Origin of the sequence: Xylanimonas oleitrophica (assembly GCF_003244315.1) — a bacterium.
Lineage (GTDB): Bacteria > Actinomycetota > Actinomycetes > Actinomycetales > Cellulomonadaceae > Xylanimonas_A > Xylanimonas_A oleitrophica.
Map to the genome: position 1 here is coordinate 228,614 of NZ_QKWH01000004.1, position 83,813 is coordinate 312,426.

An 83,813-nucleotide genomic window follows, 5' to 3' on the forward strand; every position below is an offset into this window, starting at 1 on the left:
TTCCTGTCGTACGCGGCCGAGCGGCGGCTGGCCGGCCCGCACCGCAAGCAGTTCGGCCGTGGCGCCATCGAGGGCGTCGCCGGCCCGGAGTCCGCCAACAACGCGGCCGCCGCCGGCGTCCTCGTGCCCCTGCTGACCCTGGGCCTGCCGACGACGGCGACCGCCGCGATCATCATCGCCGCGTTCCAGTCCTACGGCATCCAGCCGGGCCCGCTGCTCCTGCAGAACCAGTCAGGTCTCGTGTGGGCGCTCATCGCGAGCCTCTACATCGGCAACGTGATGCTCGTGGTCCTCAACCTGCCGCTGGTGGGCATGTGGGTGCGCATCCTGCAGATCCCGCGCCACTACCTGTACGCGGGCATCCTCCTGTTCGGCGCCCTCGGCTCCTACGCCCTGAACTTCTCCCCGGTGGACGTGCTGATCCTCCTGGGCATCGGCGTGGTCGGGTTCTTCATGCGCCGGTTCGGGTACCCCGTGGCCCCCATGGTGGTGGGCATGATCCTCGGGCCCATGGCGGAGGACAGGCTGCGGCGCTCCCTGGCGATCAGCCAGGGCGACCTCACGTACCTGGTCACGAGCCCGTTCGCGGCCAGCGCGTACCTCGCGATCGTCGTCGTGGTGTGCCTGGGGCTGTGGCTGCGCCGGCGCGAGCAGAAGGTCGACGCCGAGCTGGAGGGCCTGGCGGAGGAGATCCGGGTCGAGTCGCAGCAGCAGGAGGTGCGCTGATGGGGGACGAGGCGCTGCCCGGCACCGGCGTCGTCGTCGTGAGCACCACCACCCAGCAGGTGCTGTTCACCGCGCCCTGCCCGGTGCTGGCGGTCCGTGGCGCCTAGGCTGGGCCGCATGGGTACCGCGCTCGTCACCGGCGCCACCGCCGGGCTCGGACTGGAGTTCGCCTGGCAGCTGGCCACGGCCCGGCACGACCTCGTGCTCGTCGCGCGCGACGAGGAGCGGCTGGAACGGGTCGCCCGGCAGATCCGTGCCGCCGCCGGCGTGCGGGTGGAGGTGCTGCCCGCGGACCTGTCGGCGCCGGGCGACCTCGACCGCGTGGCCGAGCGCCTGGCGGTGACGGGCGACGAGCCCGGCGACGACCGGCGACCGGTGGGACTGCTGGTCAACAACGCCGGGTTCGGCACGAGCCAGCGGTTCGTCGACGGCGACCTCGACGTCGAGCTGCAGGCGCTGGACGTCATGGTCCGGGCCGTGCTGGTCCTCACCCGGGCGGCCGTGGCGCAGATGACGGCTCGCGGCCGTGGCGCGATCCTCAACGTGGGATCGGTGGCCGCGCTGACGGCGGGCGGCACCTATGCCGCGGCCAAGGCGTGGGTCCGTTCGTTCACCGAGGGCCTCGCCGCCGAGCTGCGGGGCACCGGCGTGACGGCCACCGTGGTGGCGCCCGGGTTCACGCACACCGAGTTCCACGCCCGCGCAGGGTCGGACATGGCGTCGTTGCCCGAGCTGGCCTGGCTGCAGGCGCCGCGCGTGGTGGCCGACGCGCTGGCCGACGTGCGCCGCGGGGTCGTGCTGTCCACGCCGTCGGTGCGCTACAAGGCGGCGTCCGCGCTGCTGCGGGTGCTGCCGCGCGCGGCGGTGCGCCGCCTGGGCCACTACCGCTGAGCTACAGCCAGTCCGCCGGCGCCCGTCCCGCTGCACCGCGGTGTCGATGATGCTCACGGCCACATCCTGGTGGCCGCCCGTACGCTTGTCCCCGTGACCACCGCTGACTTCTCCCCGACCCCCCGCGAGCAGCTGCTCGAGCTCATCAAGGAGCTCGCCGTCGTGCACGGCAAGGTGACGCTGTCCTCCGGCAAGGAGGCCGACTACTACGTCGACCTGCGCCGGATCACGCTGCACCACCGGGCAGCGCCCCTGGTGGGCCACGTGCTGCTGGACCACCTGGAGGAGCAGGGCCTCGGCACGGCGGAGGTGGACGCCGTCGGCGGCCTCACGCTGGGGGCCGACCCCATCGCCGACGCCCTGCTGCACGCCGCCGCCTCGCGCGGGCAGGAGCTCGACGCGTTCGTGGTGCGCAAGTCCGCCAAGACGCACGGCATGCAGCGCCAGATCGAGGGCCCGGACATCGCCGGCCGCAAGGTCGTCGTCGTGGAGGACACGACGACCACGGGCGGGTCGCCCATCACCGCGATCGAGGCCGCCCGCGCCGCGGGTGCCGAGGTGCTCGCCGTGGCCACGATCGTGGACCGCGCGACCGGGGCGGGGGAGAAGATCGAGGCCCTCGGCGTGCCCTACCACTACCTGTTCAGCCTGGAGGACGTCGGGCTGGCCTGACGCGGCGGCGTCTCAGGGCAGGTGCTGCTCCAGCCCTCTGAACCAGCGCTCCTGGTAGGCGGGCAGGCCGGCGGCCAGGGCGCGGCGCACCCCGTCGCGCACCTGGTCGGCCGACCACCAGCCACGGCGCACCAGCGCGGGGACGACGTGGTCGTCGAGCCGGCGCCCGTACGTCGTCTGGTCGCGCTGCGCCGGCGATGCGCCCTTGACCCCCGGCACGTCGAACAGCCGCGCGAACGTCGTGGTGATCAGCACCGGCCGCTCTTCCAGGTAGCGGAGCAGCTGGGCGCCGTCGCCGGTGCCGGGCACGCCGGTCACCAGCATCAGCACGGCCCCGTCCTCGACCGGCGGGGGGACGAGTCCGGCGTGGGCCCAGTCGAACATCGCCGCCCGCCCGGCGTTGCGGTCCCAGGCCTTGGGGTCGGCCCGGAACTGATCCGACCAGCGGGTGACGAAGGCCGGCAGGTCGTCCGGCAGCAGGCGTGGCAGCACGTCACGGGCGACGGCGAAGTCCAGGGGCCACAGGCCCGTGGCCCGCGCGAGCGGCGAGGTGGCCAGCAGCACGCACTCCGCCACCTGGTGGTGGCCCGGCCTCAGCGGGCCGTCCCAGGCAGGCTCGCGGGCGGCGACCGGGGCGGCGAGCAGCTCGCGCGCCGTGGTGCGCAGCCGGGCCGGGAGCCGGCGGCGGGCCGCAGGGTCGAGCGGTTCCAGCACGGCCACGGCCGCCGCGAGGTCGCCCGAGCGCAGCGCACCGGCCAGCAGCGCCGCCGGCTGGGCGAGGCCAGACCCGGCGGCGTTCACACCAGCTCGACCAGGTCCGCGATCGAGTCGACCACGTGCGAGGGCCGGAAGGGGTACTTCTCCACCTCGTGGGCAGCGGTCGAGCCGGTCATGACCAGGAACGTCTCCAGCCCTGCCTCGATGCCGGCGACGACGTCGGTGTCCATGCGGTCGCCGATCATCGCCGTGGTCTCGGAGTGCGCGTCGATGCGGTTGAGGGCCGAGCGGAACATCATGGGGTTGGGCTTGCCCACGTAGTACGGCTGGCGGCCCGTGGCGGCGGTGATCATCGCGGCCACCGACCCGGTGGCGGGCAGCGGGCCCTCCTTCGAGGGGCCGGTGGTGTCCGGGTTCGTGGCGATGAACCGCGAGCCGCCCAGGATGAGTCGGATCGCCTTGGTGATGGCCTCGAACGAGTACGTGCGGGTCTCGCCGAGCACCACGTAGTCCGGGTCGTTCTCCGTGAGCGTGTAGCCCGCCTCGTACAGCGCGGTGGTCAGGCCCGCCTCGCCGATGGCGTACGCCGAGCCGCCCGGCACCTGGTCGGTGAGGAACTGCGCGGTGGCCAGGGCGGAGGTCCAGATGGACTCCTCGGGCAGGTCGATGCCGCTGTCGGCCAGCCGCGCCCGCAGGTCGCGGGCCGTGAAGATCGAGTTGTTGGTCAGCACGAGGAACGGGCGGCCCTTGTCCCGCAGGGCCTTGATGAACTCCGGCGCACCGGGGATGGCGTACCCCTCGTGCACCAGGACGCCGTCCATGTCGGTGAGCCAGGACTCGATGCTGCGCTCGGTCACGGGTTGTCCTCTCGGTCAGGTGCTCGAGCCCGCCGGCGCCGGGGCGGCGGCAGCGGGCCGTCGTCCCCGACCGTACCGGCCGGGGCCCGCGCTGCGCCGGTGGCCGCGCTCGTGGCGCGGACCCGGTGCGGCGGGTGCGACGGCGCCCGGCGGGGCGCTGGGACGCCGTGGTGGTGGAGGTGCCGTGCACGGAGCGTGAGGGACGCCGCCGCCCGCCTCGCTCGCCTCCGCGCCCACTAGGCTTCCGCGGGTGACGACCTCCCGCTCCCCGGAGCCGCCTCGCCACGTCGCTCCTCCCGTCGCAGCCCCGGCGTCCGCCGGTGTGCGCACCAGCTGGCGCTCGGCGCCGCTGTCCGCGCTGCGCGGCGGCCTGGTCGGCGCGGCGGAGTCGGTGCCCGGCATCTCCGGCGGCACCATCGCGCTCGTGGTGGGCCTGTACGACCAGCTCATCGACGCCGCCGGCCAGCTGCTGCACGCCGTGCGCACCCTGGTGGCCGACGTCGCCCGCGGCCGTGGCGCGTCCGCCGGCCTGCGCGCGCTGCGGCAGATCGACTGGCCGCTGCTGGTGCCGGTGCTGGCGGGCATGGTCGTGGTGCTGCTGGTGTCCCTCAGCGTGGTGGCGCCGCTGCTCGAGGAGCACCCGGTGCCCACGCGGGCGGTGTTCTTCGGGATGATCGTGGTGTCGGTGGCGGTGCCGCTGCGGATGATGCCGCACCGGTTCCGACCCCTCGACGGCGTGCTGCTGGTGGTCGCGGCCGTGGCCGCGTTCGCGCTGACGGGCCTGCCTGCCGCGCAGTCGACCGGCGACCCGGCCCTGTGGTTCGTGTTCCTGGGGGCGGCGCTGGCGATCAACGCGCTCGTGCTGCCCGGCGTCTCCGGGTCGTTCCTGCTGGTGGTGCTCGGTCTGTACGTCCCGGTCCAGGAGGCGTTGCACGCCCGCGACCTGGGGTTCGTCGGGACGTTCCTCCTGGGCGCCGTCGTGGGCCTGGCCTCGTTCGTGAAGGTGCTGCAGTGGCTGCTGCACCACCGGCGCCAGGGCACGATGGCGGTGCTCGCGGGCCTCATGATCGGCTCCCTGCGTGCCCTGTGGCCGTGGCAGGACGCCGACGGAGGTCTGCAGGCGCCGTCGGAGAGCGTCGTGCTGGTGGTGGTGCTGGCGTTCGCCGGTGCCGCCGTCGTCCTCGCGGCGATGCTGTGGGAGTCGCGCCTGACGGCCGCGGGGCAGACGCCCGGCCGTGCCTGAGACGCCCGACGGCGTCGGGGTCGGCCCTTGGGAGGGTCCCTGGCCCGAGGACGCGCGCTACGACCCCGAGCTGCTCGAGCACGGCGACCGGCGCAACGTCGTCGACCGTTACCGCTACTGGTCTGTCGAGGCCGTCGTGGCCGACATGGACGCGCGGCGCGACCCCGAGCGGTTCCTGCACGTGGCCATCGAGAACTGGGCGCACGACCTCAACATCGGCTCCGTGGTGCGCACCGCCAACGCCTACAACGTGGCGGGCGTCCACGTGGTGGGCCGGCGCCGCTGGAACCGCCGGGGGGCGATGGTCACCGACCGTTACCTGCACGTGCACCACCACCCCGACGCCCAGGCCCTCGCCGGGTGGGCGGCCACGGCCGGTCCCGGGGGCGAGCGGGTCCCGCTGGTCGGCGTGGACAACGTGCCCGGCTCGGTGCCGATCGAGGGGCGGGAGCTGCCCCGGCGGTGCGTGCTCGTGCTGGGCCAGGAGTCCACGGGCCTGACGGCCGAGATGCAGGCGGTGTGCGACGTCGTCGTGCACGTCACCCAGCACGGCTCCACGCGCTCCCTGAACGCCGGCGCGGCCGCGGCGATCGCCATGCACTCCTGGGCGTTGCAGCACCTGCCGCCCGGCCGCTGAGCGCTCCCGGGAGGGGACCTTGGTCCCGACTCCGGCCGCGATCGTCTCGCGGGCCGGGGTGGGAGTGACGGCCGAGGCGCGGGCGTGGGAGGATCGACCAGGCATATCCGTACGTCACCTGGAGTATCAAAGATGCCCATCGCAACCCCCGAGGTCTACGTCGAGATGATCGACCGGGCCAAGGCCGGCAAGTTCGCCTACCCCGCGGTCAACATCACGTCGTCGCAGACGATCACCGCCGCCCTGCAGGGCTTCGCGGAGGCCGAGTCGGACGGCATCATCCAGGTCTCCGTCGGTGGTGCCGAGTACGGCTCCGGCGCGACGGTCAAGGACCGCATCGCCGGCTCGCTCGCCCTGGCCGCCTACGCCAACGAGGTCGCCAAGAACTACCCGGTGAACATCGCCATCCACACCGACCACTGCGTCGCGGCGAACCTCGACTCCTGGGTCCGCCCGCTGCTCGCCCTCGAGGCGGAGCAGGTCAAGGCCGGCAAGCTCCCCACCTTCCAGTCGCACATGTTCGACGGCTCGACCGTGCCGCTCGAGGAGAACCTCGAGATCGCCGCGGAGCTGCTCGAGCTGTCGCAGGCGGCCCGCACGATCCTCGAGATCGAGATCGGCGTCGTCGGTGGCGAGGAGGACGGCCACACGGCCGAGATCAACGACAAGCTGTACTCGACGCCCGAGGACGGCCTGGCCACGGTCAAGGCCCTCGGCGCCGGCGAGAAGGGCCGCTACCTGACGGCCCTGACCTTCGGCAACGTGCACGGCGTGTACAAGCCGGGTGCGGTCAAGCTGCGCCCGTCGATCCTGGCCGACATCCAGAAGGCCGTGGGCGACGAGATCGGCAAGGAGTCGCCGTTCGACCTCGTGTTCCACGGTGGTTCGGGCTCGACCGCCGAGGAGATCTCGGAGGCCGTGGACAACGGTGTCATCAAGATGAACATCGACACCGACACCCAGTACGCGTTCACGCGCCCCGTGGTCGAGCACATGTTCAAGAACTACGACGGCGTGCTGAAGATCGACGGCGAGGTCGGCAACAAGAAGGCCTACGACCCGCGTGCCTGGGGCAAGCTGGCCGAGGCCGGCATGGCTCAGCGCATCGTCGAGGCGGCGCAGCAGCTGCGCTCGGCCGGCAACAAGATGTGATCCTCCGCTGAGGACGCCGAAGGGCCCGCACCCCCGGGGGTGCGGGCCCTTCGTGCGTGCCGGGCGCTGCGTGGTGCGTGCCGCCGGGTGCCGCCTGCGCGTGCCGGTCGGCCGGGACGCGCTCGTGCCGGTCAGCGGGGGACGTCGATGCCCTCGTCCTCGTCCACGATCTCGAGCAGCTCCCCGATCCGCGTCACCTCGAGGAGGAACTTCACCGTGGGCGGGGCCCGCAGGATGCGCACCTTGTGCGGCAGCCGGGACGCCAGGCGCGCGAGGAACGCGACGCCGGAGGAGTCCATGAAGGTGATGTGGTGGGCATCGATCTCCACCGGCAGACCGGTGGCCTCCGCCTCGGTCATGGCCTCGCCGAGCTCGGGGCCGATGTCGGCGTCGATCTCGCCGGAGAGCACCAGCCGTGCTCGTGAGGCCCCCACGATCAGGTGGACGCTCGCGGGATCCCCCATGTCGGGCAGATCGTCGTGCGTGTCCGGGCCGCCCAGCGTGGCGGCCTTCGGTTCTGATGCTTCGCGCACGATGCTCCTCTCAAGTTCCCGGCATGCCTCGCGTCCTGTCGGGTACCACACTACGGTTTGATGACCAGCAGGAACACCACCATGACGGTGCACACTCGCACAGCGGAGGCCGAATGACCGATATGCCCGGTCTGAGCCCTCTGTCGTCCCCGAAAGAGCCCCGTCCGCCGCTGCCCCCGATTGTCGCAGAGATGGCGGCCGGCTCGCCCCTGTGCATGTTCCTGACCGGCACGCTGGAGGAGGGGATGCCCCTTCTGTGGGTGAACGAGGCATTCGTCGCCAAGACGGGGGTGCACCCGGGGCTCCCGTCGGTGCAGCCGGGCGCCACGCCGGGTCCGGTCGGGCCGCTGGGCCGGCTGCTCGCCGCGCCGGAGGACGCCCAGAGCCTGCTGCCGGTGCTGGCCGCGGGGGAGCCGGGCGTGTTCACGCTCCAGTGCCGCCAGCGGGACGGCGGCACCTACTGGGCCCACGTCACGTTCACGCCCCGTCACGACGACGCGGGCCGTCTCACCCACTACCTCGGCGTCAGCGTGGACGTGTCGGCGTACGTGGACGAGCACGCGGCGCAGCTGCACACCCTGGAGGTGGAGCGCCGTCAGCGTGCCGACCTGGACCTCATCGCGCAGTCCACCGAGCTGCTGGGCGACCTGGAGTACCCGTACGCCCTGCGCGACATCGCCGACCTGCTGCGCTCGTTGGTGCCGTGGTCGGGCTTCTACCTCAACGACGACGGCCTGGTGTTCGCCGAGGGCATCGACGTGGCCGCGCCGCCCAGCGGTCGGGGGCGCCGGCACGCCCGGTACGTGCCCGACACGGCCACGGACGCCCTGGAGGGGGACGCCCAGCACCCGCTGCGCCGCGCCCACGCCGTCGACGCCGTGCAGGACCTCCTCGACGGCCTGGTGGACGGTCCCGTGCTGGTGCGGCTCGACGTCGACTACCCGACGTACTCGGCGTCGGGCTGGCTGCGCCGCGACCTGGTCCACCGGGTGCTGGAGGAGACGGGGGCGCGCCCGGGCTCCGTCGTCGTGCACGCGGTCGGCGGGCGGCGCCAGGTGCTCGGCCTCCTGGTCACGTGGCACGGTGACGCCGCGCCGGGGCCGGGCGTCGTGGTCGACGACGACGAGACGGACCCGTTCGGCGTGGCCCGCGGCGTGCACGGGGTGCAGGACGACGTGCGCACCGTGGTGGAGGTGATCGCCCGCCGGGCGGGCACCGCGATCGACAACGCCCGCCTGTACGCCCGTGAGCACCGGCTGGCCGAGGCGCTGCAGCGGGCCATGCTGCCCGAGCAGGCGGACGTCACGGGCCTGGACGTGTGGACCTACTACGCGCCCAACGCCGAGCACGCCCAGGTGGGCGGCGACTGGTACGACGTGCTGCAGATCGACGAGGAGACCGCCGGTCTGGTCATCGGCGACGTGGTGGGGCACGACGTCGAGGCGGCTGCGGCCATGGGCCAGCTGCGGTCGGTGGTGCGCTCCTACGCGTACGAGCTGACCACGCCCGGCGTCGTGCTGGAGCGGGTCGACCAGCTGGTGCAGGGCATGCGGATCCCGCGCTCGGCGAGCCTGGTCTACGCGACGCTGCGCCCGCGCCCGCAGGAGGAGCCGGCCGCGCCCGGCGGCACCGCGCCGGGCCTGACGTGGGACGTGGAGTACACCCGTGCGGGCCACCTGCCGCCCCTGCTGCTGCGCGACGGCGAGGTGACCCAGCTCGACGAGGGCGGTGGCTCGCTCGTGGGCTTCGGGTTCGCCGAGCGGCACACCGCCACCGAGGTGCTGCGCCCCGGTGACGTGCTGCTCTTCTACACCGACGGGCTCATCGAGCGCCGCGACCGGTCGCTCAAGGTCGGCCTCGACGCGCTGGTGGCGACCTCGCGCCGCATCACCGCCCGCGACGCGGCCGGGGTGGGCGAGGAGCTGCTCTCGCGGCTGGCGGACGCGCCGGAGGACGACGTCGCCATCGTGGTGGTGCGGGTGCCCGACCCGGTGGGCGACGCCGGCACCCCGGCGCTGAGCCCTCGCTCGCGGCGCTGGCTGCTGCCGAGCGAGCCCGCGTCGATCGGCCGGGCGCGCCATGCCGTGCTGCGCAGCTGCGAGGCGTGGGGGCTGCCCGACTCGGCGTCGGCGGAGCTGGTGGTCTCCGAGCTGGTCGCCAACGGCGTGCTGCACGGCTGGGGAAACATCTCGCTGCGCCTGTTCGACACGGGCGAGGGGCTGCGCATCGAGGTCGAGGACGCGAACCCGGCCCCTCCTGTCACCACGGACGGGCACCCCAACCGGGTGGGTGGGTTCGGCATGCAGATCGTCGAGCGGCTGGCCGACTGGGGCTGGCGGCCGGCCGGCTCGGGCAAGCTCGTGTGGGCCAAGCTGCGCCAGCCGGCGTCGGTGGGGGCGGGCGGTGGCTCGTCGTCGGGCAGCGGCGGGGGCGCGGCCGCGCGGTAGCCGTGAGCAGCCGGTGACGGCGCGGCGGCTCGGTGCTGGTGGCCCGTGCGGGTGGCTCGGTACGGGCCGCCGCGCGCGGCGCGGGGCCTGGCCCCGGGCCGGGTCAGCCCTCGGTGGGACGACGGCGCTGCGGCAGCGCCGTGGGGGTCTGTGGCGCGGTGTCGGGCTCGGTGGCCTCGGTGCCCGTGGCGTCGCCGGCCTGCACGTCCCCGGACTCGCAGCTGTGCTCGTGGTCGATGCGGAACATGTCCAGCGCCCCGCACACCTCCAGCACGAACAGGTCGCGCTCGTCCGCTCCGCGCAGCACGGTGGCACCGCCGCGCTTGCGGCCGGCGTCCGCCAGCGAGATGAGGAACGCCGCCCCGGTGGAGTCCATGAACGTGACCCGGCACATGTCGATGACCAGCAGCTGGCGCCGCAGACCCACGACCCGTGCCGCGATCTCGGGGAACTGGTCCCGTTCGGCGAGGTCCAGGTCGCCGGCGATCACGAGGGTCGCCGTCGTGGGCGACGTCGCGATCTCGATCATGGAGCGAGACTACCTGGACACCGCGACGGCGGGGCGGTCATGGCGCTGGCAGGATGGCGTCATGACCGACGCGCACTCCCGCGACCTCATGGCTCCCGAGCCCACGCTGCTGCCCGACGACCTGCCGCAGGTGCGCACGGGCCTCGACTCCGGGGAGGACCCGGCGGCGCTGGCGGCCGCCTACCCGGCGTCGTCGCTCGCGTGGGCGGCCCTGGCCGAGGCGACTCTCGACGGTGCCGACGGCGAGCCCGGCACCGCACGAGCGGTGACGGCCTACGCCTACGCCCGCACGGGCTACCACCGCGGCCTTGACTCGCTGCGACGCGCGGGGTGGCGCGGCCGTGGTCCGGTCCCGGCGTCGCACGAGCCCAACCAGGGGTTCCTGCGCGCGCTGCTGGCGCTCGCGCTGGCGGCGAGGCTGATCGGGGAGGACGCCGAGCACGAGCGCTGCGTGCAGTTCCTGGCCGACTCCGGGACGTCGGTGGACGAGGTCCGCGCGCTCCTCGGCTGAGGCCCGCTCCTCGCCGGATGGTCAACGCCGGGTAAACTCGCACGCGGCCCGGTCGGCGGCTCCGACCGAACCCCCCCCGGGGCGAACGCCGGGTCTCGTCTACCTCAAGGGAGTGTTCCCCATGCCAGCGGTCGTGCTCGTCGGTGCCCAGTGGGGCGATGAGGGCAAGGGCAAGGCGACGGACCTGCTCGGGTCCCGCGTCGACTACGTGGTGAAGTTCAACGGCGGCAACAACGCCGGTCACACCGTGGTGATCGGCGACGAGAAGTACGCGCTGCACCTGCTCCCCTCGGGCATCCTGTCGCCGGGCGTGGTGCCGGTGATCGGCAACGGCGTCGTCGTCGACATCGAGGTGCTGTTCGAGGAGCTGGACGCGCTGATCGAGCGCGGCGTGGACGTCTCCCGCCTGCTCGTCTCGAGCCAGGCGCACGTCATCACGGGCTACCACCGCACCATCGACAAGGTCACGGAGCGGTTCCTCGGCAAGCGCCGCATCGGCACCACGGGCCGCGGCATCGGCCCGGCGTACGCGGACAAGATCAACCGTGTGGGCATCCGGATCTCGGACCTGTTCGACCCGAAGATCCTGCGCGCCAAGGTGGAGGGCTCGCTCGACCAGAAGAACCACCTGCTGGTGAAGGTCTACAACCGCCGTGCGGTGGACGTGGACGCCACGGTGGACGAGCTGCTGGCCTACGCCGAGCGCCTGCGACCGATGGTCGCGAACACGCCGCTGGTCCTCAACGACGCCCTCGACGAGGGCAAGACGGTCCTCTTCGAGGCGGGCCAGGCCACGATGCTCGACATCGACCACGGCACGTACCCGTTCGTCACCTCCTCCAGCGCGACGGCCGGCGGTGCGGTGACGGGCTCGGGCATCGGCCCGACGCGCGTCGACTCGGTGCTCGGCGTCATCAAGGCGTACACCACGCGCGTGGGCGAGGGTCCGTTCCCCACCGAGCTGTTCGACGACTCGGGCGAGTACCTGCGCAAGACCGGCGGCGAGTACGGCGTCACCACGGGCCGCCCGCGCCGCACCGGCTGGTACGACTCGGTGATCGCCCGCTACGCCTCGCGCATCAACGGCCTGACCGACCTGGTGGTCACCAAGCTGGACGTGCTGACCGGCCTGGAGAAGGTGCCGGTCTGCGTGGCCTACGACGTCGACGGCACCCGCTACGACGAGATGCCGGACGACCAGACGGCGTTCCACCACGCCAAGCCGATCTACGAGGAGCTGCCCGGCTGGTGGGAGGACATCTCCGGTGCCCGCACGGTCGAGGACCTGCCCAAGAACGCGCAGGAGTACCTGACGTTCATCGAGAGCATCTCGGGCTGCCGCATCTCGGCGGTCGGTGTGGGTCCGCGCCGCGACGAGATCATCCCGATCCACGACCTGATCCACGGTCGCTGAACCTTCTCGACGGTCGCTGACGGGCGACCGGCCCCGGGACGCCGTACGTTCCCTCGCCATGGAGAACCAGAGCGAGGGGACGTACGGCGTTCGCCGTCAGGGCACGACGGCGGAGCCCGCCGTCGTGCGCGAGCTCGCCCCCACGGGGGCGCTGCGCGCCGTGGTGAACCTGGGCAACCCGGTGCTGGCGCAGGGGGAGCCGGACGCCCCGCGGGGCGTGACGGTGGACCTGGCTCGCGAGGTCGCGCGCCGCCTGGGCGTCGGCGTCGAGCTGGCGTGCGTGCGCGCGGCGAAGGCGTCGTTCGAGGCGGTCGCCTCGGGCGAGGCGGACCTCGGCTTCCTCGCGGTGGAGCCCGCCCGGGCCGAGCGGGTCGCGTTCACCGCGCCCTACGTGGTCATCGAGGGCGTCTATGCGGTGCCGGTGTCCTCGGGGACGACGACGGCGGAGGACGTCGACCGCGACGGTGTCCGCGTGGGCGTCAAGGAGGGCTCGGCCTACGACCTGTACCTGACCCGCACGCTCGAGCGGGCCGAGATCGTGCGCGGGGTCGAGGGCACCGTCGTCTTCGAGTCCGAGGGGCTGGACGTGGCCGCGGGCATCCGCCAGCCGGTGGAGCGGTGGGCTGCCGAGCGCGGTGACCTCCGGGTGCTGGAGCCGCGCTTCACCGAGATCCGCCAGGCCGTGGCCACCGGGCGCGACCGGTCCGCCGAGGCGGTCACGTGGCTCGGCGTCGTGGTCGAGGAGCTGAAGGCGAACGGGTTCGTGGCGGAGGCGCTGGCGGCCTCCGGCCAGGACGCGAGCGTCGCCCCGCCCGCCTGAGGCCCACCTCTACACTGGGCGTCCGTGAAGATCCTCGTCGTCGGGACCGGTGCCCGCGAGCACGCCATCGTCCACGCCCTCGCCGCCGAGTCCCGGGACGGGCAGGGTCACGAGCTGCACGCCGCCCCCGGCAACCCCGGCATCGGGCGGGAGGCCACGCTGCACCCGGTCGACGCCACCGACGGCGCCGCCGTGACGGCGCTCGCGCAGCAGCTCGGCGCGGAGCTCGTGGTGGTGGGTCCCGAGGCACCGCTGGTCGCGGGCGTGGCCGACGCCGTCGCGGCCGCCGGCATCCCCGTCTTCGGGCCGTCCGCCGAGGCGGCGCGGCTCGAGGGCTCCAAGGCGTTCGCCAAGGAGGTCATGGCGGCCGCGAACGTCCCGACGGCGATGGCGCACGTGTGCACCACGCTGGCCGAGGTCGCTGAGGCGCTCGACGGGTTCGGCGCCCCCTACGTGGTCAAGGACGACGGCCTGGCCGCCGGCAAGGGCGTGGTGGTGACGTCGGACCGTGACGCTGCCCTCGCCCACGCGGGCGCTGCCCTGCTGGCCCGTGGCGCCGAGGGACGCGTCGTGGTCGAGGAGTACCTCGACGGCCCCGAGGTCTCCCTGTTCTGCATCAGCGACGGCACCACCGTGGTGCCTCTCGTCCCGGCCCAGGACTTCAAGCGGGCCGGGGACGGCGACGCCGGCCCCAACACGGGCGGGATGGGCGCCTACACCCCGCTCGACTGGGCGCCCGCCGGGCTCGTGGACGAGGTGGTGGAGCGCATCGCGCAGCCCACCGTGGACGAGATGGCCCGCCGGGGCACCCCGTTCGCCGGCGTGCTGTACGTGGGCCTCGCCCTGACCTCCCGCGGCACCCGCGTCGTGGAGTTCAACGCCCGCTTCGGCGACCCCGAGACCCAGGTGGTGCTCGCGCGCCTGCGCACCCCGCTGTCCACCGTGCTGCTCGCCTCGGCCACCGGCACGCTGGCCGACCTGGAGCCGCTGCGCTGGTCGCCGGACCCGGTCGTCAACGTCGTCGTCGCCGCCCACGGCTACCCGGGCACCGTGCGCTCCGGCGACCCGGTCACGGGCGTCGAGGACGCCGAGGCGCTCGACGGCGTGCACGTGCTGCACGCCGGCACCTCGCTCGACGGCGACATCCTGGTCGCCTCCGGCGGCCGCGTGCTGTCCGTCGTCGCGCAGGGGGGCACGCTGGACGAGGCCCGCGCTCGCGCCTACGAGGGCGTCGCGGTGATCGGTCTGGAGGGGTCCCACCACCGCACCGACATCGCCCTCAAGGCCGCGCGCGGCGAGGTCACCGTCCCGGCCGTCTGACTCGCCGCGCACGATCACTGCGCGGCGGCGACGAGTGCTTCCCTGACCACCTGGACGGCGCGGCGTGCCAGGGTTCCCCGGCGCACGAGAGCCCAGATCCGACGCTCGCCGAGCCCTTCCACCGGATAGGTGGCGATGTCGCCTCGCTGCGACACCGCGCGCTGCGGCAGCACCGTGACGGCGAGGTCACGCGCGCAGAGGTCCAGGAGCAGCTCCAGGCTCGTGCACCGAGCCACGACGTGAGGCTCGAACCCTGCGGCGCGGCACCGTCCGGGCAGCAGGCGTCCGAGCTGGCTGCTCTCGCTCTCCAGGGCCCACCGTTCCCCGGCCAGCTCTTCCAGCCGGACCGGCGCCGACCCGTCACCGAGGCGTCGTCCCGCTGCGGCGACCACGAGCAACGGGTCGCGCGTGAGCTCGGTGCGGCGCAGGACCGGGTCCTCGACGAGCGGCACGTCCTCTTGGTCGAACGTCACCACCACGTCGCAGGTGCCGCGGTGCAGCGCCTCGACGCTGTCGTGCGGCTCCAGCTCGTGCACCTGGAGCTCCAGACGCGGGTGGGACCGCGCGAGTGCAGCCATGGCGGGCAGGACGATCGTCGAGACCGCGCTCGCGAAGCCACCGACCCGGACCACCCCCATCGCCTCCGTCCCCATCTCGGAGAGCTCGACCTCGACGGCCTCGAGATGCTGCAGGACCTCGCGGGAGAGCTGAGCCAGGCGACGGCCTGCGGGCGTGAGCTCGAGCAGCCGCCCACGCCGTTCGAACAGCGAGGTGCCGGCCTCCCGCTCGAGCCGGGCGAGCTGCTCGCTGACGCTCGCCGGGCTGAGGTGGAGGGCCGTGGCTACCGCGCGGACCGTGCCGAGGCGGTCCAGACCGTCGATGAGCCGCAGCCGCCACGGGTTGAGCATCGTGCTTCCTCTCGCCGGTGCGATGGTCGGGGAGACCCTATCGTCAGGCGCTGCCGAACAGCCTGCCAGGAAACCTGTGCTGGTGGTGAACGATCAGGATGCCTAGCGTCGGCACATGGCGCTCTCCGACTTCCCTCGCTACCCCCTCACCTTCGGCCCCAGCCCCGTGCACCCGCTCGATCGCCTGACGGCGCACCTCGGTGGTGCGCGCGTGTGGGCCAAGCGCGAGGACGTCAGCTCCGGTCTGGCCTATGGCGGCAACAAGGTGCGCAAGCTCGAGTACCTCGTGCCGGACGCGCTCGCCCAGGGTGCGGACACGCTCGTCTCGATCGGGGGGTACCAGTCGAACCACACCCGCCAGGTCGCCGCCGTGGCAGCAGCGACCGGGATGAAGGCGGTGCTCGTGCAGGAGCGCTGGGTGGACTGGCCCGACCCCCTCAACGACCGCGTCGGGAACATCCTCCTCTCACGCGTCATGGGTGCCGAGGTCCGGCTGGACCCCGCCGGGTTCGGCGTCGGCCTCAAGCCGAGCTGGGAGCGGGCGATCGAGGAGGTGCGCCAGCGCGGCGGCACCCCATACCCGATCCCCGCGGGCGCCTCCGACCACCCGCTCGGTGGGCTGGGGTTCGCCCGGTGGGCGCAGGAGGTCGCCGAGCAGGAGCGTGAGCTCGGGATCTTCTTCGACACGATCGTGGTGTGCGCGGTGACGGGTTCGACCCAGGCCGGCATGATCGCCGGGTTCGCGGGGCAGGAGCGCCCCCGTCGTGTCATCGGGATCGACGCGAGCGCCAAGCTCGACGAGACGCGGGACCAGGTGGAGCGCATCGCCCGGCGCACGGCCGCTCTGGTCGGGCTGGGCCGAGAGCTGGCCGACGACGAGATCCAGGTGCTCCCGGGATGGGCGGGGGAGCGCTACGGCGTCCCGGTCGACTCCACGCTCGAGGCGATCAGGCTCGTCGGCAGGCTCGAGGGCGTCATCCTCGACCCGGTGTACGAGGGAAAGTCGATGGCCGGGCTGATCTCGCTCGTCGCCGACGGCACCATCCCCCGCGGCTCGAACGTGCTGTTCGCGCACCTCGGTGGCCAGCCGGCGCTCAACGCCTACTCTGCGCTCTTCACCGACTGACGCGGCCCGAGGCCCGGTACACGACGGGCGGCGAGGTGTCGCCGCCCCCGCTGTCCGGGGCTGCACCGTCACCTCCGCCGAGCAGCGACCGGGTGACGCGCTCACCGTCGGACGTCATGGCCGGACGCTAGCGCGCGCCGGTGGGCGGGCGCGAGGGCCGTGGGACACTCTCCTGCGTGACCGACGCGCGCAGTCCTCGTCTCGACCCCGCCGCCGACGCCTTCGCCGGTGGCCCGCTCGACCTGCCCGGCTGGCGGCACGTCTACTCCGGGAAGGTCCGGGACCTGTACGAGCCGGACCTGCCGGCGCTCGGGGGCGCCCATCCGCTGGGTGACGTGGTGCTCGTCGTCGCCTCGGACAGGGTCTCGGCCTACGACCACGTGCTGACCCCCGGCATCCCCGACAAGGGCGTGGTGCTCACCCAGCTCAGCCTGTGGTGGTTCGAGCAGCTCGTCGACCTGGTGCCGAACCACGTGGTCTCGACGGCGCCGAGCGCGATGCCGCTCGACGGCCTGGTGCCCGACGTCGTCGCCGGGCGGGCCATGATCTGCCGGCGCCTGGAGATGTTCCCCGTCGAGTGCGTGGCCCGCGGCTACCTCACCGGGTCCGGGCTGGCGGAGTACCGCGAGTCGGGGTCCGTGACGGGCATCGCCCTGCCGAGCGGTCTCGTGGACGGTTCTCGCCTGCCCGAGCCGATCTTCACGCCCGCCACCAAGGCGGAGGTGGGGGAGCACGACGAGAACGTGCCCTTCTCCGGTGTGGTCGAGCGGGTCGGAGCCGATGCGGCCCACACGCTGCGAGAGCTCACCCTGGCCGTCTACGCCCGTGCGGAGGAGATCGCCCGGGACCGCGGCGTGATCCTCGCGGACACCAAGCTCGAGTTCGGCACCCTGCCGGCCGGGGACGTGACGGCGGGCGAGCCTGGCCCGGGCGCCGTCGTCCTGGGTGACGAGGTGCTCACCCCCGACTCGTCGCGGTTCTGGCCCGCCGACCAGTGGGAGCCGGGCCGGGTGCAGCCCAGCTTCGACAAGCAGTTCGTGCGGGACTGGCTGACCTCGGCGGAGTCGGGCTGGGACCGCTCGGGGGACGCTGCTCCGCCGGCCCTGCCCACCGCAGTCGTCGAGCGCACCCGCGACCGGTACCTCGAGGCCTACGAGCGGCTGACGGGCGAGCGCCTCTTCTGAGCCGGGTGCGGTCAGCTCCGCGAACGGTGACCGACGAACGACGGGCGTGCCCCTCGTCCTGAGCGCTCAGGACGAGGGGCACGCCCGTCGGTGTGCCGGGAGGCTTACCAGCCGGAGCCCTGGGCGCTGCCCGTGAGCGGCGAGCCGTCGAACGACGTCACGAAGCACGTGATCTCGCGGTCGCCCGTCGCCCACGTCTCGTCCGTCGGGAACGCGTAGCTGACCGCGAGCTGCGACGCGGTCGGGTCGCTGCCGACGTACGGCGTGAACGCGTCGGTGCAGAACTGGTCCGCCGTGCCGACGATCGGCTCCTCGCCGGGGTACACGGCGTCCGTGAGCGCGGTGGTGCCGTAGACCTCGCCCAGGTGCTCGCCGGCGCAGTCGACCACGGTGATGCTGCTCGTGTCGACAGCGTCCGCGGGCAGGTCGAAGCACTGCGAGACCGCCAGCGCAACCGTGTCGTCGGCGGTCTCCTCGGCGGTCTCAGCGGTGCCGCCCGCGGTGGTGGGCTCGTCGGTCACCTCCGCCGGGACCTCGACCTCGACGGGCGCCTCGGCCTGCTGCTGGGCCTGGTTGTAGGCGTCCTCGAAGCCGTCACGGAAGTCCTGGGAAGTCACCAGCACGAGGGCGAGGCCGAGCCAGACCAGGTGCGCGAGCAGGCCGAGGGAGCCGAGCACGACGCCGGCGATCGCGAAGCCGCGGCCGGGACGGCCCGACTTCTTGGTCCGGGACAGGCCGAGGATGCCGAGCACGAGGGCCACGACGCCGGTACCCAGGATGCCCGTGACGAGCGCCGCGATCGAGACGCCGTCCGTGCCCGCCTGCTGGGCAGGCCCGGCAGGCGCCTGCGCCGCGACGGGGGCCGCAGGAGCTGCGGGCGCGGTGCTTGCGGGCTCGGGGGCGGGAGTCGCGGACGGCTCCTGCGCCTCGGTGGCCTCGGTGGCCGGGCCGGGATCGGCCTGCGCCGGGGTCTCGGTAGCGGGCTCGGGGCTGCTCTCGGAGGTGGTGCTCTCGGTGGTGGCCGGCTCCGTGGCGGGTGTCTCGGGAGTCGTCGGCGTGGCCGGCTCCGAGGGGTCGTCGGAGGCGGGGCTGGTGGGCTGGGTGCTCATGCTGGCCTTGTCGTTCGTGCGGATGTCAGGCGGCACAGTAGCGGTGCCCGGGGCTGCGCGGGGAGGGCATATGCGCTGATTGGTCCCGAGATGCCCGGCCGGTTTGCCCGATGCGTGCCTTCCGGTGGACAGGATGTATCGGTCGCCGATATATATCGGTCATGAGCCCACGCGCCCCCGCAGCGTTCCGGATGACGGAGCAGGCCTACCTCGTGCTGCTCGCTCTCAGCCCTGAGCCGCTGCACGGGTACGCCGTGATCGGTGCCGTCCGGGACCTGACCGACGGGGCCACGGTGCTCGGGGCAGCCAGCCTCTACGGAGCACTCGACCGGCTCACCGCGGCCGGCCTGGTCGAGCCCGCCGGGGAGGCCGTCGTCGACGGGCGCGTGCGGCGCTACTACCGCGTCACCGAGGCCGGCCACCGCGCTGCGCAGCAGGAGACCGAGCGTCTGCGCGCGCTGGCCGCGCGCGCCGAGCGCACGCTCCGCGGAGACCGGCCCACCGGCCCCGGCGCCCTGGGCGACCTGGCCGGGAGTCCGGCATGAGCGCCGGGGGAGCGCGGGACGACGAGGCCCGCCGCCGCGCCTTCGCCCGCTCCGCGCGCCGCTGGATGCACGCCTACCCCCGGCGCTGGCGCGACGTGCGCGGCGACGAGCTGCTGGGCGTGCTGGAGGACGTCGCGGCCGAGGGCGCGGCGGCCGGCGGCGGGCGGTTCCCGCGGCGGCTGCCGGCGCGCGAGGCGGCGGCACTCGTCCGGGCCGGGTGGGCGCTGCGCTGGCGCGAGCGGCCGCCCTGGTACCTCTGGCTCGCCTACCGGGCTCTCGACAGGCGCCTCCCGGAGCGCTACCTGTGGTGGGTCGTCGACGACATCCGTGGGCCGCTGTACCTGTGGCGGCGGCTGAGCCTCGCGGTCGCGAGCGGTGCCCTCACGTACGCGGCCCTCTCTGTGGCTGGCGTCCTGGTGAGGGGGTTCTCCTGGGGCACGGTGGCCGCGATGCTCGCGGGATTCCTCGTCATGTCCGTCCTGACGCGCGGCTATCACCGGCGGACCGCCATGCAGCGGCACGTCTACGACCACCCCGCAGCGGCGGGTGCGAGGCCCGGCGCGGGCGGGCGCGCCGACCCCCCGCCGTCTTCCCGGTAGAGTGGGCAGCGGAACCCCGCCGTCGTGCTCCCGCTCGTCCGCCGTGCGCAGTGCCCGCAGGCCCGCACCGGACGGGATCCCGGAGCGACGGTGACCCAACCTGAAGGAGCCCCCGTGGGACGCGTCGTCGTCGAGGTCATGCCGAAGCCCGAGATCCTGGACCCCCAGGGCAAGGCCGTGGTCGGGGCGCTGCCGCGTCTCGGCTTCACCCAGTTCACCAGCGTGCGTCAGGGCAAGCGCTTCGAGCTCGAGGTCGAGGGCGACGTCACGCCCGAGGTCCTCGCCGCCGCCCAGGCCGCCGCCGAGACCCTGCTGAGCAACCCGATCATCGAGGACGTCGTGCGCGTGGCCGACGTCGAGGCCGACGCCGCCGGCACGATCACGTCCGCGGGTCTCGCCTGATGACCGCCGTGGCCCCCGAGACGCTCGACGGCGCCCGCGTCGGCGTCATCACGTTCCCCGGCACGCTCGACGACCGTGACGCGGCCCGTGCGGTGCGCCTGGCCGGCGGCACCCCCGTCGCTCTCTGGCACGCGGACGCCGACCTCCACGGCGTGGACGCCGTCGTCATCCCCGGCGGGTTCTCCTACGGCGACTACCTGCGCGCCGGAGCGATCAGCCGCTTCGCTCCCGCGATGGGATCGGTCGCAGACGCCGCGCAGGGCGGCATGCCCGTGCTGGGCATCTGCAACGGCTTCCAGATCCTCACCGAGGCGCACCTGCTGCCCGGGTCGATGGTCAAGAACGACCACCTCCAGTTCATCTGCCGCGAGCAGCCGCTGGTCGTGGAGAACGCGTCGACGGCGTGGACCAACCAGTTCGAGGCGGGGCAGCGCATCACCATCCCGCTGAAGAACCAGGACGGCCAGTACGTCGCCGACGAGCGCACCCTCGACGAGCTCGAGGGCGAGGGCCGTGTGGTGTTCCGCTACGACGGCTGGAACCCGAACGGCTCGCGCCGCGACATCGCCGGCATCACCAACGAGCGCGGCAACGTGGTGGGTCTCATGCCCCACCCGGAGCACGCCGTCGAGCCCGGGTTCGGCCCCGCCGGCAAGGCGGGCGTGCGCACCGGCACCGACGGCCTGACGTTCTTCACCTCGGTGCTGGCCGCTCTCGTCAAGGCCTGACCTCTCCGTCACCCCTCCGTCGCGGGCCCCTGGACCTCCGCTCCTGACACCTCAGGACCGGAGCCTCAGGGGCCCGCGACGTCGTCGGTCCGGCGCAGGTCCGTGCGGCGCAGGTGGTCGAGCTGTGCCACCACCGACTGACGGGCCGCGCCCCGCACCGAGGGGGCGACGTCGGCGTACACGTGCGCGACGACGTCGTCCGCCGTCGAGCCCGGACCCAGCGCCACCAACGCCTCGCGCACCTGGTCCAACCGCTCGTGGCGGTGCGTCCGGTAGGCACGGACCGCCGCCGCGAGATCGTCCAGCACGGGTCCGTGCCCCGGCAGCCCCAGCACCGGTCCGCTGCCCGACGACGCCAGCGCCTCCAGCACGTCGAGGCTCGCGAGGTAGTCGCCCAGCGAGCCGTCGGGCTCGGCGATGACGGTCGTGCCCCGGCCCAGCACCGTGTCCCCTGTGAGCACCACGGCCCCGGCCGGGGAGCCGGTGGACGGATCGGCCGCGACCGGTTCGGCCACGAACGACACCGAGTCGGCCGTGTGGCCCGGCGTCGCCACCACCCGCACGCGCACACCACCCGCCTCGATCGCCTCGCCGTCGCGCAACGGTGCACCGCCGTGGCAGTGCCCCGGGTCTGCGGCGCGCACCGGCGCCCCTGTGAGCTCGTGCAGCCGGGCGCTGCCCGCCGTGTGGTCGGCGTGCCGGTGCGTCACCAGCACCAGCGCCACCGGGCCCGCGGCGGCGAGCGCGGCCAGGTGCGCCTCGTCCGCCGGGCCAGGGTCGACGACGATCCCCGGCGCTGCGCCGTCGGGCCCCGGGGCGCGCAGCACGTAGGAGCGCGTGCCGTCGAGCGTCATCGGCCCCGGGTTGTCAGCGCGCAGGCAGGCGGCGAAGGGCGTGATCGTGGTGAGCACGCCTCAGGCTATGCCGGGCGCCCCGGCCCGCTCGACCCTTCCGTCAGCGCCCCGTCCAGCGCGTCCAGCACGCGTCGCGCCTCCTCGACGTCCCACCGCGTGCCCTGCAGCTCGAGCTCCAGGAGCACCGGCCTGCCCGACGCCGCCGCCACCTGCCGCGCCGCCGCCTGGTAGTGGCGGCCGAAGTTCCGGTTGCCCGAGCCCATGACCCCGACGAGGCGACGGCGCGTGACCGGGTCGTCCAGGAACCGGCGCACCGCCTCGGGGATCGTGTCGTTGTCCGGGTTCCCCGTCTTGTACGACGGCGTCACCAGCACCCACGGTCCCTCGGGCACCGACCGGCGCACCTCCCGCTCGCCGAGGTCCCACGCACGCCGGGCCGTGCCCTGGCACACGCGCTCGCAGAACAGCCGGACCATGCCGGAGGCGGAGGAGTAGTAGTAGAGCGGCACCGGGGACCCCGGCGGGTGCTGACTCACCCTCCCAGCCTGGCGCACGCACGCGCGCACGAGCCCGGGACGACGACGGCGCGGGACGCACGGCCCGGAGGTTCGGGCCCTGCGTCCCGCGCCGGGGAGGGACAGGGGCTGAGCACCTGAGCGCCCGCTCAGGCTCGGCGTCGGGCGCTACTCGTGCCGGTCAGGGGAGATCCCGTCCGGGCTCTCCTGCGACGGCTGGTCCTCCCGCGACGGCTCGCTCCCGTGCGGCGGCTGGACCTCCGGCTGGCTCTCCGACCGGTCCTCCGGCGGGGACGAGGGCTCGTCCGAGGCAGCGGCATCGGCCTGCTCCGCAGGGGCGGGCTCGGCCTGCTCTGCCGGTACTGCGGGCTCGTCCTGCCGCAGCGGGTCGAGGTCGCCCTGCGGCCCCAGCGGGTCCAGCGGCCCACCCAGGTCGTCGGCCGCCGGCACGACGACGGGGACCTGCCCGGTGAGAAACCCCTGGACCTCCTGCGGCAGCGGCTCGACGACGGCCCCGGCCAGCAGGGACCGCAGCGACGTCATCTGCTCCTCGAGCTCGGCCTTGCGCGCCGCCAGCTCGTTCAGCTCCGCGCGGGCCGAGGCCAGCGTGCGCTCGGAGTCGGCATGCGTGCGTGCCAGCAGCTGCTGGGCGTGCTGGTCGATCTCAGCCCTCAGCTCGGCGGCCTCCTCGCGTGCACGACGGCGCACGTGCTCGGCCTCCTTGCGCGCCTCCGCCAGCTCCTGCTCGGCCTCCTGGCGGGTGCGCTGCGCGGCGGCCAGCTCGTCGTCCGCCCGCTGCTGCGTGGCCGAGACGATCTGGGCGGCCTTGCGCTGCGCCGCGGCCACCACGTGCTCCGCCTCCAGGCGCGCGTCCTCCGCGGTGCGCGCGGCCTCGGCCTCGGCGTCGGCACGCGTGTGCTCCGCCTCGGTCACGGCCGCGGCGATGAGGCGCTCGATGCGCTCGCCGAAGCTGGTGCCCAGCTCGACGGTCGGCACCTCCACGTCGTCGTGCGGGTGGACCTGTGCCGCCTCGCCGTGCGCTGCGCTCTCGCCCGCCAGAGCGGCCGGCGCCCCGAGGCCCTCGGGCGCAGCGCCGTCGGTGCCCTGCGGGGCCTCTGCCGTCGGCTGCGTGCCCCCAGGACGGCCACCGTCGGTGACTGCCACGCCGGCCTCCGGCCCCGTCGAGGCGCCCGTCGTCTCGGCGGCATCGGCGGGCTGGCCCTGGCCCGGCTGCTCGGGGTGCCCGGCCTCGCCGCCCGCCACCTCGACCCGCTCGGCGTCGTCGGCCCCGGCGTGCACGGGCCACGCAGCGGCGGCCTGGCCCTCGTGCTGCGTCTGCGGCTGGCCCGCCGGAGCGGGCGCCGCCTGCTCGGTCACGGCCTGCTCGGCCGCCTGGGCCGCGGCGAGCGCCGCCGGTCGTGCGTCGTCGTACGGCGGCGGCATGACGGCGGGCACCCAGCCGCGCGGCTCCTGGCCCAGGGGCTCGTACGCCACCTGACCCTGCCAGTCCTGGGTGGTGGGCGCGGCGGGCTGGCCGCCGTCGTGCGCGGGCACCTGCTGGGCGCCCTGCCACTGCTGGCCCTGCTGGTCACCCTGCCGGTCACCCCGCTGGCCGTCCTGCTGGACGCCGTGCTCGTCGGCCTGCGGCCCCGGCTGCGCGTGCGGAGGCTGCTGCTCGGGGGAGGCGAACGCCTCCCGGGGTGCGTACGCCTGCTCGGCGTCCTCGGCGGCAGACTCGGCCGCCTCCTCCCACCAGGGCCGCGCCTGCGTCTCGTCCTGCTCGGGCTCGTTCGTGCGGCGCCACTTCATCACGCCTGGTTCCCCTCGTCGTGGCCGCTGTCCGCGCGCGCGGCGTGCGCGTCGGCGGAGCCGGCCCCCTGCGTGCCACCGGCGGACGCTGCGCCCACCTGCAGGCCCAGCGAGCGCCGCAGCGCCTCCAGCTGGACCGCGATCTGGTCCCGGCGCTGCACCAGCTCACGGGTGCTGCGCTCCGCCTCGGCGCGCACCCGCGCGACCTCGGCGGTGGCCTCGGCCACCAGGCTCTCGGCGTGCGCGCTCGCCGCGGCGATCTTCTCGTCGGCGTCGGCCTGGGCGCGGCGCCGGGTCTCCTCGGCCTCGTCGAGCGCCTGGGCGCGGATCGTCTCGGCCTCTTCCAGCATGGTGCGGGCGCGCGCCTGGGTGCGGTCGGCCTCCGCGCGGGCGTCCTCGATCACCTCGCGGGCCTTCTCCTCTGCGGTCGCGACGGCCACGCGGGCGTCGTGCTCGGCCCGCCGGCGCTCGTCGTTGGTGGCCTGCTGCGTCTCGCGGGTCAGGGCCTCGGCGTCGGAGCGGGCGCGGCGGCGGATCTCGTCGGCCTCGGCCTGCCCCTCGGCCACGAGGCGCTCCGCCTCGGCGCGCGCGGCGGCCGTCGTGGCGGTGGCCTGCACCTGCGCCTCGGACACGGTGGTCTCGGCGGAGCGGCGGGCGTCCGCCAGGAGGCGGGCGGCGTTCTCGCGCGCGTCGCTCACGGCCTGCGCGGCCTCGGCCTGCGCGAGGGCCACCATGCGCTCCATCCGCTCCCCGTAGGTCTGCGGCGTGGTGGGCGAGGCAGGTGGTGCGGCGCTGTCGGTCAGTCCTTCGGTCAATGGTGCTCCCCTGGTTCCGGGCCCTCGCGGGAGATGCTCCCGGGTACCGGCTCCACGGTACCGGGAGGGTGGCGCGAAGGCCGGGAACCCGCGCCTCTTCACCCTGTGGAAGGGGGGACGGGCTGGAGCCGGATATGGGAGGTTATGTTCCGTGCTGACGGCATTCCTGGTGGTCGCGGGCATCGCGACCGTGCTCGTGGTCCTCGCCTTCGTGTTCGACGGCGTCTTCGACATCTTCGACGTCGACCTGCCCGGTGACGGTGCGTTCTCCGTCATGGGCCTGTTCGGCGGGGTCGCGTCGTTCGGGTGGACCGCCGTCGCGGTGATCGCCATGACCGCGTGGACGGCGCTGACCGTGATCGGGGTAGCGCTCGCCGTCGGCGTCGCCGTGGTCGTGGGCATGTCGGCGCTCGCACGGGTGCTGCGGCGCAGCTCCGCCCAGGGCGCGACGTCGGGCGACCTGGTGGGCGCGGAGGGGGCCGTCGTCGAGCAGGTCTCCCCGGGTGCGCCGGGCCTGGTGCGGGTCACCTACCACGGGGCTCCGCGCACCGTCACCGCCCACTCCGAGGTCGTCCTGGAGCCCGGCACGCAGGTCGTCGTCGACCGCGCCGAGTCCATGGGCGAGGTCCACGTCGTCGCGCTCGCCCGCCGCGCCCAGCCGCAGCGCTGAGCCGCCAGCACCACGTCCCCCTGCCCTCGCCGACCGGCGCGGGCACCGCTCCACCGGAAGGTCAGCCATGCCCCTCGCCGTCGCTGCGATCGCCGCGATCGTCGTCGTCCTCGCGATCGTGGTCCTCGCGATCGTCTCCCGCTACAAGATCCCCAAGGCCAACGAGGCGCTCGTCATCACCGGTGGCAAGGGCGGCACCGGTGGCATGAAGGTCGTCATCGGCTCCGGCGTGTTCGTGGTGCCGTTCGTGCAGCGCTCCGCGTCGATCTCGCTCGACGCCACCGAGGTGCCCATGCGCGTGGACGAGGGTGTCACCTCGGACAAGATCAAGGTGACGGTCGACGCCGTGGCGCTGGCCAAGATCGACGGCACGCCCGAGGGCGTGCGGGCCGCCGCCCAGCGGTTCCTGGGCCGCGAGGAGCAGGTGCCCGGCGTGGTCGCCACGGTGCTCGCCGGCGCCCTGCGCGGCGTCGTCGGCAACATGACGGTCGAGGAGGTCCTCGCCGACCGCGTGAAGTTCGCGACGGAGATCCGGGCCGAGGCCGAGAAGGCGCTCGCGGAGTCGGGCCTGCGCATCGACACCCTGCAGATCAACGCGATCCGCTCGGAGCCGGCCGACTACATCGAGAACCTGGGCCGTCCGCAGGCCGCCGAGGTGCGCCGCCAGGCAGAGATCGCCGAGGCCGAGAACACCCGCCAGTCGGCGCAGGCGCAGGCTGCGGCCCGCATCGCCATCGCCGAGGCGAACAAGACGGCGGCGCTCCGCGAGGCCGAGTTCAAGAAGGAGACCGACGCCGCGCAGGCGGAGGCCGACGCCGTGGGGCCCAAGGTCGCCGCCGCCCAGGCCGCCGAGATCACGCGGGCGGAGCAGGCCAACGCCGAGCAGCAGGCCACGCTCACCAAGCTGAAGCTGGACTCGGACGTGCGCGCCAAGGCCGACGCCGAGCTGTACGCCGCGCAGAAGGCGGCCGAGGCCGACCTGTTCACCAAGCAGAAGGAGGCCGACGCGGCGCTGTACCGGGCGGAGAAGGATGCGGCCGCCCGTGCCGTCGCCGTCGAGCGTGCCGCTGCCGCCGAGAAGGTGCGCCTGGAGTCCGAGGGCACCGGTCTGGCGAACTCGCTCAAGGTGCAGGGCCTGGCGCAGGCCGAGGCCACCCGAGCCACGGGTCTGGCCGACGCCGAGGCGATCAAGGCCAAGGGCCAGGCCGAGGCCGAGGTCAAGGAGCTGCTCGCGCAGGCCTACGACAAGTACGGCGAGCAGGCCGTCATCGACCAGGTGCTCGCGGCGCTGCCCGCGATGCTGGAGGCGGCCGCGAAGCCGCTCGGCAACATCGACAACATCACGGTGCTGGGCGACGGTTCCAACGCGGGCGCGGTGACCAACCTGGCCACCGACCTGATGACCAAGGTGCCCGCCGTGGTCAAGGCGACCACGGGCCTGGACATCACCACGCTGCTGGCCGGGTTCCTCGCCGAGCGCACGCCCGCGCCGGCCGAGGTCGTCACCGCCGAGGCGACACCGGTCCACTGACCGCCCTCCGGGGGACCGCTCCGGAGACCAGACGAAGACGCCGGCAGCCACCTTCCCGTGGCTGCCGGCGTCGGCGTCTCTGCGCGGGAGCCCGCGTCAGGCGGCGGGCGTGCCCAGCGCCTCGGCGAGCAGGCTCAGCGTCTGCGTGCGGCCTGCCGTCGTCGTCATGCCCTCGTCCTCGCGCGAGGCGCCGACGGGCACCACCATGACCTCCTCGACCCCGTGCCGGCCGGCGAGGCGGCGCAGCTCGGCGGCCGCGGTGCCGGGCGTGGCGGTCAGCCACCGGGCGCGCATGTCCTCCACCATCTGCTGGCCCAGGGTGTCGAGCGGGGCGGCCTGCGCCTCCTCGACCGTCTCGAGCGGCCCCATGGGCTTGCCGGTGCGCAGGCGGGCCATCGAGCGCAGCTGCGGCAGCGCCCGCGCCTCGGCCTCCTCCTGCGTCTCGGCCACCACCACGTTGAGGGTCAGGAACGTGCGCGGCTCGGGGAACGCCTCGCTGGGCCGGTAGCCGTCGCGGTACAGGGCGAGCACCTGGTCGATCCCGGCCCCGGAGAAGTGGTTGGCGAACACGTACGGCAGCCCCAGCTCGGCGGCGAGGCGGGCCGAGAAGTCGGAGGAGCCGAGCAGCCACACGGTGGGGGCGCCCGTGGCGGACGGCGTGGCCCGCACCGGGTACGTCTCCCCGCTGGTCAGCCGGATCGTGGCGCCCTCGTGACGCAGCAGCGCCATGATGTCCTGCACGTGCTCGCCGAACCGCTCCACGTCCGCCGTCGGGCCGGACGAGCGCAGCAGCGCGGTGATGACCGGGTCCGACCCGGGCGCGCGCCCCAGCCCCAGGTCGATGCGCCCCGGTGCGAGCGCCTCGAGCGCGGCGAACTGCTCCGCCACCACCAGCGGCGCGTGGTTGGGCAGCATCACGCCGCCCGAGCCCACGCGGATGCGTTCGGTCTGGACGGCGGCCGCGGCGGCCATGACGGGCGGCGTCGAGGCCGCCACGGCGGGCATGTTGTGGTGCTCGGCGAACCAGTACCGGGTGTACCCGAGACGGTCGGCGAGGCGCACCAGGTCCATGGAGGCGGCGACGGCCTCGGCCGACGTCTGGCCCGTGCGGACAGGCACCAGGTCCAGCACCGACAGGGCGGGGGAGAGCGGGGCGGGGGAGAGCGCGGCGGTGTTCATCGCTGAGGGCAACATCCCCCGGGTCCGGGCTGTTCCACACTCACTCTCGCCGCCGGACCACTCATCAGGTCCCGGCTCGGCCTGCGAGTGGCGCCGGGGCGGGTGAGGCTCCCGGGGTCCCACAGGGGGACGGAGCCCAGGAGGCAAGCACAGCGATGACCGTCATCGACACCACCCCGACGACCGAGGCGACCGCGTTCGAGGAGCAGTACGTGCCGCCACGCGTGGAGCTGGCCGTGTGCCCGCGCACGCTCAACACGTACGACGGCTTCACCGTCTCGGGCCGCTGCACCGGCTCGATGGTGGACGACGCGGTGGTCGAGGTCTGCGTGTCCGGCGTGGTGCGCTCGGCGCGCGTGGACGACGACGGCGCCTGGACGGTCCGTTTCGAGGACGGTGCGCTCGGGCGCCGCCACGCCGGGGTGCGCCCCGTGACGGCCCGGGTGGTGGACGGTCTGCTGAACCGGGCCGAGGTGACCGCGTGGGTCACGGTGGACGAGTTCGAGGACGGCTACGTGCACGTGGACGAGCGGCACGAGGTCGTGGGCGGCTCCGGTGCCGGCCGCACCCTGTCGGTCTCGGGGGTGCTCGGGCTGGGTACGCACGAGGCGGGCCGCGAGCTGGTGGTGGTGCTGGTGCGCGACGACGCCGAGGCGTGCGTGGTGTCGACGGGCACGGTGCGTCAAGGCTGGCGCTGGGGCGAGTGGTCCGCGCGGCTCCCGCTGGACGGTGTGGGGCCGGGTGCCTACCGGGTGCGGGCCCTGCTGACCGACGTCGCCGGTGCGGACCTGACGCGCACCGCCGTCGGGCGCCCGTTCCGCCTCGTCTGAGCGCTGCGGCCTGAGCGCTGCGGCCTGAGCGCCGCGGTCTGAGCGCTGTCCGGCGACCGTCATCTCTCCACGACGCCGACGACGGCCGGTGCGATCACGATCGTGTAGAGGATCGCCAGGAACAGCCCGTGGGTCACCACGAACCCCGCGGCGGCGCGCAGGTGCGCGCCGTCGCGGAAGTGGCCCACGAGCTTGCGCAGGAACGACCCGGGGTGCAGCAGGTCCCAGCTGTTGAAGCGGATGTACCGCCCCAGGTACATGCCGAACGCGACGAGCAGCAGGATGACCGCCGCGGCCACCCAGGACCCGGCGCGCGCGAGCGGCCGGTCGTCCTCCGGGTAGAGCACGGCTGCCACGACGAGCTGGGCCAGCGCCACGTTCGCCAGCGTGTTGAGCACCCCGGACATCGCGAGGGTGATGACCAGCACGATGTCGTACCAGAGGGGCACCGCCTCGCCCTCGCGGCGGTGCGACAGGTTCAGCTCCGTGACGAGGTAGGCGGCGTTGGGCAGCAGGAGCAGCCACACCACACCGCCCACGGCGAGCACGGCGAACAGCGCCACGGGAGAGGGGAACGCCTGCACCACCACCAGCACGGCCAGGAACGTCACCAGCATGACGGCGGCGGGAGCCACCGAGAGGCCGATGTTGAGCACCATGGGCCGGTACACCCGGGTGCGGTAGGCCGGCGCGCGCAGGAGCACGAGCGCGAGGGCGTACACGTTGAGCAGCACGAGGCCCAGGGGCAGCAGCAGCACGGCGTCCACCTGGTCATGGTGGCCGACGCGGGCCGGGTCTGCCCGTCGGCTCAGGCGTGCAGGGCCTGCTCGACGTCCTCGACCAGGTCGAGCGGGTCCTCGAGGCCGACGCTCAGGCGCACCGTGGTCTCGGTGATGCCCACGCGGGCCCGGCCCTCCGGTCCGAGCTTGCGGTGCGTGGTGGTGGCCGGGTGGGTCACGAGCGACTTGGCGTCGCCGAGGTTGTTCGAGATGTCGACGACGCGCAGGGCGTCGAGGAACCGGAAGGCCCGCTGCTTCGCCTCGTCCGGCCCGGCGCTCGCGGGCACCTCCAGGTCGAACGTGACCACGGTGCCGCCGCCGTCCTGCTGAGCCAGTGCGAGCGCGTGCTGCGGGTGGCTCGGCAGGAACGGGTAGCGCACCCCGGTGATGCCGGGCATCGCCTCCAGGGCGGTGGCCACCTCGAGCGCCGCGGCCGCCTGGGCGCGCACGCGCAGGTCGAGCGTCTCCAGGCCCTTGAGCAGCACCCACGCGTTGAACGGGCTCAGCGACGGGCCCGTGTTGCGGACGAACGTCTGCACCGGCCCCTCGAGGAACTCCCGCGAGCCGATGATCGCCCCGCCCAGCACCCGCCCCTGGCCGTCGATGTGCTTCGTCGCGGAGTACACGACGACGTCGGCACCCAGCGCGAGCGGCTTCTGCAGCACCGGGGTGGCGAACACGTTGTCCACCACGACGACGGCACCCGCAGCGTGCGCCAGCTCGGCCACCCGGCGCACGTCCACGAGGTCCTGCATGGGGTTGGACGGCGTCTCGAAGAACACGACGTCGGCCGGGCGGGCCAGCGCCTCCTCCCACTGGGAGAGCACGTGACCGTCCACGTAGTCGACCGTGACGCCCCACCTGGCGAGGATCTCCTCGTAGATCACCGTGGTGGAGCCGAACAGGGCCCGGGCAGAGACGATCCGCGAGCCGCTGCGCACCAGCGCCGCCAGCGTGGTGAACACCGCGCTCATGCCGGTGGCCGTGGCGAAGCACGCCTCGGCGCCCTCGCCCTCGACCAGCCGCAGCCGCTCCTCGAACGTGTGCACCGTCGGGTTGCCGTACCGGGAGTAGACGAACCGCTCCAGCTCTCCGGCGAACGCGGCCTCGGCATCGGCCGCCGACTCGTACACGTAGCCCTGCGTCAGGTAGACGGGCTCGGCCGTCTCCAGGTGGTCCGAGCGCCGGTGGCCGCCGCGCACCGCCAGGGTGCGGGGCCGGGCGCTCGCGGGCAGGGGGCCGCGGCCCGCGCCGCCGAAGGGGGCGCCGTTGCCGGCCGGCCCCGTGGGGATGGGCTGGGGGCCCTGCCTCATCGGGCGTCGCCGGCGGGCTCGCCGTCGGCCCACGTGGGGCGCCAGGGCAGGCCGGCCACCTTCCAGCCCTCGCGGTCGCGGACGCCGTCGATCCCGGGAGCGCCCTCGAACCCCTGGAGCACGTTGTACGACGGCGCGATGCCGGCGCTGGTGGCCAGGCGTGCGGCGCCGATGGAGCGCTGGCCGGAGCGGCACAGGAACACCACCTTGGCCTGCGGGCCCGCGCCCGCCGCCTCCAGGCCGGCGCGCAGCTCGGTGAGGAAGGCGGGGTTGGGGCGGCCGTCGCCCAGCACCCACTGCGTGAACACGGTGCGCTTGCCGGCGGGGGCGGCGTCGGGCACGCCCACCTGCCGCCACTCGCCCTCGGTGCGCACGTCCACGAGCACGGCGTCCGGGTCGGTGGTCAGCAGGTCCCACGTCTGCTCGGGGGTGATGTCCCCGGCGTACCCGTCGGCGGGGCGGGCGTCGATGCTGGTGTCGCTCATGGCTCCTCCATCGTTCGTGGCGGGAGCACCCTGCGGGACCCGGGCGCGGTGCCCGGCACCCCAGGGTTGCTGCGGCGTCGACGTGCCACGTCACTCGGCCGCTCGGGATGGTCGCGGTGATGCTACGTCACGGCCCGCTGCCGACCAGCGGCCCGTCTCGGATCCTGGTCCCGGATCTTGGACGGCCTCGTGCGTCCCGGACCGGCACCGCCGGCGCGGTGCCCGGGCCCGCACGACCGCCACGTGAGACGCCTCGACTCCCTCCTTGACCCGCACCGCCCGGTCCGGGCAGCCTCTCCTCAGGTCATGAGCGCCAGCGCGAAGCCCCGGCTCGCTGGCCGGCAACCCTCCCCCTCGCGGCGGGGTGCCCCGGGTGACGACCTGGCCGTGCGGCCCCGCACGGCAAGCGCGGGGAGCCCCCACCTCCCCGGACACCGAGGAGGACCCGCATGGCTGCTCTCACCACCGCCCGCCCCGCCCGCGTCGACGACGTCGCCCCCGTGCTGCCCGTCGTCGGCGCCGACACCCTGGTGCCGCTCGTCGACGGCCGACGGGTGCCCTACGCGAACCTCGACGTCGCGGCCTCGGCTCCGGCGCTCCAGGAGGTTGCCGCCCGCGTCGAGCGCGTGCTGCCGCTGTACGCCAGCGTGCACCGCGGCGCCGGCTACCTCTCCCAGGTGTCGACGGCGCTGTACGAGCAGGCCCGCCGCACCGTCGGCGAGTTCGTCGGGGCCCGCGACGACGACCTCACCGTCGTCGTGCGCAACACCACCGACGCCCTCAACCTCCTCGCCGGGTGCGTGCCCGCCGACCCCGTGACCGGCGAGCCGGGGCGCGTCCTCGTCCTCGACGTCGAGCACCACGCCAACCTGCTGCCCTGGCAGCGCGGCACCGAGGCCACCGTGCTCACCGGCGGCCCCACCGTGGCCGCCACCCTGGCCGAGCTGCGCGCGGAGCTCGCCGACGCCGCGGGCACCGGCCAGCGGTACGCGCTGCTCGCCGTCACCGGGGCGTCCAACGTCACCGGCGAGGCCCTGCCGCTGGCCGCCGTCGTGGAGGCCGCCCACGCCTACGGCGCCCGCGTCACCCTCGACGGCGCCCAGCTCGTGCCGCACCGCCGCTTCTCCCTCGCCGGCACCGGCGTCGACTACGTCGCCTTCTCCGGGCACAAGACGTACGCGCCGTTCGGCGCCGGCGCCCTGGTGGGCCGCCGCGACTGGCTCGACGCCGGCACCCCCTACCTCGCCGGGGGCGGCGCCGTCCGCCGCGTGCGCGCCGGCGAGGCCGTGTGGCACGAGGGACCCGCCCGGCACGAGGCCGGCTCGCCCAACGTGGTCGGCGCCGTCGCGCTGGCCGCAGCCTGCGAGGCGCTCGCCGCGGTGGACCCGCAGCGCCTGCGCGCGCACGAGGAGGCGCTGCGCTCCCGCCTCGTGGCGGGGCTGGCGGAGATCGACCGGGTCGAGGTGGCGCACGTGTGGGACGACGCCGCGGACCCGGTGGGCGTGGTCACCTTCACCGTCACCGGGTACGACCCCGGCCTGGTGGCCGCCTATCTCTCGGCCGAGCACGGCGTCGGGGTGCGGGACGGCCGCTTCTGCGCGCACCCGCTGCTGGGCCGTCTCGGGTTCGACGCGGGGGCCGTGCGCGCCTCGGTGGGGGTGGGCACGCCGGGGTCCGACGTCGAGCGGCTGCTCGCCGCGGTCCGCCTCCTGGTCGAGGAAGGGCCGCGCGCCCGGTACGACGTGGTGGACGGCCTCTGGGTCGTGGTGGACGACCCGCGGCCGGTGCCCGAGGGCACGGGGCTCGAGGGGCTGCTCGCCACGGCCGCCCTCGGGCTGGACGAGGCGTTCGGCTGCCTCCCCGACTGACGCCTTCACCGTTGTGGGCGGAAGACTCGCCGCAATCCCGTCGGGATTGCGGCGAGTCTTCCGCCCACAACGGGACGGGTCACCAGACGGGCGGACGGCGCTCGCTCCAGCGCAGGCGCTCCTCCAGCTGTGCGGCGATCGCCAGCAGCACGTGCTCACCACCCGGGCGGCCCACGAGCTGGACGCCCATCGGCAGGCCCGCCGGGGCCGTGTCCGTGGGATCCGTCCACAGCACCGGCACGGTGATCGCGGGCAGCCCTGCCACGTTGATCATCGCCGTGTACGGCGTGAACCGGCACTGCTGCTCGAAGTTGCGCTCCGGGTCCTGCGGGTCGAACCAGCCCAGCTCCGGGGGCACCATCCCCAGCCCGGGCAGCAGCACGGCGTCGAAGGCCGAGACCCGCGCCACCATCGTGCGCTCGAACGCCGACAGGTGGCGCAGCGCCTCCATGAGCTGCCGCGCGGGCACCTTGCGGCCCACGCCCACCAGCCATCGCGTGAGCGGCTCCAGCAGCGCCAGCCGCTCCGGGTCGTCGATCGGCAGGGCTGCGGCACCGGCCATCCACAGGGTGCGGAAGGCGGGGGCATAGGCAGCGTCGGGCTCCCACGCCGTCGGCTCGACGGCGTGCCCCAGCGCGGTCAGGGCCTCGACGCCCGCGTCGAGGGCAGCGAGCGCCTCGGGCGCGGGGGAGACGTCGTAGAACCCGTCCCAGGCGCTGAACGTGCTCACCCCGAGCCGGAACGTGCGGCGCACGGCACCGCCGGGGTCCGTGACCTCGCCCCGCTGCGCGGCCGCCAGGTAGGAGCCGCGCGGACCGGCGGGCGTGCGCAGGGTCAGCGGGTGCGGCACCGCGCCGCCGCCGTCGCGCGGCAGCAGGCCCTCGAGGAGCAGCGCGGTGTCGGCCGTGGTGCGGGCGAGGGGCCCGTTGACCACCAGGCCGCCCGCGCCGTCGACCCCGCCGCCGGCGGGCAGCAGGCCGCGGCTGGGCTTGAGCCCCACCACCCCGCACGCCGCCGCAGGGATGCGGATCGAGCCGCCGCCGTCCGACCCCGGAGCGAACGGCAGCAGGCCGGCGGCCACGGCCACGGCCGCCCCGCCGCTCGACCCGCCGGCCGTGCGCGTGGTGTCCCACGGGTTGCGCGCCGGCGGCCCGGCCAGCAGCTCGGTGTACGCGGGGAACCCGAGCTCCGGGGTGGCCGTCTTGCCCAGGCTGACCGCGCCCGCGCCGTCCAGGACCTCCACCACGTCGCTGCTCGCCGTGGGCACGACCGCGTGCTCGCCGCCGAAGGCCCGCGACCCGAACCCCGTGGGCACGCCCGCGCGGTCCCACAGGTCCTTGTCGCCCGAGGGCAGCCCCCACAGCACCTGCTCGTCCGTGGGGGAGCCGAGGGCCGCGGCGCGCTCGCGGGCCAGGTCGGGGGTGACGTGGCTGAACGCCCCCACGGCCTCGTTGCCGGCCTCCACCCGGCCCAGGTAGTGGTCGGTGAGCTCGACGGGGGACAGGTCGCCGGAGCGGAGCCGGTCGCGCAGCTCGACGGCGGTGCGCTCGTGGAGGGCGGTCATGTCGCCAGGCTACGGCCGAGCGGCGCGGCGGCGTGGTCCAATCCCTCCGTGATCCACGACCTCGTCCTGGCTGGCCACGGTGTGCGGCTGGAGCCGCTCGCCGTCGCGCACGCCCCCGCCCTGCACGCCCTCGTCGACGACGCCCTGTGGGCGGGCATGACCAGCCCGCGCCCGACGACGCCTGACGGGTGGGCGCAGTGGGTCGCCGCGCAGCAGGCCGACCCGGCCCGGGTGGCGTTCGCCGTCGTGTCGGACGGCGGTGCGGCTGACGGCCAGGTGCGCGGCAGCACCTCGTTCTACGAGCTGTCCCACGCGCAGCGGCGCGTGGAGATCGGCACCACGTTCTACGGACGCGCCTGGTGGGGGACCACGAACAACCCGGCGTGCAAGCTGCTGCTCCTCGGGCACGCGTTCGAGGAGTGGGGCATGCAGCGGGTCGCGCTGCGCGCGGACGCACGCAACGTGCGCTCGTGCGCCGCGATCCAGCGGCTGGGGGCGCGTCCGGAGGGGGTGCTGCGCAAGCACCGGGTGGCGGCGGACGGCTCGACCGGGGACACCGCGTACTTCTCGGTGCTCGACGACGAGTGGCCGGCCGTGCGGGCCGGGCTGGAGGCGCGACTCGCCTGACAGGTGGCGTGGCGGATTTGCGGCGTGACGTATCCTCGCCACTGTTGGTGCCGAGATTTCCGGAGGTAGGCGCCCATGCTCGAGGACGTGCTCGGTCTGTCCCGCTCAGCAGCGCTCGCCTACCGCGAGCTCGTGTCCGCCCCTTCGCTCGACGCCACGGAGCTCGGAGCCCGCATGGGTCTCGAGCCGCACGAGGCCGCCCTCGTCCTGCGCGACCTCGAGGACAGCGGCCTCGTCGCCCGCCAGACGGTCGACGCCGCCCGGTTCGCCGCGGCGCCGCCCGAGATCGCGCTCGGTGCCATGCTCGCCCGCCGCAGCGACGAGATCCGTGACGCCCGCGTCGAGCTCACCCGCCTGGAGGAGCTGTACCGCAGCTCGGCCGCCACACGCCGGCCCACCGACGTGCTCGACGTCGTGCACGGCGCCGAGGCCGTGCGGCAACGGTTCGAGCAGCTGCAGCTCGGCGCCCAGGAACGCGTCGACGCGTTCGTGCGCCCCCCGGTGCTCGCGGTGGGCACCGGCGAGACGTCGGCCGAGGACGAGGCCGTCTCCCGTGGCGTGCACTACCGGGTGCTGCTCGACCGCCGCCTGCTCGACTCCGGCCAGATCACCCTCAACGCCGCGATCGAGGCGGTGGCGGGCGGGGAGGACGTGCGGGTCGCCGACGCCCTGCCCGTGAAGATGCTCATCATCGACCGCCGCCTGGCCTACGTGCCCCTCGCCAGCCACGACCCCGAGGGGCAGGACGAGGCGGTCGGCGCCCTGGTGGTGCACGGCGGTGCGCTGCTCGACGCCCTGGTCACCCTCTTCGACACCACCTGGCGCCACGCCATGCCCGTGGTGGCCGAACCGCGCATCCCCGGCAGCGGGGACGGCCGCATCGACGAGACGGACGCGCGCATCCTCGCGCTGCTGCTCTCCGGCACCACGGACCAGGCGGTGGCCAACCAGCTCGCCCTGTCGCTGCGCACGGTGCAGCGGCGCGTGCGGGCCCTCATGGACGTGGCGGGCGTGGACACGCGCATCCAGCTCGGCTGGCACGCCGCACGCCACGACTGGGTCTGACCCCGGAGAGACGGACGTGGCCCGCACCTGTGCGGTGCGGGCCACGTCCCGTCAGGGATGCCGTCCGCCGGCAGGTCGCCTCAGAGCGGGGTGACCGTGCCCGTGAAGTGCCTCGTGCGCCGGCCGGAGTTCCAGCCCAGGTAGGTGAACCCGGGGGGCTTGGCGCCGTCGAGCGCTCCCTCGGTCGCGTCCACCGGGGTGATCGCCACGTCGACCGTGCCGGGCAGCAGCACCGGCCTGGCGAACTCGACGGTCCACCGGTACGTCGCCCCGCGGGCCGGTCCCACCTCGGCCAGCGCCCGTGCGGCGGTGTACATGCCGTGGGCGATGGCGCGCGGGAACCCGAACGCCTTGGCCGACAGGGTGGACATGTGGATCGGGTTGCGGTCACCCGAGATGGCGCCGTAGGCCCGCCCGGTGCCGGCGGGCAGCACCCACCGGCCGGTGGGCAGCGGCGGCACCCAGGCGCCCTCCGGCTCCCGGTCGCCCTCGGCACCCGAGCCCGTGCCAGAGACGGCACCCGAGGAACCCTGCGCCGCTCCTGGCGCGTCCGGGACCTGGAACCCCTTGGCGAGATAGGTGGAGACGCCGCGCCAGGCCAGCACCGGCTCGGCCGCCGACGGGTCCTCGACGCGCACCTCGGCCACGAGGTCCACCTGGACGCCGCGGCGGTGCGGGCGCAGGTTCTCCGCCCACGCGCGGACCTCCAGGCGCTCCCCGAGCACGACGGGCCGCGTCAGCGACACGTCGTTCGCCAGGTGCACCATGCCGAGCAGCGGCAGCGGGAAGTCCCCGCGCACCATCACGGCGGTGGCCAGCGGGAACGCCAGCACGTGCAGGAACCCCGCCGGCAGGGAGTCCGACCCGGGCTCGTGCAGCAGCCGCTGGTAGTCGCGCAGGTGCTCGCCCATGCGGGCCGTCTCCACGCCCGCGACCCGGTAGGCGACCCGGGGGAGGGCGATCACGCCCTCCGAGGCTGCCGGCCCGCCGCCGATCCCGGGGATCGCCGGCAGCGCGCGGCCCGCCGCGATACGGCCCGACGACGCCGCGCCGCGTGCGTAGAGGCCGCCGAGGCCGGGCAGCGCCGGCAGCGTCTCGACGTCGAGGTCCCCGCCGTCCGTCGCGGTCACCACGGCCGTCACCGGCCCACCATGTTCTGGCCGCACACCCGCAGCGTCTGCCCGTTGACGCCCACGGCGGCGGGCGAGGCGAGGAACGCGATCGCCTCAGCCACGTCGACCGGTTCCCCGCCCTGCAGCAGCGAGGACAGGCGGCGCGCCACCTGCCGGGTCGCGAACGGGATGTGCTTGGTCATGTCGGTCTCGATGAACCCGGGAGCCACCGCGTTGGCGGTGCCCCCGGTCGCGGCCAGCAGCGGGCCGGTGGCCGCGGTGTGCCCGACGACGCCGGCCTTGGTGAAGGCGTAGTTCGTCTGACCGCGGTTGCCGGCGATGCCTGACGTCGAGGCCAGCGACACGATGCGCAGCCCCGCGACGTCGCCACGCTCGGCGGCCTCCAGGAGCTGGGCGTTGATGCGCAGCTGGGAGGCCACGTTGACGGCCACCACGGAGTCCCAGCGGGCGGCGTCCATGTTGGCCAGCAGCTTGTCGCGGGTGATGCCGGCGTTGTGCACCACGATGTCCAGGCGGCCGTGCCGCTGACGGGCGTGCTCGATGATGCGGGTGCCGGCGTCGGCTGCCGTGACGTCGAGCTGCAGGGCGGTGCCCCGCACCTGGTTGGCGGTGCGGGCCAGGCCGTCGCCGGCCGCGGGCACGTCGACGCACACCACGGTGGCGCCGTCGCGGGCGAGCGTCTTGGCGATGGCGGCGCCGATGCCGCGGGCGGCGCCGGTCACCACGGCCACCTTGCCGGCCAGCGGGCGCTCCCAGTCGGGCTCGCCCGCGACGTCGGCAGGGCCGACGGGCAGCATCTGGCCGTCCACGTACGCGGACTTCGCGGACAGGAAGAACCGCAGCGTGGCCTGGACGGACAGGTGGTCGACGCCGACGCCGTCGGTGAGGACCACGCCGTTGCCCGTGGCTCCCGCGCGCAGCTCCTTGGCCACCGAGCGCAGGAAACCGTCGACGCCGCTCCGGACGGCGGCCAGCTCGGGGCCGTCGGCGGGGGTGAGGGCGCGCGAGACCGTCACCACGCGCCCGCTGGGTGCCAGGCGCTTGAGGGCGGGGCCGACGGCGAGCACGGCGCCCGAGGCGTCCTCGGGCCGGGCCGTCTCGGTGAGGACCAGCACGACGGCGCCCCAGCGGGCGTCGTCCGCGGCGTCGCGGCGCACGTCCAGGTCCCACCCCAGGAGGGTGCGGGCCAGGGTGTCGGCGTCGGCCTTGGAGGCGTCGTCGGACACCACCAGGACGGGACCCACGGTGAGCGGGGCGCCGGGCTTGTACCGGCGCAGCAGCGCCGGTCGGGGCAGGCCGAGCTTCTTCGCCAGGGTCTTGGTCAGGCCGGTGTTGACGGCCCGGGTGTACGCGTCAGTCATCTCTTCTCCTTGCGAGGCCTCGGTGCCTCAGGCCGACTCGATGATCGCGGTGGCGCCCAGACCGCCGGCGGCGCAGACCGAGATCAGGGCACGGACCGGCTTGCCCGTCTCGGCGGCGCGCTGGGACACCAGCTTGGCCGCCGAGGCCAGGATGCGCCCGCCGGTGGCCGCGAAGGGGTGCCCGGCTGCGAGCGAGGAGCCGTTGACGTTGACCTTGGAGCGGTCGACCTTGCCGAGCGCGCCGTCGAGGCCCAGCTCGGTGCGGCAGTACTCGTCGTCCTCCCACGCGGCGAGCGTGGTGAGCACCGTGGAGGCGAACGCCTCGTGGATCTCGAACAGGTCGATGTCGTCGAGCGTCAGGCCGTTGCGGGCCAGGAGGCGGGGCACGGCGTGCACGGGGGCCATGAGCAGGCCCTCGTGGCCGTGGACGAAGTCGACGGCGGCGGTCTCGGCGTCCACGAACCGGGCCAGGACGGGCAGGTCGTGGTTCTCGGCCCACTCGCGGGAGGCGAGCAGCACGGCGGAGGCGCCGTCGGTCAGGGGGGTGGAGTTGCCGGCCGTCATGGTGGGCTCGGCGGGCACGTCCGCAGTGGCCAGGTGCTTGCCGAAGACGGGCTTGAGCTTGGCGAGCTTCTCCATGGAGGTGTCGGCGCGCAGGTTGTCGTCGCGCGTCAGGCCGCGGAACGGGGTGACCAGGTCGTCGAAGAACCCGGCCTCCCACGCCTTGGCGAGGTTCTTGTGGCTGGCGAGCGCGATCTCGTCCTGCGCCTCGCGGGTGATGCCCCAGCGTGCGGTGGTGATGGCCTGGTGCTCGCCCATCGACAGGCCGGTGCGCGGCTCGTCGGTGGCGGGGCTGAGGGGCTTGAGGTCGCCGGGGCGCACCTTGGCGAGCGCCTTGAGCCGCTGCTGGAGCGTCTTGGCGTGCGAGGCGTCGAGCAGGGCGCGGCGCAGGCCCTCGCTCACGGCGATGGGGGCGTCGGAGACGGTGTCCGTGCCGCCGGCGATGCCGGACTCGATCTGGCCCAGCCGGATCTTGTTCGAGACGGCGATGGCTGCCTCGAGGCCCGTGGCGCACGCCTGCTGGAGGTCGTAGGCCGGGGTCTGGGGAGACAGGGAAGAGCCGAGCACGCACTCGCGGATCAGGTTGAAGTCGCGAGAGTGCTTGAGGACGGCGCCGCCGACGACCTCGCCCAGGCGCTCGCCCTGGAGGCCGAACCGGGCGACGAGGCCCTCGAGGGCGGCGGTGAACATCTCCTGGTTGGAGGCGTCGGCGTACTTCTTGCCGGCCCGGGAGAAGGGGATGCGGTTGCCGCCGACGACGACGGCGTCGCGCAGGGCGGGCGCGTCCGGCGTGCTGGGGGTGGTCCGGGCGCTGGTCCCGGTGGTCTTGGCCGCGGAGGCCGTGGAGCGTGTGGCCACTTCGTCGTTCCTTCGCTCGAGGGGCTCGGGTCGGTTCTTGCTCGCGAGGCTCGTGACTCGTCGATCGTCCTGCGGTGCCCTGAGGCGGGGCAACTCGTTGTGACGTGCAACTCACAGTACCTGATACTCTCGGTCTCGTGAGCCTGATCACAGGGGAGCGGCGATGGCGGCGATGACACGGGACCTGGACGGGCGCTCGACGCGGTGGGACGACCACCGTGCGGCGCGCCGGCGCGAGCTGGTGAACGCGGCCCGCAAGGCGGTGCACCGGTCGGGCCCCGGCGTCTCCATGGACGAGATCGCCGCGGCCGCCGGGACGTCCAAGTCGATCGTCTACCGCTACTTCGAGGACAAGGCCGGCCTGCGCCTGGCCGTCTCCTCGGCCGTCGTGGCCGACATGCACGACGCGCTCGCCCGGGCCGCGACCGAGGCCCCGAGCCCCCTGGCCGCCCTGCGAGCCATGGTGCGCGTCTACCTCGAGATGATCGAGCACTCCCCGCACGTGTACTGGTTCGTCACGCGCACCTCGATCGCCGGCGTCGAGCCCGCCGAGGGCCCCGACGCCCGGCCCGGCGCGGTGGGCACCCCCGACACCCCGCTGAGCGCCTACCTCGACTCGGTCATCGAGCTGGTCGCCGAGCCCTTCGCGCAGGTCGCCGACGTCTCGACCGACGCGGCTGCGGCGTGGGCCGCCGGTGCCGTCGGGTTCGTCCGAGGCTCCGGCGAGTGGTGGCTGGCCCGCCGCGAGGCCGGTGCCACCACGCTCGACCGCGAGGAGCTCACCGAGCAGGTGACCCTCTGGTTGTGGAAGGGCCCCGTCGGGGTGCTGCAGGGCCACGGCCAGCCCGACGACGCTCACGACCCCCGCCCGATCCCTCAGGAGACCGCCGGCGCCGCTGCCGGCGACCACGGAAGCACGGAGAACAAGCGATGACGACCACCTCCGACCGCACCGCCGAGCCCGCGGGCGCCACCGGCGCCCCCGAGCCCGTCGAGGCCACGCCCGCCGCCGACGTCGCCACGACGACGGCGCCGCACGACGTCCCGGCCTCCGGTGCCCCGGCGCGCCCCGCCGTGCGCCCCACGACCGCGGCGTCCGGCGAGCAGGAGCCCGGACCGCGCGTGGACGTGCCGGCGCTGCACGACGTGCTGCTGGGCCGCTGGCCGCAGTGGCGTGCCAAGGCCCGCGAGCGCGCCACTGACCCGACCTTCTGGAAGGACGAGTCCCTGTCGATGGACGAGCACCGCGAGCGGGTGCTCGAGCAGATGCGGCTCCTGGCGTCCGAGCCGGACCACCAGACCTGGCTGGCGTTCCCCGAGCGCCTGGGCGGAGGCGACTCGCCGGGCGCGAACCTCGCCGGCTTCGAGGAGCTGACGCTCGCCGACCCGTCGCTGCAGATCAAGGCGGGCGTGCAGTGGGGCCTGTTCGCCTCCGCGATCCTCCACCTGGGCACCCCGGAGCAGCAGGACCGCCTCCTCCCGGCGGCGATGGACCTGTCGGTGCCGGGCGCGTTCGCGATGACCGAGACCGGCCACGGCTCCGACGTCGCCTCGATCGGCACCACGGCGACGTACGACCCGCAGACGCAGGAGTTCGTCATCCACACGCCGTTCCGCGCCGCGTGGAAGGACTACCTGGGCAACGCGGCGGTGCACGCCACGGCGGCCACCGTGTTCGCCCAGCTCGTCACCGGCGGCGTCAACTACGGCGTGCACTGCTTCTACGTGCCGATCCGTGACCCGAAGACGATGGAGTTCCTGCCCGGCGTGGGCGGGGAGGACGACGGCCTCAAGGGCGGCCTGCGCGGTGTGGACAACGGCCGCCTGCACTTCACGCAGGTGCGCATCCCCCGCACGGACCTGCTGGCCCGCTACGGCCAGGTGGCCCCCGACGGCACCTACACGTCGTCGATCGACAGCCCCGGCCGCCGGTTCTTCACGATGCTCGGCGCGCTCGTGCAGGGGCGCGTCTCGCTCGACGGTGCGGCGATCACGGCCTCCAAGGTGGGCCTGGCCATCGCCACCCGCTACGGGGCCGAGCGCCGCCAGTTCACCGGCGCCTCGCCCGTCGACGAGATCGTGCTGCTCGACTACGCCACCCACCGCCGTCGTCTCTTCCCGCGCATCGCCGAGACGTACGCGATGCACTTCGCGCACGACCGCCTGCTCGACCTGTTCGACGACGTCTTCAGCGGCCGCTCGGACACCCCGGAGAGCCGCGAGGACCTGGAGACGATGGCGGCGGCGCTCAAGGCGACGTCCACCGACTTCGTGCTCAAGACGCTCCAGGAGTGCCGCGAGGCGTGCGGCGGTGCGGGCTTCCTCACCGAGAACCGCATCACGAGCCTGCGGGCCGACCTCGACGTGTACGCCACGTTCGAGGGGGACAACACGATCCTCCTGCAGCTGGTGGCCAAGCGGCTGGTGAGCGACTACGGCAAGGCGCTCGGCAAGCAGGTCAAGACCGGTCAGGGCATGGCCCGGTTCGTGGTGGACCAGGCCGTCGACAAGCTGCTGCACCGCACCCCCCTGCGGCGCGCCGCGCAGACGCTCACGGACGTGGCGACCCGTTCCGGCGGCCGCCTCGACACCGCGACGCAGCGCGAGCTGCTCAGCGACCGCGTGGCCACCAAGGTGGAGGAGGTCGCCCTGGCGCTGCGGCCGGCGCAGAAGGCGTCGCCGGAGCGCGCCCAGGAGATCTTCGACGACCACCAGGTGGCGCTGATCGACGCGGCACGCTCGCACGCCGAGCTGGTGCGGTGGGAGCTGTTCACCGAGGCGCTCGGCAAGATCGAGGACGCCGAGACCCGCCGGGTGCTGCGCTGGGTGCGCGACCTGTACGCCCTGACCGTCATCGAGCGTGACCTGGCGTGGTTCCTGCTCAACGGTCGCCTCTCGGCGCAGCGCGGACGCGCCGTGACGGCCGAGATCGACGCGCTCCTGCGCCGTCTGCGCCCGCACGTGCTCGACCTCGTCGACGCCTGGGGCCTGGGGCCGGACCACCTGCGCGCGAAGATCGCGACGGGGGCGGAGAAGGAGCGTCAGGACGAGGCGCGGGCCTACTACGCGCGGCAGCGTGCGGAGGGCACCGCCCCGGTGAGCGAGAAGGCGCTGCGGCGACGTACCGCCTGACGTGACACGACGAGGCCCCGGGCGGCAACGCCCGGGGCCTCGTCGTGCCGGCGACGGCGGTCGCTCAGGCGGCCGCCGGCGTGGTCAGGGGCTCGTCGTCGTCGGCGTCCGCTCCGACGCCGGGGACCGGGGCGGGGGCCAGGCCGGGAGCGGCATCCGGAGCGGTGCCGGCCGGCGTCGCAGGCGCCTCCAGGGGAACGCCGGCGGCTCCGGTCTCCGCTGCCTGCGCCGCCGCGGCGCCCGTCGTCGCGGCGTCCGCCGCCTCGGCGTCTGCCGGGGGGACGGTGGGGGTGACGGGCACCCCGAGCGTGACGGTGCTGGCGGTCTGCGTCTGCGGCGCCGGGGTCAGCCAGCCGAGCACGACGGCGGCCACGACCCCCACGAGCGCGGCGGCGACGGCGAGCGCCGTGCGGCCGGTGCCGAGGGCGAGTCCGAGCAGCGCTCCGTCCACCAGGGCGACCCCGGCTCCGGTCATCAGCACGGCCCTCATCCTCACGGCTCCCTTCGACGATCGTCCCCCACCATGGGACGACACCTGAGGGTCACCTGCATCCCGGGCGCGGCGTCGTGGCGCGCGTCACCCCGCTGCTCGGTGGCCTCGGTGGAGTGGGAGGGCGCGCCTCCGTGCCCGGGGGCCGCGGGTCAGTACCGGTGGTCCCAGCCGGACGGCTGCCAGGAGCCCGGGGCGGGGTCGGTGGGCGCCTGCTCCCACGGAGAGAGCTCGTGCACCTGGCTCCACGAGGGGCTGGCGGCGGTGGGGGAGGTGCGCAGGAGCTCCTGGTGCACCTCGCCGGCGAGGCGGAGGGCCAGCTCGAAGCGCACGGGTGTGCAGTTCTCGGCGCTGAGGCGGCCACCGAGGGCCGGGTGGGGCGAGAAGGCGAGCACCTCGTCCTCGCGGGGGCGCAGGCCGAGGCGGTGAGCCTCCAGGTAGATGTCCTCGAGGAGGATCTCCTCCCGCCCCTCGCGGGAGTCGAGCTCGGCGTAGAGGTCGACGGCGGTGGCCCAGCGCAGGGTCAGGGTGCCCTCGATGGTGTCGAGGAGCCACCAGCCCTCGAGGGACTCGAGGAAGACGTCGCCGAACGCCGTCGTGAATCGCGGCGTCTTGCCGTGGACCCCCAGCCACGACCACGACGCCAGCCCGAACGTGAAGGCGTCCGGGGTAAAGGTTCGAAGGATCTGCACATGCGCATCAAACCACCGTGTGATATTGGGCACGAGGCTGTTGTGACCCACGTCACAACAAGTCACCCGGGCCTGCGCCGCGAGACCAGCGCCGCTCCCGACCCCGCGCAGCGCCTGCACAGCGCCCGCACCGCCCGCGCTGCCCGCGCTGCCCCCACTGCCCCGACGGCGGTGCGGGGCGGTGCAACGCGGTGCCGGTGGCGGCTCAGGCAGGCACCGGCGGCGCGTGCCGGTCGTGACGACGGCGCGGTCGCACCGTCGTCACGGCCACCCCGAGCAGCAGCAGCACCCCGCCCGCCGCCTCGCCCACGGTCGGCACCTCGCGCTCCACCACCCAGGCAGCCGCCAGGCCCACCACCGGCACCAGCATGGTGAACGGCACCACGGACGACGCCGGGTATCGCGACAGCAGCATGTTCCACACGCCGTACCCGAACAGGCTCGCGAGCCACGCCGTGTAGAGCGTCGAGCCCACCGCGGTCCACCCCAGGTGCGCCAGCGCGTGACCCACCGCGTCCGGGCCGTCCAGCACCAGCGACAACGCCAGCATGGGCACCGGGACCACCAGCGCCGACCACACCGTCATCGACAGTCCCGCCAGCGCCGGCGACCCGGCGGGAGCCGCAGCCCGCCTCCGGCCCGCCGCCCGGCGCGCCACCACGTTGCCCGTCGCCCAGCTCGCCGAGGCCAGCACCGTCAGCAAGAACGCCCCCGCCGGCGTCGCCGCCCCACGCCCCAGCGCCACGACCACCAGCCCCGCCGCACCCAGCACCACGCCAGCCACCTGCGCCGCCGTCGGCACCTCCCGGAGCACCGCCAGCGCCAGCAGCACCGTGAAGGCCACCTGCGCCTGCAGCACCAGCGACGCCAACCCTGGCGGCATGCCCAGCGCCAGAGCGGTGTACAGCAGGCCGAACTGGCCCAGGCTCATGAACGCGCCCACGGCCACGACGTCGCGCCACCGTGCTGCCGGCCGCGGGACCAGGAAGATCGCGGGCAGCAGCACCACCACGAACCGGATCGCCACGAACAGAGCAGGTGGCACCTCGGCCACCCCGTGGTCGATCGCCAGGAAGTTGAGGCCCCACACCACCGTGACCAGCGTGGCGAGGAGGCTGTGACGCAGGGGCACGGGCACATCCTGCCGCGCCCGGCACGGCCGCCGTGGTGCGGGTCACGGACCGGACGGCGCTCGCGGGCCTACGCTCGCGCGGTGACAGCCTCCGCCCCGTCCACGAACGGGCCCGCCCACGATCCTGCGACGCCTCCCGTCACGGCGGCCACGCGGCGCCGCTCCATGCTCGCCTCCGCCGTCGGGAACGGCCTCGAGTGGTTCGACTGGAACATCTACGTGGTGTTCACGCCGTTCCTCACGGCTGCTCTCTTCGCGTCCGAGGACCCGGCCTCGTCCCTGCTCCAGGTGCTGGCGATCTTCGGCGTCGGCTTCGTGTTCCGCCCTGTCGGCGGCGTGCTCGCCGGGTACCTCGCGGACCGGCACGGGCGCCGCACCGTCATGATCGCCACCATGCTGACGATGTCGGCGGCGTCCCTGCTCATCGCGCTGACGCCGTCGTTCACCACGGCGGGCGTCTGGGCGTCGGTCATGCTGCTCGTCGCCCGCCTGGTCCAGGGCCTGGCGCACGGCGCCGAGTCCACGGCGGGGTACGCCTACATCGCCGAGATCGCCCCGGCTGCGCGGCGCGGGTTCTTCTCCTCCACCCTGTCCACGGGGGTGCTCGTGGGCTCCATGCTCGCCTCCGCGCTCGGCTGGGGCCTGACCGCCGCCCTGCCGGCCGAGGCGATGGCGGAGTGGGGGTGGCGGGTGCCGTTCCTGCTCGGGGCGGCGCTGTCCGTCGTCGTGATGTTCCTGCGCCGGCGCATGATGGAGTCGGAGGCCGTGGCGCACATCGCCGCCTCGGACGACGCTCCTGCGACGCCGGAGGTGCGCCGGGGCGTCTTCTGGTCCGGGTTCCGCATCTTCTGGTTCGTCGCCGCGATCTCCGTCGTGTTCTACACGTGGCTCACCTCGGCCTCCACCCTCGCCCAGACCCAGCACGGCATGGACGCGTCCGCGGCGTTCCGTTCCTCGCTCGTGGCACAGGCCGTGTGCGTCTGCCTGATGCCGGTGGCCGGGATCGTGTCCGACCGGATCGGGCGCAAGCCCGTCACGCTTACGTTCGCCCTGGGGTTCGTGGTGCTGTCCTTCCCGCTCATGGGGATGATCTCCGCCGAGCCGTGGACCCTCCTGGTCGCCCAGACGGTCGCGCTCGTGTTCGTCGCGATGGGCAACTCGATGTACTCCGCGCTGCTGTCCGAGCAGCTGCCCACCCGCTACCGCGCCCGCACCATCGGCATCGCCAACTCCCTGAGCGTCGCGATCTTCGGCGGCACCGCGCTCTACCTCAACCAGTGGCTGCACGGCATGGGCATGCAGTGGGCGTTCACCCTCTACTTCGTGCTCGTGTGCCTGGCCGCGGCGGTGGCCGTCTGGTTCATGCCGGAGCGCAAGGGGGTCGAGCTGCACGCCGTCTGACGTGGGTGAATGTCGGCACGTGTCAGCCGGCACGCTCACCCCGTCGCCCCGCGCGCCGATGTTGAAGAGGCAAACATCGCCGCACCGGAAGGCAGCCCCCTCGCATGCGCACCCTGCCCGGCCTCGGCCGAACGCCTCGTCTCGGCCGACTGCGCAGCCCTGGCCGACTGCGCAGCCTCGGCGGGCTGCGCCGTTCCGGCGGCTCCGGCCGCCCGGGCCGCCCGGCGGGTCTCGGTCGGCTGCTCGGCAGGGGCCTGCCCGGTCTCGGCCGGTCCCTGCGGGCCCAGCTGTCGGTGGGCGGCGTGGGCGCCGTCGTGGTCACCGCCGTCGTGGTCACCACGGTGGGCGGGTGGCAGGTGTCCACCCTGGCTGCCGACGCCGGCCAGGACGTCGCCGACCTCGTGCGGCACGACCTCGAGGGAACGGTCGACCGGTCGGTCGCGCTCGTCGACACCCAGGCGATGACCGTCGAGGAGCGTCTCGCCACCGAGGTGCGCGTGGCGCAGGCGATCCTGGAGGCCAGCGGCCCGCTGAGCTTCGGCGAACCCGTCGAGTGGGCGGCCGCGAGCCAGCTCGACGGGTCGCAGACCACCGTCGAGCTGCCGGCCCTGCTCCTGGGCGGCGAGCCTCTCGGCCGCAACACGGCCCCCGACGTGGCCTCGCCGGTGGTCGACGAGGTGGCCGCCATGCTCGGCTCCGAGGCGACGATCTTCCAGCGCATGAACCGCGAGGGCGACATGCTGCGGGTGGCCACCACCGTCGAGGACGGGCAGGGTCGCCGTGCCATCGGCACCTACATCCCGTCCCAGGTCGCGGGCGGTGGCGCCAACTCCGTGGTCGCGGCAGCGCTGGCGGGCAGGACGTACTACGGCATCGCCCCCGTGCTCGGGGAGCCGTACGCGAGCGCCTACGTGCCGCTCGTCGTGGACGAGCAGGTCGTCGGCATGATGTTCGTCGGCACGCCGCAGTCCGAGATCGACGGGCCGGTGCGCAAGGCGATCGCCAAGTCGGTGGTGGCCGATTCCGGGTACGTCACCGTCGTCGCCGACGACGGCTCCTGGGTGGTGCCGCCGCCCGGCGGTACCGACGGGCTGGGCAACGTCGCCGCCCGGCTCGTGACCGCGGGGTCGCAGTCGGTCCACTCCGTCGAGCTCGGCGTCGACCTGCCGGACGGCCCGGCGACGGTGCTCGCGCAGCGGTACAAGCCGTGGGGCTGGACGGTGGCGGCGTGGGTGCCCGACGCCGAGCTGCACGCCGCGGAGAAGGAGCTGGCCGCGGGGGCGCGGCGCCTGGTGTGGACGCAGCTCGGCGTGGGCGTGCTCGTCGCGCTCGTCGTCGCCGCGGGGGTCGTCTGGACCTCCGGTCGCATCGTGCGGCGCGTCCAGCGGCTCACCGGGGCGCTGCGCCGTGTGGCCGGCCGCGACCTGTCGGTCGACGTGCGCGGCGAGGGCGCCGACGAGATCGGCGTCATGGGCAACGCGCTGGGGGAGGCGATCCGGGCGATGCGCGCCGCGCTGCACCAGATGCGGCGGGGCGCCGAGGCCGCTCGCCGCACCGCCGAGCGGCTGTCCTCCTCGAGCGGCGAGCTGGAGGAGGCCGCCGGGCACACCTCCGCCAGTGCCCAGCAGGCGGCCGCCAGCGCCGGCGTCGTCAGCGACGAGGTCCAGGCCGTCACCGCCGCGATGACGGAGATGCGCACCACCATCGAGGCGGTGGCCCGGGACGTCGGCGACGCGTCGGAGCAGGCCGCGCAGGCCGTGGGCGTCACCACGGAGGCGGCCGAGGTGGCCGTGCGCCTGCGCGAGTCCTCCTCCCAGATCGCCTCGGTGCTCAAGGTGGTGACCCAGATCGCCGCGCAGACCAACCTCCTGGCCCTCAACGCGACGATCGAGGCCGCCCGGGCCGGTGAGGCCGGCAAGGGCTTCGCGGTCGTCGCGGGCGAGGTCAAGGACCTCGCCCAGCAGACCACCACCGCCATCGGGGAGATCGGGCCCGTGCTCGAGGCGGTCTCGCGCGACGCCACCGACGTCGGCCGTGCCATCGAGCGTCTCGCAGAGCAGATCGCCGCTGTGGACGAGCGGCAGTCGTCCATCGCCGCCGTCGTGGAGGAGCAGGCCACCACGACGTCCGACGTCGAGCGCAACCTGCTCGTGGCGGCCGGCACGTCCAGCGAGATCGCCCAGAGCGCCGCCCTCGTGGCGCGCTCGGCCGAGCAGTCGCAGTCCGGTGCTCTCGAGGTCCGCGGTGCGGTGGACGAGCTCACCGAGGTGTCGGAGGCGCTGCACGGAGAGGTCGAGGGCTTCCTGCTGGGTGTCGAGGCGGTGCTGCCCCGGAGCGAGGCCGCGCCGGAGTCGGACTCCGAGGCCGAGGCCGAACCCGCCGAGGCCGAACCCGCCGAGGTCGAGGACGCGGGGGCGGCGGGCCCCGCCGTCGTGCACGCCGACGACGCGGCCGCTGACGACCACGCCCTGTCCCACGGCACCGGTGGCGACGGCGAGGACCTCCGCACGGACGACGCCACCGCCGAGCTCGACGCGGCCGCCGACGGCGCGGAGGACCTCCTGGGCGCCGGGGGCGACGGCGGCCCCGAGCCGGAGGCCGCGGAACAGGCCGACGGGGCGGGCGCGGGACCGGGGACCTCCCAGCGGGACGCGCAGCGCGAGGCAGCGCAGGACGCCGGGCACGGGGCAGAGCGGGACGCCCGGGACGACGGCGCTGAGCAGGGCGAGGACCGGGACCGGCCGGAGGCGTAGCTCCCGCTGGTTTCCTGAGCAACAGTTCAGCGGAACTGGAACGTGAGCAGGGAACGTACCGTGATGCGTTCTGCCCCTTGTGTCCGTTTCACCCTCTCGGGTTCCATGAGGGCGGGCGTCAGCGCGTCGAGGCGGTCGCCGAGGTGCGACCACCGTCGTGCGCGCCGTCGCCGAGCCGTACCTGCCCTGCAGCTCCGCAGGGCAGGAGGAACCGTCCGCGAGGGAGCATCCCGATGCGTACCCATCAACGAGCCCGCACCACCTCCGCCCTGATCACGCTGGCGCTCGCCCTGACCGCCGTCGTGACCGGTGGCGTCGGCACCGCCGCGGCCGCCCCCGACCCGGGGCCCCGCACCACGGCGGCCACCCTGGTCTGGTCCGACGAGTTCGACGGACCCGCTGGCGCCGCCCCGAACGCCGCGTACTGGAACCACGAGACCGGCAACCACGGGTGGGGCAACAACGAGCTGCAGAACTACACGAACAGCCGCGCCAACTCCGCCCTGGACGGCAACGGCAACCTGGTCATCACCGCGCGCCGCGAGGCGGACGGGAGCTACACCTCCGCGCGCATGACCACGCAGGGCAAGGTCCAGCCCCAGTTCGGGCGCATCGAGTCGCGCATCAAGATCCCCCGCGGCCAGGGCATCTGGCCGGCGTTCTGGATGCTCGGGTCGGGCTTCCCGCAGACGCAGTGGCCGGACTCGGGCGAGATCGACATCATGGAGAACGTGGGCTTCGAGCCCCACATGGTGCACGGCAGCCTGCACGGCCCGGGCTACTCGGGCGGCAACCCGCTCACGGGTTCCTACATGCACCCGCAGGGCTGGTCGTTCGCCGACGACTTCCACACCTTCGCGGTCGACTGGTCGCCGGGCTCCATCACCTGGTCCGTGAACGGTGTGGCCTACCAGACGATCACGCGCAACGACACGCGCGGGAACCCCTGGGTGTTCGACCAGCCGTTCTTCATGATCCTCAACGTGGCGGTCGGCGGGCAGTGGCCCGGCTACCCGGACGGCAGCACCCAGTTCCCGCAGCAGATGCTCGTCGACTATGTGCGCGTCTACTCCCAGGACGGCACCGGCAGCGGTGGCGGCGGCGAGCGCGCCGGCACCATCACGGCGAGCAACGGCATCTGCCTCGACGTCGCGGGTGCCGCGCAGGCCAACGGCACGCCGATCCAGCTCGCCTGGTGCAACGGCAACCAGGCGCAGCGGTGGACCGTCGCGCAGGACGGCTCGCTGCGTGCGTTCGGCAAGTGCCTCGACGTGGCCGACGGCGCCACGGCCGCCGGCAGCCGCGTGCAGCTGTGGGACTGCAACGGCTCCGGTGCCCAGCGCTGGACGCACGTGAACGGCAGCCAGGCGCTGCGCAACCCGCAGTCCGGGCGCTGCCTGCAGCCCGTCGGGCGCGCGCAGAACGACGGCACCCGCCTGGAGATCGCCGACTGCGACGGCAGCTCGGTCCAGAGGTGGATCCTGCCGTGAGGTGACGGCATGACGGCATGACGGCATGACGGTGTGACACGGGGTGGTCGGCGACGCCGGCCACCCCGTGCGCGCCTGCCTGACCAGGCTGCGGCGGCTGGGTGAAGACTGAGGGTCCACCGGACGTCGATCGTGCGATCCCCTAGGATCCCGCGTGTCGTCGAGGATCTGGAGGGCACGAGGCATGGCGAGGCGAAGGACGCGCGCGGGCGCGGCGGTCGGCGCCGCGGTGACCGTGGCGCTGCTGGCGGGGTGCACCGGTGCTGGTGGCGCCGCCGAGGTGGACCCGCCGTCGGCCGCCCAGGAGGCTGACGGCGACGCCGGTGGAGCGTCTGCCGACGTCATCACCGTGGAGGGGCCCGACCCTGACGACGTGATCGCCGACGGGACGTTCACCGTGCCGGGCTCCCGGGACGATCAGGTCCGCGTCGGCATCCAGCGCCTGGCGGTCGAGGGCGACGTCATGAACCTGCGCCTGGTGCTCACCCCGCTGTATGACAACGACGGCAGCGCGGTCTCGGTGTTCCAGATGTTCGACCAGACGATCGGCATCGTCCTGATCGACCGCGAGAACCTGAAGGAGTACCGGGCGGTGCACTGGACGGCGGGCACCTGGTCCACCGACGCGGTGCACGCCAAGGCGTTCGAGGGCGAGTCGGTCGGTTACCAGACCTGGTTCGCGGCACCGGTGGACGACATCGACACCATCGACGTGCAGCTGCACGCGTCCTGGCCGGTGTTCGAGGACGTGCCGATCGTGCGGGAGGACTGACGTGCGAGGCCGTCGTCGTGCGCTCGTGCCGGGCGGGTTGACGCTGCTGCTGGTCTCCGGGGCCGCCCTGCCCGCACAGGCGGACGAGCCGGGCTACGTCTGGCAGACCCTCGCCGAGGTCGCCGAGGAGCTCGGGCTGCCGGACCAGGCACCGAGCTCCCGGGCGATCGCCGAGTCCGTCCGCGGCTACTCGGCCCAGGACACGGTCCGCGAGTACTCCTTCAAGAACACGGTCCGCGGGCTCGAGACCGTGGAGGAAGAGGCCGGCGAGACCGTCGTGACGCTGGCCGGTGACATCCTGTTCGCGTCCTCGAGCGCGGACCTCTCGCCGGCAGCGGTGGCCAAGATCGGCGAGCTCGTGGTCCCGGTGCCCCAGGGCGCGGCGCTCGCCGTCCACGGCCACACCGACACCGTGGACGAGGACGCGTTCAACCAGGAGCTGTCCGAGCGCCGGGCACGCTCGGTGGCCGAAGCCGTCGCCCAGGCCCGGCCCGACCTGGTGCTCGACGTCCAAGGGTTCGGCGAGACGCGCCTGAAGGTGCCGGAGACCGGGGACGACGTCGCGGCTGCTCGGGCGGAGAACCGACGGGTCGAGCTGCGGTACGCCGGCTGACGCGCGGCCGCGTGCCGCCGTCTACCGGCGCGACGCGTGCGGCGGAGCTCGGTCACGGCGCCGGTAGACTGGCCGAGCCTCGCCCGGACCGATGCCGGATGCCGGCCCCGTTCCCGGGGCGGTGATCACCCGGTCCCGGGCACCTAGCGACCCGAGGGATCTTGATGACCGCCGCTGACCCGACCGTCCAGGCTGCTTCCCCCGCCCCCCGCCCGCGGCTCGACACCGTGGAGAACGCGGCCTCGACGCCGGACGAGACCCAGCCGTACGCCGAGCTCGGCCTCAAGCCGGACGAGTACGAGCGCATCCGCGAGATCCTGGGTCGCCGTCCCACGGCCGCAGAGCTGGCCATGTACTCGGTGATGTGGTCGGAGCACTGCTCCTACAAGTCCTCCAAGGTGCACCTGCGCAAGTTCGGCGAGCGGGTCACCGAGGAGATGAAGCAGCACCTGCTGGTCGGCATCGGGGAGAACGCCGGCGTCGTCGACATCGGTGACGGCTGGGCGGTGACGTTCAAGGTCGAGTCGCACAACCACCCGTCGTTCGTGGAGCCGTACCAGGGTGCTGCGACCGGTGTGGGCGGCATCGTGCGCGACATCATCTCGATGGGCGCCCGTCCCGTGGCCGTGATGGACCAGCTGCGTTTCGGCGCGGTGGACAACCCGGACACGGCCCGCGTGGTGCACGGCGTGGTGTCCGGCGTCGGTGGCTACGGCAACTCCCTGGGCCTGCCGAACGTCGGCGGCGAGCTCGTCTTCGACGCCTCGTACCAGGGCAACCCGCTGGTCAACGCGCTGTGCGTGGGTGTGCTGCGGCACGAGGACATCCACCTGGCCAACGCGTCGGGCGTGGGCAACAAGGTGATCCTGTTCGGTGCGCGCACCGGTGGCGACGGTATCGGCGGAGCGTCGATCCTCGCGTCGGAGACGTTCGAGGACGGCGTGCCCGCCAAGCGCCCGAGCGTGCAGGTGGGCGACCCGTTCATGGAGAAGGTGCTCATCGAGTGCTGCCTCGAGCTGTTCTCGGCGGACGTGGTCGAGGGCATCCAGGACCTGGGGGCGGCGGGCATCTCGTGCGCCACCTCGGAGCTGGCCTCCAACGGTGAGGGCGGCATGCACGTGGACCTGGACTCGGTGCTGCTGCGCGACCCGTCGCTCAACGCGGGCGAGATCCTCATGTCGGAGTCGCAGGAGCGCATGATGGCCGTGGTGCGGCCGGAGAAGCTCGAGGAGTTCCTGGCGATCACCGCCAAGTGGGACGTCGAGACGTCGGTGATCGGTGAGGTCAACGACTCCGGCCGCCTGACCATCGACCACCACGGGCAGCGCATCGTGGACGTGGACCCGCGCACGGTGGCGCACGAGGGCCCGGTCTACCACCGCCCGTACGCGCGCCCGGCGTGGCAGGACGAGCTCAACGCGTCGACGACGGCGAGCCTGGCCCGACCGGAGAGCGCGGACGAGCTGCGCGCCACCGCGCTGCGCCTGCTCGCCTCGCCCAACCTGGCCTCCAAGTCGTGGGTGACGGACCAGTACGACCGGTTCGTGCAGGGCAACACCGCCCTGGCCCAGCCCGACGACGGCGGTGTGGTGCGCGTGGACGAGTCCACGAACCTGGGCGTGGCCCTGGCCACGGACGCCAACGGCCGCTACGCCAAGCTGGACCCGCGGGCGGGTGCGGCGCTGGCGCTGGCCGAGGCGTACCGCAACGTGGCCGTCACCGGCGCCACCCCGATGGCCGTGACGGACTGCCTCAACTTCGGCTCGCCCGAGAACCCGGACTCGATGTGGCAGCTCGTCGAGGCCATCGAGGGCCTGGCCGACGCGTGCCAGGAGCTCGGCGTCCCGGTGACCGGCGGCAACGTGTCGCTCTACAACGAGACGGGCGAGCCCGGCCGCATCGACTCGGCCATCCACCCCACCCCGGTGGTGGGCGTGCTCGGCGTGCTGGACGACGTGCGCACCGCGACGGCGTCGGGCTGGCAGTCCGCCGGCCTCAGGGTGCTGCTGCTGGGTGCCACGGCCGACGAGCTCGACGGGTCGGCCTGGGCCGACGTCGAGCACCAGCACCTGGGCGGCCTTCCCCCGCGCGTGGACCTGGCCGCGGAGAAGGCCCTGGCGTCGGTGCTCGTCGCGGCCCGCGGCGACGGCCTGGCCGCCGCCGCGCACGACCTGTCCGAGGGCGGTCTCGCCCAGGCGCTGCTGGAGGCGTCCCTGCGCTTCGGTGTGGGCGTCCGCGTCTCGCTCGACGGTGTGACGCAGCGCGACGGCGTGAGCCCGTTCGTGGCGCTGTTCAGCGAGACGACGGCGCGTGCCCTGGTGGCCGTGGACCCGGCCCGCGAGGCTGAGCTGGTCGCGGCGGCCGAGGTGGCGGGCGTGCCCGTGGTGGCGCTGGGCGAGACCGGCGGGGACGCCGTCGTCGTCGAGTCGGCTGCAGGCGGGTTCGACATCGCGCTGGACGAGGCCCGCGAGGCGTTCGAGGGCACGCTGCCGCGCATCTTCGGCTGACGCGGCACGACCACGACCCGAGCCCTTCACCCTGCGCCTGCGGGGTGGAGGGCGCGAGTCGTCTGCGGTGCCAGAGCAGACCCGGAGCAGACCCGCGAGCTGCCCTGAGCACAGTCCTGGGCACAGCCGCCGACGGAGCGCCCGCCGCCCTACGGCACCAGCGCCCAGCCGAGCACCGCCTCGCCGAACGAGGGGCCGAACGCGGGGCTGTGGCTGCCGCCGTCCACCGTCCACAGCGCCACCCGGGAACCGTCCTCGCAGCCCTGCGTCCAGGTGGTCACCTGCGTCTCCGCGCCGGCCAGGCTCGTGTCGAGGTCGAGCGGGTCACCCGCCTGCTGGGCGGCCGGGTCGCACCCGTCGAGCGTCACCCAGGCGGCGACGCTGTCGGCGGCCGACGGGTAGCGGGCGCCCTCCGGCGGCAGCGTGCCGCCGGCGTAGAGGATCGTGTCGTCGGCGGTGCCGTGCACCTGCAGGACGGAGACGGGGCGGGACGGGGCGCACGCCCCGGCGTCGTCCGCCATCGCGCCGGCCACGGAGACCACGGCGCGGAACAGGTCGGCCTGCTCGCACGCGAGGCGGTAGGCCATGAAGCCGCCGTTGGAGTGGCCGACCGCCACCACGTTCCGGGGGTCGACGGCGTACCGCTCGCCGACGGTGGTGACGACGTCGGCGAGGTAGGAGGAGTCTCCCGGGGCGGCACCGAAGAAGTCGCAGCAGGCGTCGGTGGCGTCCCAGAAGCGCAGCCCCTGCTCGTCCTCGGTGCCCGCGGGGGAGACCACGAGGGCCCCCGCCTGCTGGGCGGCCGACCCGATGCCGCCGAGCTGCTCGACCCAGCGCGGCTGGGACCCGTAACCGTGCAGCAGGAGCACCAGCGGGGCGGGCTCCTGCGGGGTGTACGAGGCCGGTACCCGGATCGCGAACGGCCGGTCGGGGTGCGTGGCGGTGACCAGCTCCCCGTCCTCCCCGGGGGCGACGGGCGGCGGCAGCGTCGGCGTGGTGCCGAGCGTGCGCTGGGGGCCGGCCGGCCCAGCACCCTCGGTGCCGGTCGGCGCGGCGTGGTCGGGGCCGTTCGCGGGAGGCGCGGACGACGGCGGTCCAGGGCTGCAGGCGGCGAGCAGGGCGAGCACCACGATGGTGGCGAGCGTCAGGACACCCGGACGAGCCGTCATCCGACCATCCTCGGTCAGAGGGCGGTGCCTCGCCGCTGCGGTCCCGTCGAGATGCGCGAGGGGCGGGCCACCCCGGCCTGGGTGGCCCGCCCCTCAGGCGGTCACGGCGCTGCTCAGAGCGACGCGAGCGCCTCGTTGAACGTGGCCGACGGGCGCATCACGGCCGTCGCACGCTCGTCGTCGGGGCGGTAGTAGCCGCCGACGTCGGCCGGCTGGCCCTGCACCGCGACGAGCTCCTCGACGATGGTCGACTCCTTGGCGGCCAGGGTGGCGGCCAGCGGGGCGAACGCGGCGGCGAGCTCGGCGTCGTCGGACTGCGCGGCCAGCTCCTGGGCCCAGTACAGGGCCAGGTAGAAGTGCGAGCCGCGGTTGTCGATGCCGCCGATGCGGCGCGTGGGCGACTTGTCCTCGTTGAGGAACGTGCCCGTGGCGCGGTCGAGGGTGTCGGCCAGCACCTGGGCGCGGGCGTTGCCCGTCGCCTGGGCCAGGTGCTCGAACGAGGCGGCCAGCGCGAAGAACTCGCCGAGGGAGTCCCAGCGCAGGTAGTTCTCCTCCACGAGCTGCTGCACGTGCTTGGGGGCCGAGCCGCCGGCGCCCGTCTCGAACAGGCCGCCGCCGTTCATCAGCGGCACGATCGAGAGCATCTTCGCGGACGTGCCCACCTCGAGGATGGGGAACAGGTCCGTGTTGTAGTCGCGCAGCACGTTGCCGGTCACCGAGATGGTGTCCAGGCCCTGGCGCATGCGGGCGAACGAGTAGCTCGTCGCCTCGGCGGGGGCCATGACGAGGATCTCGAGGCCCTCGGTGTCGTGCTCGGGCAGGTACTGCTCGAGCTTGCCGATGAGGTTGGCGTCGTGGGCGCGGTCGGCGTCGAGCCAGAACACGGCCGGGACGCCGGTGGCGCGGGCGCGGCGCACGGCCAGAGCGATCCAGTCGCGGATCGAGGCGTCCTTGGTCTGGCAGGCGCGCCAGATGTCGCCGGGCTCGACCTCGTGCGAGATGAGCACCTGCCCCGAGCCGTCGACGACCTCGACGGTGCCGGCCACGGGGATCTCGAACGTCTTGTCGTGCGAGCCGTACTCCTCGGCGGCCTTGGCCATGAGGCCCACGTTCGGCACGGAGCCGATGGTGGCCGGGTCGAGGGCGCCGTTCGTGCGGCAGTCGTCGATCGCGGCCTGGTAGACGCCGGCGTAGGACGAGTCCGGGATGACGGCCAGCGTGTCGTGCTCGGCGCCGTCCGGGCCCCACATCTTGCCGCCGGCGCGGATCATCGCCGGCATGGAGGCGTCGATGATGACGTCGGAGGGCACGTGCAGGTTGGTGATGCCCTTGTCGGAGTTCACCATCGCCAGCGCCGGGCCCTGGGCGAGGCCCTGCTCGACGGCGGTCTTGACCGCCTCGGCGTCGGGCAGCGCGTCGACCTTGGCCAGCAGGGCGCCGAGGCCGTCGTTGGGGGAGATGCCCGCGGCGCGGAGCTGGTCGCCGTACTTCTCGAACAGCTCGGGGAAGAACGACTGCACCACGTGGCCGAAGATGATCGGGTCCGAGACCTTCATCATCGTGGCCTTGAGGTGCGCCGAGAACAGGACGTCCTCCTCCTTGGCGCGGGCCACCTGCTCGGCGAGGAACGCGCGCAGCGCCTTGACCGACATGAAGGTGCCGTCGACGACCTCGCCGGCCAGGACCTTCAGACCGTCCTTGAGCACCGTCGTCGAGCCGTCCTGGGCCACCAGGCGGATCGTCAGCGTGTCGTCGGCGGGGATCACGACGGACTTCTCGTTGGAGCGGAAGTCGCCGCCGGACATGGTGGCCACGTTCGTCTTCGACTCCGGCGACCAGGCGCCCATGCGGTGCGGGTGGGCCTTGGCGTAGGCCTTGACCGAGGCGGGGGCGCGGCGGTCGGAGTTGCCCTGGCGCAGCACCGGGTTGACGGCCGAGCCCTTGACCTTGTCGTACCGGGCGCGGACGTCCTTCTCCTCGTCCGTCACGGGGGACTCGGGGTAGTCCGGCACCTCGTAGCCCTGGGACTGCAGCTCGGCGATGGCGGCCTTGAGCTGCGGCACCGAGGCCGAGATGTTCGGCAGCTTGATGATGTTGGCGCTGGGCTCCTCGGCGAGGCGGCCGAGCTCGGCGAGGGCGTCGTCGACCCGCTGCTCCTCGGTCAGGCGCTCGGGGAACTGGGCGAGGATGCGGCCCGCGAGCGAGATGTCGCGGGTCTCGAGCTCGACGCCGGCCTGGGCCGCGTAGGCCTGGACGATCGGCAGGAACGAGTACGTCGCCAGCAGGGGCGCCTCGTCGGTGTGGGTGTAGATGATCGTGGACTTACCAGCCATGGGCGGCGGTGCTCCCTGGGTCGTCGGTCGCTGCGGTGGCAGCTGCGTGGGCATCACGGCGTGCGTGGCGTGATGCGGATTTCCCTCGACATCAAGATATCGGACGCCGTGGCGGGCCTCGAATCGTCCCGCGGCCGCGGCCGTGCGTACGTCCGTGCTCCGACGGCGGTGTGTCTCGGGGCCGCAGCGGCGGGCGGCGGTGGCCGTCAGGCGCCGGCGGCGGCGGTGGTCGTCAGGCGCCTGCGGCGCCGGTGACCCGCCGCCGCAGGAGCGCCGCGGCCGCACGCGGGTCGTCGGCCCGCGTGATCGCGCGCACGACGACGACGCGGCGCGCCCCCGCCTCCAGGACGGCATCGAGCCGGTCGAGGTCGATCCCGCCGATGGCGAACCAGGGCGTGGCCGGAGCCTCCGCGGCGACCTGGCGCAGCAGGTCGAGCCCGACGGCGGGGCGGCCGGGCTTGGTCGGCGTGGACCACAGCGGCCCCACGCAGAAGTAGTCGACGCGCGGGTCCGCCTCGGCCTCGCGGGCCTCGGCGAGCGCGTGCGTCGAGCGGCCCAGCACGGGCTCGCCGCCGAGCAGGTCGCGCACCGCGGCCGGTGGAAGATCGCCCTGCCCCATGTGCACCACGGGCGCGCCGGCCAGGCGCGCCAGGTCGGCCCGGTCGTTGACCGCCCACAACGCCCCGTGCTCGGCGGCGACCCGTGCGACCAGGGCGTGCAGCTCCAGCTCGCGTGCCGCCTCCAGCGTCTTGTCCCGGAGCTGGACGACGTCGACGCCTCCCTCCAGGGCCGCGTGCAGGAACGGCTCCAGGTCCCCGGTGCTCTGGCGGGCGTCGGTGCACAGGTACAGGCGCGCGTCGGCGAGCCGGGTGCGGGTGTCCACCGGCGCGAGTGTAGGGGTGCGCGCCGCTGCTGCCGCAGGTCTACAGTGACCGCGTGCACGGGAGCCCCGGACGGGGCTGAGAGGGCGCGGGGCGCCGACCGTCGAACCTGATCTGGGTCATGCCAGCGAAGGGAGCTGCATCGTGGGACGCCGTGCGTCCGACGTCCTCGTGGTCGGCGGGGGCGTGGTGGGACTGACCGCTGCCTGGCGTGCCCTGGTGGCCGGGGCGCGGGTGACGGTGCTGGACCCGGCACCGGGAGACGGCGCGACGAGGGCCGCCGCAGGAATGCTCGCCCCCGTCGGCGAGGCCGGGTTCGGGCAGGAGCCGCTCGCCCGGCTGGGCGTCGCCTCTCTCGCCCTGTGGCCCCGGTTCGCCGCCGAGCTGGAGCGGGCCGCGAGCCTGCCGCCCGGGGCGGTGGGGCTGGAGACCACGGGCACCCTGGTGCTCGCCTACGACGCCGACGACGTGGCAGCGCTGCGCCGGCTCCTGGACCTGCACCGGGCCTGGGGCCTGCCGTCCCACGAGATCGGGACCGACGCCGCCCGGCGCCTGGAACCCGCCGTGGGGCCGCGCGTGACAGGTGCGGCGCGTGCACCCGGCGACCACCAGGTGGACCCGCGGGCCGTGCACCGGGCGCTGGCCGTCGTCGTCGGCTCCTCGCCGCGAGCCACCCTGGTGCCCCGTGCCGCGACCGCCCTCACGTGGGCGCGCGGCGCGGTGACCGGCGCCCGGGACGACGCCGGGGCCGAGCACCGCGCCGGGCTGGTGGTGCTCGCGGCCGGGCACGCGAGCGGAGCCCTCCACCCGGACGCCCCCACCCGGCCGGTGCCGGGCACCGCCCTGCGGCTGGAGACCGCCGCGGACCTGCTGGCCGGTCACGTGGTGCGCGGCCACGTGCAGGGCCGGCCCGTGTACGTGGTGCCACGCCGGCCGGGAGCCGACGGGCGGCGCGAGGTGGTGGTCGGGGCCACCTCCGACGAGCGCGAGGACTCCCGCACCCGTTCCGGCGACGTCTTCGCGCTGCTGCGGGACGCCCGGGCGCTGCTGCCCGCCCTGGACGAGGCGACCTTCGTCGAGGCGACCACCCGGCCCCGGCCCGGCAGCCCCGACGGCGCCCCGGTGCTCGGCGAGGCGGCCGAGGGCCTGCTGCTGGCCACGGGCCACCACCGCAACGGGGTGCTGCTCACGCCGCTGACGGCCGCCGTCGTCGACGACGCGCTGGGCGCCACCAGCCCCTCCGCCAGCCTCTCCGCCAGCCCCTCCGCCAGTCCTTGCGCCGGCCCCGCCACCGACGCGCTCGTCGCCGCCGCGCTCGACGCGGCTGCCCGCCACGCCCGGCCCGGCCGGTTCACGGCCCGCCGTACCGCCCACCCCGAAGGAGCACCCGCATGACCGTCTCTCCTCCCGCAGGGTCCGCCGTGGCCACCGTCAACGGCGAGCCGTACCCCCTCGACGGTCCCGTGCCGGTGACGGAGCTCGTCGCCCGCCTGGTGCCCGCTGCCGTGGTCGGAGACGAGCCGCAGGGCGTGGCCGTCGCCGTCGACGACGCCGTCGTGCCGCGGGGCGCCTGGGCCACCACGAGCGTGCGCCCCGGCGACCGGGTCGAGATCGTCACCGCCGTCCAGGGAGGCTGAGATGAGCACCGACGCCCCGCTGACCATCGCCGGCACCCCGCTGCGCTCCCGGCTCGTCATGGGCACCGGGGGAGCGGCCAGCCTCCTCGCCCTGGAGGACGCGCTGGTCGCGTCCGGCACCGAGCTGACCACCGTGGCGATGCGGCGGGTCTCCCGCCCCCGCCCGGGCGACCAGGGCGACCCGTCCGTGTGGGGCCTCCTCGAGCGCCTCGGCATCCGGGCCCTGCCCAACACGGCCGGGTGCTTCTCCGTGCGCGAGGCCGTGCTCACCGCCCGGCTGGCGCGCGAGGCGTGCGGCACCGACTGGGTCAAGCTCGAGGTGATCGCCGACGACGTCACGCTGCTGCCCGACCCGATCGCCCTCGTCGAGGCGGCGAAGGTCCTCGTGGACGACGGCTTCACCGTGCTGCCGTACACGAACGACGACCCTGTCGTGGCGCGCCGCCTGGAGGAGGTCGGCTGCGCCGCCGTCATGCCGCTCGGGTCGCCCATCGGCTCCGGGCTCGGCATCGCCAACCCGCGCAACATCGAGGCGATCGCCGCCGCCGCGTCCGTGCCCGTCATCCTCGACGCGGGCATCGGCACGGCCTCCGACGCCGCGCTCGCCATGGAGCTCGGGTGCGACGGCGTGCTGCTCGCCACCGCCGTCACCCGGGCCGCCGACCCCGTGCGCATGGCCCGCGCCATGCGCTGGGCCGTCCAGGCCGGGTACGACGCCGCCCACGCAGGCCGGCCCCCGCGCCGCGAGCACGCGCTGGCCTCCTCGCCCGTCGACGGGCTGGTCCGCGTGCCGGACAACCTGGACCTCGCGCTGTGAGCGGCGCCCAGGGCGTGCTGCCCCCGCTCGTCGAGCCCGGCGCCGCCCTCCCTCCCGCCCGCCGGGCGCGGTACGCCCGCCACCTGGTGCTGCCCGGCGTCGGCGAGGACGGCCAGCGCCGCCTCGCCGCGGCCCGCGTGCTCGTGGTCGGCGCCGGTGGTCTCGGCAGCCCCGTCCTGCTCTACCTCGCCGCCGCCGGCGTCGGCACCCTCGGCGTCGTGGACGACGACGTGGTCGACGTCTCCAACCTCCAGCGGCAGGTGCTCCACGGCGTCGGGGACGTGGGGCGGCCCAAGACCGCCTCGGCCCGGGCACGGCTGGAGGACGTGAACCCCGACGTCGAGGTGGTCGAGCACCGCCGGCGGCTCACCCTCGACAACGCGCTCGACCTGCTCTCCGGGTACGACCTCGTCGTGGACGGCAGCGACGCGTTCGCCACCCGCTACCTCGTCTCGGACGCGGCCGAGGTCCTCGGGATGCCGTGCGTGTGGGGAGCCGTCCACCGGTTCACCGGCCACGTCTCCACCTTCTGGGCGCGGCCGCCGGCAGGCGTCGGCGTCACCTACCGCGACCTGTTCCCCAGCCCGCCGCCGCCCGGGACCTCGCCGGACTGCGCCGCGGGCGGCGTGCTCGGCGCCATGTGCGGCACCGTCGGCTCCCTGATGGCCACCGAGGCCGTCAAGCTGCTCACCGGCGCGGGGCGCACCCTGCTCGGGCGGCTCGCCGTCTACGACGCGCTCGAGGCGACGTGGCGGCAGCTCGCCGTCCGCCCGGACCCTGCGCGACCCCCGGTGCACGAGCTGCCCGAGGCCGTCGACGGCCTCGACCTCTACGCCGCGCACTGCGGCGCGGCAGCGCCAACGGCCCCGATCACGAGCGTGCGGGAGCTGGCCGGCCTGCGTGCCGGCGGGGGCGCCCCGTTCGTCCTCGACGTCCGCGAACCGTGGGAGGCCGAGGCGGCCCCCTTCCACGGCGCGCACCTGGTCCCGTCCGGCGAGCTCGGGCCCGGCTGCGCCGAGGGCGTGCGACGGGTCGCGGCGCTCGCGGCGGGGCGGCCCGTGCACGTGCTGTGCAGGTCCGGCGCGCGGTCGCAGGCGGTGGCGGCGACGCTGCGCGAGAGCGGCCTCGATGCGCGCAGCGTGGAGGGCGGCGTCCTCGCGTGGGCGCGGGAGGTGGAGTCGTCGGCGCCGGCCCGGTGAGCGACCGGCGCCGCCCTGACGCGTGTCCGGGATGTGAGACGCCGATGGTCCACCGTTGACTTCCCGCCCACCGGTTCGTAGTTTCCCGCGCACCGAGGCACGCCTCCGGTCTCCCCGCCGGGGCGGCAGGGCGGTCTCGGTGTCTTGAGCGGTCATGAGCTCCGACGCGAAGCCCCGGCTGGTCGGACGGCAACCCCCCGCGCGGGTGGGTGCCCCGGGTGAGGACCAGGTTCGCCGCCGGCCGGCGGCTGGACAACACGCGAGCCCGCCCCCTGGGCGGGACCTGGAGGAGACAGCATGAACCGGAGCACGAGGCCCCGCGCCGCTGCGTCGTCCTGGAGCACCACCGTGCGGGTCTGCGACACCCGCGCCACCTGTCGCTGTCGTTGAGCGCCACCGCCGGCGCCGCGTCGCGCTGACGCGTCCGTCCTGACGGACGCCCGCGCTCCCCGCCCCGGCCCCGCCCGCCCCGTGCGGGCCCCTCCCTGCCCTCTCCGGCAGCCTGCACCGCCGTCGCGCCCCGTGCGCCCGGCCGTGCGGCCGCACCCTCGAACGGAGCTCGCCTTGTCGCACCCACTGGCCTCGTCGCACCCTCAGCCCGCCGCCCGCACCACCGCCGACGGCGCGGAGCCCGCCCGCCCGCACGTCGTCCTCGGCGTCGACCTCACCGCCGCGGGCGCCCGTCCCGGCAGCCACCACCTGCACGGGGCGGTGGCCCCCCGCCCCTTCGACGCCGAACGGTTCGTCCACCTGGTCCGCACGGCGGACCAGGGGCTGCTCGACCTCGTGACGCTCGACGAGGGGTTCCTGCTGCACCCCGGGCGGCGCCGGGTGCCCGGCCGCCTCGACGCTGCCGTCGCCGCCGCCCGGGTGGCCCCGCTGACGTCCGGGGTGGGCCTGGTGGCCGCCGTGGAGGCGGTGCACGTCGACCCGGGGCACGTCGCCGCGGCCATCGCGCGGGTCGACCGCACGAGCGGTGGTCGCGCGGGATGGCAGGTGGGACGCCCGGCCGACGGCGCGTCCCCGGACCAGCAGTGGGCCTCGCGCGCCGCCTCGTCCGTGGCGCAGGTGGCACGCCTGTGGGACGCCGGCGCGTCCGAGACCGCCGAGGTCGGCGTCGACGGGCGCGTGCGCGTGGACCACGACGGCATCCGGTTCGCCGTGCGCCGCCCGCAGGCGTCCGGGGCGCCGCTCCCGCAGGGCCGTCCGCCCGTCGTCGTGCGCGCCCACGAGGAGGAGGGCGCACAGGTCGCGGCAGCGACGGCCGACGTCGTGCGCCTGCGGGTGACCGACGCCGCCCGCGCCGCCCGGCTGCGCGCCCTCGTGCGCGAGGCCGCGCAGGCTGCGGGCCGTCACCCGGACGACGTCAAGGTGCTCGTCGACGCTTACGTGGTGCTCGCGGCCGAGCCGGAGAGCGCCCGGGCGCGGCTCGAGCTGGTGGAGGCGATCGAGGGGCCCGACGCCGCCGGCGGGGCGCTGGTGGTGTCGGGCACCGCTGCCGACCTGGCTGCCGTCGCCACGGACTGGGTCGACGCCGGCGCCACCGACGGCTTCGTGCTGCGGCCCTCGTCCCTCGGGTCCGATCTCGACACCGTCGTGGGCCGCGTGGTCCCGGCTCTGCAGCGGGCCGGCCGGTTCCGCACCGCGCGGCCCGGGCACGGGCACGCGGGCACCCTGCGCGGGGCGCTGGGCCTGCCCAGCGTGCTGTCCGCGCGCGCGGCGGCCACGGCTGGCCGGACGGCGCGCGCCGACCGTGCTGACCAGGCGCCCGCCGGCCGCGCCCCTGCTGGGCGGGACGGGCGCGGCGGGGTGCGCCGTCGCGACGACGGCGGCCGCTCGCCGGCCGCGCGGCCGGCCCTCGTGGCGAGCTGAGCCGCCGGGGACCCGCGGACCGGTGGTGCCCGCCCGGGCCCTGCCGGGCCGCGGGTGCGCAGGTAGTGTCCGGTCCATGGCGACGGTGCTCCCCTACGACGGTCACATGCCCGAGATCGACCCGACAGCGTGGCTGGCTCCCACGGCCACGGTGATCGGCCGCGTACGCATCGGCCCGCGCGCCAGCGTCTTCTACGGCGCGGTGCTGCGCGGCGACATGGACGAGATCGTTCTCGGCGCGGGCAGCAACGTCCAGGACAACTGCGTGCTGCACACCGACACCGGTGTGCCCACCCACGTGGGGGAGAACGTCGGCATCGGCCACGGTGCGATCGTGCACGGCGCCACCGTCGAGGACGGGTGCCTCATCGGCATGGGTTCCACGCTGCTCAACGGCTCGGTGGTCCGCGAGGGCGCGTTCGTCGCCGCCGGGGCGCTGGTGCGCGAGGGGCAGGAGGTGCCCGCGCACCACCTCGCCGTCGGCGTCCCCGCCAAGGTCCGTGGCGAGCTCGACGAGGAAGGTCGTGAGCGCGTACGGCGCAACGCGATCCAGTACCAGGAGATCGCCGAGCAGCACCGGCGCGCCGTCGGTTCCTGAGCCTGCGGTGCCCGACGCCCGCGGTGCCCGACGCCCGGCGTGCGAGAGGCCGGGCCCCTGTGCAGGGACCCGGCCTCCGGCGCCGTCCGCCCGTCGTCAGCCCCAGAGCTCCTGGGAGGCGATGCGGGCGCCCTCGGTCAGGGAGCGCAGCTTGGCCCACGCGATCTGGGGGTGGATGCGCCCGCCCAGCCCGCAGTCGGTCGAGGCGATGACGTTCTCCTTGCCGACGAGGCGCGCGAACCGCTCGATCCGGTCTGCCACGAGGCGCGGGTGCTCCACCACGTTGGTGGCGTGCGAGACGACGCCGGGCACGATCACCTTGCCCTCCGGCAGGGTGCGGTCCTCCCACACTCGCCACTCGTGCTCGTGGCGCACGTTGGCGGCCTCGAAGCTGTAGCCGCCCACGTCGGCCTGCAGCACCTGGTCCACGATGTGCTCGAACGGCAGGTCGGTGCTGTGGGGGCCGTGCCAGGAACCCCAGCACACGTGCAGGCGCACGCGCTCGGTGGGCAGGCCGCGCAGCGCGTGGTTGAGGGCCTCGACCCGCACCTGCACCCACTTCTGGTAGTCCTCGACGGCGGGCTCGGGCTTGACCTGGTCCCACGACTCGGCCAGGGAGGGGTCGTCGAGCTGGAGGTCGAGCCCGGCGTCGAGGATCGCGGTGTACTCCTCGCGCAGCACGTCGGCCCAGGCGTACACGAACTCCTCGTCGCTGGCGTAGTGCTTGTTGCCGATGCGGGCCGCGGAGCCGGGGGAGAGAGCGGCGACGAACGCGCCGTGGGCGCCGGCCGCCCCTGCCGCCGCCTTCAGGTGGGCGACGTCGGCGGCGACGGCGTCCTGCCCGGTGTAGCGGAGGGGTCCGGTGGCGGTGGGGAAGGCGGGCGGCGGCTGGTCCGGGTCCGCGAGGTGGATGCCCGACGTCGGGTCGCCGTAGGCGTCGGCGAACTCGGTGAAGTCGCGGCGGTCGAGGAAGCTGGTGAGCTCGACCTTGCCGGGGGCGGAGCGGTGCGGCTCGGCGAGGGCGGGGTTGTCGACCACCTCGAGCCCGCCGGTGCGGTCGAACGAGTAGGTCCACCAGGCGCCGTAGTCCACCGACTGCGTGCTGGTGTGCCCGTACTCGCCGTCGTTGACGATGTCGATGCCCGTCTCGACCTGCTGGCGCACGACGTCGGCGACGGCCTCGCCGAGCAGGGCGCGGTGCTCGTCGGGGTCGAGCCTGCCGGCGGCGCGGGCGGCGTTGGCCTCCAGGAGGCGGGGGCTGCGGGGCAGGGAGCCCACGTGGGTGGTCAGGATGCGGTCGGTGCTGCTGGGCACGGTTCTCTCCTCGGGTCGATCACGCTTGCCGCGCGGCTGCTCGCCCCGAGGGGCGGCCGGCGGCCAGGTCATCTCCCGGAGCACCCCGCCGTGAACGTGGGGGTTGCTGCCCAGCCAGCCGGGGCTTCGCGCTGGGGCTCGTGACCTGCTGGGAAGTCAACCCCATGACGGGCGGCGGTGCCCACCTCCGGGGCGGGGATTCTCACGATCCGGATCGTGCGTCGGCGCAGGCCTACCGGTCGCGCCAGGGCAGCGTGCCCCGCTGGGCCACCCACAGGCCGAGCCCGGTGAGCGTGGCGGCACCCACGAGGTTGCCGAGCAGCACGGGGATCTCGTTCCACAGCCACCAGTCGGCGAAGGTGACCTCGGCGCCCACGAGCATCCCGGCGGGGATGACGAAGAGGTTGACCACCGAGTGCTCCCACCCGAGGCCGAAGAACAGGGTGATGGGCATCCAGATCGCCACGACCTTGCCGCCGGTGGTGCGCGAGGTCATCGCCATGACCGCGCCGAGGGAGACGAGCCAGTTGCACAGCACGGCCTTGAGGACGACGAGTCCGAGCCCCGCCCCCAGGCCGAGGGAGGCGTAGTGGATCGTCTTGTGCTCGGCGAGGTCCCTCATCCAGAGGGCCACGGGGGCGTCGGGGGTGGTGCCCATCTCGGTGACGGTGGCCCAGAAGACGACGGCGAAGACGCCGCAGCCGAGGGTGTGCCCGACGACGGCCCAGCCGATCGAGCGCACCACCTGGCGGCCGGTGGCCCGGCCCCGCCACCAGGCGAGCGGAACGAGCCCCATGGTGGAGGTGACCAGCTCGAGGCCGAGCAGGATCACGAGGCACAGCGCGACGGGGAACACGAGGGCGCCGGCGAACGGCACGCCGGTCTGGACGGCGACGGTGCCGGCCAGGGTGGTGACGGCGCCGAACACGAAGGACCCGAGCACGGAGCGCACCAGGATCGTGGGCACGGTGCGGGATGCCTTGTACGCGCCGGTGGCGACCATCTCGTCGACGAGCGCGGCCGGCGGGACGGTGGTGGCGGCGGGCCAGGGGTCGGAGGGCGGCGCGCCGGGTCCGCCGGAGGTGCCGGCAGCGGGTGCGGCGGCGGGCGGGGCAGCGGGCGCGGCAGGTGCTGCGGCGGGTGTGCCGGGGGTTCGGGTGGCGGACACGGGGGCCTCGTGTTCTCGGACGGTTGTGGTAAGACCACACTATCGCACGGCCCGCTCACGGACCCGTGCGCTCCCGGCGTGCTCACCGCGCCAGGCACCCCACCCCGCCTTAGGGTCGGCTCGTGCCGACCCGTCACCTGAGCCTCGCGACGACCCCGTCCGACGACGTGCGGGCCGCCCTCGCCGCGCTGCGCGCCGAGCTGGGACTGCCCGCGATGTTCCCGCCCGAGGTGCTGGACGAGGCGCGCGCCGCCGCGCTGCGCGACGTCTCCCGCGACCGCCAGGACAGGCGCGACATCGAGCTGGTGACGATCGACCCGCCCGGCTCCCTGGACCTCGACCAGGCGGTGCACGTGGCCTCCTCGGGCGAGGGCTACATCGTCCGCTACGCCATCGCGGACGTGGCAGCCTTTATCACGCCGGGCAGCGCCCTGGACGTCGAGGTGCACCGGCGGGGCACCACCGTCTACGGGCCGGACATCCGCACGCCGCTGCACCCGCCGGCGCTGTCGGAGGGCGCGGCGAGCCTTCTGCCGGAGGAGGACCGGCCCGCGGTGCTGTGGACGATCGGGCTCGACGGGTCCGGGGAGATCACGTCGGCCACCGTGACCCGTGCGACGGTGCGCTCGCGCACCCGCCTCACCTACGGCGAGGCGCAGTCCGCGCTCGACGACGGCACCGCCCCCGAGTCGCTGCAGCTGCTCGCCGACGTCGGCCGCCTCCGCCAGGAGCGGGAGCGCGACCGTGGCGGGGTGTCCCTCGACGTGCCCGAGCAGGAGGTCGTCCAGCGGCCCGACGGGTCGTTCGGCCTCTCGTTCCGCCGCACCCTGCCGGTGGAGGGGTGGAACGCGCAGATCTCGCTGCTGACGGGCATCGCGGCCGCACGCATGATGCGTGACGCGGGCGTGGGCATCGTGCGCACCCTCCCTGCCGCCGACCCGCGCGACGTCGCCCGCCTGCGCCGCACCGCCGTCGCCCTCGGCATCGACTGGCCGGAGGAGCTGCGCTACGCCGACCTGCTGCGCCGGCTGGAGTCACGGCGCCCGGCGCACGCGGCGTTCCTCAACGAGGCCACGACGCTGTTCCGCGGGGCCGGCTACCTCGCGTTCGGCGTCCCGGAGCACCGTGCCGACCCGCAGGCCGGGGCTGTCACGCGCCTGCCCTCCGACGTCCGGCACGGTGCCATCGCAGCCGAGTACGCCCACGTGACGGCGCCGCTGCGCCGGCTCGTGGACCGGTACGCCACCGAGGTCTGCCTGGCGCACTCCGCGGGCCGGGAGGTGCCCCGCTGGGTGGCCGAGGCCCTGCCGGCGCTCCCGGCCACGATGGCCCGCACCGCCCGCACGGCGTCGTCGTTCGAGCGGGCCTGCGTCGACGTGGTCGAGGCTGCGCTGCTGGCCGGCCGCGTGGGTCAGCAGCTCGACGGCGTGGTGGTCGACGCCGACGAGGCGCGCGACGGGCGCGAGCGTGGCCTGGTCGTGGTGCGCGACCCGGCCGTCCGGGCCCGGGTCGACGGCGACCGGCTGCCCCTGGGCGAGCGCGTCCGCGTCACGCTGGCCGAGGCGTCGGTGGCCGAGCGGCGCGTCGGCTTCACCTACCCGTGACGGGCCGTCCTGGCAGGGGGCCGTGCCCGAGGGGTTAGCCTCCCGTCATGCCTGCCCGACGCCGTACCGACCCCGCCGCCGGCCGTGCCGCCGTCGGCGCCTGGCTGCGCGGCCAGGCCGCCCGTCCTGAGGTGACGACGGCGGTGCGCTTCACGCTCGAGGAGCTGGCCGACGTCGCCCCCGGGCACGCCGTGGAGGTGCGCGTCCCGCCGGCCGGGGCCGTGCAGGCCGTGGCCGGCCCCCGCCACACGCGCGGCACGCCGCCCAACGTGGTCGAGACCGACGTCGAGACGTGGCTGGGGCTCGCCACCGGACGGCTCTCCTGGGCCGACGCCGTCGCCGCGGGTCGCGTCCACGCCTCCGGCGAGCGCGCGGACCTGTCCGCGCTGCTGCCGCTCCAGGCCGCCCGGGAGCGCTGACGCGCGCCGGCCCGGTGCGGGCCGGCACCGCCCGGCGCTGAGCGGGCCGGGTGACGGAGGGACCCGCTACGCTGCCCGGGCACTGTGACCCCCCTCACCCTCCGGGCCGACGGCGCCCCGACCTCACGGCGATGCCGAGCCGTGACACACCGTTCATCAGCGGTTCATGCGGGCCTGGTTCGGTGAGGGCGCAAACCCGTGACTCTCATCGAGGAGCAAGCGTGACTCTCGCGGAACCCCACGCGCGGCGCAGGAGGGGCGTGGTCGCCACGCTCCTGAGCGCGGCGCTCGCCGTCCCGGCGTCGATCGGCCTGGCCGTCCCGGCAGCCGCGGCGCCCGACGGCTCGGGACTCGTCATCAACGAGGCCTACCTCTCGGGCGGCAGCGCCAACGCGCCCTACCGGAACAAGTTCGTCGAGCTCTACAACCCCACCGACGCGGCCATCGAGCTCAGCGGCATGTCCCTCCAGTACCGCTCCGCGACGAGCACCGGTGCCTTCGGCGGAGTGGTCGCGCTCGACGGGTCGGTGGCCCCCGGCGGCTACTACCTCGTGGCCGGCGGCTCCAACGGCACCACCGGCCAGCCGCTGCCCACGCCCGACCAGTCGAGCGGCAGCCTGAACCCCTCGGGCACCACCGGCACCATCGCCCTGGTGCGCGCGACCTCCGCCGTCGCCCTGCCCGCGGGCGGGGGAGTCAACAGCGACCCGCGCGTCGTCGACCTGCTGGGCTACGGCACCTCGAACACCTTCGAGACCAGCGTGGCCCCCGCGCCGAGCGCCAACAACGTGCCGGCCTCCATCAACCGCACCGACGCCGTCGACACCGACGACAACGGCGCCGACTTCCGTGTGCTGCAGACGGTCACGCCGCAGACGAGCACGGGCGGCGGCCAGCCGGACCCGGAGCCCACGCCCGAGCCGACCGCCGAGCCCACGGCGCCCGCCGAGCCGGGGCAGGACTCCCACACCATCGCCGAGATCCAGGGCACCGGCGCCGTCTCGCCGCTCGTGGGCCGCACCGTGACCACCACGGGTGTCGTCACCGCGGCCTACCCGACGGGCGGCCTCGCCGGCTACACGATCCAGACGCCCGGCACCGGCGGCACCACCGACGCCACGCCCGGCGCCTCGGACGCCCTCTTCGTCTACTCGCCCTCCACGGCGGGCCGCGTGAGCGTGGGCGACACCGTCCAGGTCACCGGCGCCGTGAGCGAGTACTACGGCCTGACGCAGATCACCGTGTCCAGCACGGCAGGCCTGCGGGTGCTGCCCGCCGGCGAGCCCGTCACGCCGCTCGAGACTGCCTGGCCGGCCACCGACGCCGAGCGTGAGGCGCTCGAGTCGATGCTGGTCGCCCCGCAGGGCCCCTTCACGGTGTCCAACACCTACTCGACGAACCAGTACGGCGAGGTCGGCCTGGCGGCCGGCGAGGGCCCGCTGGTCCAGGGCACCGAGGCGGGCCGTCCCGGCTCGGCCGAGAAGGCCGCGGTCGAGGCCGACAACGCCGCCCGCGGCGTCGTGCTCGACGACGGCGCGAGCGTCAACTTCCTGACGTCGGCCAACAGCTCCATGACGCCGTCGTACGTCTCGCTCGAGAACCCCGTCCGCGTGGGCGCGCCCGTCACGTTCACCGCCCCGGTGATCGTCGACTTCCGCAACGACACGTGGAAGCTGAACCCGACCGGCCCGCTGACGGCGGGCACCGCCTCGCCCGTGACCTTCGAGAACACCCGCACCCGCGCCCCCGAGCCGGTGGGCGGCGACCTCAAGGTCGGCGTCTTCAACGTCCTCAACTACTTCACGACGCTGGGTGCCGACTGGCCCGGCGCGACGTCGTACAAGGACCGCCAGGGCAACCCGGTCACGGTCAACAACGCGCCGAACAACGGCCCGCGCGGGGCGTGGGACGCCGCCAGCCTGGCCCGCCAGCAGGCCAAGATCGTCGCGGCGATCAACGACCTGGACGCCGACGTCGTCGGCCTCCTGGAGATCGAGAACTCGGCCGCGCTGGGCGAGGAGGCCGACGAGGCGCTCGCCACGCTGGTCGACGCCCTCAACGCCGACGCCGGCTCGGACGTGTGGGCCTACGTGCCCTCATCGGCCGACCTGCCCGCGGCCTCGTCGCAGGACGTCATCACCAACGCCCTGATCTACAAGCCCGCCGTCGTGGAGCGGGTCGGTGACTCGCGCGCCCTGGGTGACCAGAGCCGCAACGGGCAGGCCTTCGCCAACGCCCGCGAGCCCATCGGCCAGTCGTTCGCGCCGGTCGAGGGCGGCGAGCCGTTCTTCGTCGCCGTCAACCACTTCAAGTCCAAGGGCTCGGCCGGTCCCTGGCCGGGCGACGCGGACAAGGGCGACGGGCAGGGCTCGTCCAACGAGTCCCGCGTCCGCCAGGCCACCGCGCTGCGCGACTGGGTCGCCACGGTGACCGAGCCGGGCGAGGCCGTGGCGCTGGTCGGTGACTTCAACGCGTACACGCACGAGGACCCGATGCACGTCCTCTACGACGCCGGGTACACCGACGCCGCCACCACGTTCGCGCCGGGCAAGTACTCGTACTCCTTCAGCGGCCTGTCGGGCTCGCTCGACCACGTGCTCCTGAACGAGGCCGCTCTCGCGCGCACCACCGGTGCCGACGTGTGGGAGATCAACGCCGAGGAGTCCATCGCGCTGGAGTACAGCCGGTACAACTACCACGGCACGCTCTTCTACGAGGACGGTCCGTACCGCTCCTCCGACCACAACCCCGTGGTCGTCGGCCTCACGGCCGGCGAGGACGCGGGCGAGCCTGGTCCGGTCCGGCTCGACATCCTCAACATCAACGACTTCCACGGCCGCATCGACGGCAACACCGTGGCCTTCGCGGGCACCGTGGAGGAGCTGCGCGCCGAGAACCCCGAGGGCACGCTGTTCGTGTCGGCGGGCGACAACATCGGTGCCTCGCTGTTCGCCTCCGCGGTGGCGGACGACCAGCCGACCATCGACGTCCTCAACGCGCTCGGCATGGACGCCTCGGCCGTGGGCAACCACGAGTTCGACCAGGGCTTCGAGGACCTCGCCGGTCGTGTGACCGACGAGTCCGACTTCCCGATCCTCGGCGCGAACGTCTACCTCAAGGGCACCACCACGGCGGCCCTGCCGGAGTACGAGGTCGTGTCCGTCCAGGGCGTCGACGTCGGCTTCGTCGGCGTGGTCACCCCCGAGACGCCCACCCTGGTCTCCCCGGCCGGTGTGGCCGACCTCGACTTCGGCGACCAGGTCGAGGCCATCAACCGCGTCACCGCCCAGCTCAAGGACGGCGACCCGTCCAACGGCGAGGCCGACGTGGTGATCGCGCTGGTGCACGACGGCGCCTCCGCGGGCACGCCCGACGGCGCCACGCTCGAGGAGGAGGTCGCTGCCGGCGGCCCGTTCGCCGAGCTCGTCACCGAGACGGACGCCCGCGTCGCGGCCATCCTCACCGGTCACACGCACAAGCAGTACGCGTGGGACGCGCCCGTGCCGGGCGTCGAGGGCAAGACCCGCCCGATCGTCCAGACGGGCAACTACGGCGAGTTCCTCGGCCGCACCACGCTGACCGTCGACCCGGCCACGGGTGAGGTCACCGACCACGAGTCGCGGAACGTCGCACGCACCACCACGGCGACCGACGTCCTCGTGGGCACGTACCCGCGGGTGGCCGAGGTCAAGACGATCGTCGACGCCGCCCTCGCCCACGCCGACGAGATCGGTTCGCAGCCGGTCTCGGAGGTCACCGCCGACATCACCACGGCGTTCGCCGGCGGCTCCTACGTCGACGGCGTGTGGACCGGCGGGTCCCGTGACGACCGTGCCTCGGAGTCCACGCTGGGCAACCTCGTGGGCAACGCGCTGCGCGACTCGCTCGCGGCCCCCGAGCGCGGGGGTGCCCAGATCGGCATCGTCAACCCGGGCGGCCTGCGCGCCGACCTCCGGGTGGGCGAGGACGGCGTCATCACGTACGCCGAGGCCAACGCGGTGCTGCCGTTCGTCAACAACGTGTGGTCGCTGACCGTCACGGGAGCACAGCTCGAGCAGATCCTCGAGGAGCAGTGGCAGACCAACGCGGACGGCACCCGTCCGTCGCGCCCGTACCTGGCGCTCGGCCTGTCCGACAACGTCACCTGGGTGGCTCGCACCGCCGACGGCAACGCGACGCCGGGTGACAACGTGCTGGCGGTCTACGTGGACGGGCAGCTCGTCCAGCCCGACGACACGTTCCGGGTCTCCACGTTCAGCTTCCTGGCGACCGGTGGTGACAACTTCCGGACGTTCGCGCAGGCCACGGACGTGCGCGACTCGGGCCTCGTGGACCGCGACGCGTGGATCGCCTACCTGCGGGACAACGCCCCGCTCTCGCCGTCGTTCGCCCGCACGCGGGTGGTCGCGGGGGCGCTGCCGGGCACGGTCCGTGCGGGGGAGCAGGCGTCGGCCGAGCTCTCGGGCCTCGACCTGACGTCGCTCGGCTCGCCCCGCAACACCACGGCCACGGTCGCGCTCGTCCCTGCGGACGACACGGCGGCCGAGGGCGTGAGCCTGGGTGACGTGGCCGTCTCGAACGGCACGGCCACGATCGCCGCGACCGTGCCGGCCACCACGGCGGCGGGGCAGTACGCCCTGAAGGTGACCGCGTCGCCGTCGGGCACGACGGCGCTGCTGCCGCTCACGGTCGAGGCTGCCCCGGCCCCGCCGGCCGGGGTCACGCTCACGGGCCTCAGCGCCCGCGCGCAGTGCGTCGACGGCCGTGCCGCCGTCGCCGTCTACGCCGTCAACGGGGAGCAGGTGCCCGTGGACATCCGGCTGACGACGCCGTACGGCGACAAGAAGCTGGAGAAGGTCGCGCCGGGCAAGGCCGCGTACGCGATCTTCACCACGGGTGCGGTGGCCGTGCCCGCCGGCACGGCGCAGGTGGCCGGCTACTACTGGGACGGCGTGGGCCACCACCAGGTCTACACCGTCGAGTACGCCGCGGTGGAGTGCACCCCGCCCGTGCCCGCCTACTCGCCGACCACGATCTACACCGGCGGCGAGAAGGTCACCTACCAGGGCAAGGTGTACCAGGCCCAGTGGTGGACCCAGGGCGCGGCGCCGGGCGCCTCCCCGTGGGGCTCCTGGATGGAGGTCGGTGCCGAGGTGAAGACCTCGACCGGCACGTTCCTGCGCTGGACCGACTCGTGGGTCTACACCGGTGGTGAGACCGTCGTCCACGACGGCCACCTGTGGAAGGCGCGCTGGTGGACCCGCAACCAGGCCCCGGGGGCCGAGCTGTGGGGCCCGTGGCAGGACCTGGGGAAGATCTGACGCCCTGACGGGCTGAGGTGACCGGCGGAGGCCGGGGGAGCGCGGTGATCGCGCGCCCCCGGCCTTCGCCGTCCCTTGGCTACCCTGGGAGGGTGAGCACCCCCGAGCAGCCGCAGGCCGGCACCACCACCGAGCCGACCGCCGACGCGACGCCCGCCGCGCCCCCCGCCGCCGAGGTCACCGACGAGGCAGCGACCGCGCCGGAGGCGAGCCGTGAGGCCGAGGTGGCTGCCGTCGTCGACCCCGGCACGGTGCGTCGCGCCCCCCGCTACAAGGCGTTCTTCTGGATCGGAGCGCTGCTCGGCGTCGCGATCGGCCTGGGGCTGGGCCTGTACCTGGTCTTCACCCACGACCCGTCCCAGGGCGTGCCGCTGTTCAAGCCGGGCGTCTACGTGACCGTCGTGGTGCTCGCCACCACCACCGTGACCACCCTGCTCGCAGGTCTCGTGGCCGTGCTCCTGGACCGCCGGAGCGTCAAGGGGCGCTGAACCGGTGGGCTCGCCCGTGTGATACTTGTGACATGCCTCTGCGCCCTGACGGCCGCCTCACCCATGACCTGATGCCCGGCGAGAAGGGCCCCCAGGACGCCTGCGGCGTCTTCGGCGTGTGGGCCCCGGGCGAGGAGGTCGCCAAGCTCGCCTACTTCGGCCTCTACGCGCTGCAGCACCGCGGGCAGGAGTCCGCCGGCATCGCCACCTCCAACGGCGAGCAGATCCTGGTCTACAAGGACATGGGCCTGGTGTCCCAGGTGTTCGACGAGACCGCGCTGGACGCGCTGCACGGCCACATCGCCGTCGGCCACTGCCGCTACTCGACCACGGGCGGAGTCACGTGGGAGAACGCGCAGCCGACGCTCGGCGCCACGGCGTCGGGCACCGTGGCCCTGGGGCACAACGGCAACCTCACCAACTCGGCCGAGCTGGTCAACCTCGTCGCGGAGCGCTACGGCGCGCAGCGGCGCGGCGAGCTGGCCCGCGGCAACACCACCGACACCGCCCTGGTCACCGCGCTGCTCGCCGGCGACGAGGACCACACCCTCGCCCAGACGGCGCTCGAGGTGCTGCCCCGCCTGCGCGGCGCGTTCTCGCTCGTGTTCATGGACGAGCGCACCCTGTACGCCGCGCGCGACCCGCAGGGCGTGCGCCCGCTCGTGCTCGGCCGCCTCGAGCGCGGCTGGGTCGTGGCGTCCGAGACGCCGGCCCTCGACATCGTCGGTGCCAGCTACGTGCGCGACGTCGAGCCGGGCGAGCTCATCATGATCGACGCCGACGGCCTGCGCTCCGAGCGCTTCGCCGAGGTGCAGCGTGCCGGGTGCGTCTTCGAGTACGTGTACCTGGCCCGCCCCGACAACGTCATCAACGGCCGCTCCGTGCACGCCAGCCGCGTCGAGATGGGCCGGGCACTGGCCCGCGAGCACCCCGTCGACGCCGACCTGGTGATCCCCACCCCCGAGTCGGGCACGCCGGCCGCCGTGGGGTACGCGCAGGAGTCAGGCATCCCGTTCGGGCAGGGCCTGACCAAGAACGCGTACGTGGGCCGCACGTTCATCCAGCCCTCGGACACGCTGCGCCAGCTCGGCATCCGCCTCAAGCTCAACCCGCTGCGCGAGGTCATCCGCGGCAAGCGCCTCGTCGTCGTGGACGACTCGATCGTGCGCGGCAACACCCAGCGGGCCCTGGTCCGCATGCTGCGCGAGGCCGGGGCGGCCGAGGTGCACGTGCGCATCTCCTCGCCGCCCGTGAAGTGGCCCTGCTTCTACGGCATCGACTTCGCCTCGAGGGCCGAGCTCATCGCCAACGGCCTCTCGGTCGAGGAGATCGGCCAGTCGCTGGGCGCCGACTCTCTCGGGTACATCTCCATCGACGGCATGATCGCCGCCACGGAGCAGCCGGCCTCCCAGCTGTGCGCAGCCTGCTTCACCGGGAAGTACCCCATCGAGCTGCCGCCCGAGGAGCAGCTCGGCAAGCACCTGCTGGAGCAGCCGGAGCTGCCGCTGGGCGCCCCGGAGGACGGCCTGCGGGCACTGTCCGTCTCCGCCGGCGGCACCGGCGCCCTCCAGCACCCCTGACCCTCCGCAGCCCGGTGGTCGAGTCATCGGCCGGCGGGCCGAGCCACCCACCACCGAGCGCATGGAGCACCCGAACGTGACGAACGAAGGCCTGACGTACGCCGCCGCCGGCGTCGACACCGAGGCGGGCGACAAGGCCGTCGAGCTCATGAAGGACGCGGTGCGCCGCACCCAGGGCGCCGAGGTGCTCGGGGGAGTGGGCGGGTTCGCCGGGCTCTACGACCTCGGTGCGCTCACGGCGTACCGCCGCCCCCTCCTGGCGACCTCGACGGACGGCGTGGGTACCAAGGTGGCCGTGGCCCAGGCGATGGACAAGCACGACACCATCGGGTTCGACCTGGTGGGCATGGTGGTCGACGACATCGTCGTGGTGGGCGCCAAGCCCCTGTTCATGACCGACTACATCGCCACCGGCAAGGTGGTGCCCGAGCGCGTCGCCGACATCGTCCGGGGCATCGCGCAGGCGTGCGAGGTGGCCGGGACCGCCCTGGTGGGCGGCGAGACCGCCGAGCACCCGGGCCTCCTCGGCCCGGACGAGTACGACGTCGCCGGTGCCGCCACCGGGATCGTCGAAGCCGACGCCGTGCTCGGCCCGGACCGCGTGCGCCCCGGTGACGTGCTCATCGGCATGGCGTCCTCGGGTCTGCACTCCAACGGCTACTCGCTGGTGCGCGCCGTCGTGAAGCACGCCGGGTGGGAGCTGGACCGGCACGTGGACGAGCTGGGCCGCACCCTGGGCGAGGAGCTGCTCGAGCCCACCCGCGTCTACGCCTCCGACGTGCTGGCGCTGGCCGCCGACGAGGCCGCGCAGGTGCATGCCTTCACGCACGTGACCGGCGGCGGGCTCGCGGCCAACCTGGCGCGCGTGCTGCCCGCCGGGCTCGTGGCCACCGTGGACCGCGCCTCCTGGCAGGTGCCGGCCGTGTTCGGCATGGTGCGCGAGCTCGGCAAGGTCCCCGTCGCGGACATCGAGGGCACGCTGAACCTGGGCGTCGGCATGGTCGCCGTCGTGGGGGCCGAGGGCGCGGACGCCGCGCTCGCACGCCTCGCCGCCCTCGGTGTCCCTGCGTGGGAGCTCGGCACCGTCTCGTCCCTCGACTTCGAGACTGCGTCGCACGACCTGGTGACCGGCACCAAGGGTGTCGACGGCGGTGCCGTGCGCCTCGTGAACGACTACCGGTTCTGACGGGAGCTGGTGGCCGGCCTCACCGGGCCGGTCACCAAGCCCGAGCAGCACGACGAAGGGCCGGACGGCTGATGCCGTCCGGCCCTTCGTGTACTGCTACTACTACTCGGATCATCAGACCCGCCGGTGCAGCCGGGGAGTCTGTCAGGGCGCCTCAGCGCTCGTCGTCGTCCCAGGAGCGGTACCGGTTGTCGAAGTCGTCGTCCGCGGTCGGGGAGAACCGGTCCTCGGTGGCGACGTCGGTGTGACCGCTCCCTCGCAGCTCCTGCTCCAGCGCGCTGTAGTTCGTCGCGGGGCTGAAATACTTCAGCTCGCGAGCAACCTTGGTCTGCTTCGCCTTCTGACGGCCGCGGCCCATGGCTCCCCCTCAACGTGGAGCGGGGCGGCGACGTGCTCAGACGTGCGGCCCCGGAGTAAGTGCGTGTCTGTTCAGGGTCCAACGGTACATGAGCGGCAGGCATTCCCTCCACTCCGAACGGTGATCCTGAGCACCTTGGCGAGACTCCGTGCCAGGTCGCCGCGCAATTCATCCTCCCCCCAAGTCGCATAAATCGTCCTTGCGCCCACAATGGGAGGAACGCGGCCGTGCACGTCACTTCGGGCGCCGCCCGAGACCGGCCGACAGCAGGGGAGGTGTGCCGGATGTCGCTCCATCATGGAGAGTCTGAAGTTCTGCTGACACCGGCGGAGGTCGCAAGCCTGTTCAGGGTGGACCCGAAGACGGTCACACGCTGGGCGAAGGCCGGCAAGCTGTCGTCCATCCGGACGCTCGGCGGCCACCGACGCTACAAGGAGTCCGAGGTGCGGGCGCTGCTGGGGGCAGCGTCCGAGAACGCCGAGGACAGCACCCAGTAGCAGGACGACGACCCGGCGCCGCGCACGGCAGCCGGGCCGGCCCGCCACGGACGACGTGGCACGAACGCACGGGTGCCCGGCGGCCTCAGGCCGCCGGGCACCCGTCGTCGTCGCGCCCCGTGCAGGGGTGTCGTCTCAGCTGCGGACCTTGCGCACCACCAGGGCGGTCACCACCAGGACGACGGCGCCCGCCGCCCCCAGGAGAACCTTGACGTTGCGGGCCCGCCGCTCGTCGGCCGGCAGACCGTCACCGGTCAGCAGCCCGCCGGCGTCCGACGCGGCCGTGCGGGTGGCCGACGCGAGCTGCGCGGCCTGGTAGCCCGGCGAGAGGCGGGTCGTCAGCTCGTCGATCGTCGCGCCGAGCTCGGCACGAGCCCGCTCGACCTCGGAGCGCAGCTCCTTGGCCGTGGGCTCCTTGCCGGTGGGGGCGGCACCCGTGCCGGGAGCCGCGTGACCCGCAGGGCGGGGGAGCTGCTGTTCGGGCGTGGTGCTCACGGGCGGGCCTCCTCGGTGGTCCCGGTGGCGTCGTCGCCCTTGACGGCACCCTTGACGGTGGCGATGTCGTCCTTCACGCGGTCGATCGTCTCGGGCTTGCTGGCGACCTTCTTGAAGGTCCGGACACCCAGCATGGCCAGCACGCCCGCCAGGAGCAGCATGACGACGCCGACCACGAGCGCCGACAGCCACAGGGGCCAGGCCTCGGCCAGGCCGATGACGGCCGCCCAGATCAGCACGCCGACGGCGTAGAGGACGATCACCGCCGCGCCGGCCAGCAGCCCGGCGCCGATGCCGGACGCCTTCGCCTTGCTGGTCAGCTCCGCCTTCGCCAGCGCGATCTCGGACCGCACGAGCCGCGTGGCCTGCTCGGACAGCTGCTCGAAGAGCTTGCCCAGCGTCGGCTGCGGCGCGGCGGACGGTGTACGGCCGTCGTCCCAGTCGGTCATCGTTGCTCCATCCTCGGTGTGCAGGACTGCGGGTTCCACTCAACTCGCTTCCCGAGGACCCGGCAATTCAGAACGCCTGGTAGGAGGGCAGAAAAACGACGAGACCCCCGGATCCAGGGCAGGATCCGGGGGTCTTCCGGTGGCTCCGAGGGGCGTCGATCCCCTGACCTCACGATTTTCAGTCGTGCGCTCTACCAACTGAGCTACAGAGCCTCGGACACGAACGCCCGGGCGCCGTTTCCGACGTTCCGGGCGCTTGGTGCGCGACCCTGACGGGACTTGAACCCGCGACCTCCGCCGTGACAGGGCGGCGCGCTAACCAACTGCGCTACAGGGCCTTGACCCGTTGCGATCTCTCGCTCTCGGGCCGGGTAGAAGCGTACATCACTGCGGAGGTAAACCTGAAATCGACCTCTGACCTGCGACGACGCCCCTGGTTGCCGACGACCTCGCGGTGCGCCGACCAGTACCCCCAACGGGATTCGAACCCGTGTACCCGCCGTGAAAGGGCGGTGTCCTAGGCCGCTAGACGATGGGGGCCGGGACGGTCAGCCAGCATACCTGGGAGAGGATGGACCCCGTGGTGGAGATGTCGCGCGAGGAGTTCGAGGCAGCGGTGTCGGACGCGCTCGACACGGTGCCCCCCGACCTGACGGCCCAGATGGACAACGTCGTCGTGCTCGTCGAGGACGACGCGCCCGCCGAGGACCCCGGGCTGCTCGGGCTCTACGAGGGAGTGCCGCTCACCGAGCGCGACCTCGGGTGGGCCGCCGGAGCCCTGCCCGACCGCATCACGATCTTCCGCAACCCCACCCTCGCCATCTGCGACACCCGCGACGACGTCGTCGAGGAGGTCGCCATCACCGTCGTCCACGAGATCGCGCACCACTTCGGCATCGACGACGAGCGGCTGCACGAGCTCGGCTGGGCCTGAGACCCGGCCACCCGAGCCCCTGCGCTGCGCGGGCGGCGACGGCCTCGTGCCTCGGCCTGCACCGCCCGCTGCGCTCCGGCTCAGCCCTGGGGGCTGGTGGTCGGGCTGAGCCTGCGCTGCGCGGGCGGCGACGGCCTCGTGCCTCGGCCTGCACCGCCCGCTGCGCTCCGGCTCAGCCCTGGGGGCTGGTGGTCGGGCTGAGCCTGCGCTGCGCGGGCGGCGACGGCCTCGTGCCTCGGCCTGCACCGCCCGCTGCGCTCCGGCTCAGCCCTGGGGGCTGGTGGTCGGGCTGAGCCTGCGCTGCGCGGGCGGCGACGGCCTCGTGCCTCGGCCTGCACCGCCCGCTGCGCTCCGGCTCAGCCCTCCGGGTACCCGTCGGGGTTCTGCGACTGCCACCGCCACGTGTCCGCGCACATGTCGTCGATCGTGCGGGTGGCGCGCCAGCCCAGCTCCTTCTCCGCACGGGACGGGTCGGCGTACGAGGCCGGCAGGTCGCCGGGGCGGCGCGGGCCGATCTCATAGGGCAGCTCCCGCCCCACGGCGCGCTCGAAGGCGTGCAGGAGCTGCAGCACGGACGTGCCGGTCCCGGTGCCGAGGTTGAACGCGCGGGTGCGGTGCTCCATCCGGTCCAGGTGCTCGAGCGCGGCGACGTGCCCGGCGGCCAGGTCCTCCACGTGGATGTAGTCCCGCTCGCCCGTGCCGTCCACGGTGGGGTAGTCGTCGCCGAACACCGTCAGCCTCTCGCGACGTCCCACGGCCACCTGCGAGAGGTACGGCATGAGGTTGTTGGGGATGCCGGAGGGGTCCTCGCCGATGCGGCCCGAGGCGTGCGCGCCCACGGGGTTGAAGTAGCGCAGCAGCGCCACCTTCCAACCGTCGTTCACGGCGGCGACGTCGGTGAGGATCCGCTCGATCATCACCTTCGTCTGCCCGTACGGGTTGGAGGAGTCCAGGTGCTCCCAGTCCTCCTGGTAGGGGACGGGGGCCTTCTCGCCGTAGACGGTCGCGGAGGAGGAGAACACGAAGCGGCTCACGCCGTGGCGCAGCATGGCCTCGACGAGCGACAGGGTGCTGTCGATGTTGTTGCGGTAGTACTCCGCGGGCTTGGCGACCGACTCGCCCACCGCCTTGAGGCCGGCGAAGTGGATCACCGCGTCCACCGGCTCGGCGGCGAAGAGGGCATCGGTGCGGGCGGTGTCGGTGAGGTCGAAGGCGTGGACGGGCACCGTCCGGCCGGAGAGCTCCTCCAGGCGCCCGACGACGGCGGGCTTGGCGTTGACGAAGCTGTCGACGACGACGACGTCGTGGCCGGCGCCGAGGAGTGCGAGGACGGTGTGGGAACCGATGTAGCCGGCACCGCCGGTGACGAGGACGCGCATGCGCTCAGGCTAGCGGTCGCCCGGATCGTGGCCGACGCCGGTCAGCCCCCGCCCAGCAGGTGGCCGAAGAAGTCGCGCCAGGAGCTGCCCGAGCCGCCGGTGCGACCCGGCTTCGGGTCCTCGTCCTCGGCGGCGTCGTCGTCGGCACCGGCGGCCTGCTGCGGGGCCTGCGGCGTCGTCGTCGGTGCTGCGGCCTCCGGGGCGGGGGCTGACCGGCGTCGGCCACGATCCGGGCGGCCGCTAGCC

The 83,813-nt window shown here is 74.3% G+C and carries 77 protein-coding genes, 3 tRNA genes and 4 riboswitches (1 of these 84 cut by a window edge); of the genes, 45 read left to right on the top strand and 35 right to left on the bottom strand.

Annotated elements, in window-relative coordinates; translation table 11 throughout:
• The 3 genes from DNL40_RS08265 to pyrE form a co-directional block, all read left to right on the top strand.
• Positions 1-726, top strand: partial view of a tripartite tricarboxylate transporter permease gene (locus DNL40_RS08265; RefSeq protein ID WP_111250764.1) — the final stretch only. Its footprint begins 834 nt before the window's first position; 726 of the gene's 1,560 nt are visible here — the last part of the coding sequence; its start codon lies off the left edge, out of view; its stop codon occupies positions 724-726.
• Between the two features lie 117 nt (positions 727-843).
• Positions 844-1,617, top strand: a complete 774-nt coding sequence (locus tag DNL40_RS08270; protein ID WP_111250765.1) for an SDR family NAD(P)-dependent oxidoreductase — start codon at positions 844-846, stop codon at positions 1,615-1,617.
• A gap of 93 nt (positions 1,618-1,710) precedes the next feature.
• Positions 1,711-2,289, top strand: coding sequence for an orotate phosphoribosyltransferase (gene pyrE / locus DNL40_RS08275; RefSeq protein WP_111250766.1), 579 nt, complete (start codon positions 1,711-1,713; stop codon positions 2,287-2,289).
• A 12-nt stretch (positions 2,290-2,301) separates the two neighbouring features.
• Here pyrE and DNL40_RS08280 read toward each other — a convergent pair whose 3' ends face one another.
• Entirely contained in the window at positions 2,302-3,090 is a 789-nt protein-coding gene (locus tag DNL40_RS08280) for a hypothetical protein (RefSeq protein WP_111250767.1), read from the bottom strand.
• Complete coding sequence (locus DNL40_RS08285; protein WP_111250857.1) at positions 3,087-3,827, bottom strand: HAD-IIA family hydrolase; 741 nt, start codon at positions 3,825-3,827, stop codon at positions 3,087-3,089. The genes DNL40_RS08280 and DNL40_RS08285 overlap by 4 nt, the downstream gene beginning before the upstream one ends.
• A gap of 286 nt (positions 3,828-4,113) precedes the next feature.
• Between DNL40_RS08285 and DNL40_RS08290 the strand changes: the two genes are divergently transcribed.
• The 3 genes from DNL40_RS08290 (at position 4,114) to fbaA (ending at position 6,895) form a co-directional block, all read left to right on the top strand.
• Positions 4,114-5,106: a DUF368 domain-containing protein gene (locus DNL40_RS08290; protein ID WP_245885766.1), complete on the top strand. Its 993-nt coding sequence runs from the start codon at positions 4,114-4,116 to the stop codon at positions 5,104-5,106.
• Positions 5,099-5,743: a TrmH family RNA methyltransferase gene (locus DNL40_RS08295; RefSeq protein ID WP_111250769.1), complete on the top strand. Its 645-nt coding sequence runs from the start codon at positions 5,099-5,101 to the stop codon at positions 5,741-5,743. Before DNL40_RS08290 ends, DNL40_RS08295 begins: the two co-directional genes overlap by 8 nt.
• 132 nt (positions 5,744-5,875) lie before the next feature.
• Entirely contained in the window at positions 5,876-6,895 is a 1,020-nt protein-coding gene (gene fbaA / locus DNL40_RS08300) for a class II fructose-bisphosphate aldolase (protein ID WP_111250770.1), read from the top strand.
• A 131-nt stretch (positions 6,896-7,026) separates the two neighbouring features.
• Here fbaA and DNL40_RS08305 read toward each other — a convergent pair whose 3' ends face one another.
• Entirely contained in the window at positions 7,027-7,428 is a 402-nt protein-coding gene (locus tag DNL40_RS08305; RefSeq protein WP_245885767.1) for an STAS domain-containing protein, read from the bottom strand.
• 191 nt (positions 7,429-7,619) lie between these two features.
• Here DNL40_RS08305 and DNL40_RS08310 point away from each other — a divergent pair, with 191 nt between their 5' ends.
• Positions 7,620-9,875, top strand: a complete 2,256-nt coding sequence (locus DNL40_RS08310; protein ID WP_245885769.1) for a SpoIIE family protein phosphatase — start codon at positions 7,620-7,622, stop codon at positions 9,873-9,875.
• 103 nt (positions 9,876-9,978) lie between these two features.
• On the opposite strand, the gene DNL40_RS08315 is transcribed toward DNL40_RS08310, so the two are convergent.
• The gene (locus tag DNL40_RS08315; RefSeq protein WP_111250772.1) at positions 9,979-10,404 is read right to left on the bottom strand and encodes an STAS domain-containing protein; all 426 of its coding nucleotides are present in this window, start codon (positions 10,402-10,404) and stop codon (positions 9,979-9,981) included.
• Between the two features lie 61 nt (positions 10,405-10,465).
• On the opposite strand from DNL40_RS08315, the gene DNL40_RS08320 reads away from it, so the two are divergent.
• The 4 genes from DNL40_RS08320 (at position 10,466) to purD (ending at position 14,469) form a co-directional block, all read left to right on the top strand.
• The gene (locus DNL40_RS08320) at positions 10,466-10,915 is read left to right on the top strand and encodes a DUF3151 family protein (protein ID WP_111250773.1); all 450 of its coding nucleotides are present in this window, start codon (positions 10,466-10,468) and stop codon (positions 10,913-10,915) included.
• A gap of 121 nt (positions 10,916-11,036) precedes the next feature.
• The gene (locus tag DNL40_RS08325) at positions 11,037-12,329 is read left to right on the top strand and encodes an adenylosuccinate synthase (protein ID WP_111250774.1); all 1,293 of its coding nucleotides are present in this window, start codon (positions 11,037-11,039) and stop codon (positions 12,327-12,329) included.
• A 58-nt stretch (positions 12,330-12,387) separates the two neighbouring features.
• The gene (locus tag DNL40_RS08330; protein WP_111250775.1) at positions 12,388-13,149 is read left to right on the top strand and encodes a transporter substrate-binding domain-containing protein; all 762 of its coding nucleotides are present in this window, start codon (positions 12,388-12,390) and stop codon (positions 13,147-13,149) included.
• Positions 13,150-13,173: 24 nt separating this feature from the next.
• Entirely contained in the window at positions 13,174-14,469 is a 1,296-nt protein-coding gene (purD, locus tag DNL40_RS08335) for a phosphoribosylamine--glycine ligase (protein ID WP_111250776.1), read from the top strand.
• Between the two features lie 14 nt (positions 14,470-14,483).
• Here the strand turns inward: purD and DNL40_RS08340 are convergent, their stop codons facing one another.
• A complete protein-coding gene (locus tag DNL40_RS08340) occupies positions 14,484-15,377 on the bottom strand; it encodes a LysR substrate-binding domain-containing protein (protein WP_111250777.1) in 894 nt (297 codons plus the stop codon).
• Between the two features lie 115 nt (positions 15,378-15,492).
• Between DNL40_RS08340 and DNL40_RS08345 the strand changes: the two genes are divergently transcribed.
• Positions 15,493-16,503, top strand: coding sequence for a 1-aminocyclopropane-1-carboxylate deaminase (locus tag DNL40_RS08345; protein WP_111250778.1), 1,011 nt, complete (start codon positions 15,493-15,495; stop codon positions 16,501-16,503).
• Here the strand turns inward: DNL40_RS08345 and DNL40_RS16895 are convergent.
• The gene (locus DNL40_RS16895; protein ID WP_281268445.1) at positions 16,493-16,621 is read right to left on the bottom strand and encodes a hypothetical protein; all 129 of its coding nucleotides are present in this window, start codon (positions 16,619-16,621) and stop codon (positions 16,493-16,495) included. The genes DNL40_RS08345 and DNL40_RS16895 overlap by 11 nt on opposite strands.
• A gap of 124 nt (positions 16,622-16,745) precedes the next feature.
• On the opposite strand from DNL40_RS16895, the gene DNL40_RS08350 reads away from it, so the two are divergent.
• On the top strand, positions 16,746-17,687 hold the full coding sequence (locus DNL40_RS08350) for a phosphoribosylaminoimidazolesuccinocarboxamide synthase (RefSeq protein ID WP_245885787.1): 942 nt from the start codon (positions 16,746-16,748) through the stop codon (positions 17,685-17,687).
• A gap of 104 nt (positions 17,688-17,791) precedes the next feature.
• Here DNL40_RS08350 and DNL40_RS08355 read toward each other — a convergent pair whose 3' ends face one another.
• On the bottom strand, positions 17,792-18,796 hold the full coding sequence (locus DNL40_RS08355; RefSeq protein ID WP_111250780.1) for a DUF4190 domain-containing protein: 1,005 nt from the start codon (positions 18,794-18,796) through the stop codon (positions 17,792-17,794).
• 161 nt (positions 18,797-18,957) lie between these two features.
• Between DNL40_RS08355 and DNL40_RS08360 the strand changes: the two genes are divergently transcribed.
• The 4 genes from DNL40_RS08360 to purQ all read left to right on the top strand — a co-directional run bounded on the left by DNL40_RS08360 (position 18,958) and on the right by purQ (position 21,070).
• Positions 18,958-19,341, top strand: coding sequence for a PadR family transcriptional regulator (locus DNL40_RS08360; protein WP_245885771.1), 384 nt, complete (start codon positions 18,958-18,960; stop codon positions 19,339-19,341).
• Positions 19,338-19,940 (top strand): hypothetical protein, encoded by a 603-nt coding sequence (locus tag DNL40_RS08365; protein WP_111250782.1) that lies wholly within the window; start codon positions 19,338-19,340, stop codon positions 19,938-19,940. The genes DNL40_RS08360 and DNL40_RS08365 overlap by 4 nt, the downstream gene beginning before the upstream one ends.
• A 114-nt stretch (positions 19,941-20,054) precedes the next feature.
• Complete coding sequence (gene purS, locus DNL40_RS08370; protein WP_111250783.1) at positions 20,055-20,342, top strand: phosphoribosylformylglycinamidine synthase subunit PurS; 288 nt, start codon at positions 20,055-20,057, stop codon at positions 20,340-20,342.
• Positions 20,342-21,070: a phosphoribosylformylglycinamidine synthase subunit PurQ gene (purQ, locus tag DNL40_RS08375; RefSeq protein WP_111250784.1), complete on the top strand. Its 729-nt coding sequence runs from the start codon at positions 20,342-20,344 to the stop codon at positions 21,068-21,070. The genes purS and purQ overlap by 1 nt, the downstream gene beginning before the upstream one ends.
• 65 nt (positions 21,071-21,135) lie before the next feature.
• Here the strand turns inward: purQ and DNL40_RS08380 are convergent, their stop codons facing one another.
• From DNL40_RS08380 to DNL40_RS08395, 4 genes are all read right to left on the bottom strand, one after another.
• Positions 21,136-21,924 carry an MBL fold metallo-hydrolase gene (locus tag DNL40_RS08380; RefSeq protein ID WP_111250859.1) on the bottom strand — a complete coding sequence of 263 codons (789 nt, stop codon included), beginning with the start codon at positions 21,922-21,924 and terminating at the stop codon, positions 21,136-21,138.
• 65 nt (positions 21,925-21,989) lie between these two features.
• A complete protein-coding gene (gene nrdI / locus DNL40_RS08385) occupies positions 21,990-22,460 on the bottom strand; it encodes a class Ib ribonucleoside-diphosphate reductase assembly flavoprotein NrdI (RefSeq protein ID WP_245885773.1) in 471 nt (156 codons plus the stop codon).
• Positions 22,461-22,607: 147 nt separating this feature from the next.
• Positions 22,608-24,248 carry a F0F1 ATP synthase subunit B gene (locus DNL40_RS08390; RefSeq protein ID WP_111250785.1) on the bottom strand — a complete coding sequence of 547 codons (1,641 nt, stop codon included), beginning with the start codon at positions 24,246-24,248 and terminating at the stop codon, positions 22,608-22,610.
• Positions 24,248-25,063, bottom strand: coding sequence for a hypothetical protein (locus DNL40_RS08395; RefSeq protein WP_146252054.1), 816 nt, complete (start codon positions 25,061-25,063; stop codon positions 24,248-24,250). Before DNL40_RS08395 ends, DNL40_RS08390 begins: the two co-directional genes overlap by 1 nt.
• Before the next feature lie 151 nt (positions 25,064-25,214).
• Between DNL40_RS08395 and DNL40_RS08400 the strand changes: the two genes are divergently transcribed.
• Entirely contained in the window at positions 25,215-25,733 is a 519-nt protein-coding gene (locus DNL40_RS08400; protein ID WP_111250787.1) for a hypothetical protein, read from the top strand.
• A gap of 67 nt (positions 25,734-25,800) precedes the next feature.
• Positions 25,801-27,264 carry a flotillin family protein gene (locus DNL40_RS08405; protein ID WP_111250788.1) on the top strand — a complete coding sequence of 488 codons (1,464 nt, stop codon included), beginning with the start codon at positions 25,801-25,803 and terminating at the stop codon, positions 27,262-27,264.
• A 96-nt stretch (positions 27,265-27,360) separates the two neighbouring features.
• Here DNL40_RS08405 and DNL40_RS08410 read toward each other — a convergent pair whose 3' ends face one another.
• Positions 27,361-28,443, bottom strand: coding sequence for an LLM class flavin-dependent oxidoreductase (locus DNL40_RS08410; RefSeq protein ID WP_111250789.1), 1,083 nt, complete (start codon positions 28,441-28,443; stop codon positions 27,361-27,363).
• 155 nt (positions 28,444-28,598) lie between these two features.
• Between DNL40_RS08410 and DNL40_RS08415 the strand changes: the two genes are divergently transcribed.
• Positions 28,599-29,273, top strand: a complete 675-nt coding sequence (locus tag DNL40_RS08415; protein WP_111250790.1) for a hypothetical protein — start codon at positions 28,599-28,601, stop codon at positions 29,271-29,273.
• Between the two features lie 59 nt (positions 29,274-29,332).
• Here DNL40_RS08415 and DNL40_RS08420 read toward each other — a convergent pair whose 3' ends face one another.
• Genes DNL40_RS08420 through DNL40_RS08430 form a run of 3 tightly spaced genes read right to left on the bottom strand, consistent with a single transcriptional unit; the run spans position 29,333 to position 31,850 of the window.
• Entirely contained in the window at positions 29,333-30,040 is a 708-nt protein-coding gene (locus tag DNL40_RS08420) for a DUF1361 domain-containing protein (protein ID WP_111250791.1), read from the bottom strand.
• A gap of 41 nt (positions 30,041-30,081) precedes the next feature.
• On the bottom strand, positions 30,082-31,365 hold the full coding sequence (locus DNL40_RS08425) for an O-succinylhomoserine sulfhydrylase (RefSeq protein WP_111250792.1): 1,284 nt from the start codon (positions 31,363-31,365) through the stop codon (positions 30,082-30,084).
• Positions 31,362-31,850: a rhodanese-like domain-containing protein gene (locus DNL40_RS08430; protein WP_111250793.1), complete on the bottom strand. Its 489-nt coding sequence runs from the start codon at positions 31,848-31,850 to the stop codon at positions 31,362-31,364. Before DNL40_RS08430 ends, DNL40_RS08425 begins: the two co-directional genes overlap by 4 nt.
• A gap of 302 nt (positions 31,851-32,152) precedes the next feature.
• A riboswitch (SAM riboswitch) is annotated at positions 32,153-32,265 on the top strand.
• 34 nt (positions 32,266-32,299) lie between these two features.
• Here DNL40_RS08430 and DNL40_RS08435 point away from each other — a divergent pair.
• Entirely contained in the window at positions 32,300-33,718 is a 1,419-nt protein-coding gene (locus tag DNL40_RS08435) for an aminotransferase class V-fold PLP-dependent enzyme (RefSeq protein WP_111250794.1), read from the top strand.
• Between the two features lie 79 nt (positions 33,719-33,797).
• On the opposite strand, the gene DNL40_RS08440 is transcribed toward DNL40_RS08435, so the two are convergent.
• Positions 33,798-35,282: an amidase gene (locus tag DNL40_RS08440; RefSeq protein ID WP_111250795.1), complete on the bottom strand. Its 1,485-nt coding sequence runs from the start codon at positions 35,280-35,282 to the stop codon at positions 33,798-33,800.
• 48 nt (positions 35,283-35,330) lie between these two features.
• On the opposite strand from DNL40_RS08440, the gene DNL40_RS08445 reads away from it, so the two are divergent.
• Together DNL40_RS08445 and DNL40_RS08450 are read left to right on the top strand one after the other, a co-directional pair.
• Complete coding sequence (locus DNL40_RS08445) at positions 35,331-35,909, top strand: GNAT family N-acetyltransferase (RefSeq protein WP_111250861.1); 579 nt, start codon at positions 35,331-35,333, stop codon at positions 35,907-35,909.
• Positions 35,910-35,984: 75 nt separating this feature from the next.
• Positions 35,985-36,974 (top strand): helix-turn-helix domain-containing protein, encoded by a 990-nt coding sequence (locus tag DNL40_RS08450; RefSeq protein WP_111250796.1) that lies wholly within the window; start codon positions 35,985-35,987, stop codon positions 36,972-36,974.
• 80 nt (positions 36,975-37,054) lie between these two features.
• Here DNL40_RS08450 and DNL40_RS08455 read toward each other — a convergent pair whose 3' ends face one another.
• The 3 genes from DNL40_RS08455 to DNL40_RS08465 are packed head-to-tail and all read right to left on the bottom strand — an operon-like array spanning position 37,055 to position 40,803.
• Entirely contained in the window at positions 37,055-38,116 is a 1,062-nt protein-coding gene (locus DNL40_RS08455; RefSeq protein WP_111250797.1) for a MaoC family dehydratase, read from the bottom strand.
• Positions 38,113-39,468 (bottom strand): 3-oxoacyl-ACP reductase, encoded by a 1,356-nt coding sequence (locus tag DNL40_RS08460; protein ID WP_111250798.1) that lies wholly within the window; start codon positions 39,466-39,468, stop codon positions 38,113-38,115. Before DNL40_RS08460 ends, DNL40_RS08455 begins: the two co-directional genes overlap by 4 nt.
• A gap of 27 nt (positions 39,469-39,495) precedes the next feature.
• Complete coding sequence (locus DNL40_RS08465) at positions 39,496-40,803, bottom strand: acetyl-CoA C-acetyltransferase (RefSeq protein WP_245885789.1); 1,308 nt, start codon at positions 40,801-40,803, stop codon at positions 39,496-39,498.
• A gap of 247 nt (positions 40,804-41,050) precedes the next feature.
• On the opposite strand from DNL40_RS08465, the gene DNL40_RS08470 reads away from it, so the two are divergent.
• Entirely contained in the window at positions 41,051-41,821 is a 771-nt protein-coding gene (locus DNL40_RS08470; RefSeq protein ID WP_342766636.1) for a TetR family transcriptional regulator, read from the top strand.
• The gene (locus DNL40_RS08475; protein WP_111250800.1) at positions 41,818-44,019 is read left to right on the top strand and encodes an acyl-CoA dehydrogenase family protein; all 2,202 of its coding nucleotides are present in this window, start codon (positions 41,818-41,820) and stop codon (positions 44,017-44,019) included. Before DNL40_RS08470 ends, DNL40_RS08475 begins: the two co-directional genes overlap by 4 nt.
• 64 nt (positions 44,020-44,083) lie before the next feature.
• Here DNL40_RS08475 and DNL40_RS08480 read toward each other — a convergent pair whose 3' ends face one another.
• From DNL40_RS08480 to DNL40_RS08490, 3 genes are all read right to left on the bottom strand, one after another.
• Positions 44,084-44,500 carry a hypothetical protein gene (locus DNL40_RS08480; protein WP_111250801.1) on the bottom strand — a complete coding sequence of 139 codons (417 nt, stop codon included), beginning with the start codon at positions 44,498-44,500 and terminating at the stop codon, positions 44,084-44,086.
• Positions 44,501-44,661: 161 nt separating this feature from the next.
• Positions 44,662-45,201, bottom strand: a complete 540-nt coding sequence (locus DNL40_RS08485) for a hypothetical protein (protein WP_179951004.1) — start codon at positions 45,199-45,201, stop codon at positions 44,662-44,664.
• Between the two features lie 205 nt (positions 45,202-45,406).
• Positions 45,407-46,333, bottom strand: a complete 927-nt coding sequence (locus tag DNL40_RS08490; protein WP_111250802.1) for an EamA family transporter — start codon at positions 46,331-46,333, stop codon at positions 45,407-45,409.
• Positions 46,334-46,414: 81 nt separating this feature from the next.
• On the opposite strand from DNL40_RS08490, the gene DNL40_RS08495 reads away from it, so the two are divergent.
• From DNL40_RS08495 to purL, 6 genes are all read left to right on the top strand, one after another.
• Positions 46,415-47,734, top strand: a complete 1,320-nt coding sequence (locus DNL40_RS08495) for an MFS transporter (protein ID WP_218926018.1) — start codon at positions 46,415-46,417, stop codon at positions 47,732-47,734.
• 104 nt (positions 47,735-47,838) lie between these two features.
• Positions 47,839-50,487 carry a methyl-accepting chemotaxis protein gene (locus DNL40_RS08500; protein WP_111250804.1) on the top strand — a complete coding sequence of 883 codons (2,649 nt, stop codon included), beginning with the start codon at positions 47,839-47,841 and terminating at the stop codon, positions 50,485-50,487.
• 233 nt (positions 50,488-50,720) lie between these two features.
• On the top strand, positions 50,721-51,977 hold the full coding sequence (locus DNL40_RS08505) for a glycoside hydrolase family 16 protein (protein WP_111250805.1): 1,257 nt from the start codon (positions 50,721-50,723) through the stop codon (positions 51,975-51,977).
• Between the two features lie 184 nt (positions 51,978-52,161).
• Positions 52,162-52,749: a hypothetical protein gene (locus tag DNL40_RS08510; protein WP_146252055.1), complete on the top strand. Its 588-nt coding sequence runs from the start codon at positions 52,162-52,164 to the stop codon at positions 52,747-52,749.
• Between the two features lies 1 nt (position 52,750).
• The gene (locus DNL40_RS16400) at positions 52,751-53,362 is read left to right on the top strand and encodes an OmpA family protein (RefSeq protein ID WP_179951005.1); all 612 of its coding nucleotides are present in this window, start codon (positions 52,751-52,753) and stop codon (positions 53,360-53,362) included.
• A 164-nt stretch (positions 53,363-53,526) separates the two neighbouring features.
• Positions 53,527-55,869, top strand: a complete 2,343-nt coding sequence (gene purL, locus DNL40_RS08525; RefSeq protein ID WP_111250809.1) for a phosphoribosylformylglycinamidine synthase subunit PurL — start codon at positions 53,527-53,529, stop codon at positions 55,867-55,869.
• A 149-nt stretch (positions 55,870-56,018) separates the two neighbouring features.
• On the opposite strand, the gene DNL40_RS08530 is transcribed toward purL, so the two are convergent.
• The 3 genes from DNL40_RS08530 to thiE form a co-directional block, all read right to left on the bottom strand.
• Positions 56,019-57,038, bottom strand: coding sequence for a CE1 family esterase (locus tag DNL40_RS08530; RefSeq protein ID WP_111250810.1), 1,020 nt, complete (start codon positions 57,036-57,038; stop codon positions 56,019-56,021).
• 113 nt (positions 57,039-57,151) lie between these two features.
• Complete coding sequence (locus DNL40_RS08535; RefSeq protein ID WP_111250811.1) at positions 57,152-59,371, bottom strand: NADP-dependent isocitrate dehydrogenase; 2,220 nt, start codon at positions 59,369-59,371, stop codon at positions 57,152-57,154.
• Between the two features lie 232 nt (positions 59,372-59,603).
• Entirely contained in the window at positions 59,604-60,254 is a 651-nt protein-coding gene (gene thiE, locus DNL40_RS08545; RefSeq protein WP_111250813.1) for a thiamine phosphate synthase, read from the bottom strand.
• Positions 60,255-60,308: 54 nt separating this feature from the next.
• Positions 60,309-60,391: riboswitch (TPP riboswitch) on the top strand.
• A gap of 5 nt (positions 60,392-60,396) precedes the next feature.
• Between thiE and thiO the strand changes: the two genes are divergently transcribed.
• The 6 genes from thiO (at position 60,397) to DNL40_RS08575 (ending at position 66,375) form a co-directional block, all read left to right on the top strand.
• Positions 60,397-61,647, top strand: coding sequence for a glycine oxidase ThiO (thiO, locus tag DNL40_RS08550; RefSeq protein ID WP_111250814.1), 1,251 nt, complete (start codon positions 60,397-60,399; stop codon positions 61,645-61,647).
• Entirely contained in the window at positions 61,644-61,889 is a 246-nt protein-coding gene (thiS, locus tag DNL40_RS08555; RefSeq protein ID WP_111250815.1) for a sulfur carrier protein ThiS, read from the top strand. The genes thiO and thiS overlap by 4 nt, the downstream gene beginning before the upstream one ends.
• A 1-nt stretch (position 61,890) precedes the next feature.
• Positions 61,891-62,706, top strand: a complete 816-nt coding sequence (locus DNL40_RS08560; protein ID WP_111250816.1) for a thiazole synthase — start codon at positions 61,891-61,893, stop codon at positions 62,704-62,706.
• The gene (locus DNL40_RS08565) at positions 62,703-63,905 is read left to right on the top strand and encodes a ThiF family adenylyltransferase (protein ID WP_245885774.1); all 1,203 of its coding nucleotides are present in this window, start codon (positions 62,703-62,705) and stop codon (positions 63,903-63,905) included. The genes DNL40_RS08560 and DNL40_RS08565 overlap by 4 nt, the downstream gene beginning before the upstream one ends.
• Before the next feature lie 150 nt (positions 63,906-64,055).
• Positions 64,056-64,171: riboswitch (SAM riboswitch) on the top strand.
• A gap of 298 nt (positions 64,172-64,469) precedes the next feature.
• The gene (locus DNL40_RS08570; RefSeq protein WP_179951006.1) at positions 64,470-65,777 is read left to right on the top strand and encodes an LLM class flavin-dependent oxidoreductase; all 1,308 of its coding nucleotides are present in this window, start codon (positions 64,470-64,472) and stop codon (positions 65,775-65,777) included.
• Between the two features lie 76 nt (positions 65,778-65,853).
• The gene (locus tag DNL40_RS08575; RefSeq protein ID WP_111250818.1) at positions 65,854-66,375 is read left to right on the top strand and encodes a gamma carbonic anhydrase family protein; all 522 of its coding nucleotides are present in this window, start codon (positions 65,854-65,856) and stop codon (positions 66,373-66,375) included.
• 96 nt (positions 66,376-66,471) lie between these two features.
• On the opposite strand, the gene DNL40_RS08580 is transcribed toward DNL40_RS08575, so the two are convergent.
• Together DNL40_RS08580 and DNL40_RS08585 are read right to left on the bottom strand one after the other, a co-directional pair.
• Positions 66,472-67,689 (bottom strand): cobalamin-independent methionine synthase II family protein, encoded by a 1,218-nt coding sequence (locus DNL40_RS08580; RefSeq protein ID WP_111250819.1) that lies wholly within the window; start codon positions 67,687-67,689, stop codon positions 66,472-66,474.
• A gap of 16 nt (positions 67,690-67,705) precedes the next feature.
• Positions 67,706-67,835: riboswitch (SAM riboswitch) on the bottom strand.
• A gap of 86 nt (positions 67,836-67,921) precedes the next feature.
• Entirely contained in the window at positions 67,922-68,857 is a 936-nt protein-coding gene (locus DNL40_RS08585; protein WP_245885775.1) for a formate/nitrite transporter family protein, read from the bottom strand.
• Between the two features lie 122 nt (positions 68,858-68,979).
• Here DNL40_RS08585 and DNL40_RS08590 point away from each other — a divergent pair, with 122 nt between their 5' ends.
• From DNL40_RS08590 to purM, 6 genes are all read left to right on the top strand, one after another.
• Positions 68,980-70,461, top strand: coding sequence for an RNB domain-containing ribonuclease (locus DNL40_RS08590; protein ID WP_111250820.1), 1,482 nt, complete (start codon positions 68,980-68,982; stop codon positions 70,459-70,461).
• 47 nt (positions 70,462-70,508) lie between these two features.
• Positions 70,509-70,880 carry a sterol carrier family protein gene (locus tag DNL40_RS08595; protein ID WP_111250821.1) on the top strand — a complete coding sequence of 124 codons (372 nt, stop codon included), beginning with the start codon at positions 70,509-70,511 and terminating at the stop codon, positions 70,878-70,880.
• A 221-nt stretch (positions 70,881-71,101) separates the two neighbouring features.
• Positions 71,102-76,201 carry an ExeM/NucH family extracellular endonuclease gene (locus DNL40_RS08600; protein WP_245885776.1) on the top strand — a complete coding sequence of 1,700 codons (5,100 nt, stop codon included), beginning with the start codon at positions 71,102-71,104 and terminating at the stop codon, positions 76,199-76,201.
• A gap of 92 nt (positions 76,202-76,293) precedes the next feature.
• Positions 76,294-76,689, top strand: coding sequence for a hypothetical protein (locus DNL40_RS08605; protein WP_111250823.1), 396 nt, complete (start codon positions 76,294-76,296; stop codon positions 76,687-76,689).
• A 32-nt stretch (positions 76,690-76,721) separates the two neighbouring features.
• Positions 76,722-78,269, top strand: coding sequence for an amidophosphoribosyltransferase (gene purF / locus DNL40_RS08610; RefSeq protein ID WP_111250824.1), 1,548 nt, complete (start codon positions 76,722-76,724; stop codon positions 78,267-78,269).
• Positions 78,270-78,330: 61 nt separating this feature from the next.
• Positions 78,331-79,455, top strand: coding sequence for a phosphoribosylformylglycinamidine cyclo-ligase (gene purM, locus DNL40_RS08615; RefSeq protein ID WP_111250825.1), 1,125 nt, complete (start codon positions 78,331-78,333; stop codon positions 79,453-79,455).
• Positions 79,456-79,609: 154 nt separating this feature from the next.
• On the opposite strand, the gene DNL40_RS08620 is transcribed toward purM, so the two are convergent.
• Complete coding sequence (locus DNL40_RS08620; RefSeq protein ID WP_111250826.1) at positions 79,610-79,813, bottom strand: DUF3073 domain-containing protein; 204 nt, start codon at positions 79,811-79,813, stop codon at positions 79,610-79,612.
• A gap of 284 nt (positions 79,814-80,097) precedes the next feature.
• Between DNL40_RS08620 and DNL40_RS08625 the strand changes: the two genes are divergently transcribed.
• On the top strand, positions 80,098-80,310 hold the full coding sequence (locus DNL40_RS08625; protein ID WP_111250827.1) for a BldC family transcriptional regulator: 213 nt from the start codon (positions 80,098-80,100) through the stop codon (positions 80,308-80,310).
• A 135-nt stretch (positions 80,311-80,445) separates the two neighbouring features.
• Here DNL40_RS08625 and DNL40_RS08630 read toward each other — a convergent pair whose 3' ends face one another.
• From DNL40_RS08630 to DNL40_RS08650, 5 genes are all read right to left on the bottom strand, one after another.
• Entirely contained in the window at positions 80,446-80,805 is a 360-nt protein-coding gene (locus tag DNL40_RS08630; protein WP_111250828.1) for a DUF3618 domain-containing protein, read from the bottom strand.
• Entirely contained in the window at positions 80,802-81,254 is a 453-nt protein-coding gene (locus DNL40_RS08635; protein ID WP_111250829.1) for a phage holin family protein, read from the bottom strand. The genes DNL40_RS08630 and DNL40_RS08635 overlap by 4 nt, the downstream gene beginning before the upstream one ends.
• 140 nt (positions 81,255-81,394) lie before the next feature.
• A tRNA-Phe gene (locus DNL40_RS08640) sits at positions 81,395-81,467 on the bottom strand.
• 51 nt (positions 81,468-81,518) lie between these two features.
• Positions 81,519-81,592: transfer RNA gene (locus tag DNL40_RS08645), tRNA-Asp, on the bottom strand.
• 129 nt (positions 81,593-81,721) lie between these two features.
• Positions 81,722-81,794: transfer RNA gene (locus DNL40_RS08650), tRNA-Glu, on the bottom strand.
• 31 nt (positions 81,795-81,825) lie between these two features.
• Between DNL40_RS08650 and DNL40_RS08655 the strand changes: the two genes are divergently transcribed.
• Positions 81,826-82,188 carry a metallopeptidase family protein gene (locus DNL40_RS08655; RefSeq protein ID WP_111250830.1) on the top strand — a complete coding sequence of 121 codons (363 nt, stop codon included), beginning with the start codon at positions 81,826-81,828 and terminating at the stop codon, positions 82,186-82,188.
• 356 nt (positions 82,189-82,544) lie between these two features.
• Here the strand turns inward: DNL40_RS08655 and galE are convergent, their stop codons facing one another.
• A complete protein-coding gene (gene galE / locus DNL40_RS08660) occupies positions 82,545-83,567 on the bottom strand; it encodes a UDP-glucose 4-epimerase GalE (RefSeq protein ID WP_111250831.1) in 1,023 nt (340 codons plus the stop codon).
• 41 nt (positions 83,568-83,608) lie between these two features.
• The coding region (locus DNL40_RS16405) for a hypothetical protein (RefSeq protein ID WP_218926019.1) at positions 83,609-83,813 on the bottom strand (205 nt) is incomplete at its 5' end.

Bases quoted from the DNA above. Each gene is read 5' to 3' on its own strand.
- DNL40_RS08270 (WP_111250765.1), top strand. From the start codon at position 844: ATGGGTACCGCGCTCGTCACCGGCGCCACCGCCGGGCTCGGACTGGAG.
- DNL40_RS08285 (WP_111250857.1), bottom strand. From the start codon at position 3,827: ATGGACGGCGTCCTGGTGCACGAGGGGTACGCCATCCCCGGTGCGCCG.
- fbaA (WP_111250770.1), top strand. From the start codon at position 5,876: ATGCCCATCGCAACCCCCGAGGTCTACGTCGAGATGATCGACCGGGCC.
- DNL40_RS08310 (WP_245885769.1), top strand. From the start codon at position 7,620: ATGGCGGCCGGCTCGCCCCTGTGCATGTTCCTGACCGGCACGCTGGAG.
- DNL40_RS08315 (WP_111250772.1), bottom strand. From the start codon at position 10,404: ATGATCGAGATCGCGACGTCGCCCACGACGGCGACCCTCGTGATCGCC.
- DNL40_RS08320 (WP_111250773.1), top strand. From the start codon at position 10,466: ATGACCGACGCGCACTCCCGCGACCTCATGGCTCCCGAGCCCACGCTG.
- DNL40_RS08325 (WP_111250774.1), top strand. From the start codon at position 11,037: ATGCCAGCGGTCGTGCTCGTCGGTGCCCAGTGGGGCGATGAGGGCAAG.
- DNL40_RS08330 (WP_111250775.1), top strand. From the start codon at position 12,388: ATGGAGAACCAGAGCGAGGGGACGTACGGCGTTCGCCGTCAGGGCACG.
- DNL40_RS08340 (WP_111250777.1), bottom strand. From the start codon at position 15,377: ATGCTCAACCCGTGGCGGCTGCGGCTCATCGACGGTCTGGACCGCCTC.
- DNL40_RS08345 (WP_111250778.1), top strand. From the start codon at position 15,493: ATGGCGCTCTCCGACTTCCCTCGCTACCCCCTCACCTTCGGCCCCAGC.
- DNL40_RS16895 (WP_281268445.1), bottom strand. From the start codon at position 16,621: ATGACGTCCGACGGTGAGCGCGTCACCCGGTCGCTGCTCGGCGGAGGT.
- DNL40_RS08355 (WP_111250780.1), bottom strand. From the start codon at position 18,796: ATGAGCACCCAGCCCACCAGCCCCGCCTCCGACGACCCCTCGGAGCCG.
- DNL40_RS08360 (WP_245885771.1), top strand. From the start codon at position 18,958: ATGAGCCCACGCGCCCCCGCAGCGTTCCGGATGACGGAGCAGGCCTAC.
- DNL40_RS08365 (WP_111250782.1), top strand. From the start codon at position 19,338: ATGAGCGCCGGGGGAGCGCGGGACGACGAGGCCCGCCGCCGCGCCTTC.
- purQ (WP_111250784.1), top strand. From the start codon at position 20,342: ATGACCGCCGTGGCCCCCGAGACGCTCGACGGCGCCCGCGTCGGCGTC.
- DNL40_RS08380 (WP_111250859.1), bottom strand. From the start codon at position 21,924: ATGACGCTCGACGGCACGCGCTCCTACGTGCTGCGCGCCCCGGGGCCC.
- DNL40_RS08390 (WP_111250785.1), bottom strand. From the start codon at position 24,248: ATGAAGTGGCGCCGCACGAACGAGCCCGAGCAGGACGAGACGCAGGCG.
- DNL40_RS08405 (WP_111250788.1), top strand. From the start codon at position 25,801: ATGCCCCTCGCCGTCGCTGCGATCGCCGCGATCGTCGTCGTCCTCGCG.
- DNL40_RS08410 (WP_111250789.1), bottom strand. From the start codon at position 28,443: ATGAACACCGCCGCGCTCTCCCCCGCCCCGCTCTCCCCCGCCCTGTCG.
- DNL40_RS08415 (WP_111250790.1), top strand. From the start codon at position 28,599: ATGACCGTCATCGACACCACCCCGACGACCGAGGCGACCGCGTTCGAG.
- DNL40_RS08425 (WP_111250792.1), bottom strand. From the start codon at position 31,365: ATGAGGCAGGGCCCCCAGCCCATCCCCACGGGGCCGGCCGGCAACGGC.
- DNL40_RS08430 (WP_111250793.1), bottom strand. From the start codon at position 31,850: ATGAGCGACACCAGCATCGACGCCCGCCCCGCCGACGGGTACGCCGGG.
- DNL40_RS08435 (WP_111250794.1), top strand. From the start codon at position 32,300: ATGGCTGCTCTCACCACCGCCCGCCCCGCCCGCGTCGACGACGTCGCC.
- DNL40_RS08440 (WP_111250795.1), bottom strand. From the start codon at position 35,282: ATGACCGCCCTCCACGAGCGCACCGCCGTCGAGCTGCGCGACCGGCTC.
- DNL40_RS08450 (WP_111250796.1), top strand. From the start codon at position 35,985: ATGCTCGAGGACGTGCTCGGTCTGTCCCGCTCAGCAGCGCTCGCCTAC.
- DNL40_RS08460 (WP_111250798.1), bottom strand. From the start codon at position 39,468: ATGACTGACGCGTACACCCGGGCCGTCAACACCGGCCTGACCAAGACC.
- DNL40_RS08470 (WP_342766636.1), top strand. From the start codon at position 41,051: ATGGCGGCGATGACACGGGACCTGGACGGGCGCTCGACGCGGTGGGAC.
- DNL40_RS08475 (WP_111250800.1), top strand. From the start codon at position 41,818: ATGACGACCACCTCCGACCGCACCGCCGAGCCCGCGGGCGCCACCGGC.
- DNL40_RS08500 (WP_111250804.1), top strand. From the start codon at position 47,839: ATGCGCACCCTGCCCGGCCTCGGCCGAACGCCTCGTCTCGGCCGACTG.
- DNL40_RS08505 (WP_111250805.1), top strand. From the start codon at position 50,721: ATGCGTACCCATCAACGAGCCCGCACCACCTCCGCCCTGATCACGCTG.
- DNL40_RS08510 (WP_146252055.1), top strand. From the start codon at position 52,162: ATGGCGAGGCGAAGGACGCGCGCGGGCGCGGCGGTCGGCGCCGCGGTG.
- purL (WP_111250809.1), top strand. From the start codon at position 53,527: ATGACCGCCGCTGACCCGACCGTCCAGGCTGCTTCCCCCGCCCCCCGC.
- DNL40_RS08530 (WP_111250810.1), bottom strand. From the start codon at position 57,038: ATGACGGCTCGTCCGGGTGTCCTGACGCTCGCCACCATCGTGGTGCTC.
- DNL40_RS08535 (WP_111250811.1), bottom strand. From the start codon at position 59,371: ATGGCTGGTAAGTCCACGATCATCTACACCCACACCGACGAGGCGCCC.
- thiS (WP_111250815.1), top strand. From the start codon at position 61,644: ATGACCGTCTCTCCTCCCGCAGGGTCCGCCGTGGCCACCGTCAACGGC.
- DNL40_RS08560 (WP_111250816.1), top strand. From the start codon at position 61,891: ATGAGCACCGACGCCCCGCTGACCATCGCCGGCACCCCGCTGCGCTCC.
- DNL40_RS08575 (WP_111250818.1), top strand. From the start codon at position 65,854: ATGGCGACGGTGCTCCCCTACGACGGTCACATGCCCGAGATCGACCCG.
- DNL40_RS08595 (WP_111250821.1), top strand. From the start codon at position 70,509: ATGCCTGCCCGACGCCGTACCGACCCCGCCGCCGGCCGTGCCGCCGTC.
- purF (WP_111250824.1), top strand. From the start codon at position 76,722: ATGCCTCTGCGCCCTGACGGCCGCCTCACCCATGACCTGATGCCCGGC.
- purM (WP_111250825.1), top strand. From the start codon at position 78,331: ATGGAGCACCCGAACGTGACGAACGAAGGCCTGACGTACGCCGCCGCC.
- DNL40_RS08620 (WP_111250826.1), bottom strand. From the start codon at position 79,813: ATGGGCCGCGGCCGTCAGAAGGCGAAGCAGACCAAGGTTGCTCGCGAG.
- DNL40_RS08625 (WP_111250827.1), top strand. From the start codon at position 80,098: ATGTCGCTCCATCATGGAGAGTCTGAAGTTCTGCTGACACCGGCGGAG.
- DNL40_RS08635 (WP_111250829.1), bottom strand. From the start codon at position 81,254: ATGACCGACTGGGACGACGGCCGTACACCGTCCGCCGCGCCGCAGCCG.
- DNL40_RS08655 (WP_111250830.1), top strand. From the start codon at position 81,826: ATGGACCCCGTGGTGGAGATGTCGCGCGAGGAGTTCGAGGCAGCGGTG.
- galE (WP_111250831.1), bottom strand. From the start codon at position 83,567: ATGCGCGTCCTCGTCACCGGCGGTGCCGGCTACATCGGTTCCCACACC.